Below are 115343 nucleotides of genomic sequence, written 5' to 3' on the forward strand. Positions count from 1 at the left end.
TGGTTCCCTCACCAAAGCGCAGGTACCTTACAGCAGTCTGTGGAGCAAAGATTTTACCGATGATTTTTTTAATAATGGCGTGGCAGAATGGCTGTCTACCGGCACAATCCTACATGATGATCAGCATGTAAAGGACTTTAAAGCGGTGAACATTCCTGCTGCGGATGAAGAAAAGGGGAGGGCTTTTGGTCGGAAATTACGCACCAATAAAGCCATTATGGGCGTGTTTGACGAAGGTTGTATGGGCATGTTTAATGCAATAGTTCCGGATAATCTGCTGCATAAAACAGGGATATTTAAAGAACGCCTGAGCCAATCCGCGTTATATGCCAGGATGTTGACCGTAACCCAGGATGAAGCCCAGGAAGTACTCAACTGGTTATTAGAAAAAGGAATGACCTTTAAGTGGGGAACAGAGAGTTTAACCGAACTGACGCGAGAACAAACCCTGGATCAATGTAAAATGTATATCGCCGCAATGCGTATAGCAGATGATTTTGGCTGCGATACCATTGGTATTCAATACCAGCAAGGACTGAAAGATTTAACGGCAACGAGTGATCTGGCAGAAGGGTTGTTAAATAATCAGGACCGGCCGCCAGTCTTCTCAGAATCTGGTAAAGAGTTGTATGCAAATGAGGCCCTACCGCATTTTAATGAAGTCGATGAATGTGCCGGAATTGATGCTTTGGTAACTTACCATTTATGGAAAGAACTGGGTATGCCGGGCGAGAATACCTTGCACGACATCCGATGGGGCGAACACTTTACCGGAAATGGTATTGACGATTTTGTATGGCTTTTCCTGATTTCAGGCGCAGCGCCGCCTGCACATTTTATTGACGGATATCGCGGCGCCAGCAGCGAAAGACAACCACCGATGTTTTTTCATCTTGGTGGTGGAAGCCTCAAAGGGGTCAGCAAACCTGGAAGCCTGGTGTGGAGCCGGATATATGTCATGAACAATGAATTGCATGCTGACCTCGGCGTTGGTGAATGCGTATTTCTCCCAAAAGAAGAAACAGAAAGGCGCTGGAAGAACACCACGCCACAATGGCCAATTATGCATGCCACACTGAGCGGAGTAACTCGTGATCAGATGATGGCTCGTCACCAGGCCAATCATATCCAGGTAGTTTATGCTACAGACCAGGCCACTGCTCAGCAGGCCTGCCGTATAAAGGCAGCAGCCCTGGAAGAAATGAGCATAAGGGTTCATTTTTGTGGTGATGTGGATCATGAAGGATTGAATTCATGATGGTAAATAACATGCGTAAGCTCCCATCAAAATATGTGATCGGCTTGGATTATGGCACAGACTCTGCCCGGGCATTGCTGGTGGATGCTCATACGGGGAAGGAAATGGCTACAGCTGTTCACTTTTATAGCAATTGGAAAAGCGGCAAATACTGCGATGCCAAAATCTCGCAGTTCAGGCAGCATCCCCTTGATTTTATCGAGGCCATGGAGCTGACCATTAAAGAAGTGCTTGCTAAAGTTGGGCCTGAAGTCGCTGAAAATGTTAAAGGGATTTCTGTTGATACGACTGGCTCGACACCGGTGGCTATTGATGAACACGGAACTCCACTAGCCTTACTGCCAGCTTTTGCTGAAAATCCAAATGCCATGTTTGTATTGTGGAAAGACCATACTGCAAACGCAGCGGCTCAGGAAATAAATACGCTCGCAAAGAAATGGAAAGTTGATTTTACTAAATATTCGGGCGGAGCTTATTCTTCGGAATGGTTCTGGTCAAAAATACTACACATCATCCGTCATGATGAGCAGGTTGCAGCGAAAGCATTCTCCTGGGCGGAGCATTGTGATTGGATGCCCGCGTTGTTAACCGGTAATAAAAGTCCGTTGACTTGGAAACGTAGTCGCTGTGCTGCTGGTCATAAAGCAATGTGGCATGCGGATTTTGATGGATTGCCTGAACAGGATTTCTGGTCGGAGCTTGATCCTCGCTTAGCGGGAATTAGAAAGCGGCTGTTTACATCAACCCATACAGCTGATATATCTGCCGGCATGATCTCTACCGAATGGGCAAAACGACTGGGTTTGTCTGATGACGTCCAAATTGGTGTTGGTGCGATAGATGCACATTTTGGTGCAGTCGGTGCCGCAATTCAGCCTTTTACCCTGGTGAAAGTCACGGGTACCTCTACCTGTGATATGCTCGTTGTGCCTGAGCAAGGTTTTGAAGGCAATTTAATCAAAGGTATCTGCGGTCAGGTGAACGGATCAATTATTCCGGGGATGATCGGGATGGAGGCAGGGCAATCTGCATTCGGCGACTATTATTCCTGGTTTCAGCAAATACTTTCCTTTCCCTTAAGGGAGCTCAGTTCGGGTTTTTTATCCCCCGCTGAAATCGACCAGATAACAGCAGCAATAATTCCTGCGCTGGCAGTGAAAGCCAGCAAGATACCAGTCACAGAAGATGACCTGGTTGCCTTAGACTGGATCAATGGACGGCGCACGCCGGATGCCAATCTTCAGCTAAAAGCTGCGATTACTGGATTGAACCTTGGTACAGATGCTGCTGCGTTATTTAAATCGTTTGTAGAAGCCACGGCCTTTGGCTCAAAAGCGATCATCAGGCGCTTTGAAGCTGAAAATATACCCATTTATGAGGTGATTGCCATTGGTGGAATTGCGAAGAAATCGGCCTATGTGATGCAGACACTGGCTGATGTGTTAAATGTTAAGATCGCCGTGGCCACGAGTGAGCAGGTCTGCGCCTTAGGCGCAGCCATGTTTGCAGCCACGGTTTGTGGGATTCATCCTGACATCCATACCGCTCAAAGAATAATGACAAGCGGTTTCGATCAGGTATATCATCCTAATCCGGAAAGGGTAGCGGTTTACAATAAGTTATATGCCAAGTATGAGGAGTTAGGGGAGATGATATCACAGGGTCGCAACAGTGAATTTGTAATTATTGATAAATAGTATAGAATTTAAATAAAATGTATAACAACAGAATGACCTGATGTTGATACATTTGCTAATAACCAAATATATAACCACATCTACGAATAATGAACAACCTTCCAATATTGGATCTAGCGATCATACTTGCCTATTTGGTGGGGATGGTCATGGTAGGCATTTACTTTTCCCGTAAAAACAAAAACCCCGAACAATATTCCAAAGCCTCAGGTAGCATACCTGGCTGGGCAATCGGACTGTCAATTTATGCTACTTTTTTAAGCAGTAACACATTTCTGGGGGTGCCCGGTAAAGCTTTTGGTTCAAACTGGAATGCCTTTGTGTTCAGTATCTCTATGCCACTGGCTGCCTGGGTTGCAGCAAAATACTTTGTTCCCTTCTATAGAAATACGGGGGAAGTCTCTGCCTACACTAATCTGGAAAAGCGTTTCGGCCCATGGGCCCGCACTTATGCCGTGGTTTGCTTTTTATTGACACAATTGGCACGGATGGGCTCTATCTTTTTCGGTATCTCCTTAACATTACAAGCGCTTACCGGTTACGACATGCAGATGATCATGCTGGTTACAGGGATTTGCATCATCATCTACACCGTTATGGGCGGTATTGAGGCGGTAATTTGGACTGAAGTGATACAAGGTGTGTTGAAAACACTTGGTGCCATTTTGATTATCTACCTGGTGGTCACTAATATGCCAGGGGGAATAGCTAAAATTATTGAAATCGGAAACAAGGATAATAAGTTTAGCCTGGGAAGTTTTAGTCCTGATTTCACCCAGTCTACATTTTGGGTAATCATGTTGTATGGGTTTTTTATCAACCTCAATAATTTTGGAATGGACCAGAATTACGTGCAGCGTTATCATACAGCTTCATCGGCAAAAGAGGCCTCCAAGTCAGTATGGTTGTGTGTGTGGATTTATGTGCCTGCATCTTTATTGTTTTTTGTGATTGGAAGCTGCCTTTATGCTTATTATCAGGTTAATCCGGAAATGATTGAACCGATCAAACTTCAGGTAGCCGCCGAACGGCTAGGGGCCGGTGCATCGTCCATGGATATTAAAAACTTCGCTGCTGCGCTTCAGCCCGCCGATTATGGGGATAAGGTGATGCCACATTTTATGGTGACCATGATTCCTACAGGGTTAATTGGTCTTATTGTTTCGGCTATCCTTTCCGCTGCAATGAGCACCATCAGTTCCGGGATGAATGCTTCGGCCACGGTATTCTCCGAGGATATTTATAAACGCTATTTTAAATCTAACATCAATGATGCACAAAATATGCGTCTTCTGCACCTGTCAACCGTAGTCTTCGGACTTGCAGGTATGATTTGCGGTATTGCAATGATCGGCGTACAAAGTATTCTGGATATCTGGTGGCAATTATCCGGCATATTTGCTGGTGGAATGCTCGGTCTTTTCCTATTAGGGATCATCAGTAAAAAAACGGGTAATATGGAAGCTTTTGCAGCTACCATAATTGGAATAATGGTCATCCTTTGGATGTCACTTTCTTACTTAATTCCAGCGCAATATGCTTACCTCAAAAATCCACTACATGCCAATATGGTTATTGTGATCGGAACCCTCTCCATTTTCTTGACAGGCACAATTCTGGCACGATTCAATAAAAGAAAAAGTGCTTGGGCAACCGCCTTGAAATGATCTTAGAAATGTTGGTAATATACTACATAAGCTAGCAAATATGTGCCATATAATCCCGTAAATACCAGCCTACTTTTGTATATGTAGTGATCACTGGTTTATATAATTATGTCCCGGTTTTTTAAGGAAACAAGGCAAAACAATTTTAATCAGGCACCAAATTAATCAGCTTTAATCGCTGACAAGCAGGTATCAATGAAAGGTAAATATTGAAATGAACAAAACAGAAAAAGGGTTTATACCCGTAATGCTTACACCATTTAAAGATAATGGTGAAATAGATTTTGATGGCTTGACCAAATTGTCAGAATTGTACATAGAAGCTGGTGCAGCTGGATTATTTGCAAACTGTCTTTCGAGTGAAATGTTTGAACTCTCGGAAACCGAAAGGTTAATGTTAGTGAAACATGTGGTCAAAGCTGCGCAGGGAAGGGTGCCAGTGGTGGCCACCGGTACTTTTGGTGGCCCCATTGCCCTGCAAGCAGATACTGCAAAGCAGATTTATGATTGTGGTGTTGAAGCCGTGATTGGAATCACCAGCCTGCTGGCACAAGAACACGAAACAGACGAGGTTTTCGACGCAAATGTCGCCGAACTGTTGGAGCTTACCGGAAATATCCCATTTGGTTTTTATGAATGCCCGGTTCCTTATAAAAGATTGATTTCGCCGAAACAGTTAGGTAAACTGGTTTCGACAGGAAGAGTAACCTATCATAAAGATACTTGCCTGGACATCAATCAGGTCAAGGAAAAAATAGCAGCCACCACAGGTTTTCATTTTGGCTTGTATGATGCTTACATGGCACATGCAGTTGAATCATTGAAAGCTGGGGCAGCCGGACTTTCCTGCATCCAGGGTAATTATTTCCCTGAATTGGTGGTATGGTTATGCAACAATTATAACAATGAACAATTAGCACCTGAAGTGAGTAGGGTGCAGCAATTTTTTAATGACCAAATGGATGTGATGCACGATGTATATCCCATAACAGCCAAATACTACCTGCAAAAAAGCGGATTTAACATTTCAACTTTTACAAGAAGAAATGATGTCGGAACTTTTAATGCAAAGATTAAACAGGGTATCGATTTGTTGTTCAACAATTATGATGCTATGGTGAATGACCTTGAAATTAAACTGGTATTAAAATAATTCGATCCTGCATCTGTTTTGGCGGTTCCGACCGCTAAAACAGATGCAGGATCAATTAACGAAATATAAACCTAATTAGAAGATTCCACTTCCAATATGATCTTTCCGATATGTTGGCTTGATTCCATTAGTTCATGCGCTTTATAAGCATCCTTTAGTGGGAAGGTGGCGAAAATTACCGGTTTGAAGTTTCCAGATTCCATTACTGGCCACACCTTTTTGTGGATATCTGCAGCCAGGCTGGTTTTGAAAGAGAGTTCCCTGGTTCGTAAGGTACTGCCTGTAATGGTAATGCGTTTCTGCATGACCTTCGTTAAATTCAAGGAAACATGATTCCCTTTCATGGCATTGATATGAACTAACCTGCCTTCAGGACGAAGGATATTAAGGTTTTTATCAAAGTAGTCGCCACCGATCATATCCAGAACTACATCAACCTTCTGTTCTGACAGCTCTTTTTCAAAATCCTGAGTTTTATAATTGATAAATTTGTCTGCACCCAGATCTAAACAATATTGGCCCTTTTCATCTGAACCCACAGTGACTGTCACGTTAGCGCCAAAGTGTTTAGCCAATTGAATAGCGGTAATACCAATGCCACTGCTGCCCCCGTGAATCAAAATAGATTCGCCTCCTTGCAGCTTACCCCTTTGAAACACATTGCTCCAAACGGTAAAGACGGTTTCAGGCAAGCCAGCCGCCTGAACAAAGGTAAAGCCCTTGGGGACTGGCAGACAGGAACCCGCATCAGCATTGACGAACTCTGCGTATCCACCGCCGGCAACCAAAGCACATACCTGGTCGCCTACTTTCCACTGTTTCACATCGGTCCCAACTTTTTCAATAATTCCCGCCACCTCTAGTCCTGGTATATCTTTCGGTGCCCCTGGAGGTGCCGGGTATTTCCCTTCCCGCTGCATCACATCCGGACGGTTGACGCCCGCTGCTTTCACTTTTATCAGGACTTCGTTTTTATCGATTGTGGGAATCTCTCTTTCCTCTAATTTCAATACTTCGGCTTTGCCATGGTTTGTGATGATTACTGCTTTCATATGATACTGGATATTAGATGAGATTGATGAGGTAATTTAGATCTAACCCTCTGTTAGGGAATTAATTCTTCAATCTGGTGACCTGACAATTTACTTTATTTCTTTGACTTTCATTTCCAGGATGCGAAGATTTGAACGGTAATGACCTGGTGATTACAACAAAATTCTAACGCGATGAAAACCATAATAAGCTTTTGATGGTTTCATTACCATTAAAAACTAAACTATATTCTTATGAAAACGTTAATATCATTAGTTATGGCCATGCTCATGTTGACCATAACCGCCAGGGTTGAAGCGCAGGACGAGGCCATGATGAAAGCCTGGGAAAAATACATGACGCCAGGTGATGTTCACAGTATGATTGCAAAAAGTGACGGCATCTGGAATGCTGATATAAGCATGTGGATGAAACCCGGCGCTCCACCTGAAAAAAGCACGACTGTTTGCGAAAATAAGATGATTTTGGGCGGGCGCTACCAGCAATCTCTTCATAAAGGTACAGTGATGGGAAAGCCCTTTGAAGGGATGAGCCTTTTAGCCTACGACAATGCTAAGAAAACCTTTATATCGAGCTGGATTGACAATATGGGTACCGGCCTCATGTATATGGAAGGCACCTGGGATGAAGCTACAAAAACGATCAACTTTAAAGGAACAAGCGTTGATCCCGCTACCGGCAAGGACATGGAAATTCGGGAAGTATTTAAACTGGTAGACGACAATAATCAAATTATGGAAATGTATTGCACAATGGATGGCAAGGAAATGAAAACCATGGAGATTAAGTTCAGCAGACAGCAGTAAATTAGCGGACTTTTGTTTCTGAGGTCTTTTCCGGAGGTGAGTTCTTATTTTTTTGTTTCTTATTTTTCTTTCCTTTGTTGTACCAGATCAAAAAGCCACTGACTGGTAATGTGGCACAAATCAACGAAACAAAGAAACCAAAGAATTTGGTCGGCATCCCGGCATAAGCTCCGGTATGAAGGTCATAATTCATCGTTCTGAATTTTTCGCCTCCCTTTACATCCTGATCCCCAAACTTCATCAGCAGTTTACCATTATTACGATCAAAATAATACCATTCGAACAGGTGTGTGCGATTTTTGGCAAGCCGTACCTGAACATCCAGCGGATCGGTATTCTTTTCCCTGAAGCGTACCGCAAGTACATCAGCCTGAGGATGCAAGTGTAAAAGATGTGCTATTGCGCTGTCGGTCGACTGCGGATGAAAGGTGTCATTTGGTGTGGACAGGGGGATAACCCGCTTTTCAATAGTTTTTCCGCCATTAGCCAGGAATTGAACAGATTGGTCAGCCCAGGGAAAGGCAAAAACCAGGCCTGTTACACAGATGAGGATGGCGGGAATCAGGATGTAAAAGCCCGAAATGTTGTGTAAATCATAGTTTAGCCGTTTTATTCCTACATCTCGCTTAAATACAAGTCCTTTTTTGAAGGCCTTTGTCTTCCATTTTCGCGGAAACCACAGGACGAGGCCACTTAGCAATAACACAAAAAAGCATAGCGCTGAAATTCCTGTGACCATCGTGCCCACCGCATCACCCAGTAGCAGGTTCATGTGCAGGTTCAGCATCAGTTGAAAGAATTCATTTCGTGTATCTTCTACATGTACCACTTTCCCATTGCTGGGGTTAACGTAGATCCTATAATAATATTTGTGGTGGTTCCAGTGCCCAATGGCTTTCTTATCAGTCAGCGAAGCACGAAATACCCAGGTACGCCCTTTAGCGGGATAGATCTCCCCCCGGGTAAGCTTAATATTTGGGCCAACGGCTTTCTGCGCCTGATCGCGCAGTTCGCTAAAGTTTAAAGGCTTACCATTTCCCACAGGTTCGGCGTAATACCGTTCATGATAAAAGTAGGCCTTCAGCTCATCCGCAAAAACATTTATGCAACCAGTCAAACTAACAATCATAACGACCAGGCCTGTGATCAGGCCCAGCCATTTATGCAACCAGAGAAATGTTTTCCGCAGCATGATTAGAAATTGTAAGAAACATTAAGGTTCATGGTCGCACCGTTGCCACGTACATACTCTGCATCGATAGCCCGGTACTGGCTTGCCACTGGGTAATAAGATTCATTCAATAGGTTTTCTACGCCAAGGCCAGCAGACCAATTGCTATTAAGCCGGTAACCGGCCGACAGGTTAAAAATATTTACCGGTTTCACGAAACCCTCGCTATTGGCATACAAACCATTTGAACGAACATCAAAGCGATCACGGCTTCCGGTATGTACCCAATATAATTTCATATCAAACGAACTCAAGGGGCGGTAGCCGAGGTAAGCAGTTGCTTTAGGTGGGGCAATTCGCAAACCGTTCATATATACTTTGGTGCCACTTGCCTGTTCGGCTTTACCTTCCACAAAGGAGTAACTGCCCCCAAGTGTCCATTTCGGGCTAAAGTAAATATCAGCTGAAAGCTCGTAGCCTTGTATCCGTTCCGGCTCTCGCTGAGGTACAAGAAACCCTCCAATATCAACCAGGTTAGCACCAAGCTTAGATGTGCTGATATAATAGGCTGCGGTTAAATTGACAATACCAAGCCTGCTGCTGAAGCCCGCTTCGTAATTGTTGGTGATAATGGGGTCTGTAGCAATGCTTTCCAGCGTACTGCTGGTTGCACTTCTCAGTATACGGCCCAGTTCGTTGATCGCAAACCCTTGAGAAAAACTCACAAAAGGATTGAAGATCTCATACTTATTGTATCGCAAACCCGCGTTGAAGGTTGTGGCATGATAAGGAATCTTTCCGCCGTTGACAGCAATGCTGCCTTCGCCGTTCGGACCTTTGGCAATAGTTTTGAATTCCTGCACTTTAACGCTCGCATTTTCATAACGGATTCCGGCTTTCAATACAAAATTGGTCATCAGGTCCATCTTTATTTGGGCATACGGGGCTAGATTGAGCATATCCATGTCCGGAATATACACCCTGCCATCGGTAAGGACCTGGTTGGTCCGGTCGTTGAGCAGGTCAAGTCCATAAGTCAGTTCTCCATCGCCAAGATCACCCATTTTCCATGGGGTGTTCAATGTCAGGCGAACACCTTTTTTGAAGGACTGTATTTTCGTCTGACCGGGGCCGTACCAGGCTGTAGCCTTCGCCACATACCTGTTCATAGAAATGAAACTATTGTAATAGGCTGAAACATCAAGGGAGCTGGACAATGGCAGCGCATTGTTGCGATAGGATACGAGGGCATTATGGTTGTAAGGTGTTCCGGCGGCTTCTCCCGGATCATCGCCTAGTTGACCAATGGAAGGGTTTTCGCCGTACTTACCTGTTACATTGATATAATCGCTATTTTGTACGCTTCTGAACAAGTTATAGGAAGCAGTAATCTCGCTATGCTCATCCGGTTTGTAAGCCAGTTTGACAAAGGTATTATAAAGTGAATTCTCGCCAAGTCCGTCGGCCTGGGCATTGACGTTTCCTTTTGCGTCCCTTAATACGCCCGTATAGTTAAAGGTGCCATTGACCACATAAGAAAACTTAGCTATCGTCCCCGAAAAGCTTTGCGAAAACCGGTATCCCCCCGTGTTTGATGGATGTACCAGGTTCCCGTTTATCCCGACACTGGTCGTGCCACTAAACGCTTTATCTGCAGTAGGTTTTTTAGTGATGAAGTTAATGATCCCACCAGCAGATCCATTTCCATAAATGGAAGTTGCTCCTTTAATGACCTCCACCCGTTCAATGACCGCTGGATCAAGTGTACGGATGTCCCGGCTTCCGTTCATCAGCGGCGTAGACTGAGGAATGCCATCAATCAACACCAGTACCTGACGACCACGGAGGGTTTGTCCGGAATTGGTCGCCTTATTACTGGAAGTTCCGAGTCCTGGAACGGTATTTCCAAGGATGGCGGTGACGGAAGGATTAATGTTCAGCTGCTCCTTAACGTCTCTTGCGGTAAGAATAGTAACCGAAGAAGGAACATCTTTAAGGCTTTCTGGTTTTCTGCCGGCAGTAACAACGACTTCAGAAAGTTCATTTCCAGTTTCAAGCACAAATGAAACCTCTAGCGCAGTATCAGCAATAAGTTTTACCTCTTTGACAGCAGTCTGATAGCCAACCATACTGACGCTGATACGATAAACGCCGGCAGAAAGGTCCTTAATCAGGAATCTCCCAAGCTTGTCGGTCGTCGTGCTTTTACCACCGTTCATAGTAACAGTCGCATACTTTAGTGGCTGACCTGCTGTATCATGGACCATGCCCAATAATTTAGCTTTCAACCCGTCGCTGTTTTGTCCGAATGAAACCATAGGTGCGACCAGCAAAAGCAGAGCGGATAAAAGCAGCAATAATTTATATCGATGAATTAACAAAGACGATTGAGGTTCAGCATGCGTATTGATCGGGGAATCTTGCATAAAGTTATTAGTGTAAAGGATTAAACTGCCGGCAAAGATATTTTTATTTAGATTGAATCCAAACAACTTCCGTCAAAAAGATTACTTAAAGATTACTTTATCTTTATTTCCACTCATCTTACCCCTTTGACTGGTTATTTTCATTGGCATATATTTGTTTGTTAAGGCTGATGAAGAATTTTAAAATGGAATTGAAAGAATAAATGGAACGGACAAACGCAAATGATGTGGCCAACCCAACTGGCATTTCAAACTTGAATGAAGTCATGGTTGAAATTCCTGGTGGAAGTATTGAATTGAGAGACGATAGAACCAAGGAGAAATGGACGGTTGAAATTCCATCATTTCTACTTGCCAAATTGCCGGTAACCCAGGATTTATATTTTGATATCACCAAAGAAGCACCGAGTACTTTTAAAGGCAGTAGACTTCCGGTTGAAACTGTTACCTGGAAAGATGCGGTCACTTTTTGTAATTTATTATCTAATCAACAAGGCTTAAAGCCTTGTTACACCTTTGATGCGGCGAGCGGTGATATCGTTTTTGATACCACTGCAGAAGGGTATAGACTTCCAACAGAAGCAGAATGGGAATATGCTTGTAAAGCGGGAACTATGGGGATCAGGTACGGTGAGTTAGATTTGATTGCATGGTATAAAGACAATTCAGAAAAAAAGACGCATCCTGTAGGGATGAAGGCTGCTAATGCCTGGGGACTTTACGATATGTTAGGAAATGTTTGGGAGTGGTGTTCAGACATTTATGATGAAACTGTTTACGGATCGTATAGAATTTTCAGAGGGGGAGGATGGTGTGATGAAGCCAGGGGTTGTATGGCGACTAACCGCAGACGGAGTCATCCGACATCGTTTAAAATTGATGACCTTGGATTCCGTATTGCAAGAAACTTACATTTTTAATTTAAGGTAAAGAACCTAAAATTAAAAGTTTATTAAGGAAACAATTCATTCTTTTTTGCGTTTAATGTAATATATTCGTCACGGCTGCGTATTGCGGTCTTTTTCATCCATCATATTTAATTCAGCATTGATATTAGCCCATCGTTTGTTCGCTTTAAGTTGATCAAACTTAATATCAATGTCGCAGCCGCTCAAATTTAGCCCAGGTACGGGATCCCTTTTTTATGCCACAATCCGCAGTAGAGTTGATGATTTATTTGCTGAACAACAGTTAAGTAAACACGCTAATGTAGGAATGTGGGCCAAAACCATCTTTTTCCTGACAGGGCTTCTGGGAATTTACCTGCTGATCGTCTTAAATATTTTTTCTCCCGTGGTTATGCTGATGCTTTGTGTGCTTTTAGGCATGTTCAGCGCGTTTGTAGGTTTCAACGTTTGTCACGATGCCATTCATAAAGCATATTCAAGCAATAGTAAAGTAAACCAGTTTTTCAGTTTTACTTTTAATCTCTTGGGTGCAAATCCATACGTCTGGAGTATTACGCACAACGTTGTGCACCATACCTACACAAATATTCCGGGACATGATGAAGACATCGAAATTGCACCAGGGTTAATCAGGATTGCGCAGGAGGACAAAATAACTTCAATACAGCGCTTTCAACATTGGTATGCTTTTCCGCTTTATAGCATGGCTTCGCTCTCCTGGGTATTTAGAAAGGATTTTAAAAAATTCTTTCAGGATCAGATAGGGGCTACCAGATCCAAACATCCAAAAATGGAGTACTTTAAACTCTTCTTTAATAAGGCACTCTATTACTTTCTTTTCATCATATTGCCGCTGATGCTCCTGGATATCAGCTGGTGGCAATTTATAATTGGCTTTATTGCATTGCATATGGCACAAGGTCTGACGATGGGGCTGGTCTTCCAACTTGCACATGTAGTGGAAGGCACTACTTTTCCTGCACCCAATGCAAAGGGTAATATCGAGGAGGCCTGGGCAGAACACCAGATGCGTACGACCGCCAATTTTGCAACGCATAGCAGGCTTGCTGCTTTCTTTTTAGGTGGGTTAAACAGGCAGATTGAACATCACCTGTTTCCAAAGGTTTGTCACATTCATTATGGGATGATATCCCGGATCGTGAAACAGACTGCTATGGAGTTCAACCTCCCTTATAATGAAAATAAGACTTTTTCAGCAGCCTTGCGTTCCCACTTTAGGATCTTGAAAAAGTTCAGCAAGGAGGCATACTAAAAACCCTTGTCATTTCCGAATCAACGCAGTACCTTTGCACAACAAAAAGGAGAGATATATGAATACTGAAAAAGCTATTCTTGCAGGCGGTTGTTTTTGGGGGGTAGAAGAACTGATACGACATTATCCAGGTGTGATTTCAACGGTTGTTGGATACACAGGTGGGGATGTCCCAAATGCTACTTACCGGAATCATGGTAACCATGCCGAAGCCATAGAGATCACATTCGATCCCACACGTTTATCCTATCGTGCACTCCTTGAATATTTCTTCCAGATCCATGACCCTACCACAAGGAACAGACAGGGGAACGATATTGGTGCTTCTTATCGTTCTGCTATTTTCTTTTTGGATGAAACCCAACAGGAAACGGCGAATACTTTAATCGCCGAGATGGAAGCTTCTGGTGTATGGCCGGGCAAAATTGTTACGGAAGTTGTCCCTGCAGCCGACTTTTGGAATGCCGAAGTGGAACACCAGAATTATTTGCAAAAGAACCCATACGGTTATACCTGCCACTTCGAAAGACCTGACTGGAAGTTGAGTTAATGCAATAAAAGTGCTGATGCTATCAGCTTTGAATGTTCCTTTGCGCTTCATGCGGGTTTATTAAACGGCTAAAGCATCCTCTACTCTCAGGTAAGCAACAACGGTGCTGAAGACCTCTTGTTAAAGCTAATATAATAGCTTTGAGCAGTGGCTTTATATTTGGTTTTTGTGCATGTGCCTCCACTTGTTAATGAAAGCATTTAATGTATTTTTGACATAGGTATAAGGCCGGTTTTTATGAAAAATAGAGAACAAACATTCGATAAGGCTGAGATTGATCGAGAATAAGAAAATTGTTAATCGCCCAAAAGATAAAATTGATGTAGTTGCGCTTGAGCAAATTTGTCATTTACGAGATAATCCTTAAGTGAATTTCTTGACATTAATGCAAATTAATACTTCAATCCTGTCCAGTGGATGAGTTTGCCCTTAAAGTTGTAATCAAAATAGGTGTAAAAATCGTCTAGGTTATCGAAACCATCATTTATGGCAAGGGTTTCTAATGCCTCAAATGACAGGATTTTACCATCTACTGTTACCACAACTTTTCCCTCGTGACGATGTTCAATACTAATCATTTGGATAGCTAAACATTTTATCGTGGGAGCGAATTGCGGTTGGCTCGGGGAATCGTCGTTAGCAACCGGTTCAATGTCCATTCCTGTCTGCCAAAGGTCTGATTGATCTCTTCTTATCGTGTGAAGTTTTGGCTTTACCTGGTCAATCTTAGCTTGATCCTCCTCATTGAGTTTCTGAAAAAAAATAAATAATTCTTCATCTGTCTTCTGATTTATGTCGAGAATGGAACGCCAAATCTTTGCAATGAAGTAATTTTTCTTTCCGTTGATGATCAGTGAAAAAGGTAAAATCATAAGCTAAAACTCATCATGTGTACTTCTTTCTTCGAACTGAGGAAACACCAGGGTGATCGAAGTTTGATCCGCATTAACCGTGAATTTGATGGTTTCTTGTCCAGACTGTTCTTGCTCCAAACTTGAACAACTCAACCAAAACTTCACTTTAAATTGAAAGGAAACAGACCCTGTTTTAGTTACATGATCATATTTCCCGGCACGCAGAGAAAAGGATTCTATTTGGGGATTCCCGCCCTCGGCGGAGTAATATCGGAGCAATTGATCACCTATCAGTCGAGATGATCCCGTATCCTGGTTAGTGAATATACTCCTTAAGAAATCTTCTATGGATGAGCCATTTTGCAGGATAGCATTGAATTCATCACTGTTCAATTTCATTTCAATTTTTTCCATAAAGCAAATGTATGCTATTTTGAATAGAACATTCTAAGAGCAATTCACACGAATTGTTCAGCACATTTTCACCAGACCACTAATTGTATTGCAAAGGCAATTTGAACGTTGAACTCGGTAACCCTGCTTCGTTCACAAGATTAGCTCGCGTAAATGGTTCCCAGGCGTACAGCACAGCTTTGAACTGCTCTGCCGTTGGAATAGTAAGATGCACTTTGTTGTCCCTGATTACCCCACTGGCTGGAATGATTTGGCCCTTTACATTGACTAAACTGAAACCCTGTAAAACCTTTTTATTATCGGTATCAAGTCTTTTTGCACCATTAAAAGTGATCACAATTTGTTCGCCTTTCTTTTCCGCTTTCACAGCCTCAGGCCCTGTAGCGACCACAGAACGATGATAAGTGTCACGCAAAGCCAATTTTGCTAAACGGTTTCCAATTTCCTCCTTCTTTTTTGGATGAACGTCCAGGGAGTCGCCTAAATCTAAGCTTACTGCCATACCACTCTTTGGAATCTGCTTTGACAATTTGTATTGTGCATACCTAAAAGATGGCCATGAGGGGCGGTCTATACTCGATAGTTGTACAAAATAGAATGGAAAATCATATCCCCATTTTTGACGCCAGCTGCTAACCAAGGTAGGGAAAAGGTGTTCATACGCTTCTACATGATGCGTATTACTTTCTCCCTGGTACCAGATCACACCATTGATGGGTGATTCAACCAAATTCCTGATGCCCGCTTCGTAGTTGTAAGTGGGTTCGTAGGGGTGCCGCTGTTTGGCAACTTTAGCGTTTTTTAGATTTAAATCTGCCCTTTCCCGACCCCAGGGCATGATGAAATCAGATTTACGCCAGTTGCTGAGCATAGCTACCAATCGGTCATCATGTTCCATCGTAGAACGGTCAAGCCATGATTCAAGCGTTGAACCGCCCACGGCCAGTTGAATTAATCCGATGGGTATGTTTTCTGCTTGATTGATCTGCTTCCCAAAGTGAAAGCCAATGGCAGAGAAATCAGCTGCCGATAATTTATTTGATTCTTCCCAACTTCCTGAAAAGTACGCTAACTGGTTAGTTTTAGCCAAACTGAGTGAGTCCCAGGCAGTGGCATCTGTTTCACGCAAGGCCTTTAGTTTCAACAATCGTAGGTTAGGATATTTATTCGCAATGGCTGCTGCTGACATGCCGTTTTCTGAACTTTTTAAAGAAAAAGCCATATTTGATTGTCCCGAACATAACCACACATCACCAATCAGGATATTTTTAAGTCTGATCTGTTTATCCTTTTGTTTAACCAGAAGTTCATAGGGACCGCCGTGTTGCATAGCAGGAAAAACCACTTTCCATTGGCCATTGGCGTCTGTTGTTGCACTTAAGTGCTTGTTATTAAAAGTAACCTCTATTGGTTCCCCGGCGTCAGCTTTCCCATAAATTGGAATTGGTTGCTTGCGCTGCAGCACCATATGATCGGCAAATAGCTGATGTAACTGTAAACCACCGTAATTCCCGCTCAAATTTTGATAGACAGTTCTGGCAATAATTTGTGCACCTTCTTTTAGCGGATGCAAATTGTCTGGAAACAAGTCAGGGCGATTATAAAGCGCAGTATGTAAGTCAATCAGTTGCGCATTATTTGCTTTCGCAATCTCAGAAATGCGTTGCTGAATTTGCCAGTACCAGTTTCTTGTGCCCGATTTAAATCGTGGATGTTCGCTGAAAATCGGAGTTAAACGACTAATATATAATTTGATGGCTGGATTTTGTTTTCTCAAGGTATCTAACAGCCAGGCATAATCAGCTTCAAAGTCATCTTTAAAATTGGGCCAGTTCCGCGGGTCGGTGTCGTTTAAGCCTAAGTGTATGATCGCTATATCAGCATCGAAGGCCAATGCTTTCTTAAATTCCGCTGTTTTATAATAAGGATTATGGCCCTTTTTCAATAAAGTTGCGCCATTTCGTCCAAAATTCTCCACCTGGTAAGCGCTGCCTAACAACTTTTGTAACTGGGCAGGGTAGGACTCAAGTTGAGGGTTTTCTAAGCCAGAACCATAAGTCACTGAATTTCCAATGCAGGCAACTTTAATAGGTGTTGCAGCAAAGGCATTAAGATTTATTACAATCAAAAGGAATATAAGTGCAAGATTTTTTTGCAGGTTGATAGGCATCTTCAATAAATTCATTAGTTTTATTAACGTAAACTTTTTCTAATTTAATAATTAATCACTTAGTTAGTGTAGGCTACTTTTTCAGGTTCTGCGCAAGCGTTTGCATTAATGAGCAGGAGATAAAGAAATAAATTTTTTTTATTGCTACGATATGGTTAATTATTGAGATGTTTCGATTAAATCTGGTAACTTCAAATCAGTAATTTTGTTTACTAACGGTTAGAAATTATACCCTGGTGTGGATGGGTATTCTCCGTTAACGACAAATGGGCTGCAATATACCTTAAAGACCTAATGACATGAGAAATTTTAGAAACAAATTTTACTTTTTAATGCTGCTGATGTGTTTCACCTCTTTTCTGGGGCAGGCAGCCAGGAAACCTGAACAGGCAGATGTGATTATTTACGGAGGCACCTCTGCAGCGATAACTGCTGCAGTTCAAAGCAGCAGGTTAGGTAAATCTGTGATTGTGGTTTCCCCCGATACACACCTGGGGGGCCTGTCTTCTTCTGGATTGGGCTTTACCGATACAGGAAATAAGGAAGTGATTGGTGGTTTGGCCCGTGAGTTTTACCACAGGGTATACCTGAATTACCAGGACTCACAGTCTTGGAAATGGCAAAAGAAAGAAGCTTATGGCAACCAGGGACAAGGCACGCCTGCAATTGACGGTGCAGATAGAACCATGTGGATTTTTGAACCTCATGTGGCAGAGAAGATCATGGAGGAATTCGTTAAAGAACATCATATCAAGGTGTTTCGAAACGAGTGGCTGGACAGGGAAAAAGGGGTAGTTATGAAGGATGGTAAAATCATCAGCATCACCACCTTGAACGGGAAAAAGTTTTCAGGTAAAATGTTTATTGACGCCACTTATGAAGGTGATTTGATGGCTGCATCGAAAGTAAGCTACCATGTAGGCAGAGAGGCTAATCGCACCTATGCTGAGGAATGGAACGGGGTGCAGGCTTTGGTGTTCCAACATGGTCACCATTTTAAAAAACCTGTTGATCCCTATAAAATTCCGGGCGACAAAAACAGCGGATTACTTGCTGGCATATCTGCTGAACCAATTGCTAAAAATGGTGAGGGTGATCATAAGCTTCAGGCTTATTGTTATCGGATGTGCCTGACTAATGTGGAGGCTAACAGAATCGCTTTTCCTAAGCCGGAGCGTTATAACCCGATGGATTATGAACTCTTGGTGAGGGTATTTGACAGTGGCTGGAATGAGCTTTTTGACAAGTATGATCCTTTGCCGAATGGCAAAACGGATACCAATAACCATGGCCCCTTCAGCACAGATTACATTGGGATGAATTATAAATATCCGGAAGCTTCTTATGAAGAGAGAAGGGTGATTGTGAAAAATCATGAAAATTACCAGAAGGGACTGATGTATTTTATGTCTACGGATCCCAGAATACCCAAGCAATTTCAAGAACAACTGAATACCTGGGGACTGGCAAAAGATGAATTTAAGGATAATGGGAACTGGCCTTATCAGATTTATGTGAGGGAAGCCAGAAGAATGGTTAGCAACTATGTGATGACTGAACACGAGGTTCTTGGGAAAAGGGAAGTGCCGAAATCCGTTGGTATGGGCTCCTATGCGCTGGACTCTCATAATACCCAGCGTTACGTAACGCCGGAGGGATTTGTTCAAAATGAAGGTGATATCGGGGTAAAGGCACCGACGCCTTACGCGATTTCCTATGATGCCATCGTACCAAAAGAAGCTGAATGCAAAAACCTGCTTGTTCCAATTTGCTTGTCCTCATCTCATATCGCTTATGGATCAGTAAGAATGGAACCTGTATTTATGATATTGGGAGAGTCGGCTGCAACAGCAGCAGCGCTTGCAATAGATGGCAATGTATCCGTACAACAGGTCGATTACGATCAATTAAAACAGCTTCTATTAAAACAGAAACAAAGGCTAACGCTTAACCCAAATAAGTAGTCCCTCAATACGATTATTTTAGCTAAGATTTATTTCGAAAAAGCATTATAAATTACGATAATGCTTTTTCGAATTTAAAACCTGACCAAATGACTCCGTACGAATTACCTGTTCCTATCGCGTTGCGATGTATATTTAACTTGTTTTTCCTTCAATTTTTTTGTGCAGGGCTTCTTTACGGTCAGAAAGACAGCCGGGCTGTAATTTCCGCTGATTTTGCAGATCCTACAGTCATCAAAGCTCAAGGTAAATTTTATGCAACAGGCACATCTTCAGAATGGGCTCCTCATTTCCCTATTTATGCTTCAACAGATCTACTAAATTGGGCGCAGACAGGTTATATATTTGATCAAACGCCCACCTGGACATCGGGTTCTTTCTGGGCTCCTGAATACTTTTTTCATCATGGTACGTATTTTTTATACTATACCGCCAGAAGAAAAAGCGACAATATCTCTTGCATCGGGGTGGCAACATCTCCATACCCAGATCGGGGATTTATGGACAAGGGAATCATCGTTGAGCATGGCAAAGAAGCTATTGATGCATTCGTATTCAATGATAATGGACAGCTTTATATGACTTATAAGGCTTATGGTCTTGATGACAGGCCTATCGAAATTTTAGGGAGCAAGCTTTCTTCAGATGGTCTTCAACTGGAAGGCGAAGTCTTCTCTTTATTAAAGGATAACCAGGGAAATGGTATTGAAGGGCAGAGTTTTCTTAAAAAAGGTGGCTATTATTATATGTTCTATTCAGCAGGTGGCTGCTGTGGGTTGAAGTGTAGTTATAACGTCCGGGTGGCAAGATCAAAGAATTTTAAGGGACCATATGTGGATTTTGATGGAAATCCAATTCTTAAGGAAAATGCGGCATGGGATTGTGCCGGTCACGGTACCTTTGTTGCAGGTACTGATGGTAAAAACTATTACCTGTACCACGCCTATAACAAAAAATCAAATGTTTTTGTTGGCAGACAGGGGATGCTGGCAGAATTGAAGTGGTCGGGTAAAGAAGGATGGCCAACCTTAACGGAATACTCCGGTCCTGAACAAAAAACGGATATCAAGGATGATTTTAATACGAAATCATTGCAGAAATACTGGCAATGGGATTTTCGTCATGCTGATCCCCGAATTAAACAGCTCCACGGTAGATTATATCTTTCGGGAAAGATTAACGCCAATAACAGGACAGGCCTTGTGCTGGCTGTGCGGCCGGCAACAAATCTATTTGAGGCAAAGGTAACCGTAACTAACACCAATAGCGGATTAAAAGGATTAGCTTATTACGGTGACGCAAATGCAGCTTTGGGGATAGGGGTGGCCGGTGATTCTGTGGTTTTATGGATCGTAAAGGACAATATGAAGAGCAATCTTGCTTCTGCCAAAATCAAGTCGGGGCAAATGGTTGATCTTAAGATCAGCCTGTTAGCGGATCTTAGCTGTGAGGTAGCTTACAAGCAGGAAAATGGCGATTGGAAAAGTCTGGTTCCAAAAGAGAAAATATTGGCGGTATTTCTTCCGCAATGGGATAGAAGTCCGCGTATCGGACTTCATTATAACGGTCCTGAAGGAGCGCATGCGGAATTTTCATCCTTTCGACTTACCCATTATTAGGGTTAAAATAAGATGCTGAACTACATTCAGCATGACGTACCTATTTAATTTTCTTCTCCACTTCGTCACGATAATTTCTTCCAATCGGTATCTGATAGTTACCGATGATGATCCTGTTGCGTTCAATTCTCTTAATTTCTTTATTGGACACCAGGAAGGATTTATGTACCCTGACAAATAATGACGACGGAAACATTTCTTGAACCATCTTTACAGAGCCCTTGATCACAATTCTTTCCTGTGGCGTATGAATGATGGCGTAATCTTTTAAACCCTGGATATGTGTAACCTGGTCAAAATATAGTTTAATCCTTTTTACGCCGCTTTTTACAAAGATGAATTCCGGAGCAAGCTCAGCAGGATCAAGCTGAGTTTCTTGTGTCTTGAGGGAAAGGAAGTCCCTGGCCTTTTCCATAGCGGCTGAAAATCGTAGAAAAGAGATCGGCTTTAATAAAAAATCAATTACCCCCAGCTCAAATCCTTCAAAGGCATAGTTACGGTAGGCGGTTGTAAAAATAGTGAGGGGCGGGTCTGAGAGCTGTTTTAAGAATTCAATGCCGGTCATTTCCGGCATTTCTATGTCGAGCAGCAGTAAGTCGGCCGGCTGCTGTTCCAAATGGCGAAGCGCAGCTCTTGCATCGCTAAACAAGGATATGGAATGTACATCATCTAATCTTTTTATATAGCCGTCCATTACTTCCAGCGCAAGGGGCTCATCGTCTACAACAACAAATCTTAGCATCGTCTTCATATGTTAATTACAGTTCAATTACTAGTTTAGCCAGAAAAGTGTTTTTTCGATCTTCAAGCTCAAGATGATGTCTGTCTGGATAGAGCAATTGCAGACGTTTTCGTAAATTGCTAAGTCCTATTCCACCTTTATACATACCAATCACTGCGGATGGTTTCGTATTTTCTATAATGACCGTCAAGGTCGATCTTTCCAACCCAATGTCCACGTTCAGCCAACTGTGACCAGGTTGTTTGCTCAATCCATGTTTAAATGCATTTTCTATAAGAGGCAGCAATAGAAACGGTGCAATTTCATGGCCGTTCAGCCCTGTCTTAATATTCAATTTAATAGCCGCCTCACCGTTAAACCGGAGCCGCTCCAGTTCGATGTAATTATGTAGGTAGGTCACTTCTTTCTCCAATAAGACTTTTTCATCGGTACTATCATACAACATATATTCCATCATATCCGAAAGTTTGAGGACGACATCCGGTGCAAGCTCCGATTTTTTAAGCGTCAGAGCATACAGGTTATTTAAGATATTAAAGAGGAAATGCGGGTTTACCTGGGCACGAAGAAAATTAACCTCGGCATTTAGTTTTTCTACCGTAATTCGCTGAATGGTGAGCTGCTGCTCATACCAGTCTAAGCTCAATTTAAGGGCGAGCATTAGAGCGAGATACCATAAGGTGCTAAAAAAGTTAAAGGATAATGATTCCATTAAATCGCTGTTACGCATTGGGCCAACCACATACCCATATAGGTAATAGTCAAACAAGCTTTGGACAGTCAGATACCCCATCACCGAAAGGATGACTGCAGTAAAATAGGCAAGGTATCTTTTTCTCAAAAGGTATTGAGGTAAATAGTACTGGAGATTAAGGTAAGCGATCACGATGAGCAGCGCAATTCGAACGGTTACACAAGCTACAAAATAAGGCATACTCGCTTTTTGTATGAGGTATTTCTTCTCGTAAATGAAGAAACCTGTAATCAGCAGCCAATAAAGGCTATGAATTAAGGCGTATTTCACTGAAACGCTGCGATTTGAAAACGGTAGCCTAAGCGATTTGTCCAGAATGTCCATTTTTCACCGGTATATGATGATGGTTCAATCAATTAAAATGTCTTATTAGTACGCATTGTAATAATCACTGTAAAAGAAAGTAAAAGCATTAAAATCAGGAAATTATATCGACAAACGGCACAAATAGTAGATGAATATAATGATAAAAAACTGACGTCTATTATTCCGGTTGTTGGTCTACTATTTTTCTGCTTCATTTCTGAATAGCTTAATTTTGAGATGTAAGATTGTATGGATCGTAGATCCACCCTAGATCGAATACAAGCTAAGCTAAGCTTAGCTTTAACCATCATTTATTGGTCATGATAGCTTAACCAACATTAAAAAACAAAATATAATCCCATGAAAAAAACTAAATTAAATCAGTCGTTTATCAAGGTGTTTACGCTGATTACCCTATGCTTCACTGCATTTAGTTTCACCACCAAATTTGGATTGGATAGTTACGAGATCTATCTCAATAACACGCTGATCATGAAGCAGACGGTTGACAAACCTCTAAGTTTAAGAATGCTGCAACTGGATAAGGCAAAGGAAAACGACCAGTTGCGCATCAAGTATACACATTGTTCGCATAATGGAGTCGGTACAGACCGTAGTATCGTCCTAAAAGATGAGAAGGGAAATAGCTTGAAGAAATGGGTGTTTGCTAATGCTACCGGCTCGGATTTCAAGATGACCATAGCCGTAAAGGAACTGTTGCAATTGCAAAAAAAACATGGGGATGATGAACTTATGCTTGTATATAGCGCAAGGGAACTTCCTAAGGGTGAGGTTCTGGCGGTTATTCGTCACAAATAAATGGTGCAAAATTTCTGCGCCTTAAAAACGAGGTTGTATCATCAAGAGGTTTGTCATGCTGAATTAGTTCAGCACCAAAATCAATCTTACGATATAACCTCGTTTGTGTTATTACACGCCTACATTTCGGATGAACTTTATTTCTTATTCAGGTACATAATATGCAACTCATCGGTTAGCCCCGCTTTCTTCCCCTGTGCCGCCAATTCAGGTAGGGCAAAAAAAGCTTTGGCTTTTTCAACAGTTGCCCATTCGCTGATGACACAAACTGTATTTGGGTCATCTGCCAAGGTGCTGACCTCAAAAGTGAGTTCGCCCGCATCCCGACGGACACGCCTGAAAGCATCGAAACTAGTTTTCCATTTATCAAAATCGGCTATTTTGGTGTAGGCAAAAACTTTTACTAAACCACCCAGTTTTACCTCGGCCAATTTCCACTGGCCATTTTCGTTCACCAGTTTATTGTCATAACTACCGCTAAGGGAAACTTTGTCGCCTTTTAAAGAAGTACCATATACTTGATAAGTACCTGTGACAATCATACTTTTATCAAACTGAGGCAGTACATTTGACAATTTCAAGGTCAGCGCGGCATTAGCATTTTTAAAGTTTTCGGCATAATCGTTTGCTATATTTTCAGCGCCTTTCGTGGTTTTTCCATCGGCCATCATTCTTGTTCCATCGGCAGTAAACAGTGCCTGAATGGCCGACGCATCTTCTTTATTGTACGCATCCTGAAAGTTTTGAACAAAGGTCCTCACATCTTTAAAAACCTGCTCCATGGCAAAGACAGTTTTTACCTGCGTAAACCTCCATTTTCCGCCATCCTTCATGATCACATTTTCAAAAGTGCCGATAGTAGGATTTAGTTTTGTATTTGATTTCCGGTCAAAATCATAACCATCAAATGAGCCTGTTATCTTTACTTTACCATCACTAAGTTTTTCTGTATTGGTTACTTTTAAGGTGAGGTAAGTGCCGGCGGCCTCCCCAAAATCACGAATGTAATCTTTTTCAAAATAGCTTTTAGGCACTTTTTCCGTTGTGCCATCACTGTTCACCAAGGTGATTTCGTTGGCATACATTTCCATCAGGGCAGCTAAATCGCCCTTGTTGTAATTGTCCTGATATGATTTAGTGAATGCCAGGGCGTCTTTATCCAACTTTTGTGCAGTTGCGTTGCTTATAATTGCTGTTACAAGCAACAGTACCAACAGGAGGTACTTTTGTGTTGTTGTTTTCATCGGTATATAGTTTGTTAATTATAGTAATGAAGCTGTCATAAGCTTCTATACATTCCGCCTCCTCCGCAATTCTATAGGATAGTATGCAATTGGTAAGTTCAGGATCGGGGTAATAAGTAACAGGGACTGACATTTGACTTCTAATTCAATAGGCGGTCGTATGTTTCATTAACAATAATCTTCTGGATTTGTTGAAATTATAGCAGCAAATGTTGTTCCTGAGTGCTTTATAAAATAAGTATCACGATTCCAGTTAATAAAAATCACTTCATAGAAAGTATCTTAATTATGAAGTCAACATTACACATTAAGCAAGAACAGGGCACCTTCTTTCCAGAAGCTGCCCTGTTTCATTAACCGTTTTATGACTTAGATTGTTATTTCCAACCGCCTCCCAGCGCTTTGTATAAAGAAATCTGGTTAAGTACTTGTTGTTTTTTAGCTTCAACCTCATTGATTTCCGCATCCAAAACATTTCTTTGCGTAGTCAGGATATCTAGATATGTTACCCGGCCGGCTAAGAAAAGGTCATTCGCAGCTTTAACCGATGCATTCAGTGCCTTTACTTCATCAGAGATATGAATTCTTTTCTGCTCAATGAAGGTTCCTGATTTTATAGCATCCTGAACTTCCTGGTAAGCTTTCAAAACAATTTTTTCATACTCCTGGAAAGCAATGCCATAAGTTGCAGCATAACTTTGATACTCCGCACGGATCCGGTGCTTGTTAAAAATAGGTGCTGTAAGTCCTCCCAACAGACCATAGGCGACTGATGATGAGGTGTTAAATAATTTACCGGCATCAAAAGACTGCAAACCGATATAAGGAGCCAAAACAAGGGCTGGTAAAAATGCTGCTTTGGCCGATTTCACCTCTTTTTTAGATGCAATTAATTCTAGACCGGCCTGTCTGATATCCGGCCTTAAAGCCAGCATTTGTATCGGTGTGCCACTTGCTAAAGAATCAGCCGAAATGAATTGTTCCAAGCCATTTTCCTGGCGGACAACCGGGCTGTTGAATTTACTGGTCAAGAAATTAAGGTGATTCTCCAGGATACTGACCTGCTGTAAAACTTCCTGTTGTTTAGCCTTTGAATTAGACAATACGGCTTTAAACTGCTGCACGCCCAATTCTGTTGCTGCGCCGGCCATCTTCTGCACCTCAATAATTTTCAGGCTTTTCTGCTGCAAAGCGATGTTCCTGTTTAAAATTTCAAGCGCTTCATCGAGGGTCAGCAATTCAAAATAAGCAGCAGCTACATTGCTGATCAGTTCTGTTTGAACTAGTTTTTGTCCTTCATAAGAAGCCAGAAATTTGTTCAATGCAGCGTGTTTTTTATTCTTCAGTTTTCCCCACAGATCTATTTCCCAGGAAGTTCTGATGCCTACGAAATAATCGGGTAGGGGATCTGGCAGACGCTCATTGTCTTTCAGGTTTTCCGAGAAATTGGTGTCGTAGTTACCAATACCATCACTGGTATAGAAACCAAATTTGCGAAGACCGGCTTCCACGGCAAAATCCAGGTCAGGTAAAGCGGCACCCTTGCGCATCCTTAAATTCGCTTTGGCGATATTGATGCGGTGTAAAGTTTGCTTCATATCCGGGTTATTGGCCAATGCCGTATCGATTAAAGCGATCAGGTGCTCATCTTTAAAGAAATCTTTCCAATGTTGATTGGCCACGGTGTTGGTATCCAGACTTTGCTGATACGCCTCAGGAACTGCCTTGTGCTCATATTTAGGAAGGTCTTTTTTAGTAGAGCAACTGCTTAAGAATATACTGAAACCAACCAGGGCAATAACGATCAGTTCAACCGGTGTTTTTTTCTTGACCAGTGGTCCATCAGTATCAGGACCAGAATTCGCATCAGGCTCATCTTTTTTCCTCTTCATCATTGAGGAGAAAAGCACATACAATCCCGGGATAACGATCACACCCACGATTGTACCGATCACCATACCGCCGACAGCAGCTGTACCAATAGAACGGTTACCGATGGCACCTGCACCGCTGGCAAACATCAATGGAATTAAACCTGCGCCAAAAGCAAAAGAGGTCATTAAAATAGGACGTAAACGGGCTACTGAACCTTCAATGGCAGCCGGTAAAAAGCCCATGCCTTCTTTCTGTTTTAAAATGGCATATTCTACAATGAGGATGGCGTTTTTGGCGAGTAAACCAATGAGCATCACCAGGGCTACCTGTGCATAGATATTGTTCTCTAATCCGGCGACTTTCAAGAAAAGGAAGGCACCGAAAACACCAGAAGGCAACGAAAGCAATACGGGTAACGGTAGCAGGAAGCTTTCATATTGTGCAGCAAGGATCATATACACAAATACTAAACACAATATAAAGACGTACACCGCCTGGTTTCCTGATATTTTCTGTTCTCTGGTCATACCCGACCATTCAATTTCGTAGCCCGGCGGCAGGGTTTCCGCTACTTTTTCTACAGCTTCAATGGCCTGTCCACTGCTATAACCTGCTGCAGCTTCCCCATTTAACATGGCTGATGAATACATATTATAACGCGTAATTTGCTCCGGTCCATAGACACGTTCCATGGTAACGAAGGAAGAAAATGGCAGTATTTCCCCTTTGTCGTTCTTGATAAAGAGTTTTAACACATCCTCAGGTTTTTCCCTGTAATTTGGTCCGGCCTGCACCATCACTTTATACATTTGTCCGTAACGGATAAAATTGGTGGCATAATAACTTCCCATTAAAGTTTGCAGGGTGTTCATCGCATTCTCTACGCTGATCCCCTTTTTTGCCGCCTGATCATAATCTACATTGATCAGGTATTGCGGGAAGCTGACGTCAAATGAACTTGTCGCATTTTCAATTTCGGGGGTAGCCTTCAGGTCTGTCATGAATTTTTCCAGTACCAGGGCTGTTTTATTTAAATCATCCACACCGCTTTTGTCCAAAATCCGCATTTCAACTCCAGAAGAGTTACCGAAACCGGGAACCGTAGGTGGTGGAAAAAAATCAATCTCCGCATCCAAAATATGTGCCGTTGATTTTTTAAGTTCAGCAATGACATCCCATACCGATTCTTCACGGTCGCCCCAACCCACCAGGTTAATCATGCCCATTCCATAGGAAGCGCCGGAAACTTCATTCACCAAACTATAGCCTGCGAGGGTAGATACCGTCTCTACGGTACCCATTTTCCTGCTGATTTCATCAATTTCATTCAATACCGCTTCGGTACGGTCAACCGTAGCGCCGGGTGGCGTACTCACATTCACATAAATCATCCCCTGGTCTTCTGTGGGAATAAATCCGCCGGGTACCAGGCTTCCCATGCCCCAGGTAGCGATAAAGAAACCGATCAGCAAGCCAAAGGTTAAAACTCTTCTTCCTGCGATTCTGCCGATCAGGTTTTTATAGCCCGTAGCCGTTTTATTATAACCGGTATTAAAGCGGTTGAAAAATCTAGAAATCCATCCGTTGGCAGCAGGCTTATCATGCGGCGAGCGCAGGAGAAGAGCACATAGAGCTGGAGTTAAGGTTAATGCGTTGATACCGGAGATGATAATAGCTGAGGCCAGCGTTAAGGAGAACTGCCTGTAGAAAATACCAACCGGACCAGAAAGGAAGGCCACCGGCACAAAAACTGCGGACATTACCAGGGTGATGGCTACCACTGGCTTTCCCACTTCTTTCATGGCAGCAAGGGTAGCTTCCATGGGCTGCATGTGTTCTTCTTCCATTTTTGCATAAACCGCTTCTACCACCACAATGGCATTATCAACCACAATACCTATGGCGAGTACCAGGGCGAAAAGCGTCAGCAAATTGATGGAGAAACCGAGCATCTGCATAAAGAACAAGGCCCCGATCAAACATACGGGAACGGCCAGGGCAGGGATTAGCGTGGAACGGAAATCTTGTAAGAAGATATAAACCACGATAAACACCAAAATAAATGCCTCCAGTAAAGTAATCAACACACTGGAGATCGAGGCATCCAGGAAGCGGGAAACATCATATCCCATGGTATATTTCATGCCCGGTGGGAAAGAAGTCTCCTGCAACTCAGCCATGCGGTCTTTAATGTTCTGAATAACTTCCTGGGCATTTGAACCCGGCAACTGTTTCATCATGATGGAGGCAGAAGGCCTTCCATCGGTTTTAGAAACCATTTCATAATCCAGCGAGCCGAATTCTACATCAGCAATATCTTTGATACGGATGATGGAACCATCGGCATTTGCTCTGATTGGGATATTTTTGTATTCTTCTGCTTCAGTAAATTTACCAGGGTAACGCAATACATACTGCTGCATATTGATCGACTTATCAGAACCAATACCTGTTTGTCCGGGAGCAGCTTCAACGTTTTGTTTTCTCAATGCGGTAACCACATCATCACTGGAGATCTGATAGGCAGCCAGTCGGTCGGGTTTTAGCCATACCCGCATGGCATAATCTCTTAAACCCATGATCTGGGCAAAACCAACACCTTCAATACGTTTAAGTTCTTTCAGGATATTGATATCGGTGAAATTATAGATAAAACGTTCGTCAGCAGTTTGATCATCACTGTAGATGTTGAGGTACATCAACATACTGTTCACCTCTTTTTCGGTGGTCACACCGGCTTTGATCACCTCCTCAGGAAGTTCATCGAGCACGGTGGTTACCCTGTTTTGTACGTTTACAGCGGCAATGTCAGGGTCGGTGCCCACTTTAAAAAAGACCTGGATCAACGTTGTTCCGTTATTGGTGGAAACAGAACTCATATAGGTCATGCCTGCCACGCCATTAATGGCCCGTTCAAGGGGGATAGCCACAGCATTGGTACTTACTTCAGCATTTGCTCCCGTATAATTGGCGGTAACCACCACCGAAGGGGGAACAATGTCGGGAAATTGGGTGATGGGCAAGGTAAATAAGGCCAGTAAACCCAACAAGGTGATAAAGAGGGATATGACCAGCGATAAAACGGGTCTTTTTATGAATGTTTCAAACATAATTGTGCATAGTAATAGGAATGGAAACCCTATGGGGCTTCACAGCAAAAAATCTTGTTAGTAAAGGGATTAGTTTTTAGCCAGAACGGTTGTTTTTGGCATGCTGATGTCTTTAGGCACTACCGTTAAACCATCGCGCAGATTTTGACTGCCTTCAAAAACTACTTTGTCGTTCGTACTCAAACCATCAAGCACCGTATAGAAATGGCCAACACGTTGTCCGGCTTGGAAAGGGGTCGTTTTTATCGTGTTATCTTTTTGCAATACATACACATAGGTTCTGTCCTGGATCTCGAAAACAGATTTCTGGTGCACAGCCAGCAATTCACCGGTCTCTACGGGGACACTGATTTTACCAGAGGCACCATGTTTTAAGAAACCTTTAGGATTTGGGAATCTCGCTTTCAATGAAAGAGAGCCTGTATTTTGCGCAAATTCGCTTTCTGCAAACTGAGCATCGCCTTCATGAGGATAAAGTTCTCCATTCGCCAGGGTTAACTTTACCCGCTTTTTGAAGTTGTTTTTGTTAAAGGCAGAATCACTCACAATGGTTAAATATTCTTTTTCTGATATGCCGAAATAAACGTTAACCGAACTTAAATCAGATACAGAGGTCAGTAATGCGCCCTCTTCCAACAGGCTACCTGCTTTTAGCGGGATCCTGTCAATGCGACCGGCAAAAGGGGATCTGATTAAGGTATTGGAAAGCCTGGTTTTGGCATATTGCAAAACTGACCTTGCTTCAGCAACACGGGATTCCGCGGCTTTTAGCTTGGCTGCTGCCAGGTCCATATCTGTTTTAGAGACAATATTGCTATCCACAAGGATCTTTGTTCTTGCTTTTTCAAGCGCTACAGTTTTAGCATCAGCAATGGCATTATTTAATGCGGCTGTGGCTTTAGCGAAATCTGCTTTATACTCTTCATCGTTGATCTTAAATAAAACCTGTCCGGGTTTTACAGCTGCACCTTCTTCTACATATATTTTATCAAGGAATCCAGAAAGCCTGGTCCTCACTTCTACATTTTTCACCGCTTGTATGTCGGCTATATATTCATTATAAATTACCGTATCCAACTTTGTTACAGCGGTTACAGGAACAGTTCTTGGCTGTGTTTTTTCAGCGGTGTCTTGACTTTGAGCAGTACAGCCCACAAATGCGGCGGCAATAAAAAAAAGGGAATAAGCTAAATGGTTAACTTTCATGGTGATCTATAGATATAAATAAAACTAAAAGAAATGATGATTGATATATTTCGATAGGAGGAGGATCTGCCGAATAAACAGCAAAACCAGGCTGCTAAGCTATTTCAAGGCAAAGCAGCGCATCATAAAATAATACGTAAAAAGAAAAAAGAGACTTAGAACGGTTTAAACCGGAAAAGGAATGAATAGTAACCAGGTAAGCAGAAGCTTTTGGTTCTATAGAATGGGTGTGCTATGACTGGGGTACGGAGTATTCGTCGTGGTAGAAAAAAACAAAATAATATGGTAGCCGTAATGAGGTGACTGCCAGTTTGAAAACGACGATAATCTTCGTTTTGGATCTCAAGGTCTTCCGCTTCGTTAATCGGAAGGTCGAGCAGGTCATCAACAAAATATTCAACCAGGGAACCGCCATCTAACATCGTATATTTATTCACTGTATTAGTACCAGCTTCATAAACTATGATGTTAAGGTATGCAAATAGCCCCAGGAAATGGAATAATTTGATGAACATGCGGTGGCAAAGATAAAACTCTGTCTTTGGTATTATAAAGGGTAACGATTTTTTGACAGTAATCTTTCAAAATTGACAACTCACCTGGAGGGACTGGAATTTGTTAAAAAAAATGAGATGACAAGATGTAAATTAACTGAAAACTTCATCATATAATTTTTCCATTGCAGCAAATTCTTCATCTGTAATTTCTGCATAATTTTTTTTCCGACGGCTAGGAAATACCCCCTTATTTTGATGTATGAAAATTATTATTTCATTAAGCCTCTTATCTGGCATGTCGATAAGATTTTGCAACTCTCTTTTAAATTCATCATAGCGTTCGAGGAAAAATAGTTCTTTCGAAAGGTCATGCTTAATAGTTGAATGGATAGTATCTGCGAGATAAGTACTCTGCACAGTCAGGTCTGGGTAACGAAAATAGGATACAACATCACGAGTGTTAATAATATTTACTTCACCATTAGAACCGCGATTAAATTGAATTCGTTGCATCAATGGTTTGGAAAAATCTTCTAGCACTAAATCATAATCTTTAAGATTGTTGAGCATATGAGCAGATACAGGGATAATTAGTCCCTGATCTGCCAAGCCATCGCGAGTAAGCATATCATGTATCAAAAAACGATGTATTCTTCCATTACCGTCAAGAAAGGGGTGAATAAAAACAAATCCAAAAGCTATGATGGCTGCACGTACAACAGCCGGTTTTCCGATGGTTCTTGCTTCCACCGCTATTAAACCGTCCATAAGATCATTTACAATATCAGGTGGCGGACAGATATAATGATAAATTTCTTCCATCCTGAAATTGATCTGACCTATATAATTTTGGAAATTCCTATAACCTTTTTGTGCATAGCGTGGATCGACAATCGCATTTTGCAAGTTGGTCAGATTCTTTTCCGACAGCACTTCTGCAGCAGGCTGTTTTCCCGCTTGCAGTAGGATGGTAATAAATCTGTTCATGCGGTCAAGTGACGGGTTTTCACTCTCAATCTCGTAGGATGATTTGGTTTCCTTTCGATATAGGTATTGTGTTGCGCGATTGAATATTTCCAACGTATATCTCTCTTTGAGTTGTAGGATCTGTGCTTTGAGATCAGTATCTAGCCATTTTTCAAGCGCTTTTGTCTTACGTACGATTGGACAGAATTCAGGTCCACCTATTAAATTATCATTGATCCGCCAACGGCTATTACGTTTCGCTTTTCCAGTAATATATCGCTTACTATCTACAAGATCGATATAGTTTCCACCTGATTCAACTTTCAAATGAAGTTTTCTTCCAGTTAGCCATTCATATAAAAAACCCATTTTTCTACTGTAACGTCCATTAGGACGGGCAGAGATAAAAGAAGTCAGTTCATGCTCATCCGACAGATGAAATACCGCGGACAAAAAATCCAAACTGAGGTCATCATATTTCAGTGAGAATTCTATATGTGCGGGAACAGAATCTGCTGCTGGGGCATACTTGAAACCATAAGTCTCGTCGACGCTGCCATCAAAATTAACCTCAATTTTATTTTTTGTACCTATAAAGGAACGATGAGAAAGCCTGAAATAGGTTAGATCCAGATGTTGCCTCAGCCATTCGCTGCCTGCCGGTTGATTTGCCATACAATTGCAGTAAAATGTATTTTAATGTAGTAAAAGTAATAAAAACCGATCTATTATTAGTAAAACATATAAAATTATGCCGCTATCCCCAGGGACAAAGTAAAGACCTCATCAAATGGCTGCAAAAGATTCCCAATCCATATTTACATTTTGGTGATTTTGATTTTGCTGGTATCGGTATTTATTTGCATGAATATAAGCGCTTTCTCTTGGATCGTGCTCATTTCTTTATTCCAAGTCATCTCGAAACGCTGATTGCTAAGGTCGGGAGTAGAAGACTATATGACGTTCAAAAAATTAGTTTTAAATTTGATCAAACCACTGAACCGGCGCTTTTGAGAACTATTGAATTAATACATAAATACAAAAAAGGCCTGGAACAGGAGGCTTTAATTCTTTACCAGACAATTGATGATTTAGAATTTTATGAAGGGGTTAAACAAATTTAGGAGTTTAAACAAATAGGTGCTGATGCCCATGATGGCATCTCACCAATTAAAACACTACATTCTAATGACCATCTTTTCCTTAAAGATATTGATATACAGCAATATAGTGATGTAGGTCATTTTCTTTTATGCTTATGGTCATGGCAACTGAAGCATAGCCTTCGGATCTTTATGGCTCAATTAAAAGGCATGGAAACGATATATAAAATGGCAAGATTAAATACCAGGATTCATGAACAGGCTTTAACTGATCATGTAGGTCTTGCGGCGATGCGAGCGCTGGAGGAGGAACTGAACCGTTTGAGCAGTCTGTTTGTTAGGGCTAGTTTTGTTTTGGCGGAACAGGATTTTCAAAATCTTTCCCACCTGCAACAAAATCATTCAGCGCTAAAAATGGAAATGTCAACCTATTTCCAAAGATTAAAATCCTATACGATTGGCGGGATACAAATGTTTCCAAATCCGCAGGCAGAAATGAATCCGCAGCTGAAAAATGAATTACAGGAGTTGATTAGTCGCTTTCAGCAATTCAAAAACAAGCTGTTTACGCTAAAGAGTTCTACTCGTTTCCTTGGTTAAAGTACCGAAGGCAAGGTAAACCAAAATATACTGCCCGTCCCTAATTCGCTCTCAACGCCAATTTCACCCTGGTGCTTTTTAATGATTTCGCCACAAATGTAAAGTCCAAGGCCCAGGCCCGTATATTGACTTCCACTATTGTCCACCCGGTAATAACGGTCAAAAATGAAAGGTAATTTTTCAGACATGATACCCGGACCTTTGTCTATAACCGATACTTTGACCATCTCATTTACCTTATCAATGCTGATCAGGATTTCTGATTTACCAGCGTATTTTATAGCGTTATTAACAAAATTAATCACCACCTGCCCGATCCGGATGGGATCTGCATAAGCTTTGAGGTTTTTTTCTCCTTCTATCCTGATGTCTATTTTGCTTTCGGCAGCTATATTAAGGCAGCATTCTTCAATCATCTCCGCGAGTACAAACTGTTGCGGACTGATATGAAGTTGCCCCTCATTAGCCATGCTTGCATTTAACAAGTCCTCAATAAGGGTGTTCACTTTATCCAGACTTTTATTAGCCTGCTCAATGAGCTTCGGGAACATCGTGGAAGCAGGATTGTTCTTTATTCTATTTAAAAGCTGTAAGGAAGCCTTTAAAGTGGTAATGGGGGTTTTTAGCTCATGGCTCGCAATACTGATGAAGTCATCTTTCTGCTGCTGCAATATCCTGAGCTGCTGTATGTCTGTAGCCGTGCCTACCCAAAGTTGCATTTTTCCCAGTTCATCCATAATTGGCATCAAGCGGATCAGGTGCCAACGGTAAAGTCCGTCGCCACGTTTAGCCCGAATTTGGAATTCGCCGCCGCTACCAGTTCTAAGGATCACCCTGAACTGATAAAAACTTAACCTCAGGTCTTCAGGATGGATGACCTGGTTATAACCTCCTGATTTGGTTTGCTTTTCGTCTAACCCCGTATAGTCATACCATCGCTGGTTGTAGAAAACTACTTCTCCTTCAACTGTGTTCGTCCAGGCAATCTGGGGAATGGTTTCCATCATGTTCCGGAACCGGTTTTCGCTTTCTGCCAGTGCTTTCGTGCGTTTAACCACCCTTACTTCCAATTCCTGGTTCAGGTCAGAAAGTTCCCGGTTGATCAACTTCACCTTTTCTTCTTGACAAATCAGCAATTTGTTGGCCCTGCGAAGTTCAATCTCTTGCTTCTCCTTTTCTTTCCTTTTCTCCGTATCGTCAAGCGCCCTGTTTATTTTGGTAGATAGGGTAAATAATTTATCCTTGGATACATAATCCGTAACACCTTCCTTAATCAGCTCAACGGCATTTTCCTCCCCTATAGTGCCAGAAACAATGATAAAGGGAATATGTGGGTCTTTATTTTGTTTGATGCGAAAAGCACTGACAGCGTCAAATGAAGGAAGGGAATAATCAGATAATATTAGATCAGGATGAAAATTTTGAAGAGCGTGCTCATATTCGATCCGTGTCTGGACGAGTTGAGAAGTGAAATTCAATCCTGATTTCTTTAATTCCCGGCGAAGCAGGTCTGCATCACTTTCGTTATCTTCAAGAATAAGTATATTAAGATCTTGGGCCATTACTTTAAACTGGTGAATCCATTTTCAAACATGATGATGTCAAGCTATCTGAAGATGGTTATAAATTGCATGTTATTAATGTTGGGGTTGATTTAATTTGATCCAAAATAACCCGATCTCTTTAATGGCTTTAAAAAAATTGTCGCTATCTACAGGTTTGACAATATAGCTGTTTGCGCCAAGAGCGAAACACTTTTCTATATCAGGACTTTCATTTGATGACGTAAGCATCACCACAGGGATCGATTTAAAGTCCGGATCGGATTTCACTTTTTCCAGTACCTGTATCCCAGATACTTTTGGCATCTTTAAATCAAGTAAAATAAGTTTCGGGTGTTCTTTTAAGTTTCTTGAAGCATAGACCCCTTTGCAAAAGATGAAATCCAGTGCTTCCGCTCCATCAATGACATGATGAAGTTTGTTGGTAAGACCGCTTTTCGTTAGCGCCCTCATGGTGAGTAAAGCATCATCTGTACTATCTTCAACTAATAAAATCTCAACGTTATTGTAGTTCATGTGTTTTTAATTTACGGGTTTTGTCTTTGGCAGGCTGAAATAAAAGCAGGTTCCCTGGTTTAACTCAGACTCTGCCCATACTGTTCCTTTATGCCGGTGAACAATCTTTTGTACGATGGCTAAACCGATGCCTGTACCGTCAAATTCTTCCTGGGAATGGAGCCGCTGAAAAACGCCAAAAAGCTTATCATAGTATTGCATATCGAATCCGGCTCCAGCATCTTTTACATAATAAACAATAAGATCGTCTTGTTCATAAGCGCCGATTTCGACAGTCGTTTTAATTTTTTTTCTGGAGTATTTTATCGCATTGGAAATCAGATTGACCCATACTTGCTTAATTAAGGACTTATCGCCTTGTGCTGACGGCAGAATTTTCACATCAAATTCAGGTATATTCTCTCCATCCTCAAACAAGAGTTCTTCCCGGACCAATGTCACCAGCTCATTCATATCAATGGCTGAAACTGTTACCTGCTTTCTTCCCAATTTGGAAAAGGCCAGCAAGTCATCAATTAACTCGCCCATTTTTTTTGAATTCCGAATGATGGTATGAAGAACCTTTAAACCATCGGCGTCGAATTTTTCAGCATAATCTTCCTGCAATATTTTTGTATAGCCATTGATAGCCCTGATCGGGGCCCGTAAATCATGAGATACAGAATAAGAAAAGGATCCCAGTTCTTTGTTCACCGCTTCTAACTGTGCGGTGCGTTCAATTACTTTTTGCTCGAGTTCATCGTTTAATTTACGGATATCATCTTCCGCATGCTTAAGTTCCCTATTTGCAATAATGAGCTCTTCAGCTCTTTTTTCTTTTTCTTTATTTTGAAAAGCCAGTTCTATATTGGCAATAATGAGTTCTTCAGCTCTTTTTTCTTTTTCTTCGTTCTGGAAGATCAGTTCTTTGTTGGCTATAATGAGTTCTGCGGCGCGGTTTTCTTTCTCCTGGTGTTGAAAAGCCAGTTCTTTATAGGCAATAATTAATTCATCCGAATCGTTTTTTTTCATATCCCTTTACTAAAGGTGTTTTTTTTAATAGAATTGGATAATTAAGTAGCAATGAATGCTTTTTCATGGTGAGTTTCTAAAGCTACAATAATATTCCGGAATCTATGAAAAGCTGTGTATAAATCTTTTGGTCAACAATCACTAACTATTCATGGCAATGATAAACGCCGTAATTTTATCTTCCTTCACTACACAGGTACCAAGCACTTAATAACGTTTCAGAATGCCATTTAATCAGCTATTCCGTAAGTTTAATTGATTTAGAGGGCTAATTTTGTAAATTGCAACATTAGATTTTAATTTTTGATGTAATGAATACAAGGCTGATTCCTGTACTGTTGTTGATGTTGACCATTTCTTTGCAAAGCTGCGGATTGAACGAGCGTGAAAAAAAACTGAAAAAACGGCTAAAGGAAACGACCAGGAAAGAACAACAGTTATTGGCTTGGGAGCAGCGTTTGAAAATGAAAGAAGACAGTTTGGAGTTTGCGAAACAATCCCTGGATAGCACCAACAAAGGAACCGATACAGTATCCACCTACGATCCAGCGATTGTTGGTAAATGGAATGTTAAAATGAGCTGCATTGAAACCTCTTGTAGTGGATCGGCCATAGGAGATACCAAAACAGAGACATGGGCCATCAGTTATATGCAGAATACCGTAGTCGTTAATGCTTATTCGGGAACGGTACTGACCAGGGTCTACATTGGAACTTACAAAAATAAGGTGCTGCAGATCCTTGATGAGAAGCCAAATGCCGGTGCTTTAATCATTGCAAATCTGAACTTCACAAGTGAAGACAGGATGGATGGAAACAGAGAAGTAGTCCAGAATGATGACTGTAAAATAGTTTATGCATTGAATGCCAGAAAAGTAAAATAACACTCGCTTAAATGCTTATGATCTTATTATCCTCCATAGATTTTTCTTTACCCTTACAGAATCCTGTTATCATTTTTTCACTGGTTCTGTTTATTATTTTATTTGCACCGATCATCTTCAACAAAATAAAAGTACCTCATATCATCGGCTTAATCATAGCCGGGGTTATTGTGGGGCCTTATGGTTTAAACCTGCTGAAAAGAGACAGCAGCATTGTCTTGTTTGGCACCGTGGGTTTGTTGTATATCATGTTTCTTGCCGGATTGGAAATTGATCTTGCAGAATTTAAAAAGAACCGGAAACGGATCCTGATATTTGGTTTACTCACCTTTTTATTTCCGTTGGTATTCGGTACACTGGCAAGTTATTTTGTGCTTGGCTATGGTTTTTTATCCTCCCTGCTGCTCGCAAGTATGTTCTCGACCCATACACTGGTTTCTTATCCTATTGCTAGTAAATACGGCGTAACGCGCAACAGAGCGATAAGTATGACCGTGGGGGGAACGATGATTACCGATATTCTTGCCCTGCTCATTCTGGCGGGAATTGCGGGGATGACCAAAGAAGGTGTGTCTTCCGCTTTCTGGCTGCAGTTGGGCTTATCTACCGGAATTTTCGTGGGCACTGTTTTTGCCGTGTTCCCAATCATCATCAGGTGGTTTTTTAAACATTTCGAAGACAGTATTTCACAATATATATTTGTGCTGGCCATGGTCTTTCTTGCTTCATTCCTTGCTGAAGTTGCAGGTATTGAAGCCATCATTGGCGCATTCTTTTCTGGCTTGGTACTCAACAAATTTGTACCGCATACCTCACCATTAATGAACAGAATAGACTTTGTAGGTAATGCCCTGTTTATTCCGTTTTTCCTGCTTTCTGTGGGGATGCTGGTAGACGTTTCCGTGTTGGTGAAAGGCTGGGCGGCTTTAAAGGTTGCCGGTGTGATTCTTTTTGTTGCCCTGGTGACCAAGTACCTGGCCGCCGTGTTAACCCAAAAAATCTTCAAGTTAAGTGCGACGGAGGGAAAGATGATTTTCGGATTAAGTTCATCTCATGCCGCTGCTACACTAGCGATTATTTTAGTAGGATATAACATTATTACCGGGGAGACGGCTTCAGGTGAACCGATCAGACTGTTGAATGAAGATGTGCTTAACGGTACAATTTTATTGATACTGGTGAGCTGTGGTGTAAGTTCTTTTATTGTTGAGGATGCTTCAAAAAGAATGGCATTGGATCAGGACCAGGAGGGGGCTAACGGTAGTACGGAGCAGTTGGATGAAAAGATTTTAGTGTCATTGGCTTATCCTGACATGGTTACGCAGCTTGTTGATTTTGGCATCATGCTGAAACAGAAAAAAGACATTACTTCCATTTATGGACTAAATATCATTGATGATGAAAATGAGGCCAGTAATGCTGTCAATTCAAAGAAAATCCTTGGAAAGGCCCTTAGCCATGCTGCTGCATCAGAAAATAACGTCATCCCAATTACCAGGTATGATTCAAGTATCAGTAATGGCATTGTTTACACCATTAAGGAACACAACGTGAGCGATGTGGTGATCGGATTGCACAACCAGGCGGATCAACATACTTTTCTTGGAACTAAAGCCGAAAGCATCATCAAAAGGGTATATGAAACCATATACATTTATAAACCCACACAGCCGCTTAACACTTTTAAAAGAATTGTTGTTGCCGTACCGCCTAAAGCAGAAACTGAACCCGGCTTTTTACATTGGTTGAGGAAACTCATGATGATCGCTAAAGAGGCTGGTATACCATTAAATTTCTATGCTACGGACTATACTAATCGTTTAATCAAGCGAATTATGGATCGGTCGCCAGAGGTGATCAATGTAAATTTCACCGAATTCCACAATTGGGATGATTTTCTCATTTTTAGCAGGGAACTGAAACCGGATGACCTCTTTATCATCATTTCTTCACGTAAAGGATATAGTTCTTATGTGCCTCAGTTTAACAAACTTCCTTATTACCTGTCTCATTATTTCCTTAAACAAAGTCTGATTTTGTTGTATCCTAAACAACTGGAGTCGGGGATCAATATGGGAGATGTAGAGCAGTCGAACAGTGAGTTGATTGAAACAATTTCTGATCAGATTGATGCCATTGGAAAAGCAGGTAAATACGTTAAAGGGCTTTTCAAAACTAAATAGGGTGGGGAATAGAAAGGCAGGGAGGAATATTGAAAACTGTAGGTGAAAAAATAATTTCCTTTAATAAGAAGATCAACTATACTGGGAAGTTACCTGAGGGATATGGTGTGCTTAATCCTTTTGGTGAAAACTCTGAAGCAGTGCTGGTTATGGAGAAGTTTTATCGCAAATTTTACAATGATCATCACAACAGGAAATTTATAATAGGAATTAATCCAAGCCGACATGGAGCCGGATTGACAGGTGTTCCCTTTACAGATACAAAAAGACTGGATCAAGTATGCGGTATCCAGATGCAAACCGTAGCATCCCATGAGATTTCTTCGGTCTTTATGTACGATATGATTGCTCAATATGGTGGAGTTGATAAATTTTATAGTCGGTTTTACATTAATTCTCCCTTCCCGCTGGCAATCGTTAAAGCAAACCATCAAGATAAACTGCTGAACGCAAATTATTATGACGACAATACGTTGTTTGAGATGGTGAAACCTTTTATGACAGAGATGCTCAAACAGCAAATCGAATTTGGCTTGATCACAAAAAAAGTTTATGTGCTGGGTAAGCGAAATGCATTGTTTCTAAACAAGATCAACAAGACAGAAAAACTATTTGGTCAACTCATTACCTTGGAACACCCGCGCTTCATACAGCAATATAAATTGAGATACAAAAATGAGTATATAGACAAATACTTAACGCTATTGGATGCTGCAGACGATGCTTTATGACGCCTCCGTATTTTCAGGCAGTTGCAGGAATACCCTGAAGATCGAACCTTTACCGGGTTCACTCTCCACAGTAATTTTTCCGCCAGAAAATTTTAAGATTTCATTCACCAGGTAAAGCCCAACGCCATTTCCTTCCACTGCGCTTTTTACCCGATGGTGTTTTTTAAATATAGAATGCTGGTCTTTGGGGTCAATACCAATCCCGTTGTCAGCTACGCTAATGACCATATAGCCAGGTTCGGTATAGGTTTTAATGAGTACTTCAGGCGTGCGGTCTGGAGAACAGTACTTGAGTGCATTGCTGACCAGGTTATAAATGATACTGCGCAGTTTTCGCCTGGCAAAGGTGATCTCTGAAGGGCCGATCTCTGCTTTAATGATAGCTTTAGACTCCTGGATCTGCGAGGCCAGGGTAAGCCTTACATCTTCCAGGATATTTTCTAAATCAAGCATTTCTTCCACAGCCTGATACCGGTATTCATGCCAGCGCGACTCCACCAGTTCATGAATAATTTGTTTCATCTTATCCAGGCTGTTTTCCACTTTTTTTAGCAGGGTGGGAAATCTTTCCATTCCTTTTTCCGGTACCTTTTTCAGTAGTTCAATGGAGATGCCTAAAGCCGTAAGTGGGTTTTTGACGTCGTGGGCAATGGTATCAAGCAGCAGTTCATGTTCTGCGATCAGCTTTTCCTGTTCTTTAAGGTCTTTAATCCGCGTGTTGATGTCTACAAAAGTGATAATTACGCCGTTAGCCTTGTTTTCCTTACGGACCAGATATGGAATAATATTCATTTGGTACCAGCGCAGGTCGGTCGTCTGAATCTCTTTCTCTAAAATTTCTCCGGTTTCCATTACCTGCTGGATGTTGTCAATGATCGTCGGGAAACGAAAATTGTCGGCGACATCTGCCAATGGTTGCCCTACATGCTCCTTTTTAAGCTTAAACTGCTTCATCGCAGGAGGCGTAAATTTACGAAGCACCAGCTGTGCATCCACAAAAAGCTGTGGGATGATGGTGTTTCGAAAATAATTTTCGAGTTCTTCATTGAGTTCGATCAGGGCACTGATCTGTTCATTTTTGTTTTGCATAGCCGGGTGGTAACACTGTCACGCGTATTAGGCGGCCAAGATAAGTATAAAAGCATCAAAGTGTCAAAGCAGCATTCATAAACAGACAATTTAAAGATAAATATCATGAACACTTGTAAACAGATAAATCTCAAAATAGTTTAAACAAAATGGTAAGTTTAGTGATTATTGTTTAGGTTATTGAATTCCAAATTCTGTCTCGGAAATGCAAGCTTTAAAGGCCATATATCAACATCCGTTATTAACCACAAAGGAACTTCAAACAATTTTTGAGGCCCATAAAAAATATAGATTTAACAAGGGTGATTTCATACTTAAGAGCGGACAGGTGGCAAACGCTTATTTTTGTGTGGAAAACGGATTAATCAGGTCCTATGTGTATGATTATAGCGGTAATGACATCACGACGGGATTTATTGGTAAAAATGATATCGCCATTGACATGGTTTCCTTATTTCAAAGGGTTCCTACGGTTGAGTACTTCCAGGCATTAACTGATTGTGAATGTTATGCCATTGATCTGGAGTCTTTCCAGATTTTGTATCACTCAATCAAAGGGCTGAACGAATGGGGGCGATCCTGGATGGCTGAAAGTTTATTTGAATTGAAACAACGCACCATTTCCATGATTACTGATTCTGCCAGCGAACGTTATAAGAGGTTACACCGTCAGCATCCTCAAATATTACAACAAGCCCCGTTAAAGTTTATTGCCAGTTATTTAGGTATTACAGACACTTCACTAAGCCGTATCAGAAAAGAGCTTGTAAAAGAGATCTAACGTATATTTCTTGTCCTATGGCAAGTAGATTGGAAGAAGTTAGCCTTAATTTTGATTTCAATACCTTAATACAAAAGTTATGGAAATACGTGAAATTATATTTTTGCTATTTGATGTATTTTGGAAGTTAGTGAAATCCGGTATCGTTATTAATGGTACAGTTGAACTACGGAACCCCGAAAGTGTAGTTGCTGTTTTGGGTATCATTCTATTGGTAGGCGTCTTACTGTATGCCATTCCTAAAACACTTTTTATTGGAGCACTATTACTTGTATTTATGTTTATTTTAGATGGTGCAATTGCTACAATTGTTCACATCGAACACCTTAACTTATCCATGCCTTATTCCCGTTTTGCGTTGGGATATGACGAGGGAGTGCTTAAAAAAGTTGAAACAACAAAAACCGGCGACTTTTATAAAATCAATTATCAATTATCAATTCATTTTTAAATTTAAAACTAACGTTATGAAACTCAATCCCTATCTTAATTTTGACGGAAATGCAGAGGAAGCTTTCCGTTTTTACCAATCCGTTTTCGGTGGCGAATTATTTATCCAAAAAATGGGCACTGCTCCTGGTACCGAAAACATGTCTGAAGAGGAAAAAAACCTGGCGATGCATGTTTCCTTACCTATCGGCGATGGCCAGTTTTTGATGGCCTCAGATTGTGTATCATCTCAGGGCCATGTATTACAGGTGGGTAATAACAATTACATATCGTTATCTCCTGACAGCAGGGAAGAAGCAGATCGGATTTTCAATGCCCTTTCTGAAGGAGGAATTGTTGAAATGCCAATGGAGGATATGTTTTGGGGAGATTATTTTGGTTCTTTCAAAGACAGGTACGGTGTATGCTGGATGATTAACTTTGATAATAAATCAGTTGATCAACAAGCTTCAGATAAAAACACCGCTGCCACTTCCATCCACTAAGCTCAAACAAATGCTTTTAGAAATTTAAATATCAGATTATGAAACGGTTATTTCTTCTTTTACTGACATCGCTACTCGCTGTTGGTAATCTGTCGGCACAAACTGATACAAAAAGTACAACAACGGTAGCTCCAGCAAACGGAAAGGATTTCTTGCTCAACTATTACCAGCAAACTTTTGATGCGCTTCAAAAAAGTGTGGAAGGTTTAAGCGAAGCTCAGTTAAATTTCAAACCTGCAGCAGATAGATGGTCCATTAGCCAGTGCCTGGAACATATCGTGATGACAGAACAAATGATTTTTGATTTTGCCAAAAAAGGGATGGAAGCACCTGCAAATCCCGAACGTAAGAAGGATGTTAAAATGAAAGACGAGGATGTCATTAAAGGGGTGACCGACAGAAGTTTCAAAGCAAAAGCTCCGGAAAACATAGTTTTGAAAGGGAAATACCTTGATGCCAACATTGCGCTTACTGATTTGCAAAATAGCAGGAAGGCTGTTTTGGGGTATCTTGACAGTGTTTCTGTAGAAGATTTACGTAATCACATCGGCGACTCGCCTATGGGGCCTGTAGATTCTTACCAGGCGTTGTTGTTTCTTGCTGGTCATACCGCAAGACATACGGCTCAAATAGATGAAGTAAAAGCTGATGTGAACTTTCCAAAATAAGTTCCGCTCGAAAAAGCTTTGTGGAACGTATAAATTTTGGAGTTAAAATATGGCCCGGCAAATTGCCGGGCCATATTTATATCAGGCTATTCCATACGCGGCATTAACAAATACCTTGCTCCAGCCTTAAGGTAAATTGAAGGAACACCAGAAAGTCAAGGGAACAATAAGGGATGAGTCATCCGTCGCTTTTTATCTAACCCGGTTATAGTAAAAGTCGATCTTTTGTTCCTTTCCCTTGTTTTTGCCTTCAATCCAGGCGTGGAGCTGGTCTTTGCCGGTAAAATGATAAACAATGGTTTGCGGGAAATCATGCGCTGGATTGGAAAACGTGAATTTACGGTTATCGGCGCTAATTAATTTGAATTGAACTGCTTCACCTGCATTCTGGTTTTCTACAATTGGAGTAAAGTAAATTGCATTTCCATTTAATACCAAGCGGGCATTCTCCTCAGGAATGGTGTCCTTCCCATTAATTCGGTAAGCTTTACTGGCCAGTTCAGATTTATTTACCTTGATCCAGCTTTCACAAATTTTACCAGTCTTTGTCTGCATTTCCCAGGTCCCCCCAATTAAGGGATAAAGTTGTTTAAATGTGCCGGGTTGATAAGCGTTTAATGCAGTCAATAGAAAGGTGATCACAATGCTTAAGGTCAGTTTCATAGTTTAAAAACGGGTAATTACTGGTTTGCAGGAGAACATTTAAAAGTACGAAGATAATTGTTTGGTAACCGAATTTGTTTTGTCAAGGGTGACGAACCAACGCTGAAATTGCAGAAAAATAGCTTGTTAATTAGAATTAAATTGTAATTTCGGGTACGTACACAGGTTGCCTTAAGGAATGAAACTCCTGACGATAAACCTTTATCCCACAATCGACATGAATAGAACCATTCGTATTCTTTTAGTTTTAGCTGCACCTTTTTTATTGCTGCCGCTCATCAGCTATATTCATAAGACTGAAAACGCAACTATGGAGCCCCTTAAGCAATACGCCTTTGGAAATGTAATTGATACCAATCGCATTCAAACAAAGACGATAATTGATCGGCTAAATGGTCCCTGGGAGTTACTGTGGGGACCGGATAATCAGCTGTGGTTTACTGAACAAGATGGGAAGATCAGTAAAGTTGATCCTAAAACAGGGAAAAGGACAAACTTGATCCATATCCGTGAGGTTTATAAGAAAAGACTGGCGCTATTGAGTATGGCTATCCATCCGGATTTTAAAAAGCATCCTTTAGTATTTGTAAATTATATTTATTTAAAGGATTCATTAGTTTTTAATAAACTGGTCAGGTATGATTATGCGCCTGATACTTTAATTAATCCATTGGTATTGATGGAATATCCTGCGTCTACAGGTCATATGGGATCAAGGATGCTGATTGCGCCTGATGGGAAGCTGCTTTGGGCTACTGGTGATGGCCAGTATCGTAAAGATGCCCAGGACTTGAATAGTGTGAAAGGGAAATTGCTGCGCTTAAATATTGATGGAAGTATACCAGACGATAACCCGATAAAAGGGAATCCGGTTTGGGCTCATGGATTTAGGGTGCCCCAAGGTATGACTTTGTCTACCAGCGGTAAACTCTACACCGCAGAGCATGGCGATGCCATTGGAGATGAAGTGAACCTTGTTCTTAAGGGTGCAAACTACGGCTGGCCTCACATTGAGGGGAAAGCGGATCTTAAAGAGGAGCTGGCCTTTGCCAAAGAAAATAACAGTAAAGATCCGCTTTTTGCCTGGACGCCTACTGTTGCCCCGGCAGGTTTGGCTTATTATCATTCCGATGCCATTCCTGAACTAAAAAATGCTTTACTGATGGTTACCTTAAAATCGCAGTCTTTAAGAATTCTAAAACTTAATCCTGCAGGCGATAAAGTGATTTCAGAAACCGTTGCCCTGGAACAAAAATTCGGAAGATTAAGAAGTATTTGTGTGTCACCTCAAGGAGAGATCTTTGTTTCTACCAGTAACAGGGACTGGAATCCAGGTCCTGGTTATCCAAAATTAACCGATGATAAAATCATCAGGATTTCTTTTGCTAAAAAGGCGCCTTTAAACGCTAAGGCGATCCCTGTAAAAAAGAAACCTGTAGTCAAAACCCAGTCCGGAGTCACTAAAACATCTTCTGGTGCTGTAGTTTACAACAACTATTGCAGCTCTTGTCATAAACCAAACGGTGAAGGTATTCCCGGGATGTTTCCTCCGTTAAAAAATGCGCCGCAGTTTATAGGCAAAAAAGATCAGTTTATTAAAATTCTTTTAAAGGGTTTATCGGGCCCAATTGTAGTGAAGGGCGAAAAATATGATCAGCATATGCCTGGTTTTAATTTTTTAACCGATGCACAATTGGCAGATGTAGCGACCTACGTCAGGACCAATTTTGGAAATCAGGGAAGTAAAATAACTGCAGCGGAAATTAAGGCAGCCAGAAGTCTTAAGTAAAGTTTTTTTTTCTAATTTTATTTAGCCCTTTTTTGTGCAACTAATTAATTGCGTATATTTGCAACTGATTGGTTGCTAGTAAAGCGAATTAAAATGAGAAGAGACGTATTTCAGGCAATCGCTGATCCGACCCGCAGAGCTATCCTGAGCTTAATTGCACTGCAGGCAATGACACCTAATGCCATTGCTGATCACTTTGGCAGTAGCAGGCAAGCCGTATCAAAGCACATCAAGATCCTTACAGAATGCCAGCTCCTGAAACAGGAACAATCGGGTAGAGAGATTTTTTACCATCTAGATCCCGGGAAAATGAAAGAGCTGGATAGCTGGTTAGCGCCGTTTCGAGCGATGTGGGAGGACAGGTTTAATCAATTGGATGATGTATTACACAATCTAAAAACCAAGAATCATGAAAACACTTAAGCAAACAGAAATCTCTAAAGATTTAACGAACAACAAGGTTCATGTGGTAAGGGAATTTGATGCCTCACGTGAGGAAGTATGGAGAGCGTGGACAGAAAGCGAGTTGTTAGATTTATGGTGGGCTCCCAAGCCCTGGAAAGCGAGAACAAAATATATGGATTTCAGAGAGGGAGGCCATTGGCTATATGTGATGGAAGGTCCTGACGGGGAGAAATCCTGGTGTCGCAACGACTACAAGATCATCATACCCCATCAATCTATTACGGCGGTTGATGCATTTTGTGATGAGAACGGTGTTCGCACACCTGATTTTCCATTAATGTACTGGAATAATGAGTTTTTAGAAACGGATTCAGGTGCAAAAGTAATTGTTGAACTTACTTTTGACTCTGCTGCTGATCTGCAAAAAATTGTGGAGATGGGCTTTGAAGAAGGCTTTACAGCTGCCCTTGGTAATCTTGACGAATTACTGGCGAGAGATTAAATTAAATGGGCTGCATCACCTTCGCGATGCAGCCCATTATCCTATGTTCTTAATTACTTCAACATACCGGTAATGATGACTTCTTTGAACTTCTCCGCTAAAGCTGTCGTCACTTCGCCCGCAGTACCATCACCAATGAGTTGTCCGTCGATTGCTGTAACTGGCAGAATATTTTTAGTTGAACTAGTGATAAATGCTTCTTTGCATTGACGTAAATCTTCCAAATTGATATCTCTTTCACTAATGCTAAATCCGCTGTCGCTCATCTTCAAAAGCTGCTTCCTTACCACACCTTTTAAAATACCACTAGTAGTAGTGATCACTTCATTATCCTTGGTTACGATGAAAAAGTTTGCTCTCGGGCATTCTTTCACTATCCCGTTATAATGATATAAGATATCGTCTGCTCCTTGTTGCTTCACTAGCGGTTGTAACCTGATCGCCATCAGGTAATCCAGGGTTTTAACCTGAGCAAGCTGGCGCTGGTGCTCATGGGTCATCAGCTTAATCCCTTTTGAATTGAAGTCTGGGTTACTGAATGCAGACTGGGTGATGATCATATTGGGCTCCGCCAGGGTATAACCATCCGGAGAATAGCCACCGGTTAAGGTAATTCGGATACCGGAATCGTGCAAGTCATTCTTTTCCATCAGGGTGAGCAGCAAGGCTTCAAGTTCCGTTCTGCTTTTATGAATGGGCAGGTGCATTTCTGCTGCTGAATGAAAGAAACGATCCAGGTGATCGTCTATAAACATCAGCTGACCATCAATCGTTTTAAAGAAATCAAAAATGCCATAGCCTCTTTGGATGGCCAGGTCTGTAATTAATACCGATGCAGCTGCTGCAGGTAAAAAGTCGTCGTTAACGATAATGTATTTACTCACGTTAAATAAAATTACTGTTTTTTAATTGCATTGTACTTTTTTAATATAGGGATCACCTTTTCAAGCGGAAGCGCTTCTACCTTCCCTTGATTGCCTGTCGTGCTTACCCCTGCAAACAGAGAATTTATAATAGCTTCTTCTGTAGCTTCAATAGCTGCCATGAAAAGTGGTGAAACCTGGTCGTTCAATAATTCTTCAACTTGCTTCAGTGACTGTTTAGATTGATGGGGGACACGCAAATTTTCTGCTGTTGAGAAGGCGATTACATAATCGCCGCTGCCATTAGATGCGATGCCGCCAGTTTTAGCCAGGCCCATAAATGCACGTTTGGCAAGCCTTTCTAAATTTCGGCTATCCAGTGGAGCGTCTGTCGCAACGATGATCATACAGGAACCATCCGCATTATTCATCAGCTTATCGCTGAAATTAAACTTTCCAAGCTCCCTGCCCACCGGAACCCCATCAACCTGCAATACACCGCCAAAGTTACTTTGAACCAATACACCTACAGTATAGCCGCCAAGACTTTTTGGCAACAGGCGCGATGCGGTGCCAATGCCACCTTTAAATCCAAAACAAACAGTTCCTGTACCGGCACCAACTGCACCTTCAGTAACGGCTGATTTTGCGTTTTTAAGGGCAGCTAATACGTCATTTTTAGTAATGTTCCTGCCTCTGATATCATTCAGGTAACCATCGTTGGTTTCCCCAATAACAGCATTTACTGATTGTATGGTTTCATTACCTTGTTGGCCAAGGGTATATTCCACCACACCGTCAATGCCGGCAGCAATGCTGAGGGTATTGGTTAAAATGATGGGTGTTTCCAGGTTACCAAGTTCTGCCACCTGGGTACTGCCAGTAAGTTTGCCAAAGCCGTTTCCGGCAAAAATGGCCGCTGGAACCTTGTTTTGAAAAATGTTCCCGTCAAAAGGCAGGATCGCAGTGACACCCGTTCTGATATGATCGCCTTTAATTAAGGTGGTATGTCCAACTTTTACACCTGCAACATCAATTATCGCATTTTGCTTTCCTGTAGGAATAACGCCAAATTGCAACCCATAATCCCTTGCTCGTTTTTTTTGTTGGGCGGTTACGTGCTGAGCGGTACATAGAATTAAGATACAAAGGAATAGGTTCTTCATAAAGACATTTAAAGGTTGCTAATGTATCAATTCCCTAAATATAAACTAAATTTAAGGCTCTTTATTCTTAATTCCTGGTCAGCAAGTATTGTGTGGTCTTTCGCTCTTTCATACCTTCCATGGTGTCATACCTTTCAATTAATATTGAATTATCATCTGGGAAGGTCAGTTTTAAAGATCAGCTGCCATTGCTTTTTCATCCCAGGCACCTTCTAAAGTTAAAGTGCCGGTTCCCATATTTGTCAACGAAGTGAGGCTGAGTTGTTGATTAATGGTGTTGAAGCCAAGTATACTGATAGATTGATAGTCTATGCCCATCATCGATCATTGGCACTTTGTCGGCACTCATCCACATGGTGATCTCTACTTTGAAATCTCCAGTGTATTTTTCCAATTTTTGATGAAAGCTTCCTGGAGTCATATAAGTTACCCATCGGTCAGTTTCCTTTTGTGAATAAGCATTTAGGGAAAGGAAGACCATAAAAAGTATAAGCAGTTGTTTCATATTGTTTTAAGGTGGGAGCGTTACATACAAATATTAGTCTTTTAATTGATATTTGACCGGGTAAAGAGAATTATAAAAGTGTAAAATCTTGTTTGTAATTGTGTAGTAATATATCAGTTTTCCTGATTAACTTATTTAAAAGATGAAGAATGGAAAACAGCTTTAATCACCGGGAAAGGGTACCCGTTAATCCGTCCGTACTGCGCATTCTCTGGACTTTATTGATAGCCGCAGGCTGCCTTTTAACTTATTTTGCTAAAGGCTTTTTTACTGGATACTCATCCCGCCATCAATAACTTGTTCTGTGCCGGTTAAATAAGAAGATTCATCAGACGCTAAAAAAGTAACCAGGCAACTTACCTCTTTAGGGTCGGCCAGCCTGCCCAGTGGTATCATTTTGATGACGTCTTCGCCGCCTTCAACTACAGTTGCCGCTCTCATCGGCGTTTTAATATAGCCGGGATGTACAGAATTTACACGGATGTTGTTGGCGCCATATTCTACCGCTGCAGCTTTTGTCATGCCCCTGACTGCAGACTTGGCGGCCATGTAAGCCAGGCTTGGAAATCCATGAATCGCGATGATCCCTGATATGGAGGATATATTTACAATAGAACCTCCTCCGGCTTTCAACATTGATGGGATGATGTATTTCATTCCATAATAAATTGAATGCTGATTAATGGCGCAAACTTTAAGGTAGTCATCTTCACTTAAATCTGCGGTGTTGCTAATCGGGCCCAATATCCCGGCATTATTTACCAGCACATTGATAGCGCCAAATTTGCTTTCCCCTTCTGCAATGACTCTTTTCCAGTCTTCCACATTTGTGACATCATGCCTGATAAAAATGGCGTTTTCTCCCAGAGTGGATGCTATTTTCAATCCCAGGTCCTCATTGATATCAGTCATGATGACTTTAGCGCCCTCAGTAACAAACATTCTTGCATGAGATTCTCCCATTCCCTGACAAGCTCCTGTGATAATGGCGACTTTGTTTTCCAGCCTTTTCATGTTTTTGATCTAATTCAGTATTAATTTATATAACCCGCATTTAAGCCAAATGTTCTTTTGCATGCTATTTGAATAGAGTGAATACAATAGGATGTGTACCTGAGTAAATGACCTTTTTACTTCAGGTAAGTACCACTGACAGGCTGCTCGGATTCCTATAAATCAGTTGCCTTAGTGTATTGTTTACGTACCCTTAAAATTAAAAATTTGCTAACTTATACTTTGGACTATCTAATTAATTATATATTAGTCTTGTATTTAATCATTATTATTATAATTGAGCAGAAACAAACTTTCTGCATAAGAATTACCAAAATGAATGTTATGTGGAATCAATCGCTAATTAAAAAATTCAAAATGCTACTCCTGGTCGTAAGCGTAATGTTCATCCATTTAAACGTTAAAGCCGAAGAAATCAAATCAGTTGATGTTGTTGTGTATGGTGGGAGTTCAGCGGGCATCATTGCTGCTTATACAGCAAAGAAATTGGGCAAAACGGTGATCGTCATTGAACCTGGCAAGTATGTCGGCGGTTTAACCACCGGTGGCCTTGGTGCAACAGATATTGGTAATAAATTCGCCATTACTGGATTAGCCAGGGAGTTTTACCGGAAATTGGGTAACCATTACGGAAAATTAGAACAATGGACTTTTGAACCACATGTGGCAGATAAAGTTTATGCTGACATGATTAAGGAAGGCAAATTAAATGTAATGAGAAACCTGAGATTAACTGGGGTGACAAAAAAGGATGGTTACATTACAGAAATTAGCCTGGAGGTTTCTGATCAGCCTTCAAAAAGCACTAATAAAACCATCAAGGCTAAAATGTTTATCGACTGCACCTATGAAGGTGATCTGATGGCAAAGGCCGGTGTGTCTTACACTATTGGAAGGGAGGCAAACAGCATGTATGGGGAGACTTATAATGGTGTGCAGCTTTCAGATTTTCACCAGTTTCCTGATGGCATTGACCCCTATAAAATTCCTGGGAAACCTGAAAGTGGTTTGCTATACGGCATCAGTGACGCTACCTTGAAACCTATTGGCAGTGGTGATAAATTAATTCAGGCCTATAATTTCCGTTTATGCTTAACACAAAATAAGGATAATAAAATTGATTTCACCCGTCCGGATAACTATAATCCTGAGGATTATGCTTTACTAACGAGGGTCATTGAAAAAGAAAAATGGGTGGGAATTGATGGCAAATTCACCATTAAAAAACTGACTGGTAAAAATGAAATAGAGAATAAGGGAAATTTCCTGATTAAACACATGCCCAACGGTAAAACTGACTTTAATAATTTTGGTGGCTTTTCTACTGATATGATCGGTGCGAACCATCAGTACCCTGAGGGTGATTATGATACCAGGAAAAAAATATGGAAGGCACATGAAGACTATACAAAGGGGATGTTGTACTTCCTGGCTAACGACAAAGCTGTACCTGAGTCTGTGAGAAAAGACATGAGCTCCTGGGGTTATGCCAAAGATGAGTTCAAGGACCAGAATGGATTTTCGAACCAGTTATATGTCCGCGAGGCCCGTAGAATGGTTAGTGATCTGGTGATGACTCAAAAACATTGTGAAGGGGTAGAGGTGGTAGATGATGCAGTGGGTATGGCGGCCTATGGCATGGATTCCCATAACATTCAACGCATTGTCATCAATGGGATGGTTAAAAATGAGGGTGATGTCCAAAAGCCAGTCAGGAATTCTTTTCCTATTTCTTACCGGGCAATTGTTCCCAAACAAGCGGAATGTAAAAATCTGTTGGTTCCTGTCTGTTTATCTGCATCACACATTGCCTTTGGTTCCATCCGCATGGAGCCTGTATTTATGGTAATGGGGCAATCTGCTGCTACCGCTGCGGTAATGGCTATTGATGCCGGACTTCCGGTTCAACAGGTAAATGTTAAAACACTTCAAAAACGTTTGACTGGAAATCCCTTGCTTAACAATAAACCTTTGGAAGTTCTGGTGGATAATGATGATAAATTAAATATGGAAATAGCGGGCGACTGGAAGCGCGTTGGGGGTGGCTACAGTCGTAGTTTATTGCTGTTTGATGCCAATTCTACAAAGGTGAGCACTGCCAGATTTGTTCCCGAGATTAAAAATAACGGTAAACATGAGGTGTATGTATATATTCCTAAGATTACTGGTAGAACCAGCCAAACCAAGTATAAGATTTTTGATGGCAAATCAAATCGTACCACCTTATTAAAAACTGCTGATATCATGGAATTAGGATTAACTTCTGGTGAATGGGTAAGTTTAGGTACTTATCAACTAACAAAAGGTAAAAATGCTTTTGTCGAAGTTTCCACTGAGCATGCCGATGGTTTGGTAACAGCAGATGCTGTTATTTTCAAACCGATATAATACAATAACTTATGTTGCTGATGATCCTATCATCAGCAACATAAGCTTCTTCAACCATCATGAGCATACCGCTCATAAACAGAAATGAATTGCTCATGATAGCTTCATTACCATTAAAAAACAATATATATACTAATGAAAATTAAAGCGACAAGTGTACTTAAAATGAAGGCCTGTTACTTAAATGTGTTGGTGCTTTTGCTGGTCACAACACCTGGTTTTGCAAATGGTGCTCCCAAAATGCCGGCAAATGAAATAACAGCCAAAGTCATTAAACAGCGTTATGGGGCTGAATCTGTAAAAATCAATTCATCATCCACAGAAATCGTAGCTGATCAATTGTTAAGCAATGGTAAAGGGATGACTCTAAAAGCTGGTGTTAAAGCCGCCTTGGATGGCGAGCGTTCGGCTGCTGATTTAGTGTTTACGGTTAAATTGCCAAAAGCAGGTCGCTATATCATGCGTTCTTATGCAGTGACCGATAAGGAAGGCGCTGCACTCATGAAAAAAGCCAAAGGTAAATACGAGTCTTTATTCATGCGAATCCAGATTGACGATATCCGCCCTACAAAAAGAGTGGTTTATGTTCCCTGGGACCGGCCTTTGCAGACTTCAGGGAAATTTGAATTTACCGGACAGGAGCAAGAAGTTAGGATTTGGTTACCTCGGGGTGTGAGGTTGGAATATATTGAGTTTTTACCTTATACGCCACCAGGGATACCATTGGCAGCGCAAAATTATAAACCGGGAATTGTGCCGCCCAATTCAAGGCCACGTCTGTGGGTTAATCAGCAGACTTTACCAAAAGTTAAAGCGGCATTAAATGAGGAGGAGCATAAGGCAGCCTGGGCCAAAGTAAAAAAGGCAGCGCTTACACCTTTTGTTTTTAAGTACGATCCGCTTGTTGAAATGGCCCACGATGCCAACTTGGAAAGTGCAGCAGAAAATAAAGCTTTTTATTACCTGATGACGGGTGATAAAACGGTAGGCCGCGAATCAATAGCCCTGATGTCAGCATACTTGTCGAATGTAGAGTTCGGTAACCTATTGGATATTACCAGAGAAATTGGAAGAGCCATATTTACAGCGTCTGAAGTTTATGACTGGTGCTATGACCTCCTCACTGCGGAAGAGAAAAAAGTGTTTGGCGATAACCTGATGAGGTTAGCAGATGATATGGAAATAGGCTGGCCGCCATTTCTGCAGAAAATTGTAAACGGACATGGTAACGAAGCCCAGGTGTGCCGCGATTTGTTATCGATGAGTATTGCTATTTATGATGAAAATCCATTACCTTATCAATACACTTCTTATGCCGTTCTGGAAGAATTAGTGCCAATGCGTAAATTTGAATACCAGTCGCCGCGTCATAACCAGGGTGTTAATTATGGGGCCTATCGTTTTAACTGGGACATGCATGCCGCATGGTTGTTTTATGGGATGACAGGTCAAACTGTTTTCGATGACAATATCAAAAAGGTACATCATCAATGGCTTTATATGCGTACCCCAGATGGACAAATGCTACGTGATGGTGATGGTTTTAGTTCCGGCGCGCCAGGCAAACCTTATTATTGGAGTAGCCCATCCACGATGTTATTGGCCTATTCCTATGCCGCAGATCCAGTTCTTAAAGCCGATTTTCAGCGCCAGGGCGGAGTGCCAAATAATCCGGTACTTTTTCTGCTCTTGAATGATCCGAAACTGAAAGCAGAAACGAGCCGCGAAACTTTACCGTTAACTAAAGACTTTGGTCCTGTTCTGGGTGCTATGATCGCCCGTACGGGCTGGGATTTCACAGCAAATAGTGACGATGTAGTTGCTGAAATTAAAGGCGGGGGTTATCATGCTGGTAATCATCAGCATAGTGATGCCGGTTCCATACAACTTTATTTCCGTGGATTTCAGTTCGGTGATATTGGATTATATAAGTTTTACGGCACGCCCTACGATATGAATTTCAATAAGCGGTCTATTTCCCATAGCATGATGCTGGCGGTAGATCCCAAAGAAAAATTTCTGAACACGGAATCCAATGACGGTGGTACTCGCCTTATTCAGCGGAATCCAAAAACACCTGAAGAGACGCTAACGGACACTATGTTCAGTAACGGAAAGGTTTTGTCTGCAGATTTCGGCCCCATAAAACTTAAGCCCCTTTTTAGTTATTTTTCCGTTGACCTGACCGGTGCTTATTCTTCCAAAATAAGTGCTTACCACAGGAATTTCATGTTTCTGAATTTAGGTAGAAAGGACATCCCCGCAGCCATTATTTTAACGGATAACATGACGACCAGCAATCCTGAATTTAAGAAATACTGGCAAATCAATGCACACCATGCACCTGTAATAACCGACAATGGTTTTGTTCTCCATAATGAATATCAAGGGAAGGTTGGAAAGACGCATGTTGAAATGCTGCTTCCGGCTGCGAAAGACCGCAAAATTGAGGTTCGAAGCGGTGAGGATGCAAACAGTTCCTTTAATTTTAAATACGAAGTGCCAAGTGAGACTTTAGCAGAGGCAAAAGGAAGCCGGATCCTGATTACACCTCATATTTCAAATGGGAATGATCGTTTTCTGACGGTATTGCAGGTAGCTGCTGATGAAACTAAACCTTTGCCGGTTAAACATTTCGAGACCGAAGTGAGCCACGTGATCATCCTGGCTGATCGGGTAGTGAGCATGAGTAAGCATAATGATTTAATCGACAGAGAGTTTATTTTGAATATTCCTGTCAAAGGGAATTATCAGGTAGTTCTTGCCGGAATGAAAGCCGGTGATTGGAACATCACGGGTACCCAGCGTAAAGTGAAATTCAATGTTAAGGTTGAAGAAGGTAAGCACACCGTGTTTTTCCTTGGTTCAAAAGGAAAATATACGATAACACCTGTTGAGTAAACTTATGATGTTTTCATCAATGAATGGCATCACCGTAAAAAAGATGAGAGAATAAAAACACCTTATTGCTTTTCATGTTATCCTTCAGATTTGTATGGTGTAACTCAAAACTTAATGAAATGAGTGCTAATAAAGAAACTGTAACCAGGTATATGGAGGGCTTTTCAAACAGTGACCATTCCAAGATTTTATCTTGTTTAACCGACGATGTGATTTGGGAAATGCCTGGATTTTTTTACCATACCGGCAAAGAGGCCTTTGACAAAGAAATTGAAAATGAAGCGTTCGTAGGCCGGCCGAACATTACAGTCACCCGATTGGTCGAAGAAGCAGATATTGTCGTGGCAGAAGGAGCTGTTAAAAGTCAAAGAAAGGATGGCGGAACGTTGGATGCCGTATTTTGTGACGTGTTCCATATGGAAAACGAAAAAATCAAACAACTCACCAGCTACGTCCTGGTTAAATAATTGAGGTAATGCATTAGAATTTACGGATATAGGTAAATCCGGTAAGCCCGTTCTGGTGCATGGGTACAAGCACTGTATTGTTTGATTTACCCTTAAACAATTTCTCTTTGACAAAAGGGTAGGCCCAGTAAGTGATTTTCGTGGAAAGTATTCCATAGCCAGCGCCTGCAACAACATCGCTGAACCAATGAGCGCCATTATATAAGCGCAGGCCGCCCGTAGCTATCGCAGCCGAATAACCGATCACCGTGTACCATACCGACTCGTCTTTATATTCCTGGTGCATAAACTCAGCCGCCATGAATGCCATAGCTGTATGACCCGATGGAAAAGAGTGATCATTTGCGCCATTCGGGCGCAGCCTGTTTGTAGCTCCTTTTGTAAGGTCCGTTGTCGCACCCATCATCGCAGTAGAAATTAATAGCATGGCTGTGCGGTCAGTAAAATTATGTTTACTGTTTACTCCTGCAAGATCAAGCCCGTAAACTGCAGCTATGGGTACATAGCGGAGATAATCATCTCCTTTAAAGCTAAAACTTGGAAAATCTTCCTGTAACTCGGTATGCGTATTGACGTCTAAATTATGAAGCTGCCTTACTTGTGGCGAACTAAACCCATAGACTACGAATGCCATTGGAATAATAATGGCATTGGTTTTCAGGGGTTTATATGTCAGTTCTTTGTAGATTGTTGGATTTACCTGAGCATCCTTTTGACTATAACAGTTCAAAGAGAAAACTAACCCAAGTAAAATTAAGCTAGATCCTACACGAGTTTTCATTTGTTTAGAGATTGATTTACCTAGGTAAAGAAGCAATCATAAGCAACATTTATGCAAGTTTGTACTCATCTTCGTGACCAGGATCTACATGGTATTTTAAGCTCAACCCTTATTCGCTGCTCCTGCCATTCACAAAAAGAAGGATATAGTAAAGTAAAGTAGCAATTGAACTGATTGCGGCTACTAAATAGGTGCGTGCAGCCCACTTAAGTGCATCAGCGGCTTTATCATGCTCAGTAGGAGTGGTCATGTTATTGTTTTCAAGCCATTTCAATGCGCGGTTGCTGGCATCATATTCAACGGGTAATGTAATGAGCGTAAATAGGGTAGTGATGGAAAACAATGCAATTCCGATAAGGAAAATAGTAGGATTTGCTCCGCCAATTAAAAATCCCATTCCTGCAAGTATGATCCATTGAGAAAGTTGGGAACTGATGTTCACTAAAGGAACGATTGCACTGCGTAAATTCAGCATGTTATAGGCCGTGGCATGCTGCACCGCATGGCCACATTCATGTGCTGCTACTGCAGCTGCAGCTATACTCCGTCCTTCATAAACATCAGGACTCAGGTTAATGGTTTTATTTGCCGGGTTGTAATGATCACTTAACTGACCGGGAGTAGCAAGCACGCTAACATCATAAATGCCGTTATCGGAAAGCATTTTCTCTGCAATTTCCTTCCCGCTCAAACCAACCCTAAGGCCAATCTGACTATATTCGTTAAACTTACGTTTGAGCCTGTTGCTAACAATAAGCCCAATAATAAACATGATCCCCGCAATAAGATAATAACCTATTAATCCCATAACATTTTTTTTAGATTTTAAGCTATACAAAATTAACGATAGAAAGCTGGATTTTTAAGAATTATAAGTCAAAAATGTGCAATACCTACGCTTATGGTGAAATTATAAGGCTTTGATAATGTCAAAACACTAAGTTTTTAATAACAAATACTTTAAAAGCTTTTGGGTAAACACTAGGAATTAATAATAATTTAATATATTCAATTATTATTAATCAATTATAATGTTACCTCCTATGTTAGGAGATTATTGTGCACAGTACGCAACCTATAAAATTGCTTTTTATAAGCCGAAAAATAACGGGTACGTCAACGATGACTGATTTAATAATTAGTCAAGAACCAAATAATACATTAATAGCCAAATAATAAGTTTAAAGAACGAATCTAAAATGCAGCCTGAAGATTTAAAAACGTTGATGAAAATCAAAGCAGGAAGTCAATATGCGTACAACACTTTTTATCAATTATACGGACCACGACTTCTTGCTACGGTGTATTTTTTATGTAATGATAAGGCACTGGCCGAAGATATAGTTCAAGAGTCATTTTTGCGTTTATGGCTAAACCGAAGCATGCTGAATGAAAATCAATCTTTAAAAGGCTATCTCCGTACCATTAGTAAAAATCTGTTTTTAGATCATGTTCGTAAAAATAAAACAGAAAAAGTATATAATAACTTACTTGCTGAACCAATTTCATTTGATACAAGGGATCGCATTGCTTTTAAAGAATTAAATAAAATAATTTTTAATGCCATTAGTGCGTTTTCAGCGGAAAAACAAGAAATGTACATTGGCAGCAGATTTAATGGGAAATCTTATAACGAAATTGCGATTGCAAATAATACCACTCCTAAAGCTGTAGAGCGTCATATTGCGAAAATTTCAATATTCATTAAGGCATATTTGAAAAAGCATTACTTTATCCTTTTCTGATCTTCACCTGCTAATTCTTTTTTAATTATTTAGGGGGATATTTCTTTTCCATACGTATAGGTTCTAGATGGGGAAATATACTGATTCAGAAAACCTTATTAAGGATTTTATAAATGACCGCTTAACGGATCATGACAGGGAGAAATTTTTAAAACTTTATTACTCCATCACTCAAGGTGACAGAGAAGAAGCTGATTCTATTTTCGATGATATCCATGCACAGATTGAGGCTTTGTCTAATGAAGAACTGGCATTTTTTTTAAATAAATTAGATGTATTAAATTCTAAGGCTAAAACCTCTAAGACTAGCAAGTCACTTCAGATTTTTTCGTACCTGAGCTATGCTGCAATCATTGTGGCTGTATTAAGTGTGGGTTTTTTGTTTTTTAAAAGTTTTGAAAAAGGTCCGGCAAGTTATTTTGCAAAGACAGACCAGTTGATTTGGCTTCCAGACAGCAGTTCCGTTGTTCTTAAAGCAGGCAGCTCACTCTATTTGGCTGCTTCTTATGGTAGATCTGTACGTCAAACTAAATTGGATGGCGAAGGTTTTTTCGATGTTAAACCCAATAAGCAAAAACCATTCATAGTTCATTCCAAACATGGCTTGGTTACCAAGGTATTAGGAACCTCATTTTTGATGTCGACCAAAAACACCTTACAAAAAGTCGAAGTTAAAACCGGAAAGGTGCAGGTAAGCAATGGCGATAAGGTTTATGCTATACTGCTTGCAGGTGATAAAATTATAAAAAGAGGTAACGATGCTGTTGAAATAAAACGTCAGGCAAGGAAAACACCAGATGAAAACATCGAGTTTAATAACCTGGACTTAAGGATAGTTGCTTCTAAATTAATGGAAATTTATGGACGATCGATCGTAATTGATAAAAGCGTACCAGAAGGCTTGAAATACACTGCGACTTTTTCCTCTAACCAACCTTTGGAAGAAATAATAATGACGATCAGCACAGTGCATCATTTACATTACAAAATTTCATCAGAGAAGATCATCGTATTTAAATAACCACTATAACAGTCCCACAAACCTAATGACCAAATTAAACCATCAACTAAACCTCTTATTATTTAAAGTATGAAAGAAAATTTACCTATCAAATGGTCTTCCGTTATGCTATTTCTTTACTTCTCCTTATGTTTTGAAATAGCTTCAGCACAAGATTTGTCTGCACGTGTAACGGTTAATACCTCGAATAAAAACATGGGGCAGGTACTCTCTGATGTTCAGAAGCAAACTAAAATTAAGTTTGTTTATAATCCTGAAGAAATTTCTACCACAAAGGTTTTAAATCGAAATTACCAGAATGTACCCTTGTTAACCATGCTGTCGGAATTGGGGTTTTCAGCCCAAAAAAGCGGTGGAAATGTGATCATCGCTAAATTGGAATCCGCAACGCCAAATCAGGCAATCAACCAAATTACTGTCAAAGGTACAGTAAGAGATAAGCAAGGTACTTTACCAGGAGCTTCTGTTACGGTTAAGTCCAATATAGCAACCGGAATATCGACTGATGTTAATGGCAGGTTTACTATAAAAGTTCCCGCTAATGGTGTCTTAATTTTTAGCATGGTTGGCTATGTTAAAAAAGAAGTTCCTGTTCAAGGAGAAAACATCGTTAATGTAGAATTGGACTTTGCAGATAGTCAGTTAGATGAAGTCGCTATTGTAGCCTTTGGAACCCAGAAAAAATCTACCATGGTTGGCTCTGTAACCACTATAAATCCTAAGGAATTGAAGGGACCCACCAGTAATTTAACAACAATGCTAGCGGGCCGTATTGCGGGTGTGATTGCCTATCAACGTAGTGGGGAGCCTGGCAGAGACAATGCTGATTTTTTTATCCGTGGGGTAACCACTTTCGGTACAGGGAAAAAGGATCCACTGATCCTTATCAATGGCATAGAGGTATCTTCAAGTGATTTGGCAAGAATACAACCTGATGATATTGAAGGTTTTTCAATTCTAAAAGATGCTACTGCTTCCTCGCTATATGGAGCTAGAGGGGCAAATGGTGTGGTATTAGTGACTACCAAATCTGGAACAGAAGGCAAAACAAAATTCAATGTTCGTTTCGAAAACAGCTTGTCTGCCAATACACAGAATTTTCAATTAGCAGATAACATTACTTATATGAAACTGGCAAATGAAGCTTCCGCTACACGTGATCCACTTAGGGGCACGCCATATCCGAGAGAAAAAATTGATTATACGATGGCTGGTGACAATCCGCTGCTTTATCCGGACAATAACTGGATTGATTTGATGATTAAAGATTATACAAACAACCAGCGCTTAAATTTTAATTTAAATGGTGGGGGAGCTAAAGCAGTATATTATATAGCCGGTACTGTAAATCAGGATAATGGTGTGTTGAAAACAGTTGCAACTAATAATTTTAACAGTAATGTCAAGGCAACTAACTATGAATTGAGATCGAATGTTAACGTGAAACTAACTCCAACAACCGAAGGTATCATCAGAACAACTGGGAATTTCAACGCTTATAACGGACCTGTAGGAGGGGGGAGCAGGATATTCTCCCAAGCATTATGGTCAAATCCGGTGAAGTTTCCAGCTTACTATTCTCAAGATTATTCGCCATATGCCAAACATACACTTTTTGGCAATGCTCATCGGGAAAATGGGAGTTTATATTCCAATCCTTTTGCTAATGCAGTTTCAGGATTTGAACAGGAGGAAAATTCAAAAGTTACTCTTCAGTTTGAATTAAAGCAGGACTTTGATTTTTTTATACCCGGTTTAAAAGCCCGGTTAATGGCTTATACAAGAAGAAATTCTTTTTTTTCGTTATCCCGTCAGTATAAACCTTTCTTTTACGGTGCAAACATGGACCCCCAGGAAGGTTTCATGGGCCTACAATTGTTAAATGAGGGGAGTGGAACCGAATATTTAACGTATAGTCCGGGAGATAAAATCTCAAACACATATAATTATATAGAGGCAGCAGCTACCTATAATAAAGTGATTGGTAAAAAACATGATTTGAGTGCCATGTTAATCGGATTGGCGAGTAACTATTTAACAGGAAATGCTGCTACACTACAAAACTCTTTGCCACATAGAAACCAGGGAATATCAGGGCGTTTAACCTATGGTTATGATACCCGCTACTTAACTGAATTCAATTTTGGTTATAATGGATCTGAAAGATTTGATGAAAAGAATCGCTTTGGTTTTTTCCCATCAGTGGGTCTAGCCTGGAATATTGTAAATGAGCCTTTCTTTGAGAAATTTGAGAAAACCATCACGAAGTTAAAATTAAGAGGAACTTTCGGTCTTGTTGGTAATGATCAGATCGGGGAAGAGAATGACCGTTTCTTTTATTTGTCCAATGTTAACATGAATTTCGCAGGCAAAGGCTATTCCTTTGGTGAAAACTACACGGAATATAACTCGGGTGTGAATGTCACAAGATATGAAAACCGGGAAATTACGTGGGAGAAGGCTTATAAAACCAATTTAGGTTTAGAAATAGGCATCAATAATGCGCTCAACGTGGACATAGATGTTTTTCATGAGAAAAGGGAAAATATCTTAATGTCAAGAGCTTTTATTCCAACTACCATGGGCTTAAATGCGCCGATCCAGGCTAACGTGGGAGAGGCAGAAGGCAAGGGCTTTGAAGTAGCATTGGATTATTCTAAGTCTTTTTCAAACGCCTCATGGTTTTCATTCAGAGGGAATTTCACTTATGCGAAAAGTAAGCTTTTGGTAAATGAGGAACCTGATTACACAGCCAGTGAGAAATTGTTGTCAAAGATTGGTTATCCAGTAAATCAAGTATTTGGTTTGATTGCAGAACGATATTTCGTAGATGAGTTTGAAGTCGCTAATTCACCACGCCAGAATTTCGGTAATTATATGGCAGGAGACATCAAGTACAGAGATGTTAATGGCGATGGTCAAATTACCAATTTGGATCATGTTCCAATTGGCCATCCAACAATGCCAGAAATTGTGTTTGGTTTTGGCTTTTCTTATGGTTATAAGGCATTTGATATCAGCGCCTTTTTTCAGGGATCTGCCCGTTCATCTTTTTGGATAAATCCGAGTAATATTGCTCCTTTTGTTCAGAATCCATTAAATCTTGCTCAGAATGAAGGAAATCAAAATGGCCTTTTAACTCATGTGGCTAATAGCCATTGGTCAGAAGATAATCGTGATACCTATGCCTTCTGGCCAAGGTTGTCTGATCAATTAGTTACAAATAACATGCAATCATCAACCTGGTGGATGAGGAACGGATCTTTTATGCGCTTAAAAAGTGTTGAATTAGGCTATAATGTTCCAAAAAGTATTTTGAATAAAGTGAAGTTTTCAAACGTCCGGCTCTATGCTAATGCCCTTAACTTATTCTCCATCAGCAAATTCAAAATGTGGGATGCTGAAATGGCAGGCAATGGTTTAGGTTATCCGATTCAACGAGTTATAAATGTTGGAGTCAATGTTGGTTTTTAATTTAAGATAAAAGAGAATGAAACAGAATATATTCAATATAAAGAAAGTACACCTATTCAATTTTTGTATGCTATTAGCAACCCTAATAACGTTTGGAAGTTGTAAGAAATTTTTAGATGTAGTTCCTGATGATGTGGCTACAATAGACCATGCTTTCAGCAATCGGTTCGAAGCAGAAAAATATCTTCACACTTGCTACTCATACCCCTTTAACCGAGGAAGTAATGACCCGGTTGTAGCAAATATTATGTTTACTGGTGGTGATGAATTATGGACTTACAACGGTGATAATTATAGATTAGAATCTCCTTGGAAAATTGCTATGGGTGAACAGAATAAGGTTAACCCATTTGTGAACGCATGGGATGGTTTGAATCATGCCAGGCCTACTTTTAAGGCTATAAGGGATTGTAATATTTTCCTTGAACATGTAAGCGATGAATCAAAGATCTTAGATCTTGACCCGCAAATGCGTCAGCGATGGATTGCAGAAGTAAAATTTCTGAAGGCCTATTATCATTTTGTGCTTCTTCGGATGTATGGTCCAATTCCAATTACAGATAAAAACTTACCCATCTCCGCATCTCCGGCTGAAGTAAAAGTAAAACGCGATCCTTTCGATGAAGTTGTGAGTTATATCACTTCTTTATTAGATGAATCAGCAGCTGTATTACCAGCTTCCATCGAGAATAAATCTACAGAATCTGGTAGAGCCACTAAAACTGCCGCGTTAATGTTGAAGGCACGTTTATTAGTAATGGCTGCAAGTCCATTATTTAACGGTAATTCAGATTATGCGAACTTCAAAGACAAAGATGGTATACAGTTAATAAATCCGACTTATGATCCTTCCAAATGGCAGAAAGCCGTTGACGCAGGTAGAGCAGCCTTAGATGCTGCAGAAGAAGGCGGGTTCTCTCTTTATCAATTTTCTGAAAACATAGGAAAAATTTCTGATTCTACCAGAATTCAAATGAACATCAGAGGTGCAGTAACAGAAAAGTGGAATAGTGAATTAATATGGGGATTTACAGACCACCAGGAAACGGCGGTTGCAGGTATTCAGAATGGGGCTATGGCTGGTCAAATTGATCATCGTTTAACTGTTGCTCCACAATGGACTTCCTATTTATCGGTAACGATGCGTATGGCAGAGTTATTTTATAGTGACAAGGGTGTTCCTATAAATGAAGATAAAAATTGGGCTTACGATAAACGGTTTGAGCTGGCAACTGCTACACGTGCAGAACGCTTTAACATATTAGAGGGTTTTACGACAGCAAAGCTAAATTTTAACCGCGAAAATAGATTTTATGGCAGTGTAGCTTTTGATGGCGCAAAATGGTTCATGCAAAATAGCCCTAACCAAAGTGATGAAAATACATCTTTTTATGTACATGCGAAATTCGGCCAGAATAACGGAAAAATCAGAGATCAATATTACAATGTAACAGGCTATTGGCCAAAAAAATTAGTGAATTGGAAATACATTCAAACTAATGCAGGGAGCTATACCACTGAAAAATATCCAAGACCGGAAATGCGTTTAGCTGACCTTTATCTGTTATATGCAGAAGCTTTAAATGAAGCAGGGAATAGCACTGAAGCTTTTGTCTGGTTAGATAAAATTAGATCACGTGCTGGTCTGCAAGGGGTTCTTCAGTCATGGCAAGCGCATTCTAAAAGCCCTAATAAGCCTTCAACAAAAGAAGGACTACGTGAAATAGTTCATCAGGAAAGAATGATTGAGTTGGCTTTCGAAGGCTCAAGGATTTGGGACTTAAGGCGATGGAAGAAAGCCGAAATTCTGCAGAATATGCCAGTAAGAGGCTGGGATGTAAACGGAAGTACTACAAATGATTATTACAGGATTAGAACATTACATAACATGCAATTTGTATCTCCCAGGGATTATTTATGGCCCATAAAAGAGTCAAATCTAACTGTTAATTCAAATTTAGTTCAGAACCCTGGTTGGTAAACATAAAATTATTCATATGAAATTAAAGATAATATTACTCGCAATTCTTGCCGTTTTTGTTGGAGCGTGTAAGGACGAAATTAATTCACCACTTGAAAAGGATTCAGTTAAATCTGGAAACATTTCCAATGTTTCAGTGGAAAATTTACCTGGTGGGGCTGTTCTTACTTATTCAATTCCCACTGATCCAAGCTTCTTGTATGTACTTGCTGAGGTAAATACTAAAGGTGGTAAAGTAAGGCAATTTAAAGCCTCTCATTATATTAATACACTTAAAATTGATGGACTCGGAGATACGGATACTTATGAGGTAAAAGTATATGCCGTTAACAAAAGCGAACAGCGGTCAGCGCCTTTGAGCGTCGAAATTAAACCCTTTACTCCCCCCTTCCGTACGGTTTTTGAAACGGTAGAGGTCATCGAGGATTTTGGAGGGATAAATATCAAATTTAAGAATGAAAGTGAAGCGGATCTCGGCGTGATCTTATACGCTACTGATTCATCGGGCGTATTTAAGCAGTATGGAACTTACTATTCCAAGGCAAAAAATGTAAGCCATTCTTTTAGGGGCATGCGTAGTGAAAAAACTAAAATAGGGGTATTCATAAGAGACCGCTGGGAAAACTCTTCTGATACTTTAATTAATGAACTAACACCATTGCATGAGGAGATGATTAAAAAGCCATATACAGACATCACCTTACCCGGTGATGCTCCTATTTATGAAGGCTTGAGCTATATAGCAAAGCATTTTATGTGGGACGGCAGATGGTCGACAGTTTTTAGTAATCCTTACAATCCTGGCCTAAGCATGACTACTCAAGGTCCTAATGATGGAAAACCTTTGCATGTAACTTTTGCCTTAGCAAATAAAGCACGGTTAAGCCGAATGAGGGTGAGTAATTACTACCAATATCAAAACCGCACCATGAGGAAATATGAAATCTGGGGACATCCTGGAACTCCTCCAAGCAATGGGAGTTGGGACGGGTGGATAAAATTAGGAACTCATGAACAAGTAAAACCTTCTGGATTACCAATTGGACAATATTCTGAAGAAGACAAGAAAGCTTGGGAAGCAGGTGATAATTTCAACCTACTTGCGGACGCCCCGGCAATAAAGTATCTAAGGATAAAGTGTCTGCTGAATTGGACCGGGAATTCAAATATGGCAATAGCAGAAGTTACTTTATGGGGCAGTGAACGGTAAATGTTAAACAAATAAAAATTCAAGGATGAAAAAAAATATTCTTTTACTGCTGCTCATTAGTGTTGTTGCGACATTAGCATGCACGAAAATGGACGATTACAAAAAATATACGAATGGAAAAGAACTTGCTTATGCTGGAAAAGCTGATTCTCTCAGGGCTTTTCCAGGAAAAAACCGAATTAAGTTATCTTGGAGGTTAGTGTCAGACCCGAAAATTACTAAAGCGAGAATTTATTGGAATAATAAAGCTGATTCTCTGGAAATAGCAATCAAAAGAACTGTTGGGGTTGATACCATCAATGTAATTTTAGAGAAAATGAAGGAAGGCAACTACAGTTTTGAAGTGATCACCATACACGATGATCAGATCCGTTCGGTTCCTGCTTATATAAGCGGACGGGTCTACGGCCAGAATTATGAAGTTACCTTACTTAACCGAGGGATCCAAAGTACAACCTATCTAACGAATAATGGTTACAGGATAAATTGGGGACTAGTGGAGGGGACAGCTTTAGGTGTTGACATCACCTATGCAAAAACTAATGGTACGGTAACTAATTACCGGGTACCCACTACCGAAAATGTGACCACATTAACAACCGTTAAGCGGCCGGGTCAAATTTATTACCGGACCTTATTTAAACCGGATTCTTTATCTATCGACACATTTTACAGTAAGATTGATACTTTAAGGTTAAATTAAGCATGATGAGAATGTTTTTGACACTTTCATTTGTTGGAGTAATGTTGTTTAATATTTTATTTTCACAAAAAGAAAATGAAATAAGCAGGAATGATGCAGCAAAAGTAAGCCCGGGAGTAATAAGTGATTTAGTGCTTCTCTATCATGGCGGAACTCATCGTTTGAATTATACTGAAGCGCAGCTCCAGCCTTATCTATATAGAACTACTAAAAATGTTAAACATGAATGGTTATTCGATGGTTTTTTGTTTTTGGAATTCAAAGATAATCTTGGATATGAATATGCTAAGGGTTATGGGCAGAAACCTGCTAATAAAGATCAATGGATTTGGTTAACCAAGAGAAATTTTGAGAGAGGAAAAGGTGTAAATGCATTAAATACTTCTCTTAAGAAGCTTGCAAATAAGAATGTAATCCCCAATCGGAAGAGAAAGGTTGTTTTAACTTTGCCTGATCCAATTAAAGGTAGCAATACCTGGGGTTACGTAAATGGCAAACAGCTGGATTTTAATAAAACTGAAGATCGTATAACTGCATGTAAATGGTATGTTGATCATGTGATACAACAATGGAATAAACAGGGCTTTGATCAATTGCAATTTGAAGGCTTTTATTGGGTAGCAGAAACCCAACGTGATAGCTGGGAAATTCTTCAAGAGCTCAGTAAATACATTAAAAGTAAAGGTCTGGACTTTTATTGGATTCCGTATATGTATGCAGAAGGGGCAGCTGACTGGAAGAAAAGTGGTTTTGATCACGCCTACCAACAACCAAACTACTTTTTCAAAGCAGATAGACCTTATTCACTTTTAACCAAGGCAATTGATATGGGTAATAAGCATCATATGGGACTTGAAATGGAATTTGATTTTAAGGTAACTCAACCAATTTTCAAAAAAAGGTTTTATGATTATATAAAAGCCTTCGAAGATGGTGGGGTTTGGGATACCAAACCCGTTGCTTATTATGAGGGTGGTGGCGCCTGGTTAGCAATGTCTAAGGGATCAGAATCACAAAGACAAATGTATAATGATTTGAGTGACATCATTGTTAAAAGACAAAAGCGTGCTGATGGAGTCATAAAAGAGGTCAGGTAGTAAAATGTAACGTCACATTATTATTTCAAGATACTTTTAACAGCTGTAACATCGTTAACTTTGTATAAGTGTCAAATTAATTTTCAACATTTTAACTTAAACAAACCATATGAAATGTCCTTCCTGTAATGAAACGTTGTTGATGAGCGACAAACGCGGTGTAGAGATTGATTATTGTCCAAACTGCAGGGGAATCTGGCTGGACAGGGGTGAACTCGAGAAGATAATGGAGAGCTCAGCAGAGCACTATTCCAGCAGAGATAATTACGAAAAAGATTATAAACAATATGGATATAACCAGCATCCTGGTGATCAACATCATGATAAAAGATATCCGTATAAAAAGAAGAAGTCCTTTTTGAATGATTTCTTCGATTTTTAATTCAGTCATAAAAACTAATTACTTCCCGTAATTCCAATAGGGTGTCAGATCTGCTTTTTGCTTAGCGATTTGATCACCCTATTGTTTTGCATAATAACTTATCTTATCAGACTCCTCCTCGATACTTTTTACGTTTCTGAGGATACAATCCGTTACTGTTTGTATAAATCTCTCTGATACCACATGCCCCATACCCTCAACTACACATAGTTCTGCATTAGGTACCACAGTAGCAACTTCCTCACCACATACCAACTTCACCAAGGGGTCAGCGTCACCATGTATCACCATGGTCGGAACCTGGATCTTCGACAGTGCTGTTCTGCGGTCGCAATTATCTCCAATCAAGACAGCGGCAACCTGCCTGGTTGTCCCTTCTGGATACCATGATCGCTTGATGTGTGCCAATGCTCTTTTCCTCAAAAGGGGTTCATCATCCAGGCTGCCCAGTACTTTGTAAATGTTGACAAGGTAAGTGGCCAGGATATCCGGATCTTTAGTGTTTGGTGGTGGCATGCTCATCGCTTTTAGGGCTTTTTCGTCCCCCTGGGGCAAGTCTGGATTTCCTGATGAAGCCATGATACTAGTGAGTGTAAGTACTTTTTCCGGATGGTTAATTGTGATTAATTGAGCAATCGCGCCGCCCATCGATCCGCCCACAATATGGGCTTTTTCGATATTTAAAGCCTCCAGTAAGCCTGTTGCATCTTCGGCCATATCAACTAAAGTATATGGGAGAGGGGCAGGCTCACATTTTTTAACGAAGGGGATGATCGCTCCCCAATCCGGTGCGCCAAGTGAATCAAATTTTGTAGATAAGCCCACATCCCGGTTGTCAAACCGGATTACCCGATAGCCCCGGTTAGCCAAAGCCTGGCAGAATTCCACCGGCCAGTCGACCAGCTGGGCGCCTGTTCCATGAATAAGAAGAATAGTTTCTGCATCCGTATTACCGAATGATTCATAAGCAATGTTAATATTATTTGCTTTGATGTACTTCGTTTGTGCCTTACTATTAAAACATAAGATCAAACCTAATGTCAACCAAAGCGCTGTCTGAAATGTAATTCTTATTGCTTTCATCATCTTCAAATTTCATTGCTGATTGTTGTGTTTGGTGTACGGGCATACTATTGATTAGGAGGATGGAGGTGCTGTTTTTTTAAATATTTTATTTATATTTATTGGAGATCCGCTTCCTTAAATTTACTTATTTAAAATAAATTAATACGGATAATATTCAATTCCAAAATGGTTTATCCACCGAAGCTGATACAGATTCCTTTTTTTGGAATAATTGACTTAAAACAATTGTTATCAAACAAATTAAGGTATGGAAAGGACAAAACCTGACTTTAAGACGCAGGCATGCAATCAACTACTCAACGTGTTCTGGACAGTGCTCAGCTTCCTGCCCGTGTTATGGTATTGGATGGGCAGATATCCGGATGTGTTACTTTATGGATCAATTGCAATTAGTACCCTATGCGGCCTTTTGCCCTCTTCTTTCTTTGACTCTTTGCAATTGAGCAACAACCCTGATTTTTACAAAAAGTATGGTGTAAAAACGATAAAGAAAATTGTTCAAAATGGCGACTTTATCAACATGTTATTCAGAAAAAGGGATCCACATTATAAAGTGATTCAGGATGTACGTAAAATGCAGAATTACCTCAATACAATTTTAATGTATGAAAGGTATCATTTTACCTGCTTTATCTTTTTTTTGATGACCACTTTGCTGAGTTTTTTTCAACATTACTTTATGATTCCACTGCTAACCACCTTTTGCAATGTGGTCTATAATGTTTGTCCGATTTTTCTGCAGCAGTATAACAGGCTAAGAATTAACAAGGTGAATTAAGGTACATAATTTTTCACTATCCAAATTAATAAGCCAGCAACCTTCCGCAGGCAATAATCGCCGCCCAGGCCATGATAGATACTAAAGCAGATATTCTGGCTGAAAAGGGGACTTTCTCCACCTTACCTTCAACGCTTACCGATGAAGGGGATTTAAAAATATACTTGTGGAAAACCAATACATTGAGGGAAGCAATTACCAGCAAGCTCATCTTTAGCCAAAAAGTAGGGTCAACGCCAAGGCTCTTTGCATTGGTGATGAATAGCAATAATCCCGAGGGAACGACCAGGATCAAACCGCGCCTGGAGAAGGGTAATAAATACGCTGATAAACCATTAACAGGCAGGTTTTTCGAGAAACCGAGTAAACGAAGATCAAAAAAAAGCGCCCCACCTACTAGCATCACTATACCGATGATGTGTATAATCTCCAGTGCAGGATATAACCATAGTGATTGTCGGATAGTCTCCGCCCATGAAGAATCCTCCAATAAGTTTAGGAATTGCAATAGTAAAGCGGGCACAATTAACGCAGCTCGTATTTTTGATCATCCACAAAAATCCGTTCAGCACGCATTTCATTTTTCACTGTTTTATGTGGATAAGCCACTATTCTCACAGCCGTTCCTTTTTTAATCATATCCGCAGATAAACCGCGGGCTGTCATGCGGCTTGCTGGTGCCAGGTAAACTGTCCAGACCTCTTTTTTATATTTTACCTTAGCCAGGACGTGCGGATTTTCAAAGGTGGATTCGTCAATGACGGTCTTAAAATCCAAAACTTTTTTCTGATCGTAATTAGCCCAGCCATGGTGAAAGGCGGTAAATGAGACGCTAAGCAGAAACACGATTAACAGCGAGAGATTTTTTAAATAAGCCATAATCCAAATATTTAATTTGTTTGGTCCTTTTTAAATGTGATTGTTGATCCTTGTCTAAATTTAGTTAAAAGAACTGACCTTTAAAATATTAGCAAAGGTTTTTTGTAGATTTATTAATATCCCTATTGTCGTTATGCAGGTTGATAGTGTAGAAGGACATTACCGCAGTTAAATACTTTGGCCTTCGTCAGTTTAAAGCTACACTGTTGTGGAAGGTTTTTAAATAAAGGTGTGCCATTTCCCAAAGCAACCGGGTTAATGATCAGCTGGTATTCATCAATCAGGTTGTTTTCGATAAAAGCTGTGGCAAGGTCAGCGCCACCAAAAATAACGAGGTTCTTACCCGACTGTTGCTTTAATTGATTAATTTCTTCCGGATCGATGGCTGTACGCAAACTTGAATTCCATTCCAGCTCCTGAAGCGTTCTTGAGAAAACTATCTTCGGCGTTTCATTCATAAAGTGCGCTAATTCTCCCCGCGCTGATGGCCAGTAGCCAACCATGAGTTCATATGTTTTCCGGCCCAATACGATGGTGTCAACTGTTTCAAAAAAGCGTAACATATAGTCTTCCATTTCATCATCCCAGACATGCCAGTCGATATCATTCCCAGGAGCTTCGATATAGCTATCCAGAGAAAGCATCATCGATAGAATGATCTTCCTCATGGGACTAGAATTTGGTTCATTTGACGAATATGCCGCTGTGTATGAAACGTATTGAAACACATCCATTCCAACCTGGTAAATTCCCCATATCCGGGAATTTGAAAGTCAACGCAGGTAAGCGATAAATCTTTATTTGTCAAAACTTCCTTCATTTGTGAAATTCTTTTTTCCAACCCTTTCACCAGACTAGTTCTATCGATTGGCCCAGGTGAAGGCAAAACTTCAACCGGAGCACTCATTTTAATACCATAGTCAAGAAACAGCTGTTTTATACCCTGAACCTTTTCGTCCGGCGCTCTTTCTGTAGGTTTTACATTTCCGTTCATCACATTTACAGAGGCGTAAGTCTTCAGTAAATGTTCCGCAATTTGTGCCAAAGACCAGCCCCCCGTTGCAGGCGCTGCTTGAAGTCGTTCATCCCCGGTTGATGAAATGATTTCCAGCAGTTCGGCTGATACACTTGTAAATTGACTTAGAATTTCCTCTTGTTGCATACGGTTAAATTTAAAGGGTTTAATTATCAAGTTATATGCTAGCAGTCTTTTCAAATAGAGTATAGGATAATATACGAAGAATATATCAGCTTAATGTTCAAGTAAATAGATCAAAGTTACAGCCCAGCCCAGCCCAGCAGCTTTTATTTTTCTAATTTTTTTTTTGGTGTAACACCGTCGTGATGGATAACAAGGGCTTATGACTAAGTAATGGTTTAATGTGTGTGTTGAGTTTTGTTAATGAGGGATTAAGGTGATAACTTCGCATCAACATGTTACGACATACAGGAACTAAGCGTACTCCACGACACAACCTGAGGCTAGCCACCTTACTTGGGCTAACTGCCGGTTTTGTGAATGCAGCGGGTTTTCTTGGCTTTTCGGTGTTAACAACCAATGTAACCGGCCACGTGGCTCTTTTTGCAGAAAGTGTAGCATTTCAAGATTGGTCTACAGCCAGGGTGGTTGCTTTGTGGATGTTCCTTTTTTTGGCTGGTGCTTTCTGCTCCAGTTTAATTACCACCTTGATAGATAAAAACCGCAGGTTTTCCTATGGGCTTCCTATTTTAATTGAAATGGCTATCCTGATTTTTACTGCTATTTATGGCCATAAATACGATACCACCATTGTTTCTAAAGAGTTTTTTGCTGGAGGACTTCTTTTTGCCATGGGCCTGCAAAACTCACTGGTTTCTGTGATATCGGGTTCGGTGGTGCGCACAACACATCTTACAGGGACTTTTACAGACCTTGGTATTGAACTTGCCCAATTGATTAGCCGAAAAGTAAAAGCCCGGAGTGTGCTTCAATCAAAGATTCTACTCCGCCTTTTTATAATTGGCTCGTTTATGGCCGGTGCAATTCTGGGTGCGTATATTTTTTACCATTGGGAATTTCATTCATTTTTTATTCCGGTATTTATCCTGTTTTTTACCTTGCTTTATGACCTGTTCCGAATTAACGCCCAACGTTATTACCATACTGCAGCAAAAGCAGTAAAATATTCCCTTACACGGAAGAGGCTTCGTTAAAAAATAAGAGGCCTCCATCGCAGTCATTATCGCTTTATTTTCAATCACAGAAAAAATATTTTAAACCAAGCAGCATTTCGCTCTTCTCTCCCGTATACTATATAAAGCGCTGCAGCAATAAACCTTCATCAAATTGAAGGAACAAAAGGTTTAACTTAAATCATAAAACAATGAAAAGTGCAATTTATTCACTAAAAGGATATGTGTTTCCTTTTATGATGCTCCTACTCACAGTAGGATTTGTGTCTTGTAGTGATGATGACGATGATGAGCCAGCACCTACACCAACGATGGTCAATTACTCGGGAAACTTTGTGAAATCAAATGACAATGTAACCACAACAGCAACAGGTACTACAACTGCTACCTATAATACCACAACGAGGGAATTGTCTTACATTTTAACCTGGACTGGCCTGGGATCTGATCCTGTAGGCATGCACTTCCATGATGCAGGTCCGATCATTGTCCCTATTGAAAACTTCCCTGTCGCTGTTTCCGGAACATATTCTGGTAAAGCAACTTTGACTGTCGAACAGGCCAATGACCTTGCAGCGGGAAGAATCTACTCTCAAATCCATACCGTTAATTTTCCCGGAGGAGAAGTGATCGCTACCTTAACTAAAAGCGGAACTTCTGGCAATGGTGGTGGTGGCATTGATTATTAATCATTCCAGTTATTAATTAAGCCTGTCATGAAAAGATTATTCTTTATTCTGCTTGCCTTAGGGGCCTTTTATTACAGTTGTACAAAAATGGCCCCTGAGGAGGCCGGGCCTGAAGAACCCATTACATGTACCCCCGAATTTCCCGGTCAAAATGTTACCTATCACAATTATGTGAAAAATATCATCGCTCGAAATTGTACCGTTACCTGCCATAAAGGAGGCAATACCCTGGGCCCTGGTAATTTCACCACTTATGCCGGTGTGCGTGCTTACACGGGAACTTCGTTTTTCTTCAGGGTCATCACCGACCAGGCAGACATGCCTCAGGGTAAAGCACCCCTTCCTCAATCAACAAGGGATTCTCTTAATATCTGGTTGAAAAACTGTAGTCCTGAAGGTCAAGTAAATCAATAAGCTTCATAACCTGGCAAGACAAATTATGTAAAAGGAAAACTTGAGTGATGAAACCAGTATTTGCCATATTGTTCCTGTTATTGATCCCTAAAATGAGCGGTTCACAACAGGTATACACTTCTGATCAGGTGGAGTTTACTTTTTTTTCAAAAGCACCCATTGAAGATATTACTGCCCGCAGTCAAAAGGGGGTTTCTGCAATAGATGTGAAAACCCGTTCCGTTTACTTTAAAGTCAGCATCCGCAGTTTTGAATTCAAAAAAAGATTAATGCAGCAGCATTTCAACGAAAATTACATGGAAAGCAGCAAGTATCCATTTGCAGAATTTAAGGGGAACATTCTGGAGGCTGTGGATCTTTCAAAAGATGGATCTTACCTGGTTACTGTAAAAGGCGACCTGAATATTCACAACGTAACTAAAAATTATACGGTTAAAGGCCAGGTAGTCGTAGGTCAGGGTAAAATAACAGCTCATTCTAAATTTCAGGTCAAACTTGCAGATCATCAAATTAAGATACCGAGACTGGTGATCAGAAACATCGCTGAAATTGTGCAAGTGCAGGTTTCTGCAGTTTATCTACCTGTGGCTCGTCAGCAATGAGATGAGGCCATTTATACAACAATGATTAATGCGGCTCATAAACAATAGTTAATAACGCTAAAAACTTTTGAAGATGAAACTCATGCTCCTTTTTATTTTTACCTGTATTTTTTCAGCCCCTTTAAAGGCGCAGGATGATTTAAGTAAATTATTCAAAGATACAGCTGGCCGCCAAGGAAGAGTGCCTGTGATCGCCACATTCAAGTCGCCACAGATCATTAATGGTCAGTCTAATGAGACAACCCCGAAAAGTGATTTGTTATTTGTAGTGATGCATCGTTTTGGCGATGTGGGCGGATCCAATGGTGGTGTTGATAATTTTTTCGGCCTGGATAATTCTACCGATATCCTGATCGGGTTCAATTATGGAATCTCAGATAAGTTAAGCACTGGACTTGGCCGGGTTAAAGGTGCGCCAAATGGTACCGGCACTGATCAAAGACAATTGGTGTACCTGAACCTGAAATATCGTCTGTTACAACAAACTGAAGATAACTATATCCCAGTATCGCTTACTTTATTTGGAAATGCAGCAGTTTCAGTCATGGAAAAATCAGACCTGCAAACCTCAGATGCTGCTTTTACTGATTTCGGTGACCGCATGAGCTATGTTTCCCAGGTGATCATTGCCAGAAAATTCAACGACAACGTTTCTTTTGCCCTTACCCCAACTTATGTAAGACGGAATTATGTGCCCTTTATGGACAAAAATAACACCTTCGCATTAGGGGTCGGCGCCAGGGTGAAATTCACCAAAAGGATGGCTATTGTGGCTGATTATTTCCATAACTTCAGGACTGAAGAAAGCAAGGATTATTTTTTAACGCAGAAAGATTTCCGCTTTTACGACCCTTTGGGCATTGGTCTTGAAATTGAAACCGGAGGACATGTTTTTAACCTGATTTTTACAAATGCAACGGCAATCCTTGAAAATCAATATGTCCCAAATACGAGCAGTTCCTGGACTAAAGGTGAGTTCCGCTGGGGATTCAGTATCTCACGAACGTTTACCCTGTCAAAGGATAAAAAAAATGAATCTAAATGGTAAAAATTAAAACAAGTTGACATAAAATAACTTATGCTAAATAAGCACAGATCCATAATTGGTAAAGATGCCGCATAATGGAAGAGAAGCTACTGCAGCTGCTGGACGGATGTTTAAAAAACGACAGGCATAGTCAAAAATTACTCTACCAGGAGTATTATAACTTTGCCATGAGCATTTGTTTACGGTACACCAGTAACCGATACGAGGCCTCGGAGGTATTGAACGATGGTTTCTTTAAAGCTTTTACAAATCTTCAGAAATATGACCGAAGCAGGCCTTTTAGAGCATGGCTGGGTAAGATTATGCACAATGCCTCCATAGATTATTACCGTGCAAATATAAAAACAGCACTCATGGAGGACCTGGATCAAGCGGTGGGTGTAGAAACGGAAAATCCCATTGAAAACAAGTTAAGCTACGAAGATCTGTTGGCCTTGGTGCAAACCCTGCCACATTCTTACCGCGTGGTATTTAATTTATATGAAATTGATGGGTATACACATGAGGAAATTGCGGTGATGTTAGGCATCAGTACTGGAACCTCCAGATCAAATTTATGCAAGGCGAAACTTAAACTTCAGGAAATGATCAATTTTAAATCAGACAAGAAAAGAAAAGACAATTTCAGTAATCTAAAAGTTGTAGCCACTAAAAAGCCTGTTACTATTAGATTTTTCAATAAAATTCCAGGCAAAGATGAAAAGTGAGAACAATAGAAATTCGTTCAGGGATAGTTTGGATGTTGAAAAAGATCATTCAGGCTCCATGGATAACGACTGGTCGATGCTCGAACAGCGTTTGGGGCGGCATGATAACCGTCGGAAAACCATGCTGTGGACGAAAGTCTTAAGTGCAGCCGCTGCTGTGCTGTTATTGTTACTTGCCTGGTGGTTGTTCCAACCAAATGATGCCGTCAAGCCAGAACAAGAAATTGTGAAGGAAAAACCTGTGCCAGAAGAAAGTCCTGGTGAGGAGCAAGGCATTCCTGCATTGCCAGAATCACAACCTGACCAAAGGCAACAGGTAACTCCTGAAAAGCAACAGCAATATGGTTTTCAGCCAACAATTACGGATACCGAAAATAAGCATTCCGAATTTAAGCCAGCAGGCGAGGAAAACAGACTGCCGTTTGATCAAAACCCTCCTGTTATTTTAGATGCCAGCACTGCTTTTAAGTCCAACCTGGACGAAAAGCAGATCGTTATCAAACTTGATTCAGTGAAACCTGTCGCCCCACAGCTGCAGCCCGAAAAAGTAACCACAGCTAGTTTGAAGCCGCAATCGCCACAACTTACCTTAAGCGTTATTTATGCACCTGCCATCAACGGTGTAAATAACTTAAGCAATGCCAAGGTAGGCAGTGATGTCGGGTTGCTATTTACTGTTGGCTTAACAAAAAAAATAAGCGTGACTACAGGTGCCATCTATGCCAAAAAGCTTTATGAGAGTAGTTTTAACGAATATAATCCTAACTATAAGCCCAGCCTGGCTGTTGATCCTCAAAGTGTATCTGCTGATTGCAGGGTGCTGGATATTCCTTTAAATATTAATTATTCGCTCATGAATAAAGGTAAAAATAGTCTGACTATAGGCACCGGCCTGTCTTCCTACCTGATGCTTAAAGAAAACTATCGCTATGTATATTCCACTGAATATAATAATCCTCAGTATAATTATTCACTTTCCAATCGTAATAAACATTGGTTCGGGGTGATCAACGTAGAAGCCCGGTACCAGCGCCAGATCAGTCCGAAATTTGGGATTGGCCTACAACCCTATATGAAAATCCCAATAAGCGACATCGGTTACGGAAATGTGAAATTACAATCCCTTGGTATGGCTGTCAATCTCAACTGGAACATCCGCGCTTACTCAAAAAAGGATAAATAAAACCATCAGCCTTTGATAGCTCCATCACCATTAAAAAACAAATGATATAACGATATAAATACTTCTTTGTATTCCTAAACAATAATTTATATTTGTGGGGTGAACAGACTATGTCTATTTTTATTGTTCCCTCTATTTGTTTTAAACGCCACGTTTAGTGAGCTGTTAAAAATACCCAAGCTTATTTCTCATTTTCAACAACACCAGCAGCGCGATAATAGCGTGGGTTTTATTGATTTTATAAATATGCATTATTTTGACATGGACAACAATGACAATGATGAAGCCGAAGATATGCAGTTGCCTTTTAAAAATATTGAAGGCCAAACCATCATTCATTTAGCCATTCCTGCTAATGGAACAGTCCTGGCAAAAGCGCAGTCTTTTGCCGTCGAGTCCTGCAAATTACCCCTCCCAAATTATAACCATTCAAATCCTGTTAAGGGCAGTTTATTTAAACCGCCCAGAGCTTAGTATTTCTTATTTCTTTGGGTTTGCATGAAAATTTCATGTTTAGACCTGGTGATGTTATTTATTTCAAATTAGAATATTATGCTAAATAAAATTATTAGTTTTTCTGTAAAGAATAAGCTGATTGTTGGCTTGTTTGTACTTACCTTAATTGGTTGGGGATCATACGAAGTCACTAAATTACCCATAGATGCCTTGCCGGATATTACCGATAACCAGGTGCAGGTGATTACCGTATCACCATCGTTAGGCGCACCAGACATTGAGCGCCTCATTACTTTTCCCATTGAACAGGCAACCAGTAGTATCTCTGGCCTTAAACAAATCAGAAGTTTTTCAAGATTTGGCCTTTCCCTGGTTACCATAGTTTTTGATGAAGATACCGATGTGTATTGGGCGAGACAGCAAATCAGTGAGCGCCTGCAACAGGTGAAGCAGGAAATTCCTGATGGAATTGGTTCCCCACAAATGGCTCCTGTATCAACAGGCCTGGGTGAGATTTACCAGTATGTAGTCAGGCCTTTAGCGGGCTATGAAGACAAATACGATGAAACGGAACTACGTACAATCCAGGATTGGATCGTGCGGCGGCAGCTTTTGGGTACGCCGGGTGTGGCGGAAGTTTCCAGTTTTGGCGGAAAACTCAAACAATATGAGATTGCTGTAAAGCAGGAGCAATTAAAAGCGTACGGCCTTACCATCACTGATATATTCGATGCTTTAGAGCGTAACAATGAAAATACAGGTGGTGCCTATATCGATAAGGGACCTACCGTACTTTATATTCGTAGTGAAGGATTGACTAAAAGTCCGGAGGATATTGAGAAAATTGTGGTTAAAACACTTGATAATGGAATGCCGCTGTTGATGAAACACGTGGCAACCGTGCAATTTGGATCTGCCATCAGGTACGGGGCAATGACTTATAACGACAAAGGCGAAGTTGCAGGTGCGGTAGTGATGATGCTTAAGGGCGAAAACTCTTCTGAGGTAGTGAAAAGGGTAAGAGCCAAGATTGCAGAAATACAAAAAATGCTCCCCGAAGGGGTAGTTATTGAGCCCTTTCTCGACAGGACAAAAATGGTAAACAATGCCATTGACACCGTAAAAATCAATTTGCTGGAGGGAGCGCTCATCGTCATCTTTGTACTGGTTTTCTTTTTAGGGAACCTGCGTGCCGGCCTCATCGTATCTTCAGTGATTCCTTTATCCATGCTTTTTGCCATTATCTTGATGAACAAATTTGGTGTTGAGGGTAACCTGATGTCTTTAGGGGCTATTGATTTTGGTTTAATTGTAGATGGCTCTGTGATTATCGTTGAATCTATTTTACACCGTTTTTCACATTCCAAGAAATTCAAGAAGGTGGATTCCATTAATCAGGAGGAAATGGATGCTGAAGTGACCAAATCCTCAGGCTTGATGATCAAATCCGCTGCTTTCAGCCAGATCATCATTCTCATTGTTTATCTGCCTATATTAACGTTGGAGGGTATAGAAGGGAAAATGTTTAAGCCGATGGCTTTTACCATATCCTTCGCTATCCTGGGCGCATTTTTGCTTTCCCTCACTTATGTGCCAATGATGTCGGCTTTGTTCCTGAACAAAAAGATTCAACATAAAAAGAACCTTACTGATAAGCTGATGATCTGGTTGGAAAGAAAGTATCAGCCATTATTGCGCTATTTACTTGCCTTTCCAAAAACAATATTAGTGGTTACGCTGTCACTATTTGGCCTGTCGCTGTTTGTTTTAAGCAGGATGGGTGGTGAGTTTATTCCGCAGCTGGAAGAGGGGGATTTTGCCGTTGAAACCCGTCTGTTAATGGGGAGTAATCTCAATAATACCATAGAAACTACCCAGCAGGCCTCCAAAATACTCTTGGATAAGTTCCCTGAGGTGCAAAAAATTGTCACCAAAATAGGTAGTGCCGAAGTGCCTACCGATCCTATGCCTTTTGAAGCAGGGGATATGATGGTCATTTTGAAAGATAAAAAAGAGTGGACCTCTGCAGAGACCTTTCCTGAGTTGAGTGCCAAGATGACTGAAGCATTGGAAGCTGTTCCGGGGATTACTGTTGGCTTTCAGTTTCCTGTGCAAATGCGTTTTAATGAACTCATGACAGGTGCCCGACAAGATATTGTCTGCAAAATTTATGGGGAAGACCTTGATTCTCTTGCCATGTATGCCAGCCGTTTGGGCCATATTATTGGAACAGTCGATGGCGCAATTAATATTTATGAAGAGCAAGTTTCGGGAATGCCACAGGTTGTCATCAAATATAACAGGGACGGCATGGCCCAATATGGTTTGGACGTTGCCGATGTAAATCGTGTGGTCAATACCGCCTTTGCCGGTCAGATAGCCGGCCAAGTTTATGAAGGTGAAAAACGCTTTGATATGGTGGTACGGCTGGAGGAAAGTTCGCGTGAAAACTTGTCAGACATTAAAAATCTGATGATTGCCACCGATTCAGGTGCTCAAATACCACTAAGCCAGGTTGCTTCTGTGGAAGAGGTCGAGGGAGTAAATCAAATTCAGCGTGAGGATACCAAGCGGAGGATCATTGTGGGCTTTAACGTGAAAGATAGGGATGTGCAGTCCATTGTTGAGGAACTGCAGGAAAAAGCCGGGCAAAAATTGAATTTATCAAAGGGCTATACCATAGCCTATGGTGGCTCCTTCGAGAATATGACTGCTGCAACAGAGCGTTTAAGTATTGTAGTGCCCATTGCACTGTTGTTGATCTTCCTGCTTTTGTACTTTGCATTTAATTCGGTGAAGCAAGGGCTGTTGATCTATTCAGCTATCCCATTATCGGCAACCGGTGGTATTTTCGCTTTATGGATAAGAGACTTGCCCTTCAGTATTTCTGCCGGGGTTGGTTTTATTGCCCTATTTGGTGTGGCTGTGTTGAACGGGATCTTGTTAGTCAGCGAATTCAACCGCCTGAGAAGTGAAGGCTGGACTGATGTCAAACGGATTGTTGTTCATGCAACAAAATCTAAGTTACGTGCCGTACTCATGACTGCCCTGGTTCCTTCTTTAGGTTTTATCCCCATGGCCATCAGTACTGGTGCCGGTGGTGCTGTTCAAAAACCCCTGGCAACAGTGGTTATCGGCGGACTTATTATTTCTACCATGTTAACTTTATTTGTATTACCTATGCTTTATATCCTCTTTGAAAAAGGTTTCAAATATTTCCGTCCAAAAAAAGCGGTAATTGCTGGTGTCTTGTTGCTATGCTTTGGTTTTAGTAATGCCAGCGGCCAGGAGAAAATCACATTGACAGCTGCCCTGGATACTGCCGTAAAGAACAATATTTCCTTGAAGGTTGCTGAAAGTGAAACTACTTACCAAAAAGCGCTCAAGAAATCTGCGTTTGATATTGAAAAAACGGATATAGGTTATGAATATGGTAAATTCAACAGCCTGAAAAATGATAATGCGTTTTCCATCGCACAAAGTATTCAGTTTCCCGGTGTTTATTTAAAACAGAACGCCATCCATAAAACCAATATCCAGCTCAGTGAAGCGGCGCTGGAACAAAAAAGATTTGATGTTAAAACCAATGTGAAAAGGAGTTTTTACAACCTGTTGGTGTTGAAAGAAAAAGAACAGCTTCTACTGGAGGCAGATGAGATCTATACTGCATTTCTTGAAAAGTCGAAACAAAGGTTTAACCTTGGTGAAGTTGATGTCCTGGAACTCTCTATGGCAGAAAATCAGAAGCTGCAGGTAGCCTATCAGCTGGGTTTACTGAGAAAGGATTATCAATCTATCCTTAACCAGTTTAATGTCCTGTTGAACAGCCAGACTTCGTATGAGCCTTTACTTGAAAGCGCTATCTACACACCTGCCCTTGCGACAGAAAGTGATATAGAAAACAATCCGGAGCTGAAGTTCCAGGAACGGCAAATTGTACTTTCCCGTCAGCAGCATCAATTAGAAAAGAACAAGCTTTTGCCTAGCTTTAACGTGGGTTACCGTAGCGGTACAATAATTGGCTGGCAAAGTAACCAGGCAGGAACTGAACAATTCTTTGGCAGTGACGACCGATTCAATTCTGTAAACGTTGGTATCGGGATCCCGTTATTCTTTGGGGCACAAAAATCGCGGATTAAAGCAGCGAATGTGAAAATTGCACAGCAACAACAGCAGTTGAGCAATATTCGCCAACAGCTGAATGCTGCCCTGAAGGAGGCACAAAACAATTATACCCAGCAAAAAAGCCTGTTAAAATCATACCAGGAGAAGATGCTGCCCAATGCTACACAGATCATCACTACCTCTACTGAGAAACTCAATGCCGGAGAAATTGACTACTTGAACTGGGCCGTATTGGTTAATCAGGCCATCCAGATCCGCAGTGAGTATTTTAATGTGGTAGCCCAAATCAATGAATCTGCCTTCGAAATAGAACGCATTAATGCAATTAACTAGTGAATTGATGAATCAAATCATTGCTTATGATCTATTCATCACTTTAATAAAAATATGATACTATGAAAACCATCACATTGATCCTGTCAATCTCTATCCTGACAATCTCGATATTATTGTCATCCTGCAGCAGTGAAAAAGCGGATAAAACTCCTGTTCAAGAACAAACAGTAGCAGAAACCAACTTGGTACAGCTGACCCCGGTGCAAATCAAAAATGCCGGTATTGTAACTGGTAGGCCCGAAAAAAGGGAGCTCCACAATACACTTAGCGTCAATGGTGTCGTGAGTGTACCACCAGAAAATACGCATTCAATCAGCATTCCACTTGGTGGTTACGTAAAAAGCACCAGGCTTGTTCCGGGTATGATGGTCAAAAGAGGTAGTGTTTTAGGGACCATAGAAGACCAGCAGTATGTTCAGCTTCAGCGGGATTACCTGACGGCAAAGAACAACCTGAAGTTATATGAAGCTGATTTCGTCAGACAAAAGGCACTGAATCAAACCAAGGCAACAAGCGATAAGGTTTTCCAGCAAACAGAGCGTGAATTTGACAATCAAAAAATTCAGGTAAGCGCGCTGGCAGAACAATTAAGGCTGATTGGTATTCATCCCTCAGCGCTCACTGCAGGCAATATTTCCCGTACCATTAAAATTTATGCGCCTATTGATGGTTATGTAGCGAAAGTCAATGTCAATACAGGGAAATATGTAAATGGTACTGATGTCTTGTTTGAATTGATCAATCCGCAAAATCTGCAGGTCAATTTGACTGTTTTAGAAAATGATGCATCTAAACTTAAGGTAGGGCAGCAAATTATGGTCACTACGAATAAAGGTTCTGGACAAAAATACAATGCAAGGGTGAAGTTGATTACACCAAATATTGGTCAGGACCACAGTACCAGTGTATGGTGTACCTTGGAAAAACATGATCAACAGTTATTGCCCGGTACTTTTGTAACGGCTGTAATTCAATTAAGTAATGATAGTGTATTGGCTGTTCCTGATGATGCGGTTGTAAAGTGGGATAAAAAGTTCTATGTGTTCACTGACGAAGGGAGTCATAAATACAGCATGCTGCTCATCGAACCCGGTATTTTAAGTGATGGTTATACTGAAGTTAAATCTGAATTACCCGCTAAAGATATCGTGGTTAAAAACGCTTATGCACTTTTGATGAAATTGAAAAACGGGGAAGAATAAGACCCCAGGTATAGCTGTCTGATGAAGGTAAATGGGATCAGAGTAGGAGACTTAGATCCCATTCTTTTTGCCAATTAGGTATTTCGTCACAGAACAAAAGCGTATTTTATCCTTAAATCAAGTATTTTTCGTGTAAACTTTCTTTGAATCAACCTGTTTTTAATCTTTTATTAATGTGCCCATCTTAGATTGAAGAATCATGGAAATCCAGGTTAAAGATCCCTCAACAGGTGCTTTGTTAAAGCTTATAGCCAGATCAGAAAACTACAAGGGGCTCCATGGTTTCAGGATATTTCATCCTAATGGTTCCAGCTTTTTTATTTTATCCAAAAATGGCACCTGGCGTTCAGGTGATGATCATCATGTAGATGCAGACTTTCTCGTTAACATCGGACTAGCTTTAGAAGGTGAAGATTTTCACGAACAAAAAGTATAAGTTTCAGTGATGAAGAACAAGGTGATTAGTAACAAAGGGCAGGCAAAGCTATTTAAGCATCCTGCCTTAGAAAGGCTGAGTAAAACCAGGCCATGGGTAATTTATACCCTCTATGTCCCTGTTACTGTATTCCTGGTTTATTATGCTTATACAGTATATCATTACCGGCTGCTACAGATAGTCCTCATTTTCATTACTGCGATGTTCAGCTGGACGCTTACAGAATACCTTGTTCATCGTTTTCTGTTTCATTTTGAAGCAAAAAGTGATTTCGGAAAACGTTTAGTGTATATTTTTCATGAAAACCATCATGAGTTTCCAAGGGATAAAACCCGCCTGTTTATGCCGCCGCTACCAAGTGTGATCATGTCTTCCTCTGTTTTCCTGATTTTTTGTGCTACTTCTTATTTGATTTCAGGCAAGATTGGTTACGCTTTGGTGTTTTTCTCAGGATTTATTACTGGCTATCTCGTTTATGTCACAATCCATTACGCCATCCATGTTTATGCACCACCCAAGTACTTAAAGATTTTATGGAGAAACCATCACCTACATCATTATAAATATTCAGGTAAGGCCTTTGGCGTAAGTTCTATGTTTTGGGACAAAGTGTTTGGTACTCTACCTAAACAGGACCATTAAGTTTGTCGTTATCTTTTAGCGCTGCCTTTTTTGTATCATCACTAGACTTTTTCTCTTTTAATTCATCCATTATTGTTCCTTTCCAGGTGCGTATACCTGTATGGTAAGCGGTTCTGCCAATCATGTGTGCTGCGACCGGAGCCGTAAGTACTAAAAAGAAGGCTATAGCCATCGCTTTCGTAGTTACAGAAACATCAGGAAATGCAATAGCTGCGCCAGCGAGCAGAAAGCCTACCCCAAGGGTTGCAGCCTTTACCGTAACTGAAAGGCGTAAATAGAAATCTGGCATCCGGAGAATGCCTATGGAAGCAAACAAGATTGCTAATGAGCCAATTGTGCTGAAAAGAGCAATGAAAATATCCTTCATATCTTATCCTTTTTTATCTAAATAAAATGAAAATGCAATTGTTCCAAGAAAGGCGATGAGTGCCAAAATCATGGCTACATCTAAAAATATGGCCTGCCCCGAACGGATGCTAAAGGCTGTAATTAAGGCAGTGCCTACAGTGATGATTAAGTCAAGGGCTATCACCCGGTCTACAACCTCAGGTCCTTTAAACAGGCGTATAAAAATCAGTATCACCGAAATGGTGAGTATTGGGAAAATAATGTAATCAAAATATAAATCTAGTCTCATCGTAATATCTCTAATAGTCTCTTTTCAAATCCATTCTTTGTCTCCTGCATAAACGCTTCCTTACTTTTCAGGTACATGACGTGTATGTAAAGCGATTTCTTATCATCACTGATGTCCAAAATCAAGGTGCCGGGTGTCATGGAAATGATGGTTGATAAAAGGTTGATCTCTAAATCCGTTTTTGCGTCCATGGGATAGCAGACGATGCCTGGTTGGAAAAAATACTTTGGCGTAATCACATCGTAAGCCACCTCAATATTGGCCATGACCATCTTGTAAAACAAGAAAAGCAGGAAACCAATGGTTTTCGGAACGCGATAAAAATAGCGCTGATCAGTTTCGTTCCTGTTCATTATCCACAGGACAAAAAAACCTAACATAAAGCCAAAGAGGAAGTTAGAGTAATACATGGAACCTGTTAGTGCAACCCAAATAAAGGATAGCAGTAAGTTCATCAAAAAATGTTTAATCATAACTAATCAATTATTTATTTACGCCTAATACGGCCTTGATATAAGGTGTTGTGTCTAACATTTCGTTGGTAATCCTGTCTGCCACCTGGATAATAAATTCTGCATTTAAGCCGATAAATAAGGAAGTGCCGGCCAATATGCCAATAGGCAACACTAATACTACTTTATTGAAGGTGCTCAGCGGTTTAAAACTATCAACGATCTCGTCATCTTGAACAGCGTCTTTCCAAAAAACTTCAGACCATAATTTCGAAATAACATACAAGGTTATAAAGCTTCCTATAATTAAACTGGCGATATAAAAATAACTTGAACTGTCAAATGCAGCCTCCATTAAATAAATCTTTGGCCAGAAGCCGGAGAGTGGAGGAATACCTGCCAGTGAAAACAATACTATCGCTATTAAGAACGAAATCTTGGGATATTCCGCATACAGGCCACCTAATTTTGGCATATTCATCGTTCCCCTTAATTGCCTGATCAACCCTGCAATTAAAAATAAGTTTGTCTTCACAATGATATCATGGATCAGGTAAAAAACAGCACCCAATAAAGCGAGTTTAGTGTATAAGCCTAAACCACCGATGATAAAACCGATATGACAAACAATTAAATAAGAAAATAACCTTCTGATGTTGTTTTTAATGATGGCACCAAAAGCACCCGTGAGGATGGTCATGATACCCATGACAATAAAAACGGTTTTTATAAATTCATTAGGTTCAAACATCAAGGTAAATACCCTGAATAAGGCATACAAACCAACTTTAGTAAGTAACCCGCCAAATGTTGCTGCAACAGCTGAAGGTGGCGTATGGTAGGAGGATGGAAGCCAGAAATATAAAGGGAAAACCGCAGATTTGATCCCGAATCCAATCAGGAAAAACAGGGAAGTTAAATTAACGATCGACTGGTCAGCAACCTTCGGTATTTTCAAAGCAAGATCAGCCATATTCAATGTGCCGGTAATCCCGTACAAAATTCCAATTCCTGTCAGAAAGAAAGTGGAGGCCAGGATATTCATGGCCATGTACTTTACCGCTCCCTCCAGCTGCGCTTTACGGCCGCCCAACGTTAAAAGTACAAAAGAAGCAATGATCACCACCTCAAACCAGACATATAAGTTGAAGATATCGCCTGTTAAAAAAGCACCGTTTAACCCCATGATCAGGAGATGAAAAATAGGAAAATACCCGTAAAGCATTCTGGCTCTCCCAACACCACGGGCAGAAAATATAGATACGGCCAATGCTGCAATGGAAGTTAACAGAACCATGGATGTGCTGAACAAGTCGGCAACGAACACGATTCCAAATGGAGCGTCCCAATTACCCGCATTCATGGTCAGGATGCCACCGTTATATACTTTGGTAAATAAGTCAACTGAAAACAGGAAGGCTAAAAAGCAGCCGATGACACTTAAAATCCGTTGTGTTACCGTTTTCCTCCAACAGGCAAGTTGTATAATCGCAGTGAATAAATGAATTAATACTGTCGTAATAATTTGGTTGTCAATCATAAGTCTTCTTCTTCCGGCGTATTTAAATCATCTAAATCATCTGAACCAATCAGGGCATATACACGTTTTAATAAAACAATCGCGAAAGATGTAAAAGCAAAACTGATTACAATAGCCGTTAAGATTAAAGCCTGAGGCACGGGGTCTGCATAGATATCCTGAAACACCTTAAAGCTCTCTTCAATAATGGGTGGTTTACCCTTAACGATGTTCCCTAATAAAAAAATTAAAATATTGGTGGCATTCCCGAGGAGCATGATTCCCAACAGTAAACGCACCATACTTCTTCTCAATATTAAATATACTCCGGCAGCATATAAAACACCAATCATGAAGACTAATAAAAGTTCCATACTAATGTGTATATAAGGAAATCGTGAATAAAATAGTTAATACGACGCCAATAACAACGAGGTAAACCCCGATGTCAAAAAATAGCGCCGAGCCGATCATCCCGATCACTGGAATGGGTTGATCGAGCCATAATCCTGTCATTACAGGTAAGCCAAACATTACTGGCATAAACATGCTTAAGGTAGCAATAGCCAGGCCTACAGGTATTAACGCCAGCGGATTGTAGCGAAGCACTTTCATGGTTTTATCGGTGCCATAAGCAAAGCTGTGCAATACAAATGCAATAGATGCAACCAGGCCGCCTACAAATCCACCACCGGGATAGTAATGCCCGCGGAGGAGCAGGAAAAATGAAAATAACAATAATATAGGCAGCAGGTACATGGCTGCGGTTTGTAAAATGGTGCTTCTCATGGTTATTCTTTTTCTGAAGCTTTTAACCTCAATTTTATTAAACTATAGACGCCTAGCGCTGCAATGCTCAAAACAACAATTTCAAACATAGTATCAATACCCCTGAAGTCAACCAAAATAACGTTGACTACATTTTTCCCTTTAGCGAGTGTATAAGCAAACTTGCCATAGAACTCACTGATCGCTATATCTGTTGGAACCTGTAATACTTTGATGGCGATTAACGACAAGATCGTTCCGAAAGCGACGGCAACAAACGAATCCCTGATTTTCGCTATTTTGTCTCCCTTGAAATTGATAAAGGAGGGGAGATTGAAGAGTACAAAAACAAACAAGACCACGGTGAGGGTGTCAATGGAAAACTGTGTCATGGCCAGATCTGGGGCACTGTAATACACAAAAATCAAACAAATGGCATAACCGATCACGCTTGTCCCAACCACAGCCGATAGCCTTGAAGAGGTACTTATGGTTAAATATACTGCTCCTGTGAGGATCAATACGATCACTGCTTCATACACACTGATTGGCGATAGTTTACCATAATCAATATAAATGGGTCCGCCTTTAACCAGTTCATAGGCTAATAATAACTCTGCGAAAATAATTATTTTCAGGAGGTAGGACCTTAGAAACCCATTATGCATCACATCTGTATACCATGTGGATAACTGAACAATTGCGCCAGATAATTTCGTGTAAAGCGTTTCCGGAGCCATAAAGTCGAGCCGCCCAAGCAAGGTCAGCTTTTTAGCGTTAGGGTGATTCATCAGGTAAATAATGATCCCCACACCGAGGGTAACCAGACTTAAAATCAATACCGTATTGAAACCATGCCATATTTTAAGATGCATCGCTACCACCTGGCCATATACCACATTTACGGTTGGTGAAATGATGGCCTCACCAACTATTCCAGGGAAAATTCCAAATACGAAGCCAAGTAAGGCTAAAATCAGCGGCGGTATCCACATGGATTTATAAGGTAAATGAACCTTTTCATGGGCCGGGTTTATTTTCCCGGTAAAGGGTTTAATACCAGCAAGGAAGCCGGCAGCTACTAAGCCAATGTTTGTAACTACTGCAGCTATCGTTAAATATAGCGCCAGGTTTTGCTCGGCATTTAAGGTAGCTTCATAAATAAGGTCTTTTCCAATAAAGCCAAATGACAAAGGCAGGCCGGCACTAGATAAGGCGGCTAATAACCCGGCAATAGATACGGGTAACAATACCTTTCTTAAGCCGGAGAGTTTAGTGATATCACGCGTTCCGGTTTCATGATCAATGATCCCGGCGACTAAAAACAAAGTGGCTTTATATAAGGCATGAACGACAATGAAAGTACTTGCTGCAATTAAAGCTTCCTTAGTGCCCATGCCAATCAGAAATGTTAAAATACCCAAGGCTGAAATGGTAGAATAAGCTAATATACCCTTCAGATCAGTTCTAAATAAAGAATGGAAGGCAGCATATAACATGGTAAAACCGCCTACAATCATCAATGTGTAGGTCCAGCCTGGTGTATCCCCCAAAATTGGTGTGAAACGCAGCAGCAAGAAAATCCCAGCTTTTACCATGGTTGCCGAATGAAGGTATGCTGATACGGGGGTAGGGGCCTTCATTGCACCTGGCAGCCAGAAATGAAACGGAAATTGTGCAGACTTGGTAAAGGCGCCAATAAACACTAATCCAATGACTACAGGATACAGTTCATGGTTTTTGATAAGATCTGCAGAACCGGTCAGTTCCTGAATGGAGTAAGTCCCAGCAATCTGACTCATCAAAATTAATCCAGCCATCAGGAAAAACCCACCCACCCCGGTAATACTCAATGCGGTGATGGCGCTTTTTCTTGAATCAGCGTTGCTGTTGTTAAAACCGATTAGGAAAAATGAGCTGATACTGGTAAGTTCCCAAAAGACAAAGAGGAGCAAGACATTATCTGAGAGCACAATACCCAGCATGGCCGACATGAACAGGCATAAGTAGCCATAAAAACGATCTATGTATTGATGCCCCTTTAAATACGAACTTGCATAAATGAAAATAAACGAACCAATTCCAGTGATTAAGAGGCTAAATAATAAGGAAAGGCCATCCAGCCTGAAATCGAAATTAATTTTCAATGAAGGTACCCATTTCACATGTTCGTAAAGGATCTGTCCATTACTAACCGCGGGGATATAGCTTGCAAAAAATATAAATAAAACAATAGGTAATATCGCGAGAACAGCACTCCATTTAGACCGAAAAAATTTACCAAATGGAATTAAAAGGCTCGATGTTATTAATCCTGATAGTACAGTAAATAGCATTTAGTCTTGTTAAGTTTGTAAAATGAATCGGTTCAAATTAGCGAAAAAACACTAAAATCTGGGTGTATTCACGCTAAAAAGATTAAAAAGTTACATTTTAGGTATATTGTCAATATTCCAAAACTTCAGCATATTGATGCCAGAAGATTAATTTCTAAAGTTTTGAGTAATCATAATACCATAGATGCCACCATCTTGTATACCGATGCCAAGCCGGCCAAATTTTGCGTTCAGGATGTTGGCGCGGTGACCGGGAGAATTCATCAGACCGGTATGTGCAATGCTGAGGTTTTGTGCTAACGCGAGGTTTTCGCCCCCTGCAATAAATTGGATATTTTCTTCTCTCATCCTGTCGAAGGGGTCGCTTCCTTCCGGGCTCAGGTGTGAAAAATAACTCCTTGCAAACATGTCTGCAGCGTGTTTGCGAGCCACGTTAGTCATTTCCGGATCAGCTTTAAAGGCTTTCAAACCTCTTTGCGTACGCTCTTCATTAATCATTACCAACATTTTCGCCTCGAGGTCTGGCCGTACCCTGACTTTTTTGACGGTGTAAGGCAGCTTATAAGATTCTTCCTTGCTTAACTTTGGATTTGTTTTGATGCTATGGTTCAATGCATCATTAAAAACGGGGTAGAGTTTATCCTGCAGCCAGTATACCTTTCCGATGAGGCTCTCTGCAAATCGGGCATCCTGGATTTCTCCCGATAACTTTGCAGAATAAGGAATAAAGAAAAGAAAAGAGGAGAAGATGGCTGCCCAAACCAGGCCATTAATTATTCCCGGAATAATGCCCAGCAGCTTATTCACCAAACTCAAATGTGCCTGTGGTGGTACATTTTTGATGATACTGTAGCAGAGTGTATCAAACAGGAGCCTGGCGAGGGTTACTAAAAGTACAAAAGTGAGGGGCACAGCCCAATAATTCAGTGCTGGAATATATTCCAGCACCAGGTTACTAATGGGTTTATAAGTAAGAAAGGCAACAATAAAACTACCTATCCACGAAAGCAGATCCAGCAAGGAGATGATCAATCCGCGGTTATAACTTGCCACAATTGACATGATCATCACGATCAATAAAATAATGTCAATCCAATTCATTCCTTTAATTTAATAATTAACAATTAAAAGGAGGAATCGGACTGTATACGAAAGGTCACAATTTCAATTCCATCTGAATATTTACCCGTTCGTAAGGTGAATCTCGTCCGTCAATTTTATGGAAGCCCAATTTATGGTATAAATTTATTGCTGGTTTTAAATTGGTATTACTCTCCAGGTAAAGCTTTTTAGCGCCCAGTGACCGGGCTTTCTCTACAATGGCTTGGCCTAATAACCAACCCACATGTTTTCCCTGTGCCAGTGGCGATACTGCCATTTTAGCCAGCTCATACTCATATTCGGGATCTTCGGTTTTTAGCAAGGCACAAACGCCGACAGGCTCATTCTCATACAAGGCTACAAAAATATAGCCATCGTTTTGGAGGATATAGCCCTCCGGATCATCCAACATTTTATAGTCTGATTTTTCCATTGTAAAAAAAGTAGTGATCCATTCTTCGTTGAGCTTGCGGAAAGCAGTTTGATATTCGGGAGTATAGCCTACAATTTGCACTTTTTTACTTTCCCGTTCTTTTTGCTGTTCCTTTACGCGTTGTAACAGCGACTTTTGCTCCAATATAAATTCCCATTCTTCAATGGCTTTCCACAAATCATTTTTAGTTTGCCTGGAAATTTGTGTAATCGCACTTTGCAGATCTGTATACTGATGTTTAATTTTTTCTGTAATTTCCAATCCTTTTTTAGAAAGTTTAACTAAGGTCTTTCTGCCGTCGGTTTGGTCTTTTTTTTCGAGGATCAATCCTCCTTTATACATTTCACTCACAATTTTACTGACCGAGGGGTGGGAGTGGCCTATTTCTTTCGCAATTTCAGTTACCGTTTTTTCTTCGCCTTGTGATATGACATAAAATACTGGAAACCATTTAGGCTGCATCTCAATATGATACAGCTTGTAAATATTTGCTGCGTCTTCGGTGATTTTTTCAGTAAGCATCCTGAGTCTGCTTCCTATGGCTACAGTGCCCACTTTATCATAGAATTCCATTTTTGTAGTCAGTTAAGTAATCGATTACGCAATGTTAAGGTTTTGAATTAAAAAGTCAAAATATTTGTTTTAAATTTAGAATATTTGTTTTAAGACATGCGATTCCTTGAAAGGCTTCGTTATATCACATTAACCCAATTTCCGGCCAATATCAAACCGGTTTACCAAACAGTTCAAGCTTGAAAGATAAATTACACCAAAATAGCAGTAAAACATTGGGTTTAACGACCTTGATGCTGTTGATGGCTGTGGTTTTATTTTCATCCTGCAATTTTCGTAAAACTATTCGGGCCGAATTAGGTCTAGCAGTAACCAAGCCTTTAAATGTATCAAAAGCAACGGTAAATAATTTCGGTTTTTGCGATGCGGGAGTTGATCTGGATCTGCAAGAACAAAGTACCCGGGAACACCAGACCGAACTGGAGTTACATTTGTCGCCTGGCAACGTATGGGTAGGCTTACCTGAAGTTGCGGCGGAAAACAACATTCTTCCAACCTCAAAATCAGCATCAGCTAAAGAGGTCCCTTTCTATATTTTGTATCTCAACATGAAGGTATTCAGTTAAAAACTATTGTTGGTTTCACCCCTCAATAAATTTTTTACTTTTTACTTTTTTACAATCATGTATAAACAACATTTTGACGGACAGCCTTATCAATTGGCTGGCCTGTTTACACTGTCGCTTCGTTTAGTGGCTGGCTGGACTTATTTTTCCGCTTTTTGGCGAAGATTAATATTAGATAATAAGCTTGATCCCGATGCGGCAGGTTATATAGGTGAAAAGTTCAATCATTTCCTCCCGAATGCTTTGGGAATAAAACCCATGATTGAATACCTGGTCACCCATCCGGAAGCATTGTGGTGGTCGATGGCGGCTTTTACCATTATCGAAGGAATAGTGGGCCTCTTCTTTATGTCAGGCCTTTTTACGAGACTAATGAGCATCGGCGTATTTAGCCTGGCCATGGGCATTCTTCTGGGTGCTGGCTGGTTGGGTACCACCTGTTTAGACGAGTGGCAGATTGGAATATTAGGGCTGGCAGCCGGATTCACCATATTTTTATCTGGTAGTGGGAAACACTCCCTGGATGATTGGTTTGCGCGTCAATCGTTTCGTTTTACCCAACAAAAAGGGTTCGTCTGGTTAGGGTCTGGCGCCTTGCCCATACATCCGAACCGCTTACACCGGCTAGTATTTAATACTTCCATGTTGATACTGTTACTCACACTTTTTACCAACCAGTATTTTCACGGTGGTGTTTGGGGCACCCTTCATAATAAATCGGTTAAACCAAAAATCGAAATCACTGCTGCTCATATTAATGAGGATAAATTATCCTTCACCATTTTCAGGGTGGAAGGAGCAGATGTGTATGGCTCATTCCTCATTGGCGTAGTGCTGACTGACCACAACGGACATGTGATTCTTGAAAAAGATGGCCATGATTTGGCGAGATTTCCTGCAGAACATATTGATAATAAATATGTAACTAAAATAAAACCGGGTAAGCATAGCCTGGTCATTCCATTAGGTGGCAAGGCAGAACTGAGCCTTTATGAGGCTGCTCTTAAAACATTGCCAGTTGGAAACTATCAACTGTTATTAACAGATATCAGCGGTAAAACCTGGACAGAAACAATAATTAAAAATTAAAAAATCATCAATACATGAATATTTTCAATAAAGCATTATTAATTGTTACCGCAGCCATTTTCTCAGCTACGCTGACCATCGCACAAACAAAAAACAAACAAATAGATTTCCAGAAAGTGGTCATCCAACTGTCGAGTAATGACACCTTGGTTCACCGGTCACTTCTTAAGCAGCTAAATAATATCCAAAAAGCCTTTAACAAAGTCACAATAGAAGTAGTGGCTCATGGCCCTGGTATTGAATTACTTTCAAAACAATCCCCCTTTATCAACACGATAGCGGTCTTGCATCAGAGAGGCATAGCTTTTCTGGTTTGTCAGAATACCTTGAATGAAAAGAAAGTAAGTCCTCAGGCGTTAGTTCCATTAATTAAAATCATTCCCTCAGGACTAGCCCATGTCATCACCAGGCAAAGCGAAGGTTGGAGTTATCTTAAGGCTGGATTTTAAGAATTTACTTTTTCAAAGCATAGGCTGTGTTTCATCCTGCTTGCCGAGGATAAGTTAGGATGAAATAGAGACGCAGTGTAATGGATCTGGGGAGATAGCACCCTGAGTGAACAGTGAGTCCACGTTTCTTCGGCAAAACGTAGATTCACTGTGGACTCACTGTGGACTCATGGTGGACTCACACTAAGCTGACACGAATAGAAGCGTTAATTGACGGTTAAAATAGCTGAGTATTTGGCTAATTTAATAGCGTGTAAGTTGATTTGTTATGCGTATTTTAGTCTTGTTTAAAGTAACCGTCATAAGATGAGTAAGAAACAAATCAGATTAGCAGCTTGCCTTTTGGTGGCAGTTATGTTTATGCAAATCCCTGCTGCTTTAAAGGCCCAGGGGAAAAACACGATTGAAACAGTAGTTCAGAAAGAAAAAAGAATGCAGTGGTGGAGGGATGCGAGGTTTGGCATGTTTATTCATTGGGGATTGTATGCTGTGCCGGCGCGTCATGAGTGGATTAAAAACATGGAACGGATCACAGATGAAGCTTATCAAAAATATTTTGATGTGTTTGATCCAGACTTATACGACCCGGAAAAATGGGCTGAAGAGGCGCAAAAAGCAGGTGTCAAATATGTTGTGATTACCACTAAGCACCATGAAGGTTTCACTTTATGGGATTCAAAATACACCAATTACAAAGCTACCCAAACGGCGGCCAAGAAAGATCTTTTGAGGCCATTTGTTGACGCCTTCAGGAAAAAAGGAATAAGGATCGGCTTTTACTATTCTCTGATCGACTGGCATCACCCTGATTTTCCTGTGGATAGAATTCATCCCATGCGTGGAGATTCTGCTTACCGTGCAGCAGCTGCGAATAGGGATATTAAAAAATACCAGGTTTACCTGAAGAACCAGGTGACAGAGTTGTTAACACAATATGGGCAAATTGATGAAATGTTTTTTGATTATTCTTATCCTGGTAAAGATGGTAAAGGACGGGATGACTGGGATTCAGCCAATTTGTTGAAGTTGGCCAGAAAGTTACAGCCTGGTATCATTGTAAATGACAGGCTAGATCTGAATGACGATCCTCAGGGTTGGGACTATAAAACGCCTGAACAGTTTATGCCCAATCAATGGCCAACTGTTGATGGGAAGAAAGTAGACTGGGAAACTTGTCAGACCTTTTCAGGATCATGGGGCTACAACCGGGATGAAGATTCCTGGAAAAGTGTCAACCAATTGATCGTTATGTTGATTGAAACGGTCAGTAAAGGCGGGAATCTTTTATTGAACGTGGGACCTACAGCCAGGGGTGCATTTGATGAACGGGCGAGTGAAAGACTAGCAGGTATAGGTGATTGGATGAAATACAACAATCGGGCAATTTATCAATGTACTGCCGCACCGGATTTATTTGTTAAACCAGAGAACTGCCTTTTAACCTATAATCCGAAAACCAATAGATTGTATATCCATGTTTTGCAATGGCCTTTTAAATCGCTTTATTTAAAAGATTTTAAAGGCAAGTTCAAGTATGCGCAATTGCTGAACGATGGTTCTGAAATTAAATTTCGAACCAATACCATCGCAGGAAGCCATACCACTGAAAATACGGGTGAAAACGATGTGATTTTGGAGCTGCCATTGAAGAAACCAGGTGTGGAGGTACCTGTAATTGAATTGATTTTGTAAGCGGAGCTCTTTGCGCCTTTTTTAGTTTTATTTATCACCTATTCAAAGCCAACATCCCGTGATCAGAACACTTATTTTCTGCCTTTTGATTTCCATTTATTCCAATTTTACTTTTGGTCAGACAGATCAGGAACGAATACTTTATGTCATAGATAGCATCCCGGTTATAGAGACAATGGGGGAAGATGATGAATTGTCAAACGATGAAATTGATCAGCTAGAAGTGGTTACAGATCTGTCGCGCATAAAGGCACTTGGCTATGGTGGTAAACTTGACAAGATTATTTATATCACTACAAAAGCCTCATTACTGCGTAGCGCCGAAGAAAAGCGGATACCATCCACTAAAAGTATGACTAAAAAAGATGGTATGTGGTATTTCAATCAGGCAGATACGCCTTACACGGGTAAGTTTATTGACTATTTTATGAATGGAAAAAAGCAGGGGGAGGGCATACTCGTGAATGGAAAAGTCGATGGTGTAAGAACTGTTTATTATCCTAATGGACAGAAAAGATATTACTATACTTATAAGAAGGGAATAACTAACGGTGATTCGGAAGAGTATTATATGAACGGGCAACTGAGACAAAAAGGCAGCTTTGTAGAACAAAAAGAATCCGGATTATGGCAGGTGTATTATTCCACTGGCAAATTAAAACGAGAGTCAACCTTTGTGAACCATAAACAGGATCTTCCCAAAGAAGAGGCTAAGTTCTTTAATCTCTTACAAAAAGGCCAAAGTTTAATGAAAGAAGGCACTTTTGAAAATGCGATTAAAAGATTTGATGAAGCTGTTAAATTAAATTCAGCTTATGCAGACCTGTATTTCTACCGTGGAACAGCAAAATTAAATAAATTCGAATTTGATAATGCCTTATTAGATTTTGATAAGGCTATTGAACTGGAGCCGCTGTATATGGAAGCAATTAGCAACCGTGCTTTTACGAGGTTGAGGAAATTTCAATTTAAGGACGGAAGAACATTGAGTAAGAATTCACAGGTTACCATAATGGCCGTTAAAGGTAAAGTGCCGATCCCAAAAGAGGACCTGGATAAAATATGTGCTGACTTACACCGTAGTTATGCACTGGGTGACCACCAGGCGATGGTTATTGATGCGATAGACAACTATTGCAAATAGGTCATTTTTTTTTAAAAAATGCCAGCTAACTTCTTAAATTAATCATAGTTCAAATTATAATCAATTATTTTTGCTGGATGAACCACAACCTTGCGTCTGTTGTTACCTTAGAAAATGATCATGTTTTACTCCGCACGCTTACTGCGGCTGATTATAATTTTTTGCTGCCATTTTCATTGAATGAACCCCAACTCTGGGCGTTTTCTTTTAAGTCGGCAGCGGGGGAAGAGAATTTGTCTTTGTATATCAATGCAGCACTTCGCGATAAGGAAAATGGTACAGCCCACCCCTTCATTGTTTACGATAAATTAAAAGGAGCTTATGCAGGCGCTACCAGATTTTATGATATACAAGCCGGTTTTAAAACACTACAGTTGGGTTATACCTGGTATGGCGCTGATTTTCAGGGTACAGGATTGAATAAAAACTGTAAATACCTGTTGTTGCAATATGCTTTTGAAGAAATGGGCATGGAAAGGGTGGAATTCAGGGCTGATCATAAGAACAGCAGGAGTGTGGCTGCGATGAAAAGTATTGGTTGCACGGTAGAAGGTGTTTTAAGAAGTCATATACCAAATGCGCAGGGTGGCCGAAGGGATAGTATCGTTTTGAGTATTTTGAGGCAGGAATGGTTTGATAGCGTTAAGGCAAATTTGCAGGCTAAAATAAGCCGATGAATGAAGCCCTGGTTAATTGCCCAGTTTCTGAAAAACAAATTTTACGCTATCATATCTAATTAGACTTCCAGGTCTGAAATAAGGGATTTTTAAATAAACGCTCTGTGACCCTTCGCCCATGATTAATTTGTCGTCCTTTCTTAATAAGGCAATGGCAATTCTTTTCCATTCCAATCCATAGTGGAAGTATCGGAAATCCCCGATCAAAGTATCCCCTTTTATGATACCTTTTACAGCTCCGGAATCCTTGTATTTATTGTTGAAATTAATTTCACAATGCCCTTTGAAACTTGTGGCGCCAATATTCAGGCTAAGCCAAGCCGTATCCGAGCCATTGATGGCAATATATGTCGATCGCACAACCTTGTTGTCTACTTCAGTGGGCCTGCATCCGTACAAAATCAAGAACAGCAGTGATAAATTAAATAGGAGGAATACCTGTAGCTTTTTAAGTTGAAACACCATTATCGATCTTATCTAGGAGCGAAAATAAGATTCTATCTCAATAAAACGATCGACTCAAGTTTTTTATTTATTTTGAGAGATACTATGGATTTAACTGTTTCATTTAATCAGTAAAAAGCGCCATGATGTAGAATTCTAAACTTGCTCAATTCCTTTGTATTGATTTGGTTTATATTTGCTGATCAAGCAATAGTTCATCACTACTAAAAGACAACCTATACCTATGAAATTTGACATCCCTGTTTATGATATTGATATTTTTAAGGAATACAAAAATTCAGGTATCATTGTAAGCAGATTTGGTCATTACGCAAAGGAGTATAAACATTTACATACTCCCCATCGGCATTCTTTCTACCATTTAGTTTACTTCACTAAAGGAGCAGGATTGCAGCATATTGATTTTAAGGAGTACCCTGTTTCTCCAGGGTTAATCTATTTCATGACACCAGGGCAGGTTCATAGCTGGTCTTTTACTGAGGAAGTTGATGGCTACATCATTAACTTTTCCCAGGCTTACTTTAGTTCCTTTTTATCCAATCCGCAGTACCTACAAAACTTTAACTTTTTTGATGACTTAGCAACGGATACAGTTTATGTTTTACCGGAACATTCCAGAGAGACAATTATAAGTATCTTTGAGGGTATTCTTGTCGAGGGCAAAGATCATGGGCCTTTTCATGAAGATATGGTGCGGATATCAATGCTAAATATCTTTATTCAGGTAAGCAGGGCAATGGAGCTGAAGCATCCTGTGCAAATTAACGCGCATAATCAAAAACTATTGATCAGTTTTAAGAAGTTTATTGAAGCTAACTTTATGAAGTTGAGGTTCCCCAAGCAATACGCTGAACTTTTATTCATCACACCCAATCACTTAAATGCTTTGACCAACGACCTTTTAGGAATTTCTGCTGGAGAATTGATTCGGGAAAGGATCATTCTGGAAGCAAAGCGCCTTTTGATCAATATGGATCTTTCCGTTTCTGATATTTCAAATAAACTGTCCTTTAATGATGAATCCTATTTCATTAAATTTTTCAAAAAGCAGACAGGTTTTACACCGAATAAGTTTCGAAAACAAAATTGACTTTCGGATGCTTCTGGTAGTATGACCATGTAATTTATTCCTTATGCGCATCATATCAGGCTGGCTTGTTTGTTTTTTTCTGCTTTGCTTAAGCCTGAGGGCATCTTCCCAAAACAAGGGGAATTATTCAATAATTGCTTATTATGCCGGGGATGTGTCAAATTTAAAAAGCATTCAACCAAGAAAAGTTACACACATCATTTACAGCTTTTGTGGTTTGCGGGGTAACCGTTTATTCCTGCAGGATACCCTTACCGTTAAACGTCTGGTGGCGATGAAAAAACAGAATCCTCAACTTAAAGTACTGTTGGCTTTAGGTGGATGGGGTGGGTGTAAAACATGCTCTGATGTTTTTGCTGTGGAAGAAAACCGAAGGGCTTTCGCCTCATCGGTTAAACGCGCTCATGAAAAATTAGGTACAGATGGCCTCGATCTCGACTGGGAATACCCGGCGATCGAAGGTTTTATCGGGCATAAATTTCATCCCCGTGATAAAGAATCTTTCACCCTGTTGGTACAGCAATTACGCAAAACCATGGGTAACCATTATGAAATCACCTTCGCTGCCGGTGGGTTCCAGGAGTATCTTGAGCAGAGTATAGACTGGATACCTGTGATGAAGGAGGTCGATCGAGTTCATATCATGAGCTATGACCTAGTTAATGGGTATTCACCGGTTACCGGTCACCATACCGCTTTATACGCTACGCCCCAATTGAAAGAATCAACAGATAATGCCGTCAATTACCTGTTGAACCTCGGCATTCCTTCAGAAAAAATTGTAATTGGTGCAGCATTTTATGCCCGGGTCTGGGAAAATGTAGCTGCTGTAAATAAAGGGCTTTATCAGCCTGCCGTATTTAAAAATACGGTGCCGGCAAAATTATTAGCAAAGTATTATACCCCCGCAAACGGTTATCATTATTACTGGGATGGTGTTGCTCAGGCCCCTTTTTTATATCATCCCGCAAAAAAACTTTTTGTGACTTTTGATGATAACCGTTCAATAAAATTAAAAACCACTTATGTGATGGATAAAAAGCTAAATGGTATCATGTTCTGGCAAATTGCCCACGACAAAAAGAAGAATAGCTTATTGGGTACGATTAATGAAGTAATGAAATAAATGATGTAATGATGAGGATAACCTTTGTAGGAACCGGCGATGCATTTGGGAGCGGTGGAAGAATGAATACCTGTTTTCATGTGGAAACAGCTACTTTCAATTTCCTGATTGACTGTGGCGCAGGCACACTTTCGGGTCTGAAGAAATTCAAACTCGTTCCCAACTCGATCGTTGTTATTTTTATTTCTCATTTTCATGGGGACCATTACGGGGGATTGCCTTTTTTCCTGCTGGATGCAGCTATTAACGAGCGCAAAGAACCGCTCACTATCATTGGCCCGGCAGGATGCAGGGATAAGGTAGTACAGCTGCTGGATTTGCTTTATCCGGGAACCGAAGTGCTGGAAAAGCTGCAGGTTGAATTTATCGCCTTTGTGCCCGATAGAGCATTCGTTCATGAGCATTATACCCTGCTTGCCCTACCAGTAATCCATACCGCAGCTTCCTTGCCACATGGACTGCGCATTGAAACAGCTGGCAGGGTGATCAGCTATTCCGGCGATACGGAATGGACTGATAACCTATTCAGGCTGGCCGAAGACGCGGACCTTTTTATCTGTGAGTGCAATTTTTTCAGCATGCAGGTCAAAGGGCACTTGAGTTTCCAAGTCCTTCAAGAAAAACTTCCGGAGCTCAGGTCTAAAAGAATGATATTAACGCATCTCGGAAACGAGATGCTGGAGAACCTGCACAAGGTAGATTTGAGTTGTGCGCACGATGGCAAGGTGCTGGAACTTTAGGTAGATTCGTTAAGGGGTCAAATGATCAAATGCGCCCTTACGGAGATTGATGCCATACTCCAGGTAAGCCTTTAAACAGGCCAGGAAATTAGCCCAGCCCTCTGTATTGCCTTGTAACCATTTTATGCCAGCTTCATTGTTTTCCATTTCTTTTTCTGTGATTGTCACCACGGTGGTATCCTCACTTTTCCCGGGCCGGAGGGCTATTTCCACAAGCATTTCCTGATCCTCCATTCCCCAGTAAAAGGAAATGTATTGGTTTTTTTCTATTTTACCTACACGAACCGGTGACTCTTCATCAAACTCAGGGAATTTCCAGGTAAGCTGCTTTCCTTCTTCCATGCGGCCGTTGCTTTCTGAAATGAAATAATTAGACATTTTCTCAGGGTCTACAATCGCTTCAAATACTTCTTTTGCAGGTTTCAATATTTGAATGCCAGCTTTAATTTCCAGTTTTTGATTTTCCATGTCTTGGTTTAATTAGTTAAAACTCTTGCCTAAATTAAGCTTAAAAATTGAAATTTAAGCCCTGCAGACTTTAAGAAAACTTGCTTTTCACTTTCTCGCCAAACATCTTAAACTTCTGTTTTATTCCGCTATCTGCCTCTTTTTTGTCTTCACCAATTAAATAACCATAAGGTTTTAAGGGCTCAATATGATCAAAAACAATTTTTGCCATGCCCATGAGCGGTATGGCCAAGACCATACCCGGGATGCCCCATAATGTTTCACCTGCAATAAGCCCGATAATGGTAAATAAGGGGTTCAGGTTCACCTCTGATCCTACAACGAGGGGTTCGAGCAGGTAGGTCTGGATAAACTGAACTAACCCATAAACGATCAATATGCCAATAACTATGTTCATATCTCCACCTTGAACAAGGGTCATGGCGATGGTTAATGCGGTGCCGGTAAGGTTACCCACAAAAGGAACAATTTCAAGCAAGCCGCAAAGGATGGCAAAGAAGATGGCATGTTTTACACCAACAATCGTAAAGCCAATGCCATACATGATCCACAGACAGACAATCATGATAAACATCCCTGAAAGGTACTTCATGGATACTTTTTGAGCGTTGTTGACGATGCTAAGGGCGGTGGATTCGTCCTCTGTTTTCACTAGTCGCACGATAAATCCCTTGATCCGGCTACGGAAATAAATAAATAGAAATATATAAACGATGACCAGTAAGGTATTCCCTAAAAAGCTACCCAGGCCGGCCAGGAAGCCGGCAACCATAGACCCGGTTTTGGCAGTGGAGGATGCTTGCTGCTCTTTGATCATTTTTTTCTGCTCTTCGGGTGAGATTCCGAACTGCTCACTGATGTATTGCTTGGCCTGCTGGTACTTTTCAGCAATCTGTTGTTCCAGCTTGGAAGCATCACCGGCAATATCATTGAGCTGCCAGCTGATAAAGAAAATAACCAAGGCAAAGAACCCGACCAGCAACAAGATGGATATCAAGGTGGAAATTGCTTTATGAATGCCTTTGCCTTGTAACCATTTAGTAACTGGTAACAACAGCATGGACAGCAAAGCAGCAAAGGTGAGGGGGACTAAAAAAGATTTGGCATAAACCAAAATAATGACCATTAAAACAAGGAGACTGAAGATCGCGACGGCTTTATAAAGTTTGTGGTTCTGCATAGTTATTTAAAAAGTTTACTTGCTTTAATTGGGGCTAATTCTTAAGCGCTGGTGTAACCATCGTTGACACACAGCGCCAGGTACCTTCTTTTCTGAGAAATACACTGGTAGACCATTCATATAAATCAAACGACCGCCCATTATAGGTTCCGGCACTTGAGCCACGGCTGATCACAATGCTGGTGTCGCCATAGATCTTTATGGTCATTTGGTCAGAATCCATTTTATTGTGCATGACAGAGCCACTTCTGATGGATTCTAAAAACATGGCTCTGGTAGTGATGCCATTTGAGCCAACGATCACCCAATCGTGTGTCATATATTGTGCAATTTCTTCCACATTATTACTGATCATTGCTTCATCCCATGATTTGGCCAGTAGAATTAATTCTTGTTCCTCATCCATCGTTATCATTTTTTAGGAAAAATACTGTTTGCTATCGATGATATTTGTATAGTTACACTTGAACGAGAGTGATTGTTTTGCTTTTTTTTAAGCGCTTGCTGTGCAGTAAGTTCACATACATTGTGTAATTGAAGCAAATGGTGATCGATGATGCATCAGCCGCACCGAGATTCAATATTAAAATAAATAGGCCGTTTTCATCAATTAATTATCATATTAGTTATTCAATGAATTTACCATGACCAAGCCCTCATCCATTAAATTTTTACTTACCGGATTTCTTGTTTTTTTTATTGCCCAATTCAGCTATGCACAGGTACAAGAAGCTGAGGCAGAAATAGAAAATATCATGAAGAAATATGATGTGGTAGGGCTTTCTGTTGCGGTTGTAAAAGATGGCCGTCTTTTTTATCAGCATGCCTTTGGCTTAAAAGATGTGGAAAGTAAGGCCGCTTTAACAGATACGGACATTTTTAGAATTGCATCCATCTCCAAATCTTTCTCTGCAACTTCTATTATGCAGCTTGTAGAAGCAGGTAAATTAGCGCTGGATGATGATATAAGTGACCTGATTGGCTTCAAAGTGAGGAACCCTAAATATCCTGAAAAGGTGATTACGCTCAAAATGGTTCTTTCACATACCTCCAGTATCAACGACAGTCAGGGCTATTTTAATTTTGATGTCATAAATCCTGAAAAAAATGCGGACTGGGCTAAATGCTATAATAATTATAGTCCGGGGGCAGGTTATCAGTATTGTAATTTGAATTTCAACATGGTGGGCGCAATTATAGAAAAACGATCAGGTGAACGTTTTGATGGTTATGTGAAGCGCCATATTTTAGACCCTTTGGGTTTATACGGGGGTTATTGTGTTGATTCACTGGATAACAGCCGTTTTGCCACGATTTACGAGTATAATTCAAACACCAAAGACTTCCGTCCCGCTCCGGCAGCTTATGCGCCGCGTACACAGGAAATTCAAAACTATGTAATGGGTTATAGTACGCCTGTGTTTTCACCGACAGGCGGTATGAAGATCTCCGCTGTCGATCTTGCTGAATACATGACCATGCACATGAACAAAGGGAAACATAAGGGATCGAGGATCATCTCTAAAAAGAGCGCTAAACTGATGCAAACGAAGGTTTCTGAGGAGGAAAGTTATGGATTGGCTATTCGCAGTAATGATAAATTAATTCCCGGCAAGCTGTTAAAAGGGCATACGGGGTCTGCTTACGGCCTTTATAGTGCCATGTATTTTCAGCCCAAAGAGAAGTTTGGCTTTGTAGTCATCACCAATGGCTGTAATCCTGAAAGTACGGCTGGTTTTAGCAACGCATTGAAAGATACCATGAATGCGTTATATGTTCACTTGATCAAATAGGCTTTAGCTTCATCACCATTGAAAAACAAATTATATTCCATTGAAAAATATAATAACTTTTTGTGCTTTATTTAATTAAAATAAAAGTTATCTTTATTTAAGAATTTGATTGAACTGGTTGCAGATTTCGGTAATCAGGAAAGGGGGGTTCAATTATGGGTAAAGTTAGAAATATCTTACAAGGAAAGGGCAGTTCTGTATTTTTTGTAAGCCCGGAGACCACTGTTTATGAAGCACTTGAATTGATGTTCGAAAAGAACATAGGTGCTCTTTTAGTCATGGATCAAGATAAGTTCGCAGGCATCTTCACTGAAAGAGATTATGCCCGTAAGGTTATCCTTAAAGGAAAAGCTTCAAAGGAAATTCCCATTCGGGAAATCATGACCGAAAGTCCACTCATCGTTTCTTCTGACACTAGCATTGAAGAATGTATGTGGCTCATGACCAATAAATTTATCAGGCATTTACCAGTAATAGATGATGGTAAAGTGATTGGAATTATTTCTATTGGTGACGTGGTAAAGTATATTATTGAAGAGCAGAAATTTATTATCGGAAATCTGGAGCATTACATTACTGGCACTTAGTTGAAAACTTAGTGCTTTCATCAATATAATTAATTTTTTTTAGGGTTTTGAAGCTATCATGAGCAATTATATATTGCTGTTGGCGACTATTTGCTCATGGTGATTCATTTAAATAAGAAATTATGGATCTATCAAATACCTCCAATGCACCTCTTTGGCCATTTCTTGTGTACGGTATATTCGTATTATTCCTGTTAACCCTGATCATTTCACTTTCATATTTTCTTGGGCAGCGTCATAAAGGGAAGGCTACGGGCCAACCTTACGAATCCGGTATCCTGGAAACCGGTACGGCTAGGCTGCGTTTTTCAGCACAATTCTACCTTGTTGCCATGATGTTTGTGATTTTCGATATTGAGGTTGTCTTTATTGTTCTCTGGGCTTTGGCCTTTAAGGAGTTGGGGTGGGAAGGGTATATCAGTATCTGTGTATTTATAGGGTTGCTCCTTGCGGTATTAATTTATGAATGGAGCCTCGGCGCCCTGGATTTCGGTCCTAATGGAAAGAAAATCCTTAAAGCCTATAAAAAATTATTACTTAAAAAATCAAATGTATGAAATGGTGGCTGAGTCATCCTTCGGAGCCTGCAAATGCGCTTAAGGGAACAAGTTCTTTTGAAGAATCTGTAGCACAGAGTGTGATGCTAACTACCGTTCAGGATCTGCTTGCCTGGGGAAGAAAAAATTCCATGTGGCCTTTTCATTTTGGTTTATCCTGCTGTTTTGTGGAAATGGCAACCAGCCTGACCAGTAAATATGATATTGCCCGTTTTGGGGCTGAAGTTATAAGGGGCACGCCACGGGAAGCGGATGTGATGGTCATTGCCGGGACTGTCTTTGTGAAAATGGCCCCCATCATCAAACGCCTCCATGAGCAGATGATGGAGCCTAAATGGGTAATCTCTATGGGTTCATGTGCCAATTCGGGCGGCATGTATGATATCTATAGTGTGGTACAAGGGGTAGATAAATTTTTACCCGTCGATGTTTACGTGCCTGGTTGTCCGCCGCGGCCTGATGCTTTTATGGAGGGGCTGATGCTCCTTGCCTCGGCTGTTGGAAAGGAGCAGCGACCTTTAAGCTGGGCTATCGGTCCGCAGGGGGTGATTAAACCCGGGCAGGTTTCCATGAAGGAACAAAAAAGGGATGAACGGAAAAAGATGACTGATTTCCGTTCCCCAGACGAGATATGAAATTAAGTTAAACCATAAAACAAAGGGCATGGATAACCAATCAGATCTGGCAGAAGAATTAATCTCCAAATTCGGTTTTTCCACTTTTACCCGGCAGGCTACTGTTGATGGGTTGCTTACTTTATGGGTTGAAAAAGCGCAGGTTACTGAAGTGCTTTCTTATCTCAAAAACAGCTGTAATCCCCCTTTTGACTTTTTGTACGACCTTTGCGCTATTGATGAGCGGAGCAGGATCAAATTGAATGGAACACCTGCGGCCGACTTTACCATTGTTTACCACCTGCTTTCCTTTAAAAGGAATGCCTTTCTCCGCCTGAAAGTTGCCTTATCCGGCGAATTTCCCGACATGCCTTCTATCAGTTCCTTATGGAAAAATGCCAACTGGTATGAACGGGAAATCTATGATATGTTCGGCATTAATTTCAATGGCCACCCTAATTTACGGCGTATCCTGATGCCGCTTACCTGGGAAGGTCACCCTTTAAGAAAAGAACACCCTGCAAGGGCAACAGAACTCGGCCCCTTTAAACTTTGGGATGAAAAAGAAAACCTGGAAATGGATGCGCTGCAATTTCGTCCTGAAGACTGGGGGCTGAAAAGACATAGCCAGGACGCTGATTTTATGTTCCTCAACCTTGGTCCGCAACACCCGGGAACACATGGAGTGCTGCGGATCATTCTCCAGCTCGATGGGGAGGATATTGTTGATGCCATTCCGGACATTGGTTTTCACCACCGGGGTGCCGAAAAAATGGGCGAACGGCAATCCTGGCATACTTACATTCCCTATACTGACCGGATTGATTATTTGGGTGGCGTCATGAATAACATGGCCTATTTACTGGCGGTGGAAAAGCTTGCCGGCATTGAGGTGCCAGAAAGGGTAAAAGTCATGCGCATTATGTTATGCGAACTTTTCCGTATCGCTAGTCACCTGGTGTGGTATGGTACTTTTGCCCAAGACCTTGGGCAGCTATCCCCGGTGTTTTATATGTTCACCGACAGGGAGAAAGTATTCAATATTGTAGAAGCAATATGTGGCGACAGGATGCACCCCAACTGGTTTAGGATAGGTGGTGTTGCACAGGATCTGCCAAAAGGCTGGGACAAACTGGTGAGTGATTTTGTGGCTTATTTTCCTAAAAGATTACGAGAATACAACAACCTGGTGATGCGCAACAGCATCTTTAAAGCCCGTACGGTAGGCATTGGCGTCTATACCCTTGAGGAAGCAATTGAATGGGGAGTAACAGGGCCTGGATTAAGGGCTTGTGGCTTTGAATGGGATTTTAGAAAGAAACAACCTTATTCAGGCTATGAGAATTTTGATTTTGATATTCCTACGGCACAAAATGGCGATTGTTATGACCGGGCAGTGGTGAGGGTGGAAGAGATGTGGCAAAGCTTGCGGATTATTGATCAATGCGTAAAAAATATGCCTGAAGGAGCTTATAAAGCTGATCACCCTTTAACGACACCGCCTCTGAAAAAAAATACCATGAAGGACATAGAAACTTTGATCACTCATTTTTTGAATGTGAGCTGGGGGCCGGTTATCCCGGCAGGTGAAGCCATGAGCTGTATAGAAGCCACAAAAGGCGCCAATAGTTATTACCTCAGCAGTGACGGTAATACATCCCCTTATCGGGTAAGGATCAGGACACCGTCTTTTCCCCACATGCAGATGTTGCCCTATATCAGCAAGGGTTATACCGTGGCAGATTTACTCTCCATTTTGGGAAGTATGGACTATGTGCTGGCAGATATTGACCGTTAAAATTAGAAGAGGATGCTATCAACTCAAGAAATAAGCAGGATAAATAAAGAAATTGCTTTGGTTCCGGTGCGCAAAGCGGCATGTATTGAGGCTTTGAAAATTGTGCAGGAAGGCAGGGGCTGGATTTCAGATGAAAGCCTGGGAGAGATAGCCGCATACATGGAAATGTCTGCTGAAGAATTGGATAGTGTCGCCACTTTTTACAACCTGATTTTTCGTAAACCTGTAGGCAGGAACATCATTTTAATCTGCGATAGCATCAGTTGCTATGTGATGGGCTATGAAAAACTATATGAACACCTGCAGGAACGCCTGAACATTAAATTCGGGCAGACTACACCCGATGCGAGGTTTACCCTGTTACCTAATGCTTGTCTCGGTTGTTGCGACCATGCCCCGGCAATGATGGTCAATCATGATTTATATAAAGACGTCACGATAGCGGAACTCGATGCGATTTTACATCAGTATAAATAATCAGATCAATATAAGTCAGATCATGGTCTTAAAATAATAATCAATGGAAACGCCCCTTACACAGCATATCAGCGCTAACCACCCTGCTTTTCATCTTCGCGATTATGAGAAGGTGGGTGGTTACCAGTCTGTGCACCGGGCGCTAAAAATGATGAACCCCGAGGAGATTACCCAACTGGTACAGGAATCAGGTCTTAAAGGGCGTGGTGGTGCAGGTTTCAATACTGGAATGAAATGGAGCTTCGTGCCGATGAACGACAGCACGCAAACTAAATACCTCATTTGCAATGCGGATGAAATGGAACCGGGAACATTTAAAGACCGCTTGCTGCTCGAGGGTAATCCACATCAGCTGATCGAAGGAATGATCGTTTCTGCCTTTGCCATTCAGGCCGGTCAGTCGTACATATTTTTGCGCTGGGCGTATAAAAAAGCAGCAAGGCTCATTCGCCAGGCCATTGATGAGGCTTATGCCGGCGGTTACCTTGGTAAAAATATTTTAGGCAGCGGGTTCAACCTGGAGATGCACTTGCATACGGGTGTGGGCCGTTACATGTGTGGTGAAGAAACAGCCTTGTTAAATGCCCTTGAAGGCAAACGGGCTACGCCACGCACAAAACCACCGTTTCCTCAGGTGAGCGGTTTATTTGGCAAGCCTACCATCGTCAATAATGTGGAGACGCTGTGTAATATTCCCCATATCATTAATAATGGCGCAGATTGGTTTAAGGGACTGGGTGTGGGGCCAGATGCAGGGACAAAACTGTACGGCATCAGCGGCAGGGTTAATAAACCTGGAATATGGGAACTGCCTATAGGCACCACCATGCGGGAGCTCCTGGAGCATCATGCCGGTGGCATGAAAGCGGGTTATCAATTTCGTGGTGCACTGCCCGGGGGCGCTTCTACAGATTTTCTGGTGACTGAGCACCTGGATGTAAAAATGGATTATGTGTCTGTTGCTGCTGCGGGGAGCCGTTTGGGAACAGGAACCATGATTATTCTCGACGACAAGACCTGTCCGGTTGGCTTTGTCCATAACCTGGAACATTTTTTTGCGCAGGAATCCTGTGGCTGGTGTACACCCTGCCGCGAGGGTTTACCCTGGACGGAAAAATTGCTGCTCTCGATAGAAAAAGGAGAGGGGCGACTGGAAGACCTTGAATTATTGGAAATGCATACCAAGTTTCTGGGACCTGGTCATACTTTTTGTGCCCTGGCACCGGGAGCGATGGAGCCGCTGCAAAGTGGCCTTAAGTACTTTAGAGCTGATTTTGAACAGCATATTAACGAAAAAAAATGTCCGTGGAGGTGATACGCAATGGCAATCATTTATATAGACCATCAGCCTTACGAAGTGCCAGCAGGAAAAAATCTGTTGGAAACTTGCCTTACGCTGGGCTTTAACCTGCCTTATTTTTGCTGGCATCCCGCCATGGGTTCTGTCGGTGCCTGCCGGCAATGTGCCGTTAAGCTTTTTAAAGATGAAACCGACAGCAACGGCCGACTGGTAATGTCCTGCATGGAATCTGCGAAGGACAATATGTACTTGTCGGTGAATGACCCCACGGCAAAAGCTTTTCGCGCGGAGGTTATTGAATGGCTGATGACGAACCATCCGCATGATTGTGCCGTATGTGATGAGGGTGGTTCCTGTCATTTGCAGGACATGACCGTGATGACTGGCCATACCTATCGCCGTTTTCAATATAAAAAGCGCAGCTATCGTAACCAATACCTGGGTCCGTTTATTAACCATGAAATGAACCGGTGTATCCAATGTTATCGCTGTGTAAGGTATTATAAAGACTATGCAGGTGGCAAGGATCTGGATGTTTTTGCTGCGCATCACCATGTTTATTTTGGCAGGGCAGCCGATGGTGTGTTGGAGAGTGAATTTAGTGGAAACCTGGTAGAAGTTTGTCCGACAGGCGTTTTTACCGATAAAAGCCTCAAAGAGCATTATACCAGGAAATGGGATATGACAATGGCACCTTCAATTTGCCAGCATTGCAGCCTGGGGTGTAATATTATTGGCGGAGAAAGGTATGGTGAACTCCGCCAGATCACCAACCGCTTTAATGAAGCCGTGAATGGTTATTTTCTATGCGACCGCGGTCGCTATGGCTATGAGTTTGTCAACAGCATTAACCGGGTGCAAAAACCTTTAATTCGTGCTCATGTTCCCGATGCTACAGATAAACGGGGATTGTTTATTCACTTAAGGGATATCCTGCTAAACAATAAACTCGTTGGTATAGGCTCGCCAAGGGCATCGCTGGAGAGTAATTTTGCCTTAATGCAGCTGGTTGGAAAGGATAATTTTTACCAGGGCGTTCCTGAGAAGGAAGCAGCGCTGATGGACAGTATTATCGGCATCTTAAATTCAAACCAGGTTTATACACCTTCCTTAAAGGAAATGGAAAATGCGGATGCGGTATTAATTTTAGGGGAGGACGTAACCAATGCTGCTCCGGTAATGGCATTGTCACTCCGTCAGGCGGTTAACAAAAAGCCTTTTGCAAATGCACAGCAGATCGGGATTCCTTCCTGGCATGATGCCGCGCTGCGGGAATATGCACAGCAAGATAAAGGGCCGCTTTTTATCATCCATCCTACGGCTACTAAGCTGGATGAAATTGCGCAGGGTAGCTTTCACCTTCCTCCTGATGAGGTAGCCCGTGCAGGATTCGCTATCGCCCATGCGTTGAATAATAGTGCTCCTGCTCCAGCGGATCTGAGCGAGGAGACGGTAAAAATGGTACAGCAAATAGCTGAAGTATTGAATAATGCCGAAAGGCCATTGATCATTGCAGGTGCCAGCCTGGCTAACCCGGAGCTGATTCATGCTGCGGCCAATATCGCCCTTGCACTTCAAACGGAGCAGCGGAAAGCATGGTTGAGCTTTGTTGTTCCGCAATGTAATTCCATGGGACTGGCCATGATGGAAAGGCCGGGAATGGGCAGGGCTGTAGAAGCTTCAGTACAACAGGAAGCGGAAACCGTGATTATCCTGGAGAATGATCTTTATCGCCACCTGCCTAAAGACGAAGTCGATAGTTTCCTCGGCCATTTTAAGGAAATCATTGTACTGGATCACCTTCATCATGAAACGACCAATAAGGCTTCGGTGTTGATACCCACAGGTACTTTTGCCGAGGCCGATGGAACTTTGATCAATAATGAAGGAAGGGCACAGTGTTTCTTCCAGATTTTTATGCCAAAAAACGACAACCTGCGCGAAAGCTGGCGATGGCTGGATGAATTCAGGCAGTTTAAAAACGGAGTGGAGCTGGAATATCTTCGTCCGCCGGGGGATCTGATGGCTGAATTGGTTGCCAGTATGCCCCAGTTCAATGGTGCAGAAACCGTAGCACCACCACCGGATTTCCGTATTGCCGGTCAGCGGATACCAAGGGAGCCACACCGTTACAGTGGTCGTACGGCCATGTTTGCCAATATCAACGTGAGCGAACAAAAACCACCTGAGGATCCTGATTCGCCTTTGTCTTTCACCATGGAAGGTTATAAGGGAACGCCACCTGCAACCTTAACGCCATTTTTCTGGGCACCGGGATGGAATTCTGTGCAGGCGGTAAATAAATACCAGGTTGAAATCGGCGGACCATTAAAAGGCGGTCATACCGGCAAGAGACTATTTCCAAACGCTTATGCCAAGGAAACGGCGTATGAGAACCACATTCCACCTGCTTTTGAAGCCACAGCGGCGGAATGGTTGATCATCCCTTTACCACATATTTTTGGGACTGAGGAACTGAGCATCTACAGTCCTGGCATTGCGGAAAGATCCCCTAAACCTTATATAGCCATCAGCAGGCATGATGCTGAAAGTTTAGCGATAAGTGAAAATGAGGTGCTGCAATTACAGCTTGCTCCCCTTCATCCGATGCAGACCGTACCTGCGTCATATTACCAGTTACCGGTACACATCAAAGATGAACTTCCAGCTGGTGTAGCAGGAATTCCTTATCAAATTTCTGGCCTGCATGGGATTGCCTGGCCAGCAAAAGGCACATTAACAAAGGCATTATGAGCATCGTTGTAGAATATATCCTGATGATTGTCATTGTGTTGTTTGCACTGACCACCATAGCTGCCTGGCTGATTTGGGTGGAGCGGCGGATGCTTGCCCTTTGGCAGGACAGGTACGGACCAAATCGTGCCGGTCCTTTTGGTTTGTTAATTGTGGTTGCAGATACCATCAAGCTGTTTTTTAAGGAGGACTGGATCCCTCCATTTGCAGACAAAGCTATTTTTGTGGTGGCCCCAACAATCATAGCGGCGACAGTATTAATGAGTTTTGTGGTCATTCCTTATGCACCCGGTATTTTAATTGCGGACCTGGATATTGGCCTGCTATTTTTCCTGGCCATGTCATCCCTAGGCGTATACAGCATCGTGTTGGGTGGCTGGGCCTCCAACAATAAATATTCCTTGCTGGGTGCCTTAAGGGGCGCTTCACAGATGATCAGTTATGAAGTTTTTATGGGCCTGTCTTTAATGGGTGTAGTGATGCTTTCGGGTTCTTTCAGGCTTTCTGATATTGTATATGCACAAACTGAATACTGGTTTATACTCACGCAACCCGTTGGTTTTGTCATCTTCATGATTGCT

Annotated in this window: 107 protein-coding genes (2 of these 107 only partly in view); 65 read left to right on the forward strand and 42 right to left on the reverse strand. The window is 41.0% G+C overall.

From position 1 onward, the window contains the following. The 4 genes from WG905_RS00970 to WG905_RS00985 form a co-directional block, all read left to right on the forward strand. Window positions 1-1258: the 3' portion of a fucose isomerase gene (locus WG905_RS00970; RefSeq protein WP_339589814.1), read on the forward strand. The gene continues 374 nt to the left of window position 1, outside the view; the window shows 1258 of its 1632 coding nt (coding positions 375-1632); the start codon falls outside the window, past its left edge; its stop codon occupies window positions 1256-1258. Continuing rightward, entirely contained in the window at window positions 1255-2955 is a 1701-nt protein-coding gene (locus tag WG905_RS00975) for a ribulokinase (RefSeq protein WP_339589815.1), read from the forward strand. Before WG905_RS00970 ends, WG905_RS00975 begins: the two co-directional genes overlap by 4 nt. 89 nt (window positions 2956-3044) lie before the next feature. Then, complete coding sequence (locus tag WG905_RS00980; protein ID WP_339589816.1) at window positions 3045-4622, forward strand: sodium:solute symporter family protein; 1578 nt, start codon at window positions 3045-3047, stop codon at window positions 4620-4622. 214 nt (window positions 4623-4836) lie between these two features. Then, window positions 4837-5775: a dihydrodipicolinate synthase family protein gene (locus WG905_RS00985; RefSeq protein ID WP_339589817.1), complete on the forward strand. Its 939-nt coding sequence runs from the start codon at window positions 4837-4839 to the stop codon at window positions 5773-5775. Between the two features lie 71 nt (window positions 5776-5846). On the opposite strand, the gene WG905_RS00990 is transcribed toward WG905_RS00985, so the two are convergent. Further along, window positions 5847-6827 (reverse strand): NAD(P)H-quinone oxidoreductase, encoded by a 981-nt coding sequence (locus WG905_RS00990; RefSeq protein ID WP_339589818.1) that lies wholly within the window; start codon window positions 6825-6827, stop codon window positions 5847-5849. Between the two features lie 234 nt (window positions 6828-7061). On the opposite strand from WG905_RS00990, the gene WG905_RS00995 reads away from it, so the two are divergent. Beyond that, window positions 7062-7634: a DUF1579 domain-containing protein gene (locus WG905_RS00995; protein ID WP_339589819.1), complete on the forward strand. Its 573-nt coding sequence runs from the start codon at window positions 7062-7064 to the stop codon at window positions 7632-7634. 1 nt (window position 7635) lies between these two features. On the opposite strand, the gene WG905_RS01000 is transcribed toward WG905_RS00995, so the two are convergent. Next, the gene (locus tag WG905_RS01000) at window positions 7636-8826 is read right to left on the reverse strand and encodes a PepSY-associated TM helix domain-containing protein (protein ID WP_339589820.1); all 1191 of its coding nucleotides are present in this window, start codon (window positions 8824-8826) and stop codon (window positions 7636-7638) included. Window positions 8827-8828: 2 nt separating this feature from the next. Beyond that, on the reverse strand, window positions 8829-11231 hold the full coding sequence (locus WG905_RS01005; protein ID WP_339589821.1) for a TonB-dependent receptor: 2403 nt from the start codon (window positions 11229-11231) through the stop codon (window positions 8829-8831). A gap of 203 nt (window positions 11232-11434) precedes the next feature. On the opposite strand from WG905_RS01005, the gene WG905_RS01010 reads away from it, so the two are divergent. The 3 genes from WG905_RS01010 to msrA all read left to right on the forward strand — a co-directional run bounded on the left by WG905_RS01010 (window position 11435) and on the right by msrA (window position 13962). Next, entirely contained in the window at window positions 11435-12151 is a 717-nt protein-coding gene (locus tag WG905_RS01010; protein WP_339589822.1) for a formylglycine-generating enzyme family protein, read from the forward strand. A gap of 178 nt (window positions 12152-12329) precedes the next feature. Continuing rightward, window positions 12330-13412 carry a fatty acid desaturase family protein gene (locus WG905_RS01015; RefSeq protein ID WP_339589823.1) on the forward strand — a complete coding sequence of 361 codons (1083 nt, stop codon included), beginning with the start codon at window positions 12330-12332 and terminating at the stop codon, window positions 13410-13412. A 58-nt stretch (window positions 13413-13470) separates the two neighbouring features. Beyond that, window positions 13471-13962 carry a peptide-methionine (S)-S-oxide reductase MsrA gene (gene msrA / locus WG905_RS01020; RefSeq protein WP_339589824.1) on the forward strand — a complete coding sequence of 164 codons (492 nt, stop codon included), beginning with the start codon at window positions 13471-13473 and terminating at the stop codon, window positions 13960-13962. A gap of 392 nt (window positions 13963-14354) precedes the next feature. Here the strand turns inward: msrA and WG905_RS01025 are convergent, their stop codons facing one another. The 3 genes from WG905_RS01025 to WG905_RS01035 form a co-directional block, all read right to left on the reverse strand. Further along, window positions 14355-14834, reverse strand: coding sequence for a hypothetical protein (locus WG905_RS01025; protein WP_339589825.1), 480 nt, complete (start codon window positions 14832-14834; stop codon window positions 14355-14357). Between the two features lie 3 nt (window positions 14835-14837). Then, entirely contained in the window at window positions 14838-15230 is a 393-nt protein-coding gene (locus WG905_RS01030; protein ID WP_339589826.1) for a hypothetical protein, read from the reverse strand. Between the two features lie 79 nt (window positions 15231-15309). Continuing rightward, complete coding sequence (locus WG905_RS01035) at window positions 15310-17415, reverse strand: GDSL-type esterase/lipase family protein (RefSeq protein WP_339589827.1); 2106 nt, start codon at window positions 17413-17415, stop codon at window positions 15310-15312. Between the two features lie 284 nt (window positions 17416-17699). On the opposite strand from WG905_RS01035, the gene WG905_RS01040 reads away from it, so the two are divergent. Both WG905_RS01040 and WG905_RS01045 read left to right on the forward strand, forming a co-directional pair. Then, the gene (locus WG905_RS01040; RefSeq protein WP_339589828.1) at window positions 17700-19364 is read left to right on the forward strand and encodes an FAD-dependent oxidoreductase; all 1665 of its coding nucleotides are present in this window, start codon (window positions 17700-17702) and stop codon (window positions 19362-19364) included. An 89-nt stretch (window positions 19365-19453) separates the two neighbouring features. Further along, window positions 19454-20983, forward strand: a complete 1530-nt coding sequence (locus WG905_RS01045) for a glycoside hydrolase family 43 protein (protein WP_339589829.1) — start codon at window positions 19454-19456, stop codon at window positions 20981-20983. Window positions 20984-21023: 40 nt separating this feature from the next. On the opposite strand, the gene WG905_RS01050 is transcribed toward WG905_RS01045, so the two are convergent. Then, on the reverse strand, window positions 21024-21734 hold the full coding sequence (locus WG905_RS01050; RefSeq protein WP_339589830.1) for a LytR/AlgR family response regulator transcription factor: 711 nt from the start codon (window positions 21732-21734) through the stop codon (window positions 21024-21026). Window positions 21735-21741: 7 nt separating this feature from the next. Next, the gene (locus WG905_RS01055) at window positions 21742-22749 is read right to left on the reverse strand and encodes a sensor histidine kinase (protein ID WP_339589831.1); all 1008 of its coding nucleotides are present in this window, start codon (window positions 22747-22749) and stop codon (window positions 21742-21744) included. 396 nt (window positions 22750-23145) lie between these two features. On the opposite strand from WG905_RS01055, the gene WG905_RS01060 reads away from it, so the two are divergent. Then, window positions 23146-23604 (forward strand): hypothetical protein, encoded by a 459-nt coding sequence (locus WG905_RS01060; protein WP_339589832.1) that lies wholly within the window; start codon window positions 23146-23148, stop codon window positions 23602-23604. Window positions 23605-23741: 137 nt separating this feature from the next. Here the strand turns inward: WG905_RS01060 and WG905_RS01065 are convergent, their stop codons facing one another. The 5 genes from WG905_RS01065 to WG905_RS01085 form a co-directional block, all read right to left on the reverse strand. Then, window positions 23742-24848: a DUF4440 domain-containing protein gene (locus WG905_RS01065; RefSeq protein WP_339589833.1), complete on the reverse strand. Its 1107-nt coding sequence runs from the start codon at window positions 24846-24848 to the stop codon at window positions 23742-23744. Between the two features lie 377 nt (window positions 24849-25225). Further along, window positions 25226-29833 carry an efflux RND transporter permease subunit gene (locus WG905_RS01070; protein WP_339589834.1) on the reverse strand — a complete coding sequence of 1536 codons (4608 nt, stop codon included), beginning with the start codon at window positions 29831-29833 and terminating at the stop codon, window positions 25226-25228. A 69-nt stretch (window positions 29834-29902) separates the two neighbouring features. Further along, window positions 29903-31039 (reverse strand): efflux RND transporter periplasmic adaptor subunit, encoded by a 1137-nt coding sequence (locus WG905_RS01075; protein WP_339589835.1) that lies wholly within the window; start codon window positions 31037-31039, stop codon window positions 29903-29905. 155 nt (window positions 31040-31194) lie between these two features. After that, window positions 31195-31554 carry a hypothetical protein gene (locus WG905_RS01080; RefSeq protein WP_339589836.1) on the reverse strand — a complete coding sequence of 120 codons (360 nt, stop codon included), beginning with the start codon at window positions 31552-31554 and terminating at the stop codon, window positions 31195-31197. 132 nt (window positions 31555-31686) lie between these two features. Then, entirely contained in the window at window positions 31687-33177 is a 1491-nt protein-coding gene (locus WG905_RS01085) for a Fic family protein (RefSeq protein WP_339589837.1), read from the reverse strand. 14 nt (window positions 33178-33191) lie between these two features. Here WG905_RS01085 and WG905_RS01090 point away from each other — a divergent pair, with 14 nt between their 5' ends. Then, window positions 33192-33626 carry a hypothetical protein gene (locus tag WG905_RS01090; RefSeq protein WP_339589838.1) on the forward strand — a complete coding sequence of 145 codons (435 nt, stop codon included), beginning with the start codon at window positions 33192-33194 and terminating at the stop codon, window positions 33624-33626. 189 nt (window positions 33627-33815) lie between these two features. Further along, window positions 33816-34205, forward strand: coding sequence for a hypothetical protein (locus WG905_RS01095; RefSeq protein WP_339589839.1), 390 nt, complete (start codon window positions 33816-33818; stop codon window positions 34203-34205). Here WG905_RS01095 and WG905_RS01100 read toward each other — a convergent pair. The 3 genes from WG905_RS01100 to WG905_RS01110 form a co-directional block, all read right to left on the reverse strand. Continuing rightward, a complete protein-coding gene (locus WG905_RS01100; protein WP_339589840.1) occupies window positions 34202-35767 on the reverse strand; it encodes an ATP-binding protein in 1566 nt (521 codons plus the stop codon). The genes WG905_RS01095 and WG905_RS01100 overlap by 4 nt on opposite strands. Before the next feature lie 75 nt (window positions 35768-35842). Beyond that, a complete protein-coding gene (locus WG905_RS01105) occupies window positions 35843-36283 on the reverse strand; it encodes a response regulator (RefSeq protein ID WP_339589841.1) in 441 nt (146 codons plus the stop codon). 6 nt (window positions 36284-36289) lie between these two features. Beyond that, complete coding sequence (locus WG905_RS01110) at window positions 36290-37294, reverse strand: sensor histidine kinase (protein WP_339589842.1); 1005 nt, start codon at window positions 37292-37294, stop codon at window positions 36290-36292. Window positions 37295-37605: 311 nt separating this feature from the next. Here WG905_RS01110 and WG905_RS01115 point away from each other — a divergent pair, with 311 nt between their 5' ends. The 3 genes from WG905_RS01115 to WG905_RS01125 are packed head-to-tail and all read left to right on the forward strand — an operon-like array spanning window position 37606 to window position 41092. Beyond that, window positions 37606-38178 carry a hypothetical protein gene (locus tag WG905_RS01115; RefSeq protein ID WP_339589843.1) on the forward strand — a complete coding sequence of 191 codons (573 nt, stop codon included), beginning with the start codon at window positions 37606-37608 and terminating at the stop codon, window positions 38176-38178. A gap of 11 nt (window positions 38179-38189) precedes the next feature. After that, complete coding sequence (locus WG905_RS01120) at window positions 38190-40361, forward strand: cation:proton antiporter (protein ID WP_339589844.1); 2172 nt, start codon at window positions 38190-38192, stop codon at window positions 40359-40361. Window positions 40362-40390: 29 nt separating this feature from the next. After that, on the forward strand, window positions 40391-41092 hold the full coding sequence (locus WG905_RS01125) for an SMUG2 DNA glycosylase family protein (protein ID WP_339589845.1): 702 nt from the start codon (window positions 40391-40393) through the stop codon (window positions 41090-41092). Here the strand turns inward: WG905_RS01125 and WG905_RS01130 are convergent. Then, entirely contained in the window at window positions 41087-42181 is a 1095-nt protein-coding gene (locus WG905_RS01130) for a sensor histidine kinase (RefSeq protein ID WP_339589846.1), read from the reverse strand. The two genes, WG905_RS01125 and WG905_RS01130, sit on opposite strands and share 6 nt — an antisense overlap. A 205-nt stretch (window positions 42182-42386) precedes the next feature. Between WG905_RS01130 and WG905_RS01135 the strand changes: the two genes are divergently transcribed. From WG905_RS01135 to WG905_RS01150, 4 genes are all read left to right on the forward strand, one after another. Then, window positions 42387-42962, forward strand: coding sequence for a Crp/Fnr family transcriptional regulator (locus WG905_RS01135; protein WP_339589847.1), 576 nt, complete (start codon window positions 42387-42389; stop codon window positions 42960-42962). 79 nt (window positions 42963-43041) lie between these two features. After that, window positions 43042-43413 (forward strand): DoxX family protein, encoded by a 372-nt coding sequence (locus WG905_RS01140; RefSeq protein WP_339589848.1) that lies wholly within the window; start codon window positions 43042-43044, stop codon window positions 43411-43413. 16 nt (window positions 43414-43429) lie between these two features. Then, window positions 43430-43897, forward strand: a complete 468-nt coding sequence (locus WG905_RS01145; protein WP_339589849.1) for a VOC family protein — start codon at window positions 43430-43432, stop codon at window positions 43895-43897. A 38-nt stretch (window positions 43898-43935) separates the two neighbouring features. Continuing rightward, on the forward strand, window positions 43936-44565 hold the full coding sequence (locus tag WG905_RS01150) for a DinB family protein (RefSeq protein WP_339589850.1): 630 nt from the start codon (window positions 43936-43938) through the stop codon (window positions 44563-44565). A 192-nt stretch (window positions 44566-44757) separates the two neighbouring features. On the opposite strand, the gene WG905_RS01155 is transcribed toward WG905_RS01150, so the two are convergent. Then, window positions 44758-45228 carry a DUF6265 family protein gene (locus tag WG905_RS01155; RefSeq protein WP_339589851.1) on the reverse strand — a complete coding sequence of 157 codons (471 nt, stop codon included), beginning with the start codon at window positions 45226-45228 and terminating at the stop codon, window positions 44758-44760. Window positions 45229-45445: 217 nt separating this feature from the next. On the opposite strand from WG905_RS01155, the gene WG905_RS01160 reads away from it, so the two are divergent. The 3 genes from WG905_RS01160 to WG905_RS01170 all read left to right on the forward strand — a co-directional run bounded on the left by WG905_RS01160 (window position 45446) and on the right by WG905_RS01170 (window position 47924). Continuing rightward, window positions 45446-47017 (forward strand): PQQ-dependent sugar dehydrogenase, encoded by a 1572-nt coding sequence (locus WG905_RS01160; RefSeq protein WP_339589852.1) that lies wholly within the window; start codon window positions 45446-45448, stop codon window positions 47015-47017. Window positions 47018-47110: 93 nt separating this feature from the next. Then, complete coding sequence (locus tag WG905_RS01165) at window positions 47111-47440, forward strand: ArsR/SmtB family transcription factor (protein ID WP_339589853.1); 330 nt, start codon at window positions 47111-47113, stop codon at window positions 47438-47440. Next, window positions 47427-47924 (forward strand): SRPBCC family protein, encoded by a 498-nt coding sequence (locus WG905_RS01170; protein WP_339589854.1) that lies wholly within the window; start codon window positions 47427-47429, stop codon window positions 47922-47924. The genes WG905_RS01165 and WG905_RS01170 overlap by 14 nt, the downstream gene beginning before the upstream one ends. 53 nt (window positions 47925-47977) lie before the next feature. Here the strand turns inward: WG905_RS01170 and WG905_RS01175 are convergent, their stop codons facing one another. The 4 genes from WG905_RS01175 to WG905_RS01190 all read right to left on the reverse strand — a co-directional run bounded on the left by WG905_RS01175 (window position 47978) and on the right by WG905_RS01190 (window position 51472). Beyond that, window positions 47978-48808: an aminotransferase class IV gene (locus WG905_RS01175; RefSeq protein WP_339589855.1), complete on the reverse strand. Its 831-nt coding sequence runs from the start codon at window positions 48806-48808 to the stop codon at window positions 47978-47980. A gap of 11 nt (window positions 48809-48819) precedes the next feature. Then, window positions 48820-49953 carry a DmpA family aminopeptidase gene (locus WG905_RS01180; protein WP_339589856.1) on the reverse strand — a complete coding sequence of 378 codons (1134 nt, stop codon included), beginning with the start codon at window positions 49951-49953 and terminating at the stop codon, window positions 48820-48822. Window positions 49954-50221: 268 nt separating this feature from the next. Further along, complete coding sequence (locus tag WG905_RS01185; RefSeq protein WP_339589857.1) at window positions 50222-50458, reverse strand: hypothetical protein; 237 nt, start codon at window positions 50456-50458, stop codon at window positions 50222-50224. A 267-nt stretch (window positions 50459-50725) separates the two neighbouring features. After that, the gene (locus WG905_RS01190) at window positions 50726-51472 is read right to left on the reverse strand and encodes a glucose 1-dehydrogenase (RefSeq protein ID WP_339589858.1); all 747 of its coding nucleotides are present in this window, start codon (window positions 51470-51472) and stop codon (window positions 50726-50728) included. A 357-nt stretch (window positions 51473-51829) separates the two neighbouring features. Here WG905_RS01190 and WG905_RS01195 point away from each other — a divergent pair, with 357 nt between their 5' ends. The 3 genes from WG905_RS01195 to WG905_RS01205 all read left to right on the forward strand — a co-directional run bounded on the left by WG905_RS01195 (window position 51830) and on the right by WG905_RS01205 (window position 57228). Continuing rightward, window positions 51830-53860, forward strand: a complete 2031-nt coding sequence (locus tag WG905_RS01195) for an FAD-dependent oxidoreductase (protein WP_339589859.1) — start codon at window positions 51830-51832, stop codon at window positions 53858-53860. A gap of 135 nt (window positions 53861-53995) precedes the next feature. Continuing rightward, entirely contained in the window at window positions 53996-56761 is a 2766-nt protein-coding gene (locus WG905_RS01200; protein WP_339589860.1) for a hypothetical protein, read from the forward strand. 119 nt (window positions 56762-56880) lie between these two features. Then, window positions 56881-57228, forward strand: a complete 348-nt coding sequence (locus WG905_RS01205) for a nuclear transport factor 2 family protein (protein ID WP_339589861.1) — start codon at window positions 56881-56883, stop codon at window positions 57226-57228. Window positions 57229-57241: 13 nt separating this feature from the next. Here the strand turns inward: WG905_RS01205 and WG905_RS01210 are convergent, their stop codons facing one another. Further along, window positions 57242-58009 (reverse strand): phosphatase PAP2 family protein, encoded by a 768-nt coding sequence (locus tag WG905_RS01210; RefSeq protein ID WP_339589862.1) that lies wholly within the window; start codon window positions 58007-58009, stop codon window positions 57242-57244. A 109-nt stretch (window positions 58010-58118) separates the two neighbouring features. After that, on the reverse strand, window positions 58119-58817 hold the full coding sequence (locus WG905_RS01215; RefSeq protein WP_339589863.1) for a zinc metallopeptidase: 699 nt from the start codon (window positions 58815-58817) through the stop codon (window positions 58119-58121). A gap of 391 nt (window positions 58818-59208) precedes the next feature. Between WG905_RS01215 and WG905_RS01220 the strand changes: the two genes are divergently transcribed. The 8 genes from WG905_RS01220 (at window position 59209) to WG905_RS01255 (ending at window position 69622) form a co-directional block, all read left to right on the forward strand. After that, window positions 59209-59754: an RNA polymerase sigma factor gene (locus WG905_RS01220; protein ID WP_339589864.1), complete on the forward strand. Its 546-nt coding sequence runs from the start codon at window positions 59209-59211 to the stop codon at window positions 59752-59754. Window positions 59755-59821: 67 nt separating this feature from the next. Beyond that, window positions 59822-60775 (forward strand): FecR family protein, encoded by a 954-nt coding sequence (locus tag WG905_RS01225; RefSeq protein ID WP_339589865.1) that lies wholly within the window; start codon window positions 59822-59824, stop codon window positions 60773-60775. A gap of 69 nt (window positions 60776-60844) precedes the next feature. Beyond that, window positions 60845-64249, forward strand: coding sequence for a SusC/RagA family TonB-linked outer membrane protein (locus WG905_RS01230; RefSeq protein WP_339589866.1), 3405 nt, complete (start codon window positions 60845-60847; stop codon window positions 64247-64249). Window positions 64250-64316: 67 nt separating this feature from the next. Then, on the forward strand, window positions 64317-66230 hold the full coding sequence (locus tag WG905_RS01235) for a RagB/SusD family nutrient uptake outer membrane protein (protein WP_339589867.1): 1914 nt from the start codon (window positions 64317-64319) through the stop codon (window positions 66228-66230). Between the two features lie 16 nt (window positions 66231-66246). Beyond that, complete coding sequence (locus WG905_RS01240; RefSeq protein WP_339589868.1) at window positions 66247-67440, forward strand: DUF4959 domain-containing protein; 1194 nt, start codon at window positions 66247-66249, stop codon at window positions 67438-67440. A 25-nt stretch (window positions 67441-67465) separates the two neighbouring features. Further along, window positions 67466-68143, forward strand: a complete 678-nt coding sequence (locus tag WG905_RS01245; protein WP_339589869.1) for a DUF4998 domain-containing protein — start codon at window positions 67466-67468, stop codon at window positions 68141-68143. 2 nt (window positions 68144-68145) lie between these two features. Then, window positions 68146-69240: a DUF4855 domain-containing protein gene (locus WG905_RS01250; protein ID WP_339589870.1), complete on the forward strand. Its 1095-nt coding sequence runs from the start codon at window positions 68146-68148 to the stop codon at window positions 69238-69240. A 109-nt stretch (window positions 69241-69349) separates the two neighbouring features. Continuing rightward, a complete protein-coding gene (locus WG905_RS01255; protein ID WP_339589871.1) occupies window positions 69350-69622 on the forward strand; it encodes a TFIIB-type zinc ribbon-containing protein in 273 nt (90 codons plus the stop codon). 78 nt (window positions 69623-69700) lie between these two features. Here WG905_RS01255 and WG905_RS01260 read toward each other — a convergent pair whose 3' ends face one another. After that, a complete protein-coding gene (locus WG905_RS01260) occupies window positions 69701-70708 on the reverse strand; it encodes an alpha/beta fold hydrolase (RefSeq protein WP_339589872.1) in 1008 nt (335 codons plus the stop codon). A 247-nt stretch (window positions 70709-70955) separates the two neighbouring features. Between WG905_RS01260 and WG905_RS01265 the strand changes: the two genes are divergently transcribed. Beyond that, on the forward strand, window positions 70956-71486 hold the full coding sequence (locus WG905_RS01265) for a glycosyl-4,4'-diaponeurosporenoate acyltransferase CrtO family protein (RefSeq protein ID WP_339589873.1): 531 nt from the start codon (window positions 70956-70958) through the stop codon (window positions 71484-71486). A gap of 25 nt (window positions 71487-71511) precedes the next feature. Here WG905_RS01265 and WG905_RS01270 read toward each other — a convergent pair whose 3' ends face one another. The 4 genes from WG905_RS01270 to WG905_RS01285 all read right to left on the reverse strand — a co-directional run bounded on the left by WG905_RS01270 (window position 71512) and on the right by WG905_RS01285 (window position 73527). Then, window positions 71512-72009, reverse strand: coding sequence for a DUF6644 family protein (locus WG905_RS01270; protein ID WP_339589874.1), 498 nt, complete (start codon window positions 72007-72009; stop codon window positions 71512-71514). Window positions 72010-72011: 2 nt separating this feature from the next. Further along, window positions 72012-72365 (reverse strand): DUF6152 family protein, encoded by a 354-nt coding sequence (locus tag WG905_RS01275; RefSeq protein ID WP_339589875.1) that lies wholly within the window; start codon window positions 72363-72365, stop codon window positions 72012-72014. A 131-nt stretch (window positions 72366-72496) separates the two neighbouring features. Continuing rightward, a complete protein-coding gene (locus tag WG905_RS01280) occupies window positions 72497-73033 on the reverse strand; it encodes a dihydrofolate reductase family protein (RefSeq protein ID WP_339589876.1) in 537 nt (178 codons plus the stop codon). Then, entirely contained in the window at window positions 73030-73527 is a 498-nt protein-coding gene (locus WG905_RS01285; RefSeq protein WP_339589877.1) for a DinB family protein, read from the reverse strand. Before WG905_RS01285 ends, WG905_RS01280 begins: the two co-directional genes overlap by 4 nt. A gap of 272 nt (window positions 73528-73799) precedes the next feature. On the opposite strand from WG905_RS01285, the gene WG905_RS01290 reads away from it, so the two are divergent. From WG905_RS01290 to WG905_RS01345, 12 genes are all read left to right on the forward strand, one after another. Further along, complete coding sequence (locus WG905_RS01290) at window positions 73800-74558, forward strand: YoaK family protein (RefSeq protein WP_339589878.1); 759 nt, start codon at window positions 73800-73802, stop codon at window positions 74556-74558. Window positions 74559-74728: 170 nt separating this feature from the next. Then, a complete protein-coding gene (locus WG905_RS01295) occupies window positions 74729-75226 on the forward strand; it encodes a CHRD domain-containing protein (RefSeq protein ID WP_339589879.1) in 498 nt (165 codons plus the stop codon). A 27-nt stretch (window positions 75227-75253) separates the two neighbouring features. Further along, window positions 75254-75640: a hypothetical protein gene (locus WG905_RS01300; protein WP_339589880.1), complete on the forward strand. Its 387-nt coding sequence runs from the start codon at window positions 75254-75256 to the stop codon at window positions 75638-75640. Between the two features lie 47 nt (window positions 75641-75687). After that, window positions 75688-76242 carry a YceI family protein gene (locus WG905_RS01305; RefSeq protein WP_339589881.1) on the forward strand — a complete coding sequence of 185 codons (555 nt, stop codon included), beginning with the start codon at window positions 75688-75690 and terminating at the stop codon, window positions 76240-76242. A gap of 73 nt (window positions 76243-76315) precedes the next feature. Beyond that, a complete protein-coding gene (locus tag WG905_RS01310) occupies window positions 76316-77290 on the forward strand; it encodes a DUF5777 family beta-barrel protein (RefSeq protein ID WP_339589882.1) in 975 nt (324 codons plus the stop codon). A gap of 74 nt (window positions 77291-77364) precedes the next feature. Next, on the forward strand, window positions 77365-77997 hold the full coding sequence (locus tag WG905_RS01315; protein WP_339589883.1) for an RNA polymerase sigma factor: 633 nt from the start codon (window positions 77365-77367) through the stop codon (window positions 77995-77997). Next, window positions 77987-79180 (forward strand): hypothetical protein, encoded by a 1194-nt coding sequence (locus tag WG905_RS01320; protein WP_339589884.1) that lies wholly within the window; start codon window positions 77987-77989, stop codon window positions 79178-79180. Before WG905_RS01315 ends, WG905_RS01320 begins: the two co-directional genes overlap by 11 nt. Window positions 79181-79426: 246 nt before the next feature. Further along, on the forward strand, window positions 79427-79654 hold the full coding sequence (locus tag WG905_RS01325; protein ID WP_339589885.1) for a hypothetical protein: 228 nt from the start codon (window positions 79427-79429) through the stop codon (window positions 79652-79654). A 78-nt stretch (window positions 79655-79732) separates the two neighbouring features. After that, window positions 79733-84094, forward strand: coding sequence for a CusA/CzcA family heavy metal efflux RND transporter (locus tag WG905_RS01330; protein WP_339589886.1), 4362 nt, complete (start codon window positions 79733-79735; stop codon window positions 84092-84094). A gap of 62 nt (window positions 84095-84156) precedes the next feature. Beyond that, on the forward strand, window positions 84157-85299 hold the full coding sequence (locus WG905_RS01335) for an efflux RND transporter periplasmic adaptor subunit (RefSeq protein WP_339589887.1): 1143 nt from the start codon (window positions 84157-84159) through the stop codon (window positions 85297-85299). A gap of 199 nt (window positions 85300-85498) precedes the next feature. Next, window positions 85499-85735 (forward strand): hypothetical protein, encoded by a 237-nt coding sequence (locus tag WG905_RS01340; RefSeq protein ID WP_339589888.1) that lies wholly within the window; start codon window positions 85499-85501, stop codon window positions 85733-85735. Between the two features lie 9 nt (window positions 85736-85744). Beyond that, a complete protein-coding gene (locus WG905_RS01345; RefSeq protein WP_339589889.1) occupies window positions 85745-86377 on the forward strand; it encodes a sterol desaturase family protein in 633 nt (210 codons plus the stop codon). On the opposite strand, the gene mnhG is transcribed toward WG905_RS01345, so the two are convergent. The 9 genes from mnhG to WG905_RS01390 all read right to left on the reverse strand — a co-directional run bounded on the left by mnhG (window position 86361) and on the right by WG905_RS01390 (window position 94196). Next, window positions 86361-86744 (reverse strand): monovalent cation/H(+) antiporter subunit G, encoded by a 384-nt coding sequence (mnhG, locus tag WG905_RS01350; RefSeq protein ID WP_339589890.1) that lies wholly within the window; start codon window positions 86742-86744, stop codon window positions 86361-86363. The genes WG905_RS01345 and mnhG overlap by 17 nt on opposite strands. A gap of 3 nt (window positions 86745-86747) precedes the next feature. Next, window positions 86748-87014, reverse strand: a complete 267-nt coding sequence (locus WG905_RS01355; RefSeq protein WP_339589891.1) for a monovalent cation/H+ antiporter complex subunit F — start codon at window positions 87012-87014, stop codon at window positions 86748-86750. Beyond that, a complete protein-coding gene (locus tag WG905_RS01360; RefSeq protein WP_339589892.1) occupies window positions 87011-87469 on the reverse strand; it encodes a Na+/H+ antiporter subunit E in 459 nt (152 codons plus the stop codon). Before WG905_RS01360 ends, WG905_RS01355 begins: the two co-directional genes overlap by 4 nt. Before the next feature lie 28 nt (window positions 87470-87497). After that, window positions 87498-89006, reverse strand: a complete 1509-nt coding sequence (locus tag WG905_RS01365; RefSeq protein WP_339589893.1) for a proton-conducting transporter transmembrane domain-containing protein — start codon at window positions 89004-89006, stop codon at window positions 87498-87500. Continuing rightward, window positions 89003-89359 carry a Na+/H+ antiporter subunit C gene (locus tag WG905_RS01370; RefSeq protein WP_339589894.1) on the reverse strand — a complete coding sequence of 119 codons (357 nt, stop codon included), beginning with the start codon at window positions 89357-89359 and terminating at the stop codon, window positions 89003-89005. Before WG905_RS01370 ends, WG905_RS01365 begins: the two co-directional genes overlap by 4 nt. Before the next feature lies 1 nt (window position 89360). Beyond that, window positions 89361-89774, reverse strand: coding sequence for a Na+/H+ antiporter subunit B (locus WG905_RS01375; RefSeq protein ID WP_339589895.1), 414 nt, complete (start codon window positions 89772-89774; stop codon window positions 89361-89363). A gap of 2 nt (window positions 89775-89776) precedes the next feature. Then, the gene (locus WG905_RS01380) at window positions 89777-92089 is read right to left on the reverse strand and encodes a putative monovalent cation/H+ antiporter subunit A (RefSeq protein ID WP_339589896.1); all 2313 of its coding nucleotides are present in this window, start codon (window positions 92087-92089) and stop codon (window positions 89777-89779) included. Between the two features lie 147 nt (window positions 92090-92236). Beyond that, complete coding sequence (locus WG905_RS01385; protein WP_339589897.1) at window positions 92237-93190, reverse strand: CvpA family protein; 954 nt, start codon at window positions 93188-93190, stop codon at window positions 92237-92239. Window positions 93191-93245: 55 nt separating this feature from the next. Then, window positions 93246-94196 (reverse strand): bifunctional helix-turn-helix transcriptional regulator/GNAT family N-acetyltransferase, encoded by a 951-nt coding sequence (locus WG905_RS01390; protein WP_339589898.1) that lies wholly within the window; start codon window positions 94194-94196, stop codon window positions 93246-93248. A gap of 179 nt (window positions 94197-94375) precedes the next feature. Between WG905_RS01390 and WG905_RS01395 the strand changes: the two genes are divergently transcribed. The 6 genes from WG905_RS01395 to WG905_RS01420 all read left to right on the forward strand — a co-directional run bounded on the left by WG905_RS01395 (window position 94376) and on the right by WG905_RS01420 (window position 99813). Further along, window positions 94376-94762: a hypothetical protein gene (locus tag WG905_RS01395; RefSeq protein WP_339589899.1), complete on the forward strand. Its 387-nt coding sequence runs from the start codon at window positions 94376-94378 to the stop codon at window positions 94760-94762. 57 nt (window positions 94763-94819) lie between these two features. Next, window positions 94820-95851, forward strand: coding sequence for a TQO small subunit DoxD (locus WG905_RS01400; protein WP_339589900.1), 1032 nt, complete (start codon window positions 94820-94822; stop codon window positions 95849-95851). A 14-nt stretch (window positions 95852-95865) separates the two neighbouring features. Next, on the forward strand, window positions 95866-96300 hold the full coding sequence (locus WG905_RS01405; RefSeq protein WP_339589901.1) for a DsrE family protein: 435 nt from the start codon (window positions 95866-95868) through the stop codon (window positions 96298-96300). A gap of 306 nt (window positions 96301-96606) precedes the next feature. Beyond that, window positions 96607-97992, forward strand: a complete 1386-nt coding sequence (locus tag WG905_RS01410; protein WP_339589902.1) for an alpha-L-fucosidase — start codon at window positions 96607-96609, stop codon at window positions 97990-97992. Between the two features lie 58 nt (window positions 97993-98050). Next, window positions 98051-99136, forward strand: a complete 1086-nt coding sequence (locus WG905_RS01415) for a tetratricopeptide repeat protein (RefSeq protein WP_339589903.1) — start codon at window positions 98051-98053, stop codon at window positions 99134-99136. A 77-nt stretch (window positions 99137-99213) separates the two neighbouring features. After that, a complete protein-coding gene (locus WG905_RS01420) occupies window positions 99214-99813 on the forward strand; it encodes a GNAT family N-acetyltransferase (RefSeq protein WP_339589904.1) in 600 nt (199 codons plus the stop codon). A 12-nt stretch (window positions 99814-99825) separates the two neighbouring features. Here WG905_RS01420 and WG905_RS01425 read toward each other — a convergent pair whose 3' ends face one another. After that, window positions 99826-100173 (reverse strand): hypothetical protein, encoded by a 348-nt coding sequence (locus tag WG905_RS01425; protein WP_339589905.1) that lies wholly within the window; start codon window positions 100171-100173, stop codon window positions 99826-99828. 328 nt (window positions 100174-100501) lie between these two features. On the opposite strand from WG905_RS01425, the gene WG905_RS01430 reads away from it, so the two are divergent. The 3 genes from WG905_RS01430 to WG905_RS01440 are packed head-to-tail and all read left to right on the forward strand — an operon-like array spanning window position 100502 to window position 103234. Next, complete coding sequence (locus tag WG905_RS01430) at window positions 100502-101368, forward strand: AraC family transcriptional regulator (protein WP_339589906.1); 867 nt, start codon at window positions 100502-100504, stop codon at window positions 101366-101368. Between the two features lie 43 nt (window positions 101369-101411). Then, on the forward strand, window positions 101412-102494 hold the full coding sequence (locus WG905_RS01435; RefSeq protein ID WP_339589907.1) for a glycoside hydrolase family 18 protein: 1083 nt from the start codon (window positions 101412-101414) through the stop codon (window positions 102492-102494). 8 nt (window positions 102495-102502) lie between these two features. Then, window positions 102503-103234, forward strand: a complete 732-nt coding sequence (locus WG905_RS01440; RefSeq protein WP_339589908.1) for an MBL fold metallo-hydrolase — start codon at window positions 102503-102505, stop codon at window positions 103232-103234. Between the two features lie 9 nt (window positions 103235-103243). On the opposite strand, the gene WG905_RS01445 is transcribed toward WG905_RS01440, so the two are convergent. The 3 genes from WG905_RS01445 to WG905_RS01455 form a co-directional block, all read right to left on the reverse strand. After that, on the reverse strand, window positions 103244-103702 hold the full coding sequence (locus tag WG905_RS01445) for an SRPBCC domain-containing protein (RefSeq protein ID WP_339589909.1): 459 nt from the start codon (window positions 103700-103702) through the stop codon (window positions 103244-103246). Between the two features lie 70 nt (window positions 103703-103772). Next, entirely contained in the window at window positions 103773-104882 is a 1110-nt protein-coding gene (locus WG905_RS01450) for an AI-2E family transporter (RefSeq protein WP_339589910.1), read from the reverse strand. 34 nt (window positions 104883-104916) lie between these two features. Next, a complete protein-coding gene (locus WG905_RS01455) occupies window positions 104917-105288 on the reverse strand; it encodes a nuclear transport factor 2 family protein (protein WP_339589911.1) in 372 nt (123 codons plus the stop codon). A gap of 238 nt (window positions 105289-105526) precedes the next feature. Here WG905_RS01455 and WG905_RS01460 point away from each other — a divergent pair, with 238 nt between their 5' ends. From WG905_RS01460 to nuoH, 9 genes are all read left to right on the forward strand, one after another. Beyond that, window positions 105527-106675 (forward strand): serine hydrolase domain-containing protein, encoded by a 1149-nt coding sequence (locus WG905_RS01460; protein WP_339589912.1) that lies wholly within the window; start codon window positions 105527-105529, stop codon window positions 106673-106675. A gap of 155 nt (window positions 106676-106830) precedes the next feature. Then, on the forward strand, window positions 106831-107262 hold the full coding sequence (locus WG905_RS01465) for a CBS domain-containing protein (protein WP_339589913.1): 432 nt from the start codon (window positions 106831-106833) through the stop codon (window positions 107260-107262). A 122-nt stretch (window positions 107263-107384) separates the two neighbouring features. Next, on the forward strand, window positions 107385-107819 hold the full coding sequence (locus WG905_RS01470) for an NADH-quinone oxidoreductase subunit A (RefSeq protein ID WP_339589914.1): 435 nt from the start codon (window positions 107385-107387) through the stop codon (window positions 107817-107819). Continuing rightward, window positions 107816-108454, forward strand: coding sequence for an NADH-quinone oxidoreductase subunit NuoB (gene nuoB / locus WG905_RS01475; RefSeq protein WP_339589915.1), 639 nt, complete (start codon window positions 107816-107818; stop codon window positions 108452-108454). The genes WG905_RS01470 and nuoB overlap by 4 nt, the downstream gene beginning before the upstream one ends. A gap of 1 nt (window position 108455) precedes the next feature. Continuing rightward, window positions 108456-110231, forward strand: coding sequence for an NADH-quinone oxidoreductase subunit C/D (gene nuoC, locus WG905_RS01480; protein ID WP_339590127.1), 1776 nt, complete (start codon window positions 108456-108458; stop codon window positions 110229-110231). 12 nt (window positions 110232-110243) lie between these two features. Beyond that, on the forward strand, window positions 110244-110708 hold the full coding sequence (nuoE, locus tag WG905_RS01485) for an NADH-quinone oxidoreductase subunit NuoE (protein WP_339589916.1): 465 nt from the start codon (window positions 110244-110246) through the stop codon (window positions 110706-110708). A 43-nt stretch (window positions 110709-110751) separates the two neighbouring features. Next, window positions 110752-112023, forward strand: coding sequence for an NADH-quinone oxidoreductase subunit NuoF (nuoF, locus tag WG905_RS01490; RefSeq protein ID WP_339589917.1), 1272 nt, complete (start codon window positions 110752-110754; stop codon window positions 112021-112023). 6 nt (window positions 112024-112029) lie between these two features. Further along, window positions 112030-114762, forward strand: a complete 2733-nt coding sequence (gene nuoG / locus WG905_RS01495; RefSeq protein WP_339589918.1) for an NADH-quinone oxidoreductase subunit NuoG — start codon at window positions 112030-112032, stop codon at window positions 114760-114762. Continuing rightward, a protein-coding gene (nuoH, locus tag WG905_RS01500; RefSeq protein ID WP_339589919.1) for an NADH-quinone oxidoreductase subunit NuoH crosses the window boundary here: on the forward strand, window positions 114759-115343 show its 5' portion. 375 nt of this gene lie beyond the right edge of the window; only the first 585 of its 960 coding nucleotides appear in the window; it begins with the start codon at window positions 114759-114761; its stop codon lies beyond the right edge, outside the window. Before nuoG ends, nuoH begins: the two co-directional genes overlap by 4 nt.

Origin of the sequence: Pedobacter immunditicola (assembly GCF_037482985.1) — a bacterium.
Taxonomy (GTDB): Bacteria; Bacteroidota; Bacteroidia; order Sphingobacteriales; family Sphingobacteriaceae; genus Pedobacter; species Pedobacter immunditicola.

What these genes read in the sequence shown, in the direction of transcription:
- WG905_RS00975 (WP_339589815.1), top strand. Translation starts at nt 1,255, where the DNA reads ATGATGGTAAATAACATGCGTAAGCTCCCATCAAAATATGTGATCGGC.
- WG905_RS00980 (WP_339589816.1), top strand. Translation starts at nt 3,045, where the DNA reads ATGAACAACCTTCCAATATTGGATCTAGCGATCATACTTGCCTATTTG.
- WG905_RS00985 (WP_339589817.1), top strand. Translation starts at nt 4,837, where the DNA reads ATGAACAAAACAGAAAAAGGGTTTATACCCGTAATGCTTACACCATTT.
- WG905_RS00990 (WP_339589818.1), bottom strand. Translation starts at nt 6,827, where the DNA reads ATGAAAGCAGTAATCATCACAAACCATGGCAAAGCCGAAGTATTGAAA.
- WG905_RS00995 (WP_339589819.1), top strand. Translation starts at nt 7,062, where the DNA reads ATGAAAACGTTAATATCATTAGTTATGGCCATGCTCATGTTGACCATA.
- WG905_RS01000 (WP_339589820.1), bottom strand. Translation starts at nt 8,826, where the DNA reads ATGCTGCGGAAAACATTTCTCTGGTTGCATAAATGGCTGGGCCTGATC.
- WG905_RS01005 (WP_339589821.1), bottom strand. Translation starts at nt 11,231, where the DNA reads ATGCAAGATTCCCCGATCAATACGCATGCTGAACCTCAATCGTCTTTG.
- WG905_RS01010 (WP_339589822.1), top strand. Translation starts at nt 11,435, where the DNA reads ATGGAACGGACAAACGCAAATGATGTGGCCAACCCAACTGGCATTTCA.
- WG905_RS01015 (WP_339589823.1), top strand. Translation starts at nt 12,330, where the DNA reads ATGTCGCAGCCGCTCAAATTTAGCCCAGGTACGGGATCCCTTTTTTAT.
- msrA (WP_339589824.1), top strand. Translation starts at nt 13,471, where the DNA reads ATGAATACTGAAAAAGCTATTCTTGCAGGCGGTTGTTTTTGGGGGGTA.
- WG905_RS01025 (WP_339589825.1), bottom strand. Translation starts at nt 14,834, where the DNA reads ATGATTTTACCTTTTTCACTGATCATCAACGGAAAGAAAAATTACTTC.
- WG905_RS01030 (WP_339589826.1), bottom strand. Translation starts at nt 15,230, where the DNA reads ATGGAAAAAATTGAAATGAAATTGAACAGTGATGAATTCAATGCTATC.
- WG905_RS01035 (WP_339589827.1), bottom strand. Translation starts at nt 17,415, where the DNA reads ATGAATTTATTGAAGATGCCTATCAACCTGCAAAAAAATCTTGCACTT.
- WG905_RS01040 (WP_339589828.1), top strand. Translation starts at nt 17,700, where the DNA reads ATGAGAAATTTTAGAAACAAATTTTACTTTTTAATGCTGCTGATGTGT.
- WG905_RS01045 (WP_339589829.1), top strand. Translation starts at nt 19,454, where the DNA reads ATGACTCCGTACGAATTACCTGTTCCTATCGCGTTGCGATGTATATTT.
- WG905_RS01050 (WP_339589830.1), bottom strand. Translation starts at nt 21,734, where the DNA reads ATGAAGACGATGCTAAGATTTGTTGTTGTAGACGATGAGCCCCTTGCG.
- WG905_RS01060 (WP_339589832.1), top strand. Translation starts at nt 23,146, where the DNA reads ATGAAAAAAACTAAATTAAATCAGTCGTTTATCAAGGTGTTTACGCTG.
- WG905_RS01065 (WP_339589833.1), bottom strand. Translation starts at nt 24,848, where the DNA reads ATGAAAACAACAACACAAAAGTACCTCCTGTTGGTACTGTTGCTTGTA.
- WG905_RS01070 (WP_339589834.1), bottom strand. Translation starts at nt 29,833, where the DNA reads ATGTTTGAAACATTCATAAAAAGACCCGTTTTATCGCTGGTCATATCC.
- WG905_RS01075 (WP_339589835.1), bottom strand. Translation starts at nt 31,039, where the DNA reads ATGAAAGTTAACCATTTAGCTTATTCCCTTTTTTTTATTGCCGCCGCA.
- WG905_RS01080 (WP_339589836.1), bottom strand. Translation starts at nt 31,554, where the DNA reads ATGTTCATCAAATTATTCCATTTCCTGGGGCTATTTGCATACCTTAAC.
- WG905_RS01085 (WP_339589837.1), bottom strand. Translation starts at nt 33,177, where the DNA reads ATGGCAAATCAACCGGCAGGCAGCGAATGGCTGAGGCAACATCTGGAT.
- WG905_RS01090 (WP_339589838.1), top strand. Translation starts at nt 33,192, where the DNA reads ATGTATTTTAATGTAGTAAAAGTAATAAAAACCGATCTATTATTAGTA.
- WG905_RS01095 (WP_339589839.1), top strand. Translation starts at nt 33,816, where the DNA reads ATGGAAACGATATATAAAATGGCAAGATTAAATACCAGGATTCATGAA.
- WG905_RS01100 (WP_339589840.1), bottom strand. Translation starts at nt 35,767, where the DNA reads ATGGCCCAAGATCTTAATATACTTATTCTTGAAGATAACGAAAGTGAT.
- WG905_RS01105 (WP_339589841.1), bottom strand. Translation starts at nt 36,283, where the DNA reads ATGAACTACAATAACGTTGAGATTTTATTAGTTGAAGATAGTACAGAT.
- WG905_RS01110 (WP_339589842.1), bottom strand. Translation starts at nt 37,294, where the DNA reads ATGAAAAAAAACGATTCGGATGAATTAATTATTGCCTATAAAGAACTG.
- WG905_RS01115 (WP_339589843.1), top strand. Translation starts at nt 37,606, where the DNA reads ATGAATACAAGGCTGATTCCTGTACTGTTGTTGATGTTGACCATTTCT.
- WG905_RS01120 (WP_339589844.1), top strand. Translation starts at nt 38,190, where the DNA reads ATGCTTATGATCTTATTATCCTCCATAGATTTTTCTTTACCCTTACAG.
- WG905_RS01130 (WP_339589846.1), bottom strand. Translation starts at nt 42,181, where the DNA reads ATGCAAAACAAAAATGAACAGATCAGTGCCCTGATCGAACTCAATGAA.
- WG905_RS01135 (WP_339589847.1), top strand. Translation starts at nt 42,387, where the DNA reads ATGCAAGCTTTAAAGGCCATATATCAACATCCGTTATTAACCACAAAG.
- WG905_RS01140 (WP_339589848.1), top strand. Translation starts at nt 43,042, where the DNA reads ATGGAAATACGTGAAATTATATTTTTGCTATTTGATGTATTTTGGAAG.
- WG905_RS01145 (WP_339589849.1), top strand. Translation starts at nt 43,430, where the DNA reads ATGAAACTCAATCCCTATCTTAATTTTGACGGAAATGCAGAGGAAGCT.
- WG905_RS01150 (WP_339589850.1), top strand. Translation starts at nt 43,936, where the DNA reads ATGAAACGGTTATTTCTTCTTTTACTGACATCGCTACTCGCTGTTGGT.
- WG905_RS01155 (WP_339589851.1), bottom strand. Translation starts at nt 45,228, where the DNA reads ATGAAACTGACCTTAAGCATTGTGATCACCTTTCTATTGACTGCATTA.
- WG905_RS01160 (WP_339589852.1), top strand. Translation starts at nt 45,446, where the DNA reads ATGAATAGAACCATTCGTATTCTTTTAGTTTTAGCTGCACCTTTTTTA.
- WG905_RS01165 (WP_339589853.1), top strand. Translation starts at nt 47,111, where the DNA reads ATGAGAAGAGACGTATTTCAGGCAATCGCTGATCCGACCCGCAGAGCT.
- WG905_RS01170 (WP_339589854.1), top strand. Translation starts at nt 47,427, where the DNA reads ATGAAAACACTTAAGCAAACAGAAATCTCTAAAGATTTAACGAACAAC.
- WG905_RS01180 (WP_339589856.1), bottom strand. Translation starts at nt 49,953, where the DNA reads ATGAAGAACCTATTCCTTTGTATCTTAATTCTATGTACCGCTCAGCAC.
- WG905_RS01185 (WP_339589857.1), bottom strand. Translation starts at nt 50,458, where the DNA reads ATGAAACAACTGCTTATACTTTTTATGGTCTTCCTTTCCCTAAATGCT.
- WG905_RS01190 (WP_339589858.1), bottom strand. Translation starts at nt 51,472, where the DNA reads ATGAAAAGGCTGGAAAACAAAGTCGCCATTATCACAGGAGCTTGTCAG.
- WG905_RS01195 (WP_339589859.1), top strand. Translation starts at nt 51,830, where the DNA reads ATGCTACTCCTGGTCGTAAGCGTAATGTTCATCCATTTAAACGTTAAA.
- WG905_RS01200 (WP_339589860.1), top strand. Translation starts at nt 53,996, where the DNA reads ATGAAAATTAAAGCGACAAGTGTACTTAAAATGAAGGCCTGTTACTTA.
- WG905_RS01205 (WP_339589861.1), top strand. Translation starts at nt 56,881, where the DNA reads ATGAGTGCTAATAAAGAAACTGTAACCAGGTATATGGAGGGCTTTTCA.
- WG905_RS01210 (WP_339589862.1), bottom strand. Translation starts at nt 58,009, where the DNA reads ATGAAAACTCGTGTAGGATCTAGCTTAATTTTACTTGGGTTAGTTTTC.
- WG905_RS01215 (WP_339589863.1), bottom strand. Translation starts at nt 58,817, where the DNA reads ATGGGATTAATAGGTTATTATCTTATTGCGGGGATCATGTTTATTATT.
- WG905_RS01220 (WP_339589864.1), top strand. Translation starts at nt 59,209, where the DNA reads ATGCAGCCTGAAGATTTAAAAACGTTGATGAAAATCAAAGCAGGAAGT.
- WG905_RS01225 (WP_339589865.1), top strand. Translation starts at nt 59,822, where the DNA reads ATGGGGAAATATACTGATTCAGAAAACCTTATTAAGGATTTTATAAAT.
- WG905_RS01230 (WP_339589866.1), top strand. Translation starts at nt 60,845, where the DNA reads ATGAAAGAAAATTTACCTATCAAATGGTCTTCCGTTATGCTATTTCTT.
- WG905_RS01235 (WP_339589867.1), top strand. Translation starts at nt 64,317, where the DNA reads ATGCTATTAGCAACCCTAATAACGTTTGGAAGTTGTAAGAAATTTTTA.
- WG905_RS01240 (WP_339589868.1), top strand. Translation starts at nt 66,247, where the DNA reads ATGAAATTAAAGATAATATTACTCGCAATTCTTGCCGTTTTTGTTGGA.
- WG905_RS01245 (WP_339589869.1), top strand. Translation starts at nt 67,466, where the DNA reads ATGAAAAAAAATATTCTTTTACTGCTGCTCATTAGTGTTGTTGCGACA.
- WG905_RS01250 (WP_339589870.1), top strand. Translation starts at nt 68,146, where the DNA reads ATGATGAGAATGTTTTTGACACTTTCATTTGTTGGAGTAATGTTGTTT.
- WG905_RS01255 (WP_339589871.1), top strand. Translation starts at nt 69,350, where the DNA reads ATGAAATGTCCTTCCTGTAATGAAACGTTGTTGATGAGCGACAAACGC.
- WG905_RS01260 (WP_339589872.1), bottom strand. Translation starts at nt 70,708, where the DNA reads ATGATGAAAGCAATAAGAATTACATTTCAGACAGCGCTTTGGTTGACA.
- WG905_RS01265 (WP_339589873.1), top strand. Translation starts at nt 70,956, where the DNA reads ATGGAAAGGACAAAACCTGACTTTAAGACGCAGGCATGCAATCAACTA.
- WG905_RS01275 (WP_339589875.1), bottom strand. Translation starts at nt 72,365, where the DNA reads ATGGCTTATTTAAAAAATCTCTCGCTGTTAATCGTGTTTCTGCTTAGC.
- WG905_RS01280 (WP_339589876.1), bottom strand. Translation starts at nt 73,033, where the DNA reads ATGAGGAAGATCATTCTATCGATGATGCTTTCTCTGGATAGCTATATC.
- WG905_RS01285 (WP_339589877.1), bottom strand. Translation starts at nt 73,527, where the DNA reads ATGCAACAAGAGGAAATTCTAAGTCAATTTACAAGTGTATCAGCCGAA.
- WG905_RS01290 (WP_339589878.1), top strand. Translation starts at nt 73,800, where the DNA reads ATGTTACGACATACAGGAACTAAGCGTACTCCACGACACAACCTGAGG.
- WG905_RS01295 (WP_339589879.1), top strand. Translation starts at nt 74,729, where the DNA reads ATGAAAAGTGCAATTTATTCACTAAAAGGATATGTGTTTCCTTTTATG.
- WG905_RS01300 (WP_339589880.1), top strand. Translation starts at nt 75,254, where the DNA reads ATGAAAAGATTATTCTTTATTCTGCTTGCCTTAGGGGCCTTTTATTAC.
- WG905_RS01305 (WP_339589881.1), top strand. Translation starts at nt 75,688, where the DNA reads ATGAAACCAGTATTTGCCATATTGTTCCTGTTATTGATCCCTAAAATG.
- WG905_RS01310 (WP_339589882.1), top strand. Translation starts at nt 76,316, where the DNA reads ATGAAACTCATGCTCCTTTTTATTTTTACCTGTATTTTTTCAGCCCCT.
- WG905_RS01315 (WP_339589883.1), top strand. Translation starts at nt 77,365, where the DNA reads ATGGAAGAGAAGCTACTGCAGCTGCTGGACGGATGTTTAAAAAACGAC.
- WG905_RS01320 (WP_339589884.1), top strand. Translation starts at nt 77,987, where the DNA reads ATGAAAAGTGAGAACAATAGAAATTCGTTCAGGGATAGTTTGGATGTT.
- WG905_RS01325 (WP_339589885.1), top strand. Translation starts at nt 79,427, where the DNA reads ATGCATTATTTTGACATGGACAACAATGACAATGATGAAGCCGAAGAT.
- WG905_RS01330 (WP_339589886.1), top strand. Translation starts at nt 79,733, where the DNA reads ATGCTAAATAAAATTATTAGTTTTTCTGTAAAGAATAAGCTGATTGTT.
- WG905_RS01335 (WP_339589887.1), top strand. Translation starts at nt 84,157, where the DNA reads ATGAAAACCATCACATTGATCCTGTCAATCTCTATCCTGACAATCTCG.
- WG905_RS01340 (WP_339589888.1), top strand. Translation starts at nt 85,499, where the DNA reads ATGGAAATCCAGGTTAAAGATCCCTCAACAGGTGCTTTGTTAAAGCTT.
- WG905_RS01345 (WP_339589889.1), top strand. Translation starts at nt 85,745, where the DNA reads ATGAAGAACAAGGTGATTAGTAACAAAGGGCAGGCAAAGCTATTTAAG.
- mnhG (WP_339589890.1), bottom strand. Translation starts at nt 86,744, where the DNA reads ATGAAGGATATTTTCATTGCTCTTTTCAGCACAATTGGCTCATTAGCA.
- WG905_RS01355 (WP_339589891.1), bottom strand. Translation starts at nt 87,014, where the DNA reads ATGAGACTAGATTTATATTTTGATTACATTATTTTCCCAATACTCACC.
- WG905_RS01360 (WP_339589892.1), bottom strand. Translation starts at nt 87,469, where the DNA reads ATGAACTTACTGCTATCCTTTATTTGGGTTGCACTAACAGGTTCCATG.
- WG905_RS01365 (WP_339589893.1), bottom strand. Translation starts at nt 89,006, where the DNA reads ATGATTGACAACCAAATTATTACGACAGTATTAATTCATTTATTCACT.
- WG905_RS01370 (WP_339589894.1), bottom strand. Translation starts at nt 89,359, where the DNA reads ATGGAACTTTTATTAGTCTTCATGATTGGTGTTTTATATGCTGCCGGA.
- WG905_RS01375 (WP_339589895.1), bottom strand. Translation starts at nt 89,774, where the DNA reads ATGAGAAGCACCATTTTACAAACCGCAGCCATGTACCTGCTGCCTATA.
- WG905_RS01380 (WP_339589896.1), bottom strand. Translation starts at nt 92,089, where the DNA reads ATGCTATTTACTGTACTATCAGGATTAATAACATCGAGCCTTTTAATT.
- WG905_RS01385 (WP_339589897.1), bottom strand. Translation starts at nt 93,190, where the DNA reads ATGAATTGGATTGACATTATTTTATTGATCGTGATGATCATGTCAATT.
- WG905_RS01390 (WP_339589898.1), bottom strand. Translation starts at nt 94,196, where the DNA reads ATGGAATTCTATGATAAAGTGGGCACTGTAGCCATAGGAAGCAGACTC.
- WG905_RS01400 (WP_339589900.1), top strand. Translation starts at nt 94,820, where the DNA reads ATGTATAAACAACATTTTGACGGACAGCCTTATCAATTGGCTGGCCTG.
- WG905_RS01405 (WP_339589901.1), top strand. Translation starts at nt 95,866, where the DNA reads ATGAATATTTTCAATAAAGCATTATTAATTGTTACCGCAGCCATTTTC.
- WG905_RS01410 (WP_339589902.1), top strand. Translation starts at nt 96,607, where the DNA reads ATGAGTAAGAAACAAATCAGATTAGCAGCTTGCCTTTTGGTGGCAGTT.
- WG905_RS01420 (WP_339589904.1), top strand. Translation starts at nt 99,214, where the DNA reads ATGAACCACAACCTTGCGTCTGTTGTTACCTTAGAAAATGATCATGTT.
- WG905_RS01430 (WP_339589906.1), top strand. Translation starts at nt 100,502, where the DNA reads ATGAAATTTGACATCCCTGTTTATGATATTGATATTTTTAAGGAATAC.
- WG905_RS01435 (WP_339589907.1), top strand. Translation starts at nt 101,412, where the DNA reads ATGCGCATCATATCAGGCTGGCTTGTTTGTTTTTTTCTGCTTTGCTTA.
- WG905_RS01440 (WP_339589908.1), top strand. Translation starts at nt 102,503, where the DNA reads ATGATGAGGATAACCTTTGTAGGAACCGGCGATGCATTTGGGAGCGGT.
- WG905_RS01445 (WP_339589909.1), bottom strand. Translation starts at nt 103,702, where the DNA reads ATGGAAAATCAAAAACTGGAAATTAAAGCTGGCATTCAAATATTGAAA.
- WG905_RS01450 (WP_339589910.1), bottom strand. Translation starts at nt 104,882, where the DNA reads ATGCAGAACCACAAACTTTATAAAGCCGTCGCGATCTTCAGTCTCCTT.
- WG905_RS01455 (WP_339589911.1), bottom strand. Translation starts at nt 105,288, where the DNA reads ATGGATGAGGAACAAGAATTAATTCTACTGGCCAAATCATGGGATGAA.
- WG905_RS01460 (WP_339589912.1), top strand. Translation starts at nt 105,527, where the DNA reads ATGACCAAGCCCTCATCCATTAAATTTTTACTTACCGGATTTCTTGTT.
- WG905_RS01465 (WP_339589913.1), top strand. Translation starts at nt 106,831, where the DNA reads ATGGGTAAAGTTAGAAATATCTTACAAGGAAAGGGCAGTTCTGTATTT.
- WG905_RS01470 (WP_339589914.1), top strand. Translation starts at nt 107,385, where the DNA reads ATGGATCTATCAAATACCTCCAATGCACCTCTTTGGCCATTTCTTGTG.
- nuoB (WP_339589915.1), top strand. Translation starts at nt 107,816, where the DNA reads ATGAAATGGTGGCTGAGTCATCCTTCGGAGCCTGCAAATGCGCTTAAG.
- nuoE (WP_339589916.1), top strand. Translation starts at nt 110,244, where the DNA reads ATGCTATCAACTCAAGAAATAAGCAGGATAAATAAAGAAATTGCTTTG.
- nuoF (WP_339589917.1), top strand. Translation starts at nt 110,752, where the DNA reads ATGGAAACGCCCCTTACACAGCATATCAGCGCTAACCACCCTGCTTTT.
- nuoG (WP_339589918.1), top strand. Translation starts at nt 112,030, where the DNA reads ATGGCAATCATTTATATAGACCATCAGCCTTACGAAGTGCCAGCAGGA.